This is a genomic window from Zavarzinia compransoris, from assembly GCF_003173055.1.
GTDB classification, from domain to species: Bacteria; Pseudomonadota; Alphaproteobacteria; order Zavarziniales; family Zavarziniaceae; genus Zavarzinia; species Zavarzinia compransoris.
In genome coordinates, this window is the sequence record NZ_QGLF01000002.1 from 334746 (window position 1) to 445402 (window position 110657).

At 68.5% G+C, this 110657-nt stretch carries 110 protein-coding genes, 2 tRNA genes, 1 other RNA gene and 1 riboswitch (2 of these 114 cut by a window edge); of the genes, 71 read left to right on the forward strand and 42 right to left on the reverse strand.

The window, feature by feature from the left end:
* Positions 1–405, reverse strand: partial view of a c-type cytochrome gene (locus DKG75_RS07380; RefSeq protein WP_109920447.1) — the 5' portion only. 141 nt of this gene lie to the left of the window's left edge; 405 of the gene's 546 nt are visible here — the first part of the coding sequence; it begins with the start codon at positions 403–405; its stop codon lies off the left edge, out of view.
* 205 nt (positions 406–610) lie between these two features.
* On the opposite strand from DKG75_RS07380, the gene DKG75_RS07385 reads away from it, so the two are divergent.
* Entirely contained in the window at positions 611–1375 is a 765-nt protein-coding gene (locus DKG75_RS07385) for a 3-deoxy-manno-octulosonate cytidylyltransferase (protein ID WP_109920448.1), read from the forward strand.
* Complete coding sequence (locus DKG75_RS07390; RefSeq protein ID WP_109920449.1) at positions 1375–2247, forward strand: prephenate dehydratase; 873 nt, start codon at positions 1375–1377, stop codon at positions 2245–2247. The genes DKG75_RS07385 and DKG75_RS07390 overlap by 1 nt, the downstream gene beginning before the upstream one ends.
* Here the strand turns inward: DKG75_RS07390 and nudC are convergent.
* Together nudC and DKG75_RS07400 are read right to left on the reverse strand one after the other, a co-directional pair.
* Complete coding sequence (gene nudC / locus DKG75_RS07395) at positions 2244–3179, reverse strand: NAD(+) diphosphatase (protein WP_109920450.1); 936 nt, start codon at positions 3177–3179, stop codon at positions 2244–2246. The genes DKG75_RS07390 and nudC overlap by 4 nt on opposite strands.
* Positions 3180–3216: 37 nt before the next feature.
* Positions 3217–3828 carry a hypothetical protein gene (locus DKG75_RS07400; RefSeq protein ID WP_146210377.1) on the reverse strand — a complete coding sequence of 204 codons (612 nt, stop codon included), beginning with the start codon at positions 3826–3828 and terminating at the stop codon, positions 3217–3219.
* A gap of 111 nt (positions 3829–3939) precedes the next feature.
* Between DKG75_RS07400 and ffs the strand changes: the two genes are divergently transcribed.
* The 4 genes from ffs to recR all read left to right on the forward strand — a co-directional run bounded on the left by ffs (position 3940) and on the right by recR (position 6923).
* An RNA gene (ffs, locus tag DKG75_RS07405) (signal recognition particle sRNA small type) lies at positions 3940–4035 on the forward strand.
* 99 nt (positions 4036–4134) lie between these two features.
* Complete coding sequence (locus DKG75_RS07410) at positions 4135–5976, forward strand: DNA polymerase III subunit gamma/tau (RefSeq protein ID WP_243746518.1); 1842 nt, start codon at positions 4135–4137, stop codon at positions 5974–5976.
* 12 nt (positions 5977–5988) lie between these two features.
* A complete protein-coding gene (locus DKG75_RS07415; RefSeq protein ID WP_109920452.1) occupies positions 5989–6309 on the forward strand; it encodes a YbaB/EbfC family nucleoid-associated protein in 321 nt (106 codons plus the stop codon).
* Positions 6309–6923, forward strand: a complete 615-nt coding sequence (recR, locus tag DKG75_RS07420) for a recombination mediator RecR (protein WP_109920453.1) — start codon at positions 6309–6311, stop codon at positions 6921–6923. Before DKG75_RS07415 ends, recR begins: the two co-directional genes overlap by 1 nt.
* A 26-nt stretch (positions 6924–6949) precedes the next feature.
* Here the strand turns inward: recR and DKG75_RS07425 are convergent, their stop codons facing one another.
* Positions 6950–7591: a YitT family protein gene (locus tag DKG75_RS07425; RefSeq protein WP_109920454.1), complete on the reverse strand. Its 642-nt coding sequence runs from the start codon at positions 7589–7591 to the stop codon at positions 6950–6952.
* 292 nt (positions 7592–7883) lie between these two features.
* Between DKG75_RS07425 and DKG75_RS07430 the strand changes: the two genes are divergently transcribed.
* Complete coding sequence (locus DKG75_RS07430; protein ID WP_109920455.1) at positions 7884–9569, forward strand: putative bifunctional diguanylate cyclase/phosphodiesterase; 1686 nt, start codon at positions 7884–7886, stop codon at positions 9567–9569.
* A gap of 24 nt (positions 9570–9593) precedes the next feature.
* Here the strand turns inward: DKG75_RS07430 and DKG75_RS07435 are convergent, their stop codons facing one another.
* Positions 9594–9932, reverse strand: a complete 339-nt coding sequence (locus DKG75_RS07435; protein WP_243746532.1) for an acyl-CoA thioesterase — start codon at positions 9930–9932, stop codon at positions 9594–9596.
* Positions 9933–10128: 196 nt separating this feature from the next.
* Between DKG75_RS07435 and DKG75_RS07440 the strand changes: the two genes are divergently transcribed.
* Positions 10129–10692 (forward strand): TetR/AcrR family transcriptional regulator, encoded by a 564-nt coding sequence (locus tag DKG75_RS07440; protein WP_109920457.1) that lies wholly within the window; start codon positions 10129–10131, stop codon positions 10690–10692.
* Positions 10693–10747: 55 nt separating this feature from the next.
* Entirely contained in the window at positions 10748–11668 is a 921-nt protein-coding gene (locus tag DKG75_RS07445; protein ID WP_109920458.1) for a haloalkane dehalogenase, read from the forward strand.
* A 19-nt stretch (positions 11669–11687) separates the two neighbouring features.
* Here DKG75_RS07445 and pyk read toward each other — a convergent pair whose 3' ends face one another.
* Entirely contained in the window at positions 11688–13106 is a 1419-nt protein-coding gene (pyk, locus tag DKG75_RS07450) for a pyruvate kinase (RefSeq protein WP_109920459.1), read from the reverse strand.
* Between the two features lie 206 nt (positions 13107–13312).
* Between pyk and DKG75_RS07455 the strand changes: the two genes are divergently transcribed.
* Genes DKG75_RS07455 through fixJ form a run of 3 tightly spaced genes read left to right on the forward strand, consistent with a single transcriptional unit; the run spans position 13313 to position 16511 of the window.
* Positions 13313–14413: an NAD(P)H-dependent flavin oxidoreductase gene (locus DKG75_RS07455; protein WP_109920460.1), complete on the forward strand. Its 1101-nt coding sequence runs from the start codon at positions 13313–13315 to the stop codon at positions 14411–14413.
* Between the two features lie 30 nt (positions 14414–14443).
* A complete protein-coding gene (locus DKG75_RS07460) occupies positions 14444–15919 on the forward strand; it encodes a sensor histidine kinase (protein WP_109920461.1) in 1476 nt (491 codons plus the stop codon).
* Entirely contained in the window at positions 15909–16511 is a 603-nt protein-coding gene (fixJ, locus tag DKG75_RS07465; protein WP_109920462.1) for a response regulator FixJ, read from the forward strand. Before DKG75_RS07460 ends, fixJ begins: the two co-directional genes overlap by 11 nt.
* A 6-nt stretch (positions 16512–16517) precedes the next feature.
* On the opposite strand, the gene DKG75_RS23740 is transcribed toward fixJ, so the two are convergent.
* From DKG75_RS23740 to DKG75_RS07515, 10 genes are all read right to left on the reverse strand, one after another.
* Complete coding sequence (locus DKG75_RS23740) at positions 16518–18035, reverse strand: hypothetical protein (protein WP_109920463.1); 1518 nt, start codon at positions 18033–18035, stop codon at positions 16518–16520.
* 1 nt (position 18036) lies between these two features.
* The gene (locus DKG75_RS07475) at positions 18037–18852 is read right to left on the reverse strand and encodes a MinD/ParA family protein (RefSeq protein WP_109920464.1); all 816 of its coding nucleotides are present in this window, start codon (positions 18850–18852) and stop codon (positions 18037–18039) included.
* The gene (locus DKG75_RS07480) at positions 18849–19958 is read right to left on the reverse strand and encodes a flagellar biosynthesis protein FlhF (protein ID WP_109920465.1); all 1110 of its coding nucleotides are present in this window, start codon (positions 19956–19958) and stop codon (positions 18849–18851) included. The genes DKG75_RS07475 and DKG75_RS07480 overlap by 4 nt, the downstream gene beginning before the upstream one ends.
* Before the next feature lie 15 nt (positions 19959–19973).
* Positions 19974–22082, reverse strand: a complete 2109-nt coding sequence (flhA, locus tag DKG75_RS07485; RefSeq protein WP_109920466.1) for a flagellar biosynthesis protein FlhA — start codon at positions 22080–22082, stop codon at positions 19974–19976.
* Between the two features lie 19 nt (positions 22083–22101).
* Positions 22102–23478: a sigma-54-dependent transcriptional regulator FlbD gene (gene flbD / locus DKG75_RS07490; RefSeq protein ID WP_109920467.1), complete on the reverse strand. Its 1377-nt coding sequence runs from the start codon at positions 23476–23478 to the stop codon at positions 22102–22104.
* Positions 23479–23491: 13 nt separating this feature from the next.
* A complete protein-coding gene (gene fliN, locus DKG75_RS07495) occupies positions 23492–23821 on the reverse strand; it encodes a flagellar motor switch protein FliN (RefSeq protein ID WP_109920468.1) in 330 nt (109 codons plus the stop codon).
* An 18-nt stretch (positions 23822–23839) separates the two neighbouring features.
* Positions 23840–24469 carry a FliH/SctL family protein gene (locus DKG75_RS07500; protein ID WP_109920469.1) on the reverse strand — a complete coding sequence of 210 codons (630 nt, stop codon included), beginning with the start codon at positions 24467–24469 and terminating at the stop codon, positions 23840–23842.
* Positions 24470–24485: 16 nt separating this feature from the next.
* The gene (gene fliG, locus DKG75_RS07505; protein ID WP_109920470.1) at positions 24486–25502 is read right to left on the reverse strand and encodes a flagellar motor switch protein FliG; all 1017 of its coding nucleotides are present in this window, start codon (positions 25500–25502) and stop codon (positions 24486–24488) included.
* Position 25503: 1 nt separating this feature from the next.
* Positions 25504–27174: a flagellar basal-body MS-ring/collar protein FliF gene (gene fliF / locus DKG75_RS07510; RefSeq protein ID WP_109920471.1), complete on the reverse strand. Its 1671-nt coding sequence runs from the start codon at positions 27172–27174 to the stop codon at positions 25504–25506.
* Between the two features lie 130 nt (positions 27175–27304).
* Entirely contained in the window at positions 27305–28102 is a 798-nt protein-coding gene (locus DKG75_RS07515; protein ID WP_109920472.1) for a crotonase/enoyl-CoA hydratase family protein, read from the reverse strand.
* A 173-nt stretch (positions 28103–28275) separates the two neighbouring features.
* On the opposite strand from DKG75_RS07515, the gene ykgO reads away from it, so the two are divergent.
* The 9 genes from ykgO to DKG75_RS07560 all read left to right on the forward strand — a co-directional run bounded on the left by ykgO (position 28276) and on the right by DKG75_RS07560 (position 35689).
* The gene (ykgO, locus tag DKG75_RS07520; protein ID WP_109920473.1) at positions 28276–28401 is read left to right on the forward strand and encodes a type B 50S ribosomal protein L36; all 126 of its coding nucleotides are present in this window, start codon (positions 28276–28278) and stop codon (positions 28399–28401) included.
* 23 nt (positions 28402–28424) lie between these two features.
* The gene (locus DKG75_RS07525; protein ID WP_208112048.1) at positions 28425–29027 is read left to right on the forward strand and encodes an HAD family hydrolase; all 603 of its coding nucleotides are present in this window, start codon (positions 28425–28427) and stop codon (positions 29025–29027) included.
* Between the two features lie 27 nt (positions 29028–29054).
* Positions 29055–30092 carry a CorA family divalent cation transporter gene (locus DKG75_RS07530; protein ID WP_109920474.1) on the forward strand — a complete coding sequence of 346 codons (1038 nt, stop codon included), beginning with the start codon at positions 29055–29057 and terminating at the stop codon, positions 30090–30092.
* 114 nt (positions 30093–30206) lie between these two features.
* Positions 30207–30839, forward strand: a complete 633-nt coding sequence (locus tag DKG75_RS07535; RefSeq protein WP_109920475.1) for a TetR/AcrR family transcriptional regulator — start codon at positions 30207–30209, stop codon at positions 30837–30839.
* Between the two features lie 151 nt (positions 30840–30990).
* Entirely contained in the window at positions 30991–32031 is a 1041-nt protein-coding gene (locus DKG75_RS07540; protein WP_109920476.1) for a rod shape-determining protein, read from the forward strand.
* A 59-nt stretch (positions 32032–32090) separates the two neighbouring features.
* Positions 32091–33074, forward strand: a complete 984-nt coding sequence (gene mreC, locus DKG75_RS07545; RefSeq protein ID WP_133636920.1) for a rod shape-determining protein MreC — start codon at positions 32091–32093, stop codon at positions 33072–33074.
* 8 nt (positions 33075–33082) lie between these two features.
* Entirely contained in the window at positions 33083–33607 is a 525-nt protein-coding gene (mreD, locus tag DKG75_RS07550; protein ID WP_109920478.1) for a rod shape-determining protein MreD, read from the forward strand.
* Positions 33604–35514 (forward strand): penicillin-binding protein 2, encoded by a 1911-nt coding sequence (mrdA, locus tag DKG75_RS07555; RefSeq protein WP_109920479.1) that lies wholly within the window; start codon positions 33604–33606, stop codon positions 35512–35514. The genes mreD and mrdA overlap by 4 nt, the downstream gene beginning before the upstream one ends.
* Before the next feature lie 99 nt (positions 35515–35613).
* A tRNA-Lys gene (locus DKG75_RS07560) sits at positions 35614–35689 on the forward strand.
* Positions 35690–35872: 183 nt separating this feature from the next.
* On the opposite strand, the gene DKG75_RS07565 is transcribed toward DKG75_RS07560, so the two are convergent.
* The 4 genes from DKG75_RS07565 to DKG75_RS07580 all read right to left on the reverse strand — a co-directional run bounded on the left by DKG75_RS07565 (position 35873) and on the right by DKG75_RS07580 (position 37697).
* Positions 35873–36169, reverse strand: a complete 297-nt coding sequence (locus DKG75_RS07565) for an addiction module antidote protein (protein WP_109920480.1) — start codon at positions 36167–36169, stop codon at positions 35873–35875.
* A 10-nt stretch (positions 36170–36179) separates the two neighbouring features.
* On the reverse strand, positions 36180–36497 hold the full coding sequence (locus DKG75_RS07570) for a type II toxin-antitoxin system RelE/ParE family toxin (RefSeq protein WP_109920481.1): 318 nt from the start codon (positions 36495–36497) through the stop codon (positions 36180–36182).
* A gap of 240 nt (positions 36498–36737) precedes the next feature.
* Positions 36738–37214 carry a bacterioferritin gene (gene bfr, locus DKG75_RS07575; RefSeq protein ID WP_109920482.1) on the reverse strand — a complete coding sequence of 159 codons (477 nt, stop codon included), beginning with the start codon at positions 37212–37214 and terminating at the stop codon, positions 36738–36740.
* Between the two features lie 165 nt (positions 37215–37379).
* Positions 37380–37697: a (2Fe-2S)-binding protein gene (locus DKG75_RS07580; protein WP_342352180.1), complete on the reverse strand. Its 318-nt coding sequence runs from the start codon at positions 37695–37697 to the stop codon at positions 37380–37382.
* 125 nt (positions 37698–37822) lie between these two features.
* Here DKG75_RS07580 and DKG75_RS22955 point away from each other — a divergent pair, with 125 nt between their 5' ends.
* The 5 genes from DKG75_RS22955 to DKG75_RS07600 all read left to right on the forward strand — a co-directional run bounded on the left by DKG75_RS22955 (position 37823) and on the right by DKG75_RS07600 (position 42256).
* A complete protein-coding gene (locus DKG75_RS22955) occupies positions 37823–37996 on the forward strand; it encodes a hypothetical protein (protein WP_166646459.1) in 174 nt (57 codons plus the stop codon).
* Between the two features lie 288 nt (positions 37997–38284).
* Positions 38285–38731, forward strand: coding sequence for an RrF2 family transcriptional regulator (locus tag DKG75_RS07585; protein WP_109920484.1), 447 nt, complete (start codon positions 38285–38287; stop codon positions 38729–38731).
* A gap of 98 nt (positions 38732–38829) precedes the next feature.
* A complete protein-coding gene (locus DKG75_RS07590; RefSeq protein WP_109920485.1) occupies positions 38830–39879 on the forward strand; it encodes a sulfate ABC transporter substrate-binding protein in 1050 nt (349 codons plus the stop codon).
* A gap of 157 nt (positions 39880–40036) precedes the next feature.
* Complete coding sequence (locus DKG75_RS07595; protein ID WP_243746516.1) at positions 40037–40945, forward strand: heme-dependent oxidative N-demethylase family protein; 909 nt, start codon at positions 40037–40039, stop codon at positions 40943–40945.
* A 117-nt stretch (positions 40946–41062) separates the two neighbouring features.
* Positions 41063–42256, forward strand: coding sequence for a YbfB/YjiJ family MFS transporter (locus DKG75_RS07600; protein ID WP_109920486.1), 1194 nt, complete (start codon positions 41063–41065; stop codon positions 42254–42256).
* Positions 42257–42267: 11 nt separating this feature from the next.
* On the opposite strand, the gene DKG75_RS07605 is transcribed toward DKG75_RS07600, so the two are convergent.
* Positions 42268–43431: an MFS transporter gene (locus tag DKG75_RS07605; RefSeq protein ID WP_109920487.1), complete on the reverse strand. Its 1164-nt coding sequence runs from the start codon at positions 43429–43431 to the stop codon at positions 42268–42270.
* Between the two features lie 108 nt (positions 43432–43539).
* On the opposite strand from DKG75_RS07605, the gene DKG75_RS07610 reads away from it, so the two are divergent.
* Positions 43540–44436: a LysR family transcriptional regulator gene (locus DKG75_RS07610; protein WP_109921060.1), complete on the forward strand. Its 897-nt coding sequence runs from the start codon at positions 43540–43542 to the stop codon at positions 44434–44436.
* On the opposite strand, the gene DKG75_RS07615 is transcribed toward DKG75_RS07610, so the two are convergent.
* The 3 genes from DKG75_RS07615 to DKG75_RS07625 form a co-directional block, all read right to left on the reverse strand.
* Positions 44426–44914 carry a GNAT family N-acetyltransferase gene (locus tag DKG75_RS07615; protein ID WP_109920488.1) on the reverse strand — a complete coding sequence of 163 codons (489 nt, stop codon included), beginning with the start codon at positions 44912–44914 and terminating at the stop codon, positions 44426–44428. The genes DKG75_RS07610 and DKG75_RS07615 overlap by 11 nt on opposite strands.
* A gap of 93 nt (positions 44915–45007) precedes the next feature.
* Positions 45008–46624, reverse strand: coding sequence for a GMC family oxidoreductase (locus tag DKG75_RS07620; protein ID WP_109920489.1), 1617 nt, complete (start codon positions 46622–46624; stop codon positions 45008–45010).
* 88 nt (positions 46625–46712) lie between these two features.
* Positions 46713–47396, reverse strand: coding sequence for an SOS response-associated peptidase (locus DKG75_RS07625; protein WP_109920490.1), 684 nt, complete (start codon positions 47394–47396; stop codon positions 46713–46715).
* Positions 47397–47858: 462 nt separating this feature from the next.
* On the opposite strand from DKG75_RS07625, the gene DKG75_RS22705 reads away from it, so the two are divergent.
* Positions 47859–48446, forward strand: coding sequence for a hypothetical protein (locus DKG75_RS22705; RefSeq protein WP_133636919.1), 588 nt, complete (start codon positions 47859–47861; stop codon positions 48444–48446).
* A gap of 156 nt (positions 48447–48602) precedes the next feature.
* On the opposite strand, the gene DKG75_RS07630 is transcribed toward DKG75_RS22705, so the two are convergent.
* Positions 48603–48677 (reverse strand) — tRNA-Thr (locus DKG75_RS07630).
* Between the two features lie 116 nt (positions 48678–48793).
* Between DKG75_RS07630 and DKG75_RS07635 the strand changes: the two genes are divergently transcribed.
* Complete coding sequence (locus DKG75_RS07635) at positions 48794–49552, forward strand: enoyl-CoA hydratase/isomerase family protein (protein WP_109920491.1); 759 nt, start codon at positions 48794–48796, stop codon at positions 49550–49552.
* Between the two features lie 5 nt (positions 49553–49557).
* Here the strand turns inward: DKG75_RS07635 and DKG75_RS07640 are convergent, their stop codons facing one another.
* A complete protein-coding gene (locus DKG75_RS07640) occupies positions 49558–50766 on the reverse strand; it encodes a glycosyltransferase family 4 protein (RefSeq protein WP_109920492.1) in 1209 nt (402 codons plus the stop codon).
* Between DKG75_RS07640 and DKG75_RS07645 the strand changes: the two genes are divergently transcribed.
* From DKG75_RS07645 to DKG75_RS07690, 10 genes are all read left to right on the forward strand, one after another.
* Positions 50765–51550 carry an alpha/beta fold hydrolase gene (locus tag DKG75_RS07645; protein ID WP_109920493.1) on the forward strand — a complete coding sequence of 262 codons (786 nt, stop codon included), beginning with the start codon at positions 50765–50767 and terminating at the stop codon, positions 51548–51550. The genes DKG75_RS07640 and DKG75_RS07645 overlap by 2 nt on opposite strands.
* A 48-nt stretch (positions 51551–51598) precedes the next feature.
* A complete protein-coding gene (locus tag DKG75_RS07650; protein WP_109920494.1) occupies positions 51599–51871 on the forward strand; it encodes a type II toxin-antitoxin system prevent-host-death family antitoxin in 273 nt (90 codons plus the stop codon).
* 17 nt (positions 51872–51888) lie between these two features.
* A complete protein-coding gene (locus tag DKG75_RS07655; RefSeq protein WP_109920495.1) occupies positions 51889–52320 on the forward strand; it encodes a growth inhibitor PemK in 432 nt (143 codons plus the stop codon).
* Between the two features lie 42 nt (positions 52321–52362).
* Entirely contained in the window at positions 52363–52557 is a 195-nt protein-coding gene (locus tag DKG75_RS07660) for a twin transmembrane helix small protein (RefSeq protein WP_109921061.1), read from the forward strand.
* A 1-nt stretch (position 52558) separates the two neighbouring features.
* Positions 52559–53119: a cob(I)yrinic acid a,c-diamide adenosyltransferase gene (locus DKG75_RS07665; RefSeq protein WP_109920496.1), complete on the forward strand. Its 561-nt coding sequence runs from the start codon at positions 52559–52561 to the stop codon at positions 53117–53119.
* 277 nt (positions 53120–53396) lie between these two features.
* Positions 53397–54146, forward strand: a complete 750-nt coding sequence (locus DKG75_RS07670) for an electron transfer flavoprotein subunit beta/FixA family protein (RefSeq protein WP_109920497.1) — start codon at positions 53397–53399, stop codon at positions 54144–54146.
* A 1-nt stretch (position 54147) separates the two neighbouring features.
* Positions 54148–55080, forward strand: a complete 933-nt coding sequence (locus tag DKG75_RS07675; RefSeq protein WP_109920498.1) for an FAD-binding protein — start codon at positions 54148–54150, stop codon at positions 55078–55080.
* Positions 55081–55133: 53 nt separating this feature from the next.
* Positions 55134–56009, forward strand: a complete 876-nt coding sequence (locus DKG75_RS07680; protein WP_109920499.1) for a 3-hydroxybutyryl-CoA dehydrogenase — start codon at positions 55134–55136, stop codon at positions 56007–56009.
* Between the two features lie 56 nt (positions 56010–56065).
* Entirely contained in the window at positions 56066–56692 is a 627-nt protein-coding gene (locus DKG75_RS07685) for an adenosylcobinamide amidohydrolase (RefSeq protein ID WP_483409806.1), read from the forward strand.
* Positions 56693–56792: 100 nt separating this feature from the next.
* A complete protein-coding gene (locus tag DKG75_RS07690; protein ID WP_109920501.1) occupies positions 56793–57542 on the forward strand; it encodes an NYN domain-containing protein in 750 nt (249 codons plus the stop codon).
* Positions 57543–57561: 19 nt separating this feature from the next.
* On the opposite strand, the gene DKG75_RS07695 is transcribed toward DKG75_RS07690, so the two are convergent.
* The gene (locus tag DKG75_RS07695; RefSeq protein ID WP_109920502.1) at positions 57562–58452 is read right to left on the reverse strand and encodes a LysR family transcriptional regulator ArgP; all 891 of its coding nucleotides are present in this window, start codon (positions 58450–58452) and stop codon (positions 57562–57564) included.
* Positions 58453–58533: 81 nt separating this feature from the next.
* Positions 58534–58643, forward strand: a riboswitch (guanidine-I (ykkC/yxkD leader).
* A gap of 182 nt (positions 58644–58825) precedes the next feature.
* Here DKG75_RS07695 and DKG75_RS07700 point away from each other — a divergent pair.
* The 14 genes from DKG75_RS07700 (at position 58826) to DKG75_RS07765 (ending at position 78400) form a co-directional block, all read left to right on the forward strand.
* Positions 58826–59644 (forward strand): ABC transporter permease, encoded by an 819-nt coding sequence (locus DKG75_RS07700; RefSeq protein WP_109920503.1) that lies wholly within the window; start codon positions 58826–58828, stop codon positions 59642–59644.
* The gene (locus DKG75_RS07705; RefSeq protein ID WP_109920504.1) at positions 59644–60501 is read left to right on the forward strand and encodes an ABC transporter ATP-binding protein; all 858 of its coding nucleotides are present in this window, start codon (positions 59644–59646) and stop codon (positions 60499–60501) included. Before DKG75_RS07700 ends, DKG75_RS07705 begins: the two co-directional genes overlap by 1 nt.
* Before the next feature lie 14 nt (positions 60502–60515).
* Positions 60516–61337, forward strand: a complete 822-nt coding sequence (locus tag DKG75_RS07710) for an urea amidolyase associated protein UAAP1 (protein WP_109920505.1) — start codon at positions 60516–60518, stop codon at positions 61335–61337.
* Between the two features lie 17 nt (positions 61338–61354).
* A complete protein-coding gene (locus DKG75_RS07715; RefSeq protein WP_109920506.1) occupies positions 61355–62008 on the forward strand; it encodes an urea amidolyase associated protein UAAP2 in 654 nt (217 codons plus the stop codon).
* An 8-nt stretch (positions 62009–62016) separates the two neighbouring features.
* Positions 62017–65538: an urea carboxylase gene (locus DKG75_RS07720; RefSeq protein ID WP_109920507.1), complete on the forward strand. Its 3522-nt coding sequence runs from the start codon at positions 62017–62019 to the stop codon at positions 65536–65538.
* A gap of 2 nt (positions 65539–65540) precedes the next feature.
* Positions 65541–67343: an allophanate hydrolase gene (gene atzF, locus DKG75_RS07725; protein WP_109920508.1), complete on the forward strand. Its 1803-nt coding sequence runs from the start codon at positions 65541–65543 to the stop codon at positions 67341–67343.
* Positions 67344–67622: 279 nt separating this feature from the next.
* Positions 67623–68393 (forward strand): MotA/TolQ/ExbB proton channel family protein, encoded by a 771-nt coding sequence (locus DKG75_RS07730; protein ID WP_243746514.1) that lies wholly within the window; start codon positions 67623–67625, stop codon positions 68391–68393.
* An 18-nt stretch (positions 68394–68411) separates the two neighbouring features.
* Positions 68412–68852 (forward strand): ExbD/TolR family protein, encoded by a 441-nt coding sequence (locus DKG75_RS07735; protein WP_109920509.1) that lies wholly within the window; start codon positions 68412–68414, stop codon positions 68850–68852.
* A 7-nt stretch (positions 68853–68859) separates the two neighbouring features.
* Positions 68860–69675, forward strand: a complete 816-nt coding sequence (locus tag DKG75_RS07740; protein ID WP_109920510.1) for an energy transducer TonB — start codon at positions 68860–68862, stop codon at positions 69673–69675.
* A 125-nt stretch (positions 69676–69800) separates the two neighbouring features.
* Positions 69801–71138 (forward strand): efflux RND transporter periplasmic adaptor subunit, encoded by a 1338-nt coding sequence (locus DKG75_RS07745; protein ID WP_109920511.1) that lies wholly within the window; start codon positions 69801–69803, stop codon positions 71136–71138.
* A gap of 3 nt (positions 71139–71141) precedes the next feature.
* Positions 71142–73091 carry a MacB family efflux pump subunit gene (locus DKG75_RS07750; RefSeq protein WP_109920512.1) on the forward strand — a complete coding sequence of 650 codons (1950 nt, stop codon included), beginning with the start codon at positions 71142–71144 and terminating at the stop codon, positions 73089–73091.
* An 11-nt stretch (positions 73092–73102) separates the two neighbouring features.
* Positions 73103–74482, forward strand: coding sequence for an efflux transporter outer membrane subunit (locus DKG75_RS07755; RefSeq protein ID WP_166646458.1), 1380 nt, complete (start codon positions 73103–73105; stop codon positions 74480–74482).
* Positions 74483–74538: 56 nt separating this feature from the next.
* Positions 74539–76317: an acyl-CoA dehydrogenase gene (locus DKG75_RS07760; RefSeq protein ID WP_109920514.1), complete on the forward strand. Its 1779-nt coding sequence runs from the start codon at positions 74539–74541 to the stop codon at positions 76315–76317.
* Between the two features lie 265 nt (positions 76318–76582).
* A complete protein-coding gene (locus DKG75_RS07765) occupies positions 76583–78400 on the forward strand; it encodes a DUF255 domain-containing protein (RefSeq protein WP_109920515.1) in 1818 nt (605 codons plus the stop codon).
* A gap of 4 nt (positions 78401–78404) precedes the next feature.
* Here DKG75_RS07765 and DKG75_RS07770 read toward each other — a convergent pair whose 3' ends face one another.
* Entirely contained in the window at positions 78405–78962 is a 558-nt protein-coding gene (locus DKG75_RS07770) for an NADPH-dependent FMN reductase (RefSeq protein ID WP_109920516.1), read from the reverse strand.
* A gap of 68 nt (positions 78963–79030) precedes the next feature.
* Positions 79031–79729 (reverse strand): pirin family protein, encoded by a 699-nt coding sequence (locus DKG75_RS07775; RefSeq protein WP_109920517.1) that lies wholly within the window; start codon positions 79727–79729, stop codon positions 79031–79033.
* Between the two features lie 222 nt (positions 79730–79951).
* Here DKG75_RS07775 and DKG75_RS07780 point away from each other — a divergent pair, with 222 nt between their 5' ends.
* Positions 79952–80461 carry a hypothetical protein gene (locus tag DKG75_RS07780; RefSeq protein ID WP_109920518.1) on the forward strand — a complete coding sequence of 170 codons (510 nt, stop codon included), beginning with the start codon at positions 79952–79954 and terminating at the stop codon, positions 80459–80461.
* 3 nt (positions 80462–80464) lie between these two features.
* Here DKG75_RS07780 and DKG75_RS07785 read toward each other — a convergent pair whose 3' ends face one another.
* The 5 genes from DKG75_RS07785 to DKG75_RS07805 all read right to left on the reverse strand — a co-directional run bounded on the left by DKG75_RS07785 (position 80465) and on the right by DKG75_RS07805 (position 85395).
* Positions 80465–80830 carry a bleomycin resistance protein gene (locus DKG75_RS07785; RefSeq protein WP_109920519.1) on the reverse strand — a complete coding sequence of 122 codons (366 nt, stop codon included), beginning with the start codon at positions 80828–80830 and terminating at the stop codon, positions 80465–80467.
* A 71-nt stretch (positions 80831–80901) separates the two neighbouring features.
* Complete coding sequence (locus DKG75_RS07790; RefSeq protein WP_109920520.1) at positions 80902–81816, reverse strand: TauD/TfdA dioxygenase family protein; 915 nt, start codon at positions 81814–81816, stop codon at positions 80902–80904.
* Between the two features lie 117 nt (positions 81817–81933).
* Entirely contained in the window at positions 81934–83331 is a 1398-nt protein-coding gene (locus DKG75_RS07795; protein ID WP_109920521.1) for a bifunctional serine/threonine-protein kinase/universal stress protein, read from the reverse strand.
* A gap of 5 nt (positions 83332–83336) precedes the next feature.
* Positions 83337–84083, reverse strand: a complete 747-nt coding sequence (locus DKG75_RS07800; protein ID WP_109920522.1) for a metallophosphoesterase family protein — start codon at positions 84081–84083, stop codon at positions 83337–83339.
* A gap of 130 nt (positions 84084–84213) precedes the next feature.
* Positions 84214–85395 carry an acetyl-CoA C-acyltransferase family protein gene (locus DKG75_RS07805; RefSeq protein ID WP_109920523.1) on the reverse strand — a complete coding sequence of 394 codons (1182 nt, stop codon included), beginning with the start codon at positions 85393–85395 and terminating at the stop codon, positions 84214–84216.
* A gap of 156 nt (positions 85396–85551) precedes the next feature.
* Between DKG75_RS07805 and DKG75_RS07810 the strand changes: the two genes are divergently transcribed.
* The 6 genes from DKG75_RS07810 (at position 85552) to DKG75_RS07835 (ending at position 91165) form a co-directional block, all read left to right on the forward strand.
* Entirely contained in the window at positions 85552–86127 is a 576-nt protein-coding gene (locus DKG75_RS07810) for a helix-turn-helix domain-containing protein (RefSeq protein WP_109920524.1), read from the forward strand.
* A 10-nt stretch (positions 86128–86137) separates the two neighbouring features.
* Entirely contained in the window at positions 86138–87262 is a 1125-nt protein-coding gene (locus DKG75_RS07815; RefSeq protein ID WP_109920525.1) for an aromatic ring-hydroxylating oxygenase subunit alpha, read from the forward strand.
* Position 87263: 1 nt separating this feature from the next.
* Positions 87264–87605, forward strand: coding sequence for an AraC family ligand binding domain-containing protein (locus DKG75_RS07820; protein ID WP_109920526.1), 342 nt, complete (start codon positions 87264–87266; stop codon positions 87603–87605).
* 73 nt (positions 87606–87678) lie between these two features.
* The gene (alaS, locus tag DKG75_RS07825; protein WP_109920527.1) at positions 87679–90318 is read left to right on the forward strand and encodes an alanine--tRNA ligase; all 2640 of its coding nucleotides are present in this window, start codon (positions 87679–87681) and stop codon (positions 90316–90318) included.
* A gap of 80 nt (positions 90319–90398) precedes the next feature.
* Positions 90399–90611: a hypothetical protein gene (locus DKG75_RS07830; RefSeq protein WP_109920528.1), complete on the forward strand. Its 213-nt coding sequence runs from the start codon at positions 90399–90401 to the stop codon at positions 90609–90611.
* Between the two features lie 245 nt (positions 90612–90856).
* A complete protein-coding gene (locus tag DKG75_RS07835; RefSeq protein ID WP_109920529.1) occupies positions 90857–91165 on the forward strand; it encodes an EthD family reductase in 309 nt (102 codons plus the stop codon).
* A gap of 39 nt (positions 91166–91204) precedes the next feature.
* Here DKG75_RS07835 and DKG75_RS07840 read toward each other — a convergent pair whose 3' ends face one another.
* Together DKG75_RS07840 and DKG75_RS07845 are read right to left on the reverse strand one after the other, a co-directional pair.
* A complete protein-coding gene (locus DKG75_RS07840) occupies positions 91205–93691 on the reverse strand; it encodes an FtsK/SpoIIIE family DNA translocase (protein WP_109920530.1) in 2487 nt (828 codons plus the stop codon).
* Between the two features lie 111 nt (positions 93692–93802).
* Positions 93803–94141 (reverse strand): P-II family nitrogen regulator, encoded by a 339-nt coding sequence (locus tag DKG75_RS07845; RefSeq protein WP_109920531.1) that lies wholly within the window; start codon positions 94139–94141, stop codon positions 93803–93805.
* 215 nt (positions 94142–94356) lie between these two features.
* On the opposite strand from DKG75_RS07845, the gene DKG75_RS07850 reads away from it, so the two are divergent.
* The gene (locus tag DKG75_RS07850; protein WP_109920532.1) at positions 94357–95970 is read left to right on the forward strand and encodes an FMN-binding glutamate synthase family protein; all 1614 of its coding nucleotides are present in this window, start codon (positions 94357–94359) and stop codon (positions 95968–95970) included.
* 4 nt (positions 95971–95974) lie between these two features.
* Here the strand turns inward: DKG75_RS07850 and DKG75_RS07855 are convergent, their stop codons facing one another.
* The 4 genes from DKG75_RS07855 to DKG75_RS07870 all read right to left on the reverse strand — a co-directional run bounded on the left by DKG75_RS07855 (position 95975) and on the right by DKG75_RS07870 (position 98378).
* Complete coding sequence (locus DKG75_RS07855) at positions 95975–96721, reverse strand: SDR family oxidoreductase (protein ID WP_109920533.1); 747 nt, start codon at positions 96719–96721, stop codon at positions 95975–95977.
* 12 nt (positions 96722–96733) lie between these two features.
* Positions 96734–97030, reverse strand: a complete 297-nt coding sequence (locus DKG75_RS07860) for a type II toxin-antitoxin system RelE/ParE family toxin (protein WP_109920534.1) — start codon at positions 97028–97030, stop codon at positions 96734–96736.
* On the reverse strand, positions 97023–97301 hold the full coding sequence (locus tag DKG75_RS07865; protein ID WP_109920535.1) for a type II toxin-antitoxin system ParD family antitoxin: 279 nt from the start codon (positions 97299–97301) through the stop codon (positions 97023–97025). The genes DKG75_RS07860 and DKG75_RS07865 overlap by 8 nt, the downstream gene beginning before the upstream one ends.
* Before the next feature lie 93 nt (positions 97302–97394).
* Complete coding sequence (locus DKG75_RS07870; RefSeq protein WP_109920536.1) at positions 97395–98378, reverse strand: malate dehydrogenase; 984 nt, start codon at positions 98376–98378, stop codon at positions 97395–97397.
* Positions 98379–98582: 204 nt separating this feature from the next.
* On the opposite strand from DKG75_RS07870, the gene DKG75_RS07875 reads away from it, so the two are divergent.
* Complete coding sequence (locus tag DKG75_RS07875) at positions 98583–99287, forward strand: CoA transferase subunit A (protein ID WP_109920537.1); 705 nt, start codon at positions 98583–98585, stop codon at positions 99285–99287.
* 11 nt (positions 99288–99298) lie between these two features.
* The gene (locus DKG75_RS07880) at positions 99299–99940 is read left to right on the forward strand and encodes a 3-oxoacid CoA-transferase subunit B (protein ID WP_109920538.1); all 642 of its coding nucleotides are present in this window, start codon (positions 99299–99301) and stop codon (positions 99938–99940) included.
* 41 nt (positions 99941–99981) lie between these two features.
* Here DKG75_RS07880 and serB read toward each other — a convergent pair whose 3' ends face one another.
* Positions 99982–100881: a phosphoserine phosphatase SerB gene (gene serB, locus DKG75_RS07885; RefSeq protein ID WP_109920539.1), complete on the reverse strand. Its 900-nt coding sequence runs from the start codon at positions 100879–100881 to the stop codon at positions 99982–99984.
* A 28-nt stretch (positions 100882–100909) separates the two neighbouring features.
* Between serB and miaA the strand changes: the two genes are divergently transcribed.
* From miaA to DKG75_RS07910, 5 genes are all read left to right on the forward strand, one after another.
* Complete coding sequence (gene miaA, locus DKG75_RS07890) at positions 100910–101854, forward strand: tRNA (adenosine(37)-N6)-dimethylallyltransferase MiaA (RefSeq protein WP_109920540.1); 945 nt, start codon at positions 100910–100912, stop codon at positions 101852–101854.
* A 97-nt stretch (positions 101855–101951) separates the two neighbouring features.
* Positions 101952–103712, forward strand: coding sequence for an acetolactate synthase 3 large subunit (locus DKG75_RS07895; RefSeq protein ID WP_109920541.1), 1761 nt, complete (start codon positions 101952–101954; stop codon positions 103710–103712).
* Between the two features lie 118 nt (positions 103713–103830).
* The gene (gene ilvN / locus DKG75_RS07900; RefSeq protein WP_243746483.1) at positions 103831–104334 is read left to right on the forward strand and encodes an acetolactate synthase small subunit; all 504 of its coding nucleotides are present in this window, start codon (positions 103831–103833) and stop codon (positions 104332–104334) included.
* Positions 104335–104363: 29 nt separating this feature from the next.
* Positions 104364–105383 carry a ketol-acid reductoisomerase gene (gene ilvC / locus DKG75_RS07905; RefSeq protein WP_109920542.1) on the forward strand — a complete coding sequence of 340 codons (1020 nt, stop codon included), beginning with the start codon at positions 104364–104366 and terminating at the stop codon, positions 105381–105383.
* A 144-nt stretch (positions 105384–105527) separates the two neighbouring features.
* On the forward strand, positions 105528–106067 hold the full coding sequence (locus tag DKG75_RS07910) for a papain-like cysteine protease family protein (RefSeq protein ID WP_109920543.1): 540 nt from the start codon (positions 105528–105530) through the stop codon (positions 106065–106067).
* A 57-nt stretch (positions 106068–106124) separates the two neighbouring features.
* On the opposite strand, the gene DKG75_RS07915 is transcribed toward DKG75_RS07910, so the two are convergent.
* The gene (locus DKG75_RS07915) at positions 106125–108458 is read right to left on the reverse strand and encodes a TonB-dependent receptor (protein ID WP_109920544.1); all 2334 of its coding nucleotides are present in this window, start codon (positions 108456–108458) and stop codon (positions 106125–106127) included.
* Positions 108459–108916: 458 nt separating this feature from the next.
* Here DKG75_RS07915 and DKG75_RS07920 point away from each other — a divergent pair, with 458 nt between their 5' ends.
* The 3 genes from DKG75_RS07920 to infC form a co-directional block, all read left to right on the forward strand.
* On the forward strand, positions 108917–109600 hold the full coding sequence (locus tag DKG75_RS07920) for a Fe2+-dependent dioxygenase (RefSeq protein ID WP_109920545.1): 684 nt from the start codon (positions 108917–108919) through the stop codon (positions 109598–109600).
* Between the two features lie 66 nt (positions 109601–109666).
* A complete protein-coding gene (locus DKG75_RS07925; RefSeq protein ID WP_109920546.1) occupies positions 109667–109948 on the forward strand; it encodes a PepSY domain-containing protein in 282 nt (93 codons plus the stop codon).
* Positions 109949–110158: 210 nt separating this feature from the next.
* On the forward strand, positions 110159–110657 hold the 5' portion of the coding sequence (gene infC, locus DKG75_RS07930) for a translation initiation factor IF-3 (protein WP_243746482.1). The gene runs 14 nt beyond the window's last position; the window shows 499 of its 513 coding nt (coding positions 1–499); its start codon is at positions 110159–110161; its stop codon lies off the right edge, out of view.

Sequence of the window (110657 nt, forward strand, 5' to 3'; positions counted from 1 at the left end):
CGCCTTGTAGTCCCAGGGACCGGCGATGCCCTTGATCGCATCCGAATAGGCGAAGCCCGCGGCATGGCCGTGGCTGGCGCCGACGATGCCGTAGAGATTCGGGCCGACCTTGGCGGCGCCGCCCTTGTCGACCGTGTGGCACGAGGCGCATTTCGCGAACTGCTTCTGGCCGTTCTCGACCGAAGCGCCGGCCAGCAGGGTCTCGACCGGCGGGTCTTCCGGCGCGGCCGCGGCTGCGGCTTCGCCGCCCGCGGCGGCCTCGGTCTCGACGCCCTCGACGACATAGACCGGCTTTTCCAGCTTATGCGGCGAAACCAGCGCATTGCCGATATTGCCGACGATCATCAACGCCAGCACGCTGCCGAGCACGGCGCCGGCGATCTTGTTGAACTCGAAGGAATCCATCTGCCCTCGTCCCCTCCGTTCGGGGTGGACATACCCCGACAGGCGCGCGGAGATTAGCCGCTTCCAAGCAAAAGGTGCAACCCGTATAAGGTCGCACGATCGCCTCGGAAACTGACGGCAAGGCGCGCGATCTTCGCCGTGTCATGTTGCCGCAGGACGCCGCCGCCGCCAATGGTGCCGTGACCCCATCACAGGAATTCACCCGATGTCCCCACTCCCCCCCGCCGCTGCCGGCAAGGCCGTCGTCGTCATCCCGGCGCGCATGGCGTCGACCCGCCTGCCGGGCAAGCCGCTGGCCGGGATCGCCGGGGCGCCGATGATCGTGCAGGTCTGGCGCCGGGCGGTGGAGGCGGGGATCGGCCCGGTGATCGTCGCCGCGGCGGAGCCCGAGATCGCGGCGGCGGTGACGGCGGCCGGCGGCACGGCGGTGCTGACCGCGCCCGATCTGCCGTCCGGTTCCGACCGGATCGCGGCGGCGCTGGCCATCGCCGACCCGGCGGGGACGGCGGAAATCGTCGTCAACGTCCAGGGCGACCTGCCGACCATCGACCCGGGGGTGATTCGCGCCGCCCTGCTGCCGCTGGCCGATCCCGCGGTCGACATCTCGACCCTGGCGGCCGAGATCCGGGTCGAGGCGGAACGGACCAACCCCAATGTGGTGAAGGCGGTGGTCGCCTGGGCGGCGGACGGGCGGACCGGCCGCGCACTCTATTTCACCCGGGCAACGGCGCCCCATGGGGCCGGCGCCCACTGGCATCACATCGGGCTTTATGCCTATCGTCGCCCGGCGCTGACCCGATTCGTGGGGCTGCCTCCCTCGCCCCTCGAGCAGCGCGAAAAGCTCGAACAATTGCGGGCGCTCGAAGCCGGGATGCGGATCGACGTGGTGGCGGTGGATACGGTGCCGCTCGGCGTCGATACGCCGGAAGACCTGGAACGGGCCCGCGCCATCCTCGAGGGCAAGGCCTGATGACTTTCGATCCCGCCCGTGTCGGCACCGCCGTCGTCTGCTACCAGGGGGCGCCGGCCGCCTTCTCGCACCAGGCCCTGAAGGAATTGTTTCCCGACGCGACGCCGCTGCCCTGCCCGACCTTCGACGAGGCCCTGCGCGCGATCCAGGACGGCACCGCCGATTTCGGCGTGATCCCGATCGAGAATACCCTGGCCGGCCGCGTCGCCGACATTCACCAGCTGCTGCCGGGGGCGGGGCTGCATATCGTCGGCGAATATTTCCTGCGCATCCGCCACCAGCTGCTGGCACCCCGCGGCGCCACTCTCGACGGGCTGAAGACGGTGCACAGCCACCAGATGGCCCTGGCCCAATGCCGCCGCCTGCTGACCGCGCGCCACCTGACCCCGGTCGTCCATGACGATACGGCAGGTGCTGCGCGCGATGTCGCGCTGTGGAACGACCCGACCGTGGGCGCCATCGCCTCGGGCCTCGCGGCGGAAATCTATGGCCTGGATACGGTGGCGGCGAATATCGAGGACGCGGCCCACAACACCACGCGGTTCATCGTGCTGGCGCGCGAACGGCACGACCCGCCGCAAGGCACGCCCAGCATCGTCACCTTCGTGTTCCGGGTGCGGAACGTGCCGGCCGCCCTCTACAAGGCGCTGGGCGGCTTCGCCACCAACGGCATCAACATGACCAAGCTGGAAAGCTACCAGATCGGCGGCAGCTTCACCGCGACCCAGTTCTATGCCGATATCGAGGGCCACCCGGACGACCGGGCGGTGCAGCTCGCCTTCGAGGAGCTGGCCTTCTTCTCGACCGACGTCAGCGTGCTCGGCTGCTATCCGGCCCATCCGTTCCGGCGCAAGGTGAACGGGGAAAGCTAAACTTTCCCCTCTACCCAGGCCCGGACCAGGTGGTGGGCGATGGCCAGGGGTGGCGGCATGGCGAGGTCGCGCAGCCGGCCGGCCAGGGCCTCGGCGCAGGTCTCCCGGCTGAACCAGCGAGCGTCGTCCAGTTCCTCGCCGTCGATGGTGATCGCCTCGGTGGTCGCCTCGGCGAAGCAGCCGATCATCAGGGACGAGGGGAAGGGCCAGGGCTGGGCGGCGTAATAGGTCACCCGGCCGGTGCTGATGCCGGCCTCTTCCTTCAGTTCGCGGCGCACCGCCTCCTCGATCGATTCGCCGGGCTCGACGAAGCCGGCCAGCGCCGAATAGAAGCCGGGCGGAAACTTCGGCTGGCGGCCCAGCAGGCAGCGGTCGCCATGGACCGCCAGCATGATCACCACCGGGTCGGTGCGGGGGAAATGTTCCGCGCCGCAGGCGGCATGGGTGCAGCGGCGCGACCAGCCCGCCGCTTCGACCGCGCTCGGGGCGCCGCATTGGGCGCAGAAACGGTGGCGGTCGTGCCAGTCGACGATGGCCTTGGCCTGGGCGGCGATCGCCGCGTCGCGCTGGTCGAGGACCATGGCGGCGGCGCGCAGGTCCTGGAAGCGGCCGACGCCCGCCAGCGCCCCGCCCCGGGCCGGATCGGGCCCGTCCGAGAGATCGACCGCGAAGACCGCCCGGTCGCCGTCGAGGCCGAGGAAGACCGGCGGCGGCGCGGACGCGATCAGGTCGTCGATCAGGCCGGCGCGCAGCAGGCCGAGCACGCTGTCGCCCTGCTGGTCGACGATGAAGGGCCGGGTCCGCCACAGCGGCAGGAACTGGCTGTCGCGGTCCTTCAGGCGGGCGTCGAGCCAGGCCTGGTCCTTGCGCCGTTCCGAGGCGCGGTCGAGCGGATTGCCGGCGAAGGTGGTCGCGGCGCTGGCTTCGATCATGATGGCGGGGGCTCCCCTCGGTGCCGTTTTGTCCGGTTTAATTTTGAGTTGTCGAGACATCGCCCGGCGGCAGGCGCAAGCGGCGTTCGCATTCGGACGCCTTGAATTGCAGGTCGCGCAGGGGCGTGCCCTCGTCCGGCAGGGTGGGCTCGCAGCGCCGGGCGAGCGTCAGCCACATGCGATAGCGCGCGGCCTGGGAGGCGGTGGCGGCGGCATCCGGCTTGGGTTCGGCCGGGGGCTCGACGGCGGCGGGCTGCGGCGGCGGGTCGGCCGGGGCGTGGTCCAGGGCGGCGCGCTCCAGATCGGCGGGCTGGCGCACCACGGTCCAGTGCACGCCGCCGTCGTCCGACTGGTAAAGCCCGATGCCGTCGGTCGCGAGCAGGATATCGCCCCAAAGCGCCAGCTTGTAGCCATGCTCGTCATAAGGCGAGGGCGAGCCGGCCAGGCGGTCGAGGCAGCCCTCGAGGTCGAGCGGGCGGGATACTTCCCATTTCTCCTTCACCAGCCGGCGGCAGCCGGCGAGCGCCGGATCCTCGGTGGCGGCGGCCAGGGGGGCGGGCATGGCAAAGCCGCCGGCAAGGGCGAAAGCCGCCGCCAGCGCCGCCATCCTCGTGGTTGCCGCCCGTTCCATGGCGACAAAGTTAACCAACGCCCGCGCCCCGTCCACCGGGAACGCATCCGGATGGCCCCCATTGGCGGGGTTTTCGGGACCGACGCAAAGCCCTTGCCGAACCGGTGCCGATCGACCATATAGAGCGCGGGAGGTTGGCGATGGACGGATCACTCGCCAACCCGGTCAGGTCCGGAAGGAAGCAGCCGTAACGAACTCGATTCGGGTCGTTGTCCAATCTCCCACCCGAAACCCCCGCCCCTGCCGGCGGGGGTTTTCGTTTTCCGGCTTTCGCTTTTGGGGTGGGCTTGCACCGGGGAAGCCGGGCCGCCACAATCCCCGGCCATGACCGACATGCTGAATCAGTCGGAGTCCCCGGCAGAACCCTATCGCGTATTGGCCCGGAAATACCGGCCCTCGACCTTCGCCGAACTGATCGGCCAGGAGGCGATGGTGCGCACCCTGACCAATGCGATCGCGGCCGGGCGCCTGGCCCATGCCTTCATGCTGACCGGGGTGCGCGGGGTGGGCAAGACCACCACCGCCCGCATCATCGCCAAGGGCTTGAACTGCATCGGCGCCGACGGCACGGGCGGCCCCACGGTCGAGCCCTGCGGCGTCTGCGTCAACTGCACGGCGATCGCGGAAAGCCGGCACATCGACGTCCAGGAAATGGACGCCGCCAGCAGAACCGGCGTGAACGACATCCGCGAGATCATCGACGGCGTCCGCTTCGCCGCGGTCCAGGCGCGCTTCAAGGTCTATATCATCGACGAAGTGCACATGCTCTCGACCAGCGCCTTCAACGCCCTGCTGAAGACGCTGGAGGAGCCGCCGCCCCATGTGAAATTCATCTTCGCCACCACCGAAATCCGCAAGGTCCCGGTCACCGTGCTGTCGCGCTGCCAGCGTTTCGACCTGCGCCGCATCGAACAGGACCGCCTCATCGCCCATCTCGGCGGCATCGCCGTCAAGGAAGGGGCGCAGGTCGCGCCGGCGGCGCTGGCCCTGATCGCGCGGGCGGCGGAAGGCTCGGTGCGCGATGCCCTGTCGCTGCTCGACCAGGCGATCGCCCATGCCGCGGGCGCGGTCGACGAGGGCGCGGTGCGCGACATGCTGGGCCTGGCCGACCGGGCCCGGGTCTTCGACCTGTTCGAAATGGTCATGAGGGGCGATGCAAGGGCGGCGCTGGCCGAACTCACCGATCAATACGATACCGGCGCCGACCCGGCGGTGGTGCTCCAGGACCTGCTGGAACTCACCCATTGGCTGACCCGGCTGAAGATCGTGCCCGAGGCGGCGGCGGAGGCGACGGCCTCGGAACACGACCGCCTGCGCGGCCTGGAGCTTGCCCGGGGCCTGTCCATGCCGGTGCTGGCGCGGAGCTGGCAGATGCTGCTGAAGGGCCTGGGCGAGGTGCGGGTGGCGCCCAGCCCGCTGCCGGCGGCGGAAATGATCCTGATCCGCCTGACCTATGCCGCCGACCTGCCGCCCCCGGCCGACCTCGTGAAACAATATCAGGACGAGCGCGACAGCACCCGCCGCGGGCCCGCCGGCCCGGGCCCCGGTGGCGGCGGGGCGCTGGCCAGCGCGGTCGCCGTCGGCCGGCCCCTGGCCGCGCCCGTGCCCGGCCGCGCCCCGGTCGCCAGGGCGGAAGGCCCGGTCGCCAAGGCGGAGGGTAACGTCGTCTTCCTCAGCCCGCCGCAGGGCCAGCCGAAACCCGCCGCCCTCGACAGTTTCGAGGCGGTGGTCGCCCTGTTCGAGGCCAAGCGCGAGATCATGCTCTCCGCCCATCTCTCGAACGATGCCCATCTCGTCGCCTTCGCGCCCGGCCGCATCCTGGTCCGGCTGGAGGAAGGCAGCGGCAACCGCCTGCGCGAGGTCGCGGCCCGCCTGAAGGAATGGACCGGCGAGACCTGGGTGATCGACACCTCGACCGAGGCCGGCGCCGAGACCCTGGGCGAGCAGGCGCGCGAGGCGAAGAACGCCCTGGCCGAGCGGCTGAAGACCTCGGCCCCGGTGCGGGCGCTGGAAGCCGCCTTTCCGGGCCTTCGCCTCGTCGATATCAGGCCGCTCTCGAAACAGGGGATGGCCGGCCCGATCGAGGACGAGGCGGAAACCGCCGAACCCCACGACGAGGATGCGCCGATCCTGGACATCTTCGATCTCGAACATGAGGACGACTGAGGAACCCCGGCCATGAAGCTGAACGAAATCATGAAGCAGGCCCAGGCGATGCAGGCCAAGATGGCCGAAATGCAGAGCAGCCTGGACACGGTGGAAGTCGAGGGCCGCTCGGGCGGCGGGCTTCTGTCCATCACCATGACCGGCAAGGGCGAGGTGAAGAAGGTGAAGATCGACCCCAGCCTGATCGTCGCCGACGAGGCGGAAGTGCTGGAGGACCTGATCGTCGCCGCCCACCGCGACGCCAAGGCCAAGGTCGAGGCGAAGATGGCCGACGAAATGCAGAAGGCGACCGCCGGCATGGGCCTGCCCGCGGGCTTCAAGCTGCCGTTCTGATGGCGCTCGCCGGGCCCGAGCCGGGCGGCGCGCTCGACCGGCTGATCCAGCTTCTCGCCCGGCTGCCGGGCTTCGGGCCGCGCTCGGCCCGGCGCGCCGCGCTGCAATTGATCAGCCGGCGCGAAAGCCTGATGGCGCCGCTCGCCGCCGCCCTGGCCGAGGCTTTGGACAAGGTCCGTCCGTGCAGCCGCTGCGGCAATCTCGATACGATGGACCCTTGCGCCGTCTGCCGCGATCCGGCGCGCGATGCCGGCGTCGTCTGCGTCGTCGAATCGGTGGGCGATCTCTGGGCGATCGAACGTTCGGGCGCCTTTCGCGGGCTCTACCATGTGCTCGGCGGCCATCTCTCGGCGATCGACGGCATCGGGCCCGACGAATTGCGCATTCCCGCCCTGATCGCCCGCCTGGGCGCGCCGCTGCGCGAGGTCGTGCTCGCCCTCAACGCCACCGTCGACGGCCAGACCACGGCCCATTACATCGCCGCCCAATTGGCCGGCCGGGGCGTGGCGGTGACGCGCTTGGCCCATGGCGTGCCGGTCGGCGGCGAGTTGGATTATCTCGACGACGGCACCCTGGCCGCGGCCCTGAAGGCGCGCCGGCCTTCCGCGGAATAGGCCCGTTCCCGCACCGGGACTGAGCCTCAGCGCGCGACATACCAGTCGCGCCGGTGGTTGAAGGCGACCAGAAGGTTGAGCGCCAGCGCCCCGACCATGGAGACCAGCACGTTCATGCCGTCGATCATGAAGGCGGCGACGGCGAAGATGACGACATCGAGCAGCAATTGCAGCCAGCCGGCGCGAAAGCCCGTCTTTTCCTGGATGTAATAGGCGAGAATGCCGATCCCGCCGCCGCTGGCGCCGTGGCGGAACAGGCCGATCACGCCGATGCCGATGCAAAGCCCGGCCAGGATGGCGCCGGAAAAGGGCTCGACATAGGCGATCACCAGCAGCCGGGGGGCGAGGCTGGTCAGCAGCGAAATGCCGGCGACGCAGACGATGGAGCGCAGCACGAAGCGCCGGTCCATGCGCAGCACCGCGAGGACATAGAAGGGCACATTGACCAGGAGGAAGACGAGGCCGAGGTCGGCCCCCGTCGCCTGGGCGATCAGGAAGGCGATCCCCGCCGCCTGCCCGGTCAGCAGGCCCATGGCATGCAGCAGGGCGATGCCGAAGGAAACCATGGCCACGCCGAAGAACAGGCCCTGCGCATTGTCGAGCGGCGAATGGGCCGGGTTGACCACCACGCCGGGCGGCAGGACAGCGGGGGAGGAATCCTTCGGCATCGGCGGTACTCGTCACGGCAGCGGGGCTCGCGAGGCGTCATTCCCGACAATATCCCGCGTTCGGACACAACGCACGCCCGGCTTGGCGGATCGCTGTTTCGCCGCCACCCGTTTCCTGCCAACATGTTGACATTGCTGTCAATTTTTTCGGGCCGAGCAAGCAGGGGTGATTCGCCGACCGGCCATCAGATGCATTGAACTGGGAGTCCGATCGGTGGCTTACTGTCGGGGCTGAATGTTCCCATTCCGGTGAGCCGTGCGGCCGCCGTCGCGGAAAGAAAAGGTGTAGGGGATGTGCCCGGCGTCGGCCATCACATATACGGCTGACACGCTGCAGACCATCATCGACGTGATCCCCATGCCGGTCGCCCTGATGGACCCGGCGGCGCGCGTCGTGCTGGCCAACGACGCCTTCTGCGCCATGGTCAATATGCGCCGGGACGCCTTCGTCGGCATGCCGGCGGAAGGGACGATCCGCACCGGGCACGAGGCGGCGCTGGTGCGCAACAACCGGGCGATCTTCGCCAGCCGGAAGCCGGACGAAAGCGAAGAACTGCTGGCGGAGCCGGGCGGCGCCGTCAAGGTTCTGCGCACCTTCAAGAGCCTGGTGACCCTGTCCACCCGGTCCGGGCCGGTCGATTACCTGATGGTCGCGGTGCAGGATGTCACCGGCCTTCGCGAGCGCGAGGCGCGGATCAAATATCTGGTCGAGCGCGATGCCCTGACCGGCCTGCCCAACCGGATCCAGTTCGAAGGCGAGCTTGCGGCCACATTGGCCCGGGACGATGCGGACCTTGCACTGCTCGTCGTCGACTGCGACGGCTTCAAGGCCATCAACGAACGCCACGGCCGGCAGGTCGGCGACGACGTGTTGCGCATCATTGCCCGCCGCCTGGCGAAAATGACGGGGGCGGCGGATGCGGTGGCGCGCAGCGGCGGCGACCGTTTCTGCCTTCTCGCCCATGTCCCGGGAACGGGGGAGGCGCTCGCCTTCGCCCGCCGGGTGCAGGCCGAGGTCGTGCGCCCGGTCGTCCTCGACGACCAGACGGTGCAGATCCGGGCCTCCATCGGCATGGCGCTGACGCTGGAGGATTCCCGCGATGCGGGCGAATTGCAGCGCCGCGCCGAAGCCGCCCTCAACATCGAGAAGCGCATGGGCGGCGGCGGCATCCGCCGGCTCAGCCTGCGCGAGGTGGAAGAGGCGAGCACCGCCGATTGGGACATCGCCGCCGATCTGCACCGGGCCCTCGAGGCGGGCGAATTGTTCCTGGTCTACCAGCCGGTGGTCGCCGCCGGGGACGGCGCCCTCAGGGGCTATGAGGCGCTGCTGCGCTGGGCCCATCCGGCGCGGGGCATCATCGGCCCCCATATCCTGGTGCCGGTGGCCGAGGAATCGGGCCTGATCGTCGAGGTCGGCGCCCATGTGCTGCGTCTCGCCTGCGCCGCGGCCCGCGATTGGCCGGGGGGATTGCGGGTGGCGGTCAATGTCTCGCCGGTGCAGCTGGCGCGCCCCGATTTCCCGAAGACGGTGGCCGCGATCCTGGCCGAGACCGGGCTCGCACCCGAACGCCTGGAACTCGAGGTGACCGAGACCGCCATCCTCGGCCATACCGAGCAGATGGTCCGGGCTTTCGAAGCGCTGAAGGCGCTGGGCCTTGCCATCGCCCTCGACGATTTCGGTGCCGGCTGGTCGTCGCTGGCGACGCTGCGCCATTTCCCCTTCGACCGCCTGAAGGTGGATCGCGGCTTCGTCTCGCGGATCGAACTCGACCCGCGCTCGGTCGCGATCGTGCGCGCCGTGCTCGGCCTCGGCGCCTCCCTCGGGGTGCCGGTGACCGCGGAAGGGGTGGAAACACTCGGCCAGCTGCGCATCTTGCGGCGGCTCGGCTGCAACGAGATCCAGGGCTATCTGATCGGGCGGCCGGCGCCCGATCCGCAGCCGCCCGAGACCGACGCCTGGGCCGAACTCGGCGATTGAACCGGCTTCAGACCGCCCCCGGCTTCAGGCAGGCGGCGGCACGTCGCGCGGGCGGCCCTGGGCGTCGATGGCGACGAAGGTGAAGGTGGCGTCCGTCACCTTGTAGCGCTCCTCGCTGTCGCGGCTGCGGCGCCAGGCTTCGACATGGATCTTCATCGAGGTGCGCCCGACCGAGGCGATCTCGGCATAGAGGCTGACCTCGTCGCCGACGGCGACCGGGCGCAGGAAGACCATGGCGTCGACGGCGATGGTGGCGCAGCGTCCACGCGCCCGGCGGGCGGCGGCGCTGCCCGCCGCCAGGTCCATCTGCGCCATCAGCCAGCCGCCGAAGATATCGCCGGCCGGGTTGGTGTCGGCCGGCATGGCGATGGTGCGGATGATCGCCTCGCTGTCCGGCGGTTCGATATTGTCGATCACGGAAACCCCCTGCCCTGATCGGTGCAGCCTATCGGCCGCCGAGGGTTTCGTCGATGCCGCGGTGCAGCGAGCGCCGGTCCCCCTCTTGACGGAATATTTTAAATCGTTCATTCTAAAATGAACGTTATAAATCGAGCGAGAGATGGCCAGACCCGTTGAATTCGAACTCGACCAGGCCCTCGACGCGGCGGTCGAAGCGTTCCGTCACCAGGGGTTCGCCGGGACATCGATCAAGGCCCTCGAACGTGCGACGGGCCTGTCGTCGGGCAGCCTGTACAACAGCTTCGGCGACAAGGACGTGATCTTCCAGCAGGTGCTGGGCCGTTATGTCGACACGGTCGTCGCGCGGCGCCTGGCCAGGCACCTGGGGCAAGGCGACCCGCTCGACGGGCTGCGGGCATTGTTCATGACCCTGCTCGACGAGCCGGGCGGCGGCTCGTTCGGCTGCCTGCTCACCAATACGGCGGTTGAATTCGGCCCTGCGGGGTCCGAGGCCCTGGCGGGCCTGCACCGCGGCTTCAAGGCTCAGGAGGACGCATTCCTGGCCGCGATCGAGCGGCTGTCGCCCGGGCGGGCCGATGCCGCGTCGGCCGCTCGCCGGCTGCTGGCGCTCTACCAGGGCATTCTCGTGCTGATCCGGGCCGGCTATCCCAAGGAGGCCCTGCGCGAGGCGATCGCATTCGAATTCGACGGCCTGAAACAATAAGCGTCGCGCGTTTCCCAGCGACCACATCGCCTGCCCAAGGAGAGGATCCACGCCCATGAAAACGCTGCGCACCCCGGACGAGCGGTTCGTCGGTCTCCCCGATTGGCCCTATGCGCCGAAGTACCTGGAGATCGAGGACGCCGGCGGAACGTCCCTTCGCCTTCACTATGTGGACGAAGGGCCGAGGGACGGGGCCACGGTCCTGCTCCTGCACGGCGAGCCTTCCTGGGGCTATCTCTATCGCAAGATCATCGCGGCGCTGGCCGCCGCGGGCTATCGCGCGATCGCGCCGGACCTGATCGGCTTCGGCCGGTCCGACAAGCCGGCAGCCCGGACCGACTATACCTACGAGCGGCACGTGGCCTGGATGAGCCAATGGCTGACCCGGCTGGATCTGAAGGACGTGACCCTCTTCTGTCAGGACTGGGGCGGGCTGATCGGCCTGCGCCTGGTCGCCGCCTTCCCGGAACGCTTCGCCGGCCTGATCGTCGCCAACACCGCCCTGCCGGTCGGCAGCGGCCTGTCGGAGGGGTTCAAAGCCTGGCTCGACTTCAGCCAGGGCGTGCCGCAGCTGCCGGTCGGCGCCATCCTCAACGGCGGCACCGGGCAGGCGCTGAGCCCGCAGGAGATCGCCGCCTATGATGCGCCGTTCCCGGACGAGACCTATAAGGCCGGCGCCCGGCAATTTCCGGTCCTGGTGCCGATCACGCCGGAACACGCCTCGGTCGCCGAGAACAAGGCGGCATGGGCGGTGCTGGAACGGTTCGAACGGCCGGTGATCACCGCCTTCAGCGACGGCGATCCGGTGACCCGAGGCGGGGAGGCGGTCTTTCAGGCCCGGATTCCCGGCGCCAGGGGTCAGCCGCATGTAACGCTCGAAGGCGGCCATTTTCTGCAGGAGGATTGCCCGGACGCCATCGTCGCCGTGATCGACGGCATGATCCGCGGCGGAACCCGGCGGGCAGGGTCGGCATGACGGTCACGCCGACCCTGCTCTAGCCCGGCAGCCGGGTCACCCTGATGTTGTTGGTGGTGCCGGCGCGGCCGAAGGGAATGCCGGAAACCACGACGATATGGTCCGCCGGCTGGCCGAAGCCCTCGCCGAGCGCGATCTCCTCGGCGTGGCTGACCATGTCCTCATAGGTCGAGACCGGGGCCGACTGCACGCTGTGCGCGCCCCACAGCAGGCACAGCCGGCGGGCCACGGCGATCTCCGGGGTCAGCGCCAGGATCGGCACTTCCGGCCGCTTGCGGGCGATGCGGGCGGCGGTGGTGCCGCTGTGGGTATAGGCGACGATGGCTGGGGCATCGATGGCATCGGCCAGGGTGGCGGCGGCGGCGGCGACCGCATGGGGCGGCGTCCGTTCGACCTGCGGTTCCGAGACCGAGATCAGCGAGCGGTAGAGCTTGTGGTGCTCGGTGCTGCGGATGATGCGGTCCATCATCTCCACCGCCTCGCGCGGGTAGCTGCCGGCGGCCGATTCGGCGGACAGCATGACCGCGTCCGCCCCGTCGTAGATCGCCGTGGCGACGTCCGACGCCTCGGCCCGGGTCGGGGTCGGGGCGGCGACCATGGAATCGAGCATCTGGGTGGCGACGATCACCGGCTTCACGGCCAGGCGGCAGGCGCGCACCAGTTCCTTCTGGCGGCCGGGCACGTCCTCGTGCGGGATCTCTACCCCGAGATCGCCGCGCGCCACCATGACCGCATCCGCGAGGCGGATGATGTCGTCGATATGATCGAGGGCGGAGGGTTTCTCGATCTTGGCCAGCAGCCCGGCCCGGTCGCCGATCAGGCCGCGCGCCTCGATCAGGTCGCCCGGCTTCTGCACGAAGGACAGCGCCACCCAGTCGACCCCCAGCGACAGGCCGAAGGCGAGGTCGGCCCGGTCCTTCGGGGTCAGGGGCGAAAGCTCCAGCAGGGTGTCGGGCAGGTTCACGCCCTTGCGGTTCGAGATCACGCCGCCGGTGATCACCCGGGCCTCGATCCAGTCGGCGCCGAGGCCGGTGATCTTCACCCTGAGCTTGCCGTCGTCGATCAGGAGGTCGTGGCCGGGCAGGACGGCGGCGAAAATCTCCGGGTGCGGCAGGGGAATGGCGTCGCGGTCGCCGTCGGTGCCGTGCTGGACGAAGCGGATGGTCTCGCCCGCCTCGACCTTGATCCGGCCGTCGCGGATGGTGCCGACCCGGATCTTCGGGCCCTGAAGGTCCTGAAGGATGCCGATCGGGCGGCCGACCTCCTGTTCGAGGGCCCGGATCGCCGCATGCACCCGGGCGTGGTCGTCGTGGCTGCCGTGGCTGAAATTCAGGCGGAACGTGTCTACCCCGGCGAGAAACAGGGCCTTCAGCATTTCGGGCGAATTGCTGGCGGGCCCGACCGTAGCGACGATCTTGGCGCGACGGAGACGATGCATGATGATTTCGGCCGTTTGGCCGCCTCTGGCTGCGTAAAATCGGGCGACCCCGGGGCAGGTCGCCGGCGAGGATACCCCCGGTCGCCGGGCGAAGCGAGTGCCGCCGCGGCGCGGTGTATCGTCGCCGGTAGAACCGGTAGAAAAGGGGCCGGCTGGACTGGGGAACTATGGCGGGCCATTGTGTCCCGCCCGTGACGGAGGATGCGATGACCCCCTGGCCCGATCAGCGGCTGCTCGACCTTTTCGCCATCGACCTGCCGGTGATCCAGGCGCCCATGGCCGGGGCGACCACGCCGGCCATGGTGATCGCGGTCAGCGCCGCGGGCGGCCTCGGCTCCCTGCCCTCGGCGCAATATGCCCCGGCGGAATTGCGCGCCGCCCTCGACGAGATCCGCGCCGCGACCGCGCGCCCGATCAACGTGAATTTCTTCTGCCACCAGGCTCCCCGGCCCGATGCGGCGGCGGAGGCGCGCTGGCGCGCCCGCCTCGCCCCCTTCTACGCCGAGGCGGGGCTGGTGCCGCCGCCCGGCCCCGCGGGTGCGGCGCGGGCCCCCTTCGACGACGGTTTCGCCGCCGTGGTCGAGGAGTACCGGCCCGAGGTGGTGAGCTTTCACTTCGGCCTGCCGGCGGACGACCTGCTCGCCCGGGTGCGGCGGACCGGCGCCCGGATCGTCTCCTCCGCCACCACGGTCGCCGAGGCGCGGGCACTGGCCGCCCGCGGCGTCGACGCGGTGATCGCCATGGGGGCGGAGGCCGGCGGCCACCGCGGTTCCTTCCTCGATCCCGACATGGCGACCCAGGCCGGGACCATGGCCCTGGTGCCCCAGGTGGCGGATGCGGTCGGCGTGCCGGTGATCGCCGCCGGCGGCATCGCCGACGGCAGGGGCGTTGCCGCCGCCTTCATGCTGGGCGCCGCCGGCGTCCAGGTCGGTACCGCCTATCTGTTCACGCCGGAGGCGAAGCTGCCGCCCCTGCATCGCGCCGCCCTGGCCCGGGCCGGAGACGACAACACGGCCCTGACCAATCTCTTCACCGGGCGCCCGGCGCGGGGGGTGGTGAACCGGCTGATGCGCGAGCTCGGCCCGCTGTCCGCCGATGCCCCGGCCTTTCCGACCGCCGGCGCCGCGCTCGCCCCCTTGCGCCAGGCGGCCGAGGCGGCGGGGCGGGACGATTTCACCAATCTCTGGTCCGGGCAGGCGGCGGCCCTGGCCCGGGCGACGACCTCGGCCGAGCTCACCCGGGCCCTGGCGGCGGGGGCGCTCGATTGTCTGCGGCGATCGCGGGGCGGAAGCCGTGCTATGCTTTAACTCGACTGATTCCAAGGGGTGAGGGGCGCCATGCCCGAGCGCGGCCGGACGGCGCCCGCATTGTTCAGCGACAGACGGCCGGCGGCCTATGGCATTGCCCTGGCGGCGGTCGCGGTCGCCACCGGGCTGGTGCTGCTGCCGGCATCGCCGGTCGACGGGCCGGCGCTCTATCTCGTCTATGTCGCGGCGGTCCTGGCGGCGGCGGCCTATGGCGGCCTCTGGCCCGGGCTGCTGGCGACCGGCCTCGGTGCCCTGGCGGGGCCGCTGGCCGCCGGGGTGCCGGCCCCCCTGGGGGTGGCGGGCATGGCCGCGGGGGCGCTCTATCTCGCCCTCGGGGTCGCGATCTCCTTCGCCGGCGGCTGGTTCATGGGCGCCCGCCAGCGCGCGGCCGAGATCAGCGATCACCTGCGCTCGATCCTCGATACCGTGCCCGACGCCATGGTGGTGATCGACCGCCAGGGCGTCATGCGCTCGTTCAGCCTCGCCGCCGAGCGCCTGTTCGGCTGGACCGCGGCGGAAGCGGTGGGGCGCAACGTCAGCCTGCTCATGCCCGAACCCTACCGGCGCCACCACGACGGCTATCTCGACCGCTATGCCCGGACCGGCGAGCGGCGGATCATCGGCGTCGGCCGCGTCATCGTCGGCCAGCGGAAAGACGGCAGCACCTTCCCGATGGAACTTCACGTCGGCGAGGCCAAGGGGGCGGAACCCTTCTTCACCGGCTTCGTGCGCGACCTGTCCGAGCGCCAGCAGGTGGAAGCGCGGCTGCAGGATCTCCAGGGCGAACTCGTCCATGTCTCGCGCCTGATGGCGGTGGGCGAGATGGCCTCCATGCTGGCCCATGAATTGAACCAGCCGCTGTCCGCCATCGCCAACCTGCTGACCGGCGCCCGCCGCCTTCAGGAACGCGGCCGGCCGGAAGACGAGCCGAAGATCCGCGAAGCCATGCAGAAGGCGGCGCAGCAGGCCCTGCGCGCCGGCGACATCATCCACCGCATGCGCAATTTCGTCTCGCGCGGGGACGGCGAGCGGGCGATCGAAAACCTGTCCAAAGTGGTCGAGGAGGCGGCGGCCCTCGCCCTCGTCGGGGCCAAGGAACGCCGGGTCGATGTCCGCTTCAACCTGGATCCGGGCGCCGACGGCGTGCTCGTCGACCGGGTGCAGATCCAGCAGGTGCTGCTGAACCTGATCCGCAACGCCATCGAGGCGATGCAGGATGCGCCCCAGCGCAGCCTGCTGATCGCGACCCTGCGCCGCGACGACGGTTTCGCCCTGGTCAGCGTCGCCGACACCGGCAGCGGCATCGCCGACGAGGTGCGCGACCGCCTGTTCCAGCCCTTCATGACCACCAAGCCCCAGGGCATGGGGGTGGGATTGTCGATTTCCCGCTCCATCGTCGATGCCCATGGCGGCCGCATCTGGGCCGAGGCCAACCCGGCCGGCGGCACGATCTTCCGCTTCACCCTGCCACCGCTGCCGACGGAGGGATCCGCCGATGAGCCTTGAGATGCCGGTCCATCTCATCGATGACGACGAAAGCGCCCGCGACAGCCTCGCTTTCATGCTCGAAGCCTCGGATATCAAGGTCGCGACCTATGCGTCGGCCGGGGCCTTTCTCGAGGCGCTGCCGGGGCTGGAGCCCGGCTGCATCGTCACCGACGTCCGCATGCCCGAGATCAGCGGGATCGAACTCGTCCACCGCCTGAATGCGGCCAGGGTGGCGCTGCCGGTCATCGTCATCACCGGGCATGGCGATATACCCCTGGCGATCGAGGCGATGCGCGCCGGCGTCGTCGACTTCATCGAGAAACCCTTCTCGGAGGAGCGGATCCTGGAAGCCCTGGCCCTGGCGCGCGGGAAATTCGCGGCCTTGCCGGCGGACGACGCGGGCGCCGAAATCCAGGACCGGCTGGCCAGCCTGTCCGAGCGCGAGCGCGAAGTGCTGGACGGCGTCGTCGCCGGCCACCCGAACAAGATCATCGCCCGCGATCTGGGCATCAGCCCGCGCACGGTCGAAATCTATCGCGCCAAGGTGATGATCAAGATGCAGGCGGACAATCTGGCCGCCCTGGTGCGCATGGTGCTGTCGGTGAAATGACCCGCGTCAGGCGGTGATCGACAGGCTGCCGCCGGTCGCCGGTCGCTGCTCGCTGCCGATGCCGAGGCTGCCGAGCGGATTGTCCTGCACCTGGAAGCCCAGGGTGCCGGCAAGGCCCGCCTCGGCCAGCACCGACTGGTAGCGGGCGATCAGGGTCTGGCGCAGGTCGAGGTCCAGGGGGCTGCGGCTGCGCAGGATGGTGTCGACCCGGCCGGGCTGGGCGAAGCCGTCGATCTGCAAGGCGCCCAGCTGGCTGAGGCTGACCTCGACCAGGAAGCGGGTGTTGCCGCCCTGGCCGCCCCGGCGCTGCGCCTCCCTGTCCTCGGGGCCGGCCTTGTCCTCGGGCGGGGGCTGGCGGTGGACGTAGAGCGTGATCGGCACGATGTCGCGCCCGTCGAAAAAGGGCAGGGGCACGGCGCGCCAGCCCTGGGGCGAGGTTTCGCCCGTCGCCCGCCCCAGGTCGGCGAATTCGGCGCTGGCGCGCAGCAGGGGGGCTGGGCCTTCCGCGGCCAGGGCCTTTTCCCGCTCGGGCCCGATCAGGCGGCGGAAATCCTTGAAGCGGAGTGCCGCCCCCAGCAGGGCGACGGCCAGCGTCTGGCCCCCCGGCTGGGCAAGGCCGGGCAGCAGGCGGGCCAGGCTGAGGTCCGGGGCGGCATCGGTGCCGGGGCCGAGCAGGGCCTCGGTCGCGGCGATGGCAAGGCGGCCGGTGGCGAACTGGCGGATGGCGGGCGGGGCGCCGGCCAGGCTGGGCAGGGCCGCGGGGCCGGCCGCCGGCCGCTCGGGCAGCGGGCCCAGGGGCCGGCGGCTGGCCACATCCAGGAGCAGGCGGGTGCCGGTGGCGATGCCGGCCGGGGCATCTTCGAGGTTGATGGTGCTGCCGTCGGCGCCGCTCAGGGTCAGGGCCACGGTGCCGTCCGGCTGGGGGCGCCGGGCGATCACGGTCGCGGCCAGGACATCCGGCCCCGCCGGCCCGGCAACCCCGAGGCGGAGCGCCAGCGACATCCGCCGCTGCCCGTCCGCCGCGACCTGGACCGCCTGATAGAGCGGGCGGGACAGGGCCTCCGCCTCCGGCGCCGGGCTGTCTGCCGCGCCCAGGAACTGCAGGTCGAAGGAGCGGGTGATGTTGCGCGCCGGCCCGCCGCGCAGCAGCACGGACAGAAGCTCGCCCGAGCCGATCACCTCGATCGACAGCGGCGTGCCCGGCGGCGGCAGGGCGGCGCGGGGATTGGTGACGGCGAACAGGCCGGCGCTGGTGACCAAGGTCGGCCGGCCTTCGCCGTCCGGGCCGCCGACCAGGGTTTCCAGCACCTGGCCGGGATCGAGGCGAAGCAATTCGGCCGCCAGCCGGACCGAGGGCGCGGCAGCCGCGCCGGCGGGAAGGGCGGGCGATCCCGCGGCCCCGGCACCGATCCCGCCTTGCCCGTGCTGGCCGGGCAGGCCGGATTGGGGCGGCTGCCGGGCATTGTCGGTCGAGGGACCGAGCCGGGGCGCCGCCAGGGGGCCGGAGACGGGATCGGCCGGCATCTCAGGAACTGGGCTTCAGCAGGCTGGCCGCCAGGGCTTCGACATCGCCGGCGGCATCGGCATGGGGGTGGCGCACCAGGAACGGGGTCTGGTAGCGGATGGCGTCCTTCACCTTGTTGTCGCGGCGGATGATGCCGGCGAGCGGGGGCGAGAATTTGAGGAAACTCTCGCAGGCGCGTTTCAGCGTCGCATAGGTGCGCTCGCCCTCGGCCTTGGACGAGGCCATGTTGACCACGACCTGAAGGTCGGGGCGCGGCACCAGCCGGCCGGCGACCTTGATGAAGGCATAGGCATCGGTCAGCGAGGTCGGCTCGTCGGTCGCGACCACCAGCACCCGGCCGCCGGTGGAGGCCAGGATGAGCTGGGTCGAATCGATGCCGGCGCCGATATCGACGATCACCTGGTCATAGCGCGGCGAAAGCTCGATCACGCCCTGGCGCAGCGCCGAAACCTCCTGCCGGGTGAGGGAGGAGAGGGCGCCCGAGCCCGACTTGCCGGCGACGACGTCGAAGCCCGTGGCCCCGACATGGGTGACCGCCGCGCCCAGATCGGTGCCCGAGGCGATGACGCCGCCGAGATCCTGTTCCGGCATCAGGCCCAGTTGAATGTCGACATTGGCAAGGCCGAGGTCGCCGTCGAACAGCAGCACGCGCTTGCCCGCCTTCGCCATGGCATGGGCGAGGGTGATGGCCAGCCAGGTCTTGCCGACGCCGCCCTTGCCCGAGGCGATGGCCGTGATGCGCCGGGGGTCGGGGCGGCGCTGGCTCTGCGCCGCGCCGAAGCCGGGGTTCAGGGCCACGATGGACTCGGTACTCATTGGGCGGCCTCCTCGTAGGTCGGGTCGGCTTCGATGTGGTCGTAATCCTGCATGATCAGGCGGGCCAGTTCGGCGGCATCCAGGGGCCGCAGGCCCTGGCCGACGAAGGGGCTGGCGCTGACCTCGGCCAGCGCGAGGCCGCCGGCCTCGGCCGCCGCGATCAGGCTGCCCAGGCGGCGGGTGGCGTCCAGCCGGGTGACGATGAAACGCCGGGCGCCCAGGCGGGAAAAGGCGCGGGCGGTATCCATGGCGTCATGGGCGTCGATGCCGGCGGCAAGCACGACCACCGGCTCGACATCGGCGGCGGCCAGCAGGCGGGTGAGTTGCACCATGTCACTCTCGTCGAAGGGGTTGACGCCGGCGGTGTCGATCACGGCGCGGCGGCTGCGCGGGCCGCCGTGCTCGCTCTTCGCCAGTTCGGCGGGGTTGGCGGCCAGGCCGAGCGGCTGGTTCATGGCCCGGAGATAGGCTTCGAGCTGGGCCGTGGCGCCGGCCTTCAGCGTATCCGTGGTGACGACGCGCAGCGGCGTGCCGGCGGCGGCGGCGCGGGCCGCGATCTTCGCCGTCGCCACCGTCTTGCCGACGCCGGGCGTGCCGACCAGCATGATCGACCGCTGCGGCTGATCGGCCAGCGGGGCGAAGCGCATCATGGCCGACAGGGCATGGGCGAGGGCGTCCGACGGGCTGGCGCCGTCGAAGGCGGCGGCGGCCTTGACCAGCCGGTCGCTCTGGCGTTTCGGCGTGCGGTGGAAATCGAGGGCGCGGCGGATCTGGCGCGAGAAGGCGTCGCGGGCGCGGGCCTCCGCCGGGGGCGTGCGCGCCGGCTCGTTGATCTGGGCCAGGCGGGCGGCGAGCAGGGCCTCGATCGGGTCGTCGGCCAGCAGGCGGCCGGCGAAGGGATCGGGGCGGCGGTCGATGGCGTCGCGCCGGTCGGGCACGGGCGGCGGGTTTTCCGGGGCGGGGGCGGCCTCGATCGCGGCCACCACCTCGACCATGCCGCGGGCGGCCCGGCGCGACGACACGATGATGGCATCGGGCCCCAGCGCCTTGCGGATTTCCGCCATGGCCTCCGCCATCGAGGCGGCATGGAAGGTGCGCAGCCGCACGTCTCACTCTCCCCGTCAGATCTGGCCCAGCGTGCGGATGCGCGCACGGGGGTGGATCTCATTCTGCGACATGACGACCGTCTGCGGCCGGAACCGTTCGATGATCGAGCGGACATAGGGCCTGATCGCCGGGCTGGTCAGCAGCACCGGCAGTTCGCCGTCGGCGCCGATCCGGTCGAAGGCCTGTTTCACCGCCTGGATGAATTGCTGCAAGCGGCTGGGCGCCAGCGTCAGCTGCTTTTCCTCGCCCGGGCCGATCAGGGCCTCCGCGAAGGCCTGTTCCCAGTCGGGCGACAGCGGCAGCAGCGGAATATAGCCCCCGGCGCCGGTATTCGAGAAGGAGATCTGGCGCGCCAGCCGGCTGCGCACATGCTCGGTGATGATCATGACGTTCTGGCTGTAACCGACCGCTTCGCCGATGCCCTCCAGGATGGTCGGCAGGTCGCGGATCGAGATCCGTTCCGAGAGCAGCTGTTGCAGCACGCGCTGGACGCCGGCCAGGGTGAAGCGGCTGGGGATCAGGTCGGCCACCAGTTTCTGCTGCGGCTTCGGCAATTCGTCCAGGAGCTTCTGGGTCTCGGCATAGGACAGCAGTTCCGCCATGTTGTCCTTCACCATCTCGGTCAGATGGGTGCTGATCACGGTGGCGGGATCGACCACGGTCAGGCCGCGGAACTGGGCTTCCTCACGCAAGGACGGGTCGATCCAGGTCGCCGCCAGGCCGAAGGTGGGTTCGACCGTGGGTTCGCCCGGCAGGCTGACCGCATCGCCCCGGGGGTCCATGGCCAGCAGCATGTGCGGGCGGATGTCGCCCTTGCCGGCCTCCATCTCCTTCAGGCGCAGGACATAGGTATTGGGCGGCAGCGAGACATTGTCGAGAATGCGCACCGAGGGCATGACGAAGCCCATCTCGGCCGCGATCTGCCGGCGCAGCGCCTTGATCTGGTCGGTGATGCGGGTGCCCGTCGCGTCGTTGATCAGCGGGATCAGGCCGTAGCCGAGTTCGAGGCGGATGCTGTCGATGGCCAGCGCGGCCGAGATCGGTTCCTCCGCCGGCACGGCGCGGCGCTGCTCGGCTTCGGTGCGGGCAGTCGCGGCTTCGGCGTCGCCGGTCTGCTTGCGCTCGATCCGATAGGCGGCATAGCCGGCGCCGGCGGCCAGGATCAGGAACGGCGGCGCCGGCATGCCCGGCAGCAGGGCGAGCACGAAGGCCAGCGCCGAGGCCATGCCCATGGCCCGGGCGGAACCGCCCAGCTGGCCGAAGAAGGCTTTGTCGGCGGTGCCGCGCGTGCCGCCCTTGGTCACCATCAGGCCGGCGGCGGTCGAGACGATCAGGGCCGGGAACTGCGAGACCAGGCCGTCGCCGACGGTCAGGGTCGAATAGGTGCGCATGGCGTCGCCGGCCGACATGCCTTCCTGCATGGTGCCGATGATGATGCCGCCGATCAGGTTGATCGCGGTGATCAGCAGGCCGGCGATGGCGTCGCCGCGGACGAATTTGGCGGCACCGTCCATGGCGCCGAAGAAGGTCGATTCCTGTTCCAGCTCGCTGCGCCGCTTGCGCGCCTCGTCCTCGGTCAGCAGGCCGGCGGAAAGGTCGGCGTCGATCGCCATCTGCTTGCCGGGCATGGCGTCCAGGGTGAAACGCGCCGCGACCTCGGCGATGCGGCCCGAGCCCTTGGTGATGACGACGAAGTTCACGATCACCAGGATGGCGAAGACGATGATGCCGATCAGGAAGTTGCCGCCCATGATGAGGTCGCCGAAAGCGGCGATGACATCGCCCGCGGCATGCGTCCCCTCGTGGCCGAATTCGAGGATCAGCCGGGTCGAGGCAAGGTTCAGCGCCAGCCGCAGCATGGTGGCGATCAGGAGAACGGTCGGGAAGGCGCTGAAGTCGAGCGGTTTCTCGATGAACAGGGACGTCATCAGGATCAGCACGGACAGCGTGATCGACAGCGCCAGCGAAATGTCCAGCAGCCAGCCGGGCATCGGGAAGATCAGCACCGTCAGGATGATGATGACGCCCATCGCCAGCAGCACGTCGCCGCTGCGCAGCGCCGCCTGCAAGCGCCCGAGCAGGGCGCCGGCGTCGAAGCCGTTGGACTTGGTGCCGTCGCTCATGTCTTGCCCGCCCGTGCCGTCAGACGCCCTGGCGCGCTTCGCCCGGCAGGGGCACGGTCACGCCCTCGTCGGTATATTGCTTCAGCTTGTTGCGCAGGGTGCGGATCGAGATGCCGAGGATATTGGCGGCATGGGTGCGGTTGCCCAGGCAATGGTCCAGGGTGTCCAGGATCAGGTCGCGCTCGACGTCGGCGACCGTGCGCCCGACCAGGCCGCGGGGACCGGCCCCGGCCCCGGCCGCGGCGGCCAGCGAGGCGACGGGACCGGCGGCGACCGGCGCCATGTCGGCCGGGCGCGAGCCGTCGGGCAGGACCACGGCCGCGGGCTCGATGGTGGTGCCGGGCGACAGCAGCACGGCGCGGTGCATGGTGTTCTCCAGCTCGCGCACATTGCCCCGCCAGCTGTAACCGACCAGGACCTTGCGGGCATCGTCCGAGATCACCTTGGGGCCGGTCGCGTTCAGTTCCGCATATTTGCGGGCGAAATGGTCGGCCAGCAGCAGGACGTCGGCCGGGCGCCGGCGCAAGGGCGGCAGCTTCAGGTTGACGACGTTCAGGCGGAACAGCAGGTCTTCGCGGAAGCTGCCCTTCTTAACCTCTTCCGCGAGGTCGCGGTTCGAGGTGGCGATGACCCTGATGTCCACCTTCACCGGCTTGGTGCCGCCCACCCGGTCGATCTCGCGCTCCTGGATCGCGCGCAGCAGCTTCGCCTGGAGCCGCACGTCCATTTCCGAGATTTCGTCGAGCAGCAGGGTGCCGCCGTTCGCTTCCTCGAACTTGCCGATGCGCCGGGCCACGGCGCCGGTGAAGGCGCCCTTCTCATGGCCGAACAATTCGCTTTCCAGCAGGTTTTCCGGGATCGCCGCGCAATTCACCGAGACGAAGGGTGCATTGGCCCGCCGGCTCTTGCGGTGGACGAAGCGGGCCATCACTTCCTTGCCGGTGCCGCTTTCGCCGGTGATCAGGATCGAGGCTTCGCTGGGCGCCACCTGTTCGGCCAGGCGCACCACTTCCGCCATGGCGGGGTCGCGGTAGAGGAGATTGTGGCTTTCCTCGGCCACGGCTTCGAGCACGGCGGCGATCAATTCCGGTTCCGGCGGCAGGGGGACATATTCCTTGGCCCCGGCGCGGATGGCCTGGACCGCGGCGCGGGTGTCGGAGCCGATGCCGCAGGCGACGACGGGGACATGGATGTGCTCGGCGGCCAGGGCCTGGATCAGGCTGGCGATATCGAGGCGGACGTCGACCATCAGGAGATCGGCGCCGCGCCCGGCACGCAGCGCGTTCAGGGCCCCTTCGACCGAATCCGCATGCGCCACCTTGGCGCCCCGCTGCATCGCGATCTTCGAGGCGGCGCCGAATTCACCGGACAGGGAACCGACAATCATCAACCGCATGTTCCGATACTCCTCAGCGCCGGTCGCCCTTGATGATCTCGGTCATGGTGATGCCGAGACGGTCCTCGACCACCACCACCTCGCCGCGCGCCACCAGCCTGTTGTTCACATAGATGTCGATCGCCTCGCCCACCTTGCGGTCCAGCTCGATCACCGCGCCCTTGCCGATGCGCAGCAACTGGCTGACCTGGAGCCGGGACTTGCCGAGCACGGCGGAGACCGAGACCGGGATGTCGAACACGGCTTCGAGGTCCTGGGCGGCGCGGGTGATCTCGCCGTCCTCGGCCGTCTGGCCCTGGGCGGCTTGCAGTTCCTCGAAGTTCAGGTCGCGGTCGGCGGGCATGGCGGGATCCTGGCGGTCTCAGCGCTGTTGGGCGGTGACATAGCGGTCGACGGCCGAGGCGACCGCCTCGGCCAGGGCGGCGCCATCCCGCAGGATGCCGCCGTTGGTCCATTCGATGTTGACGTCGCCGGGGGCGAGCTGCGCATCGCCCAGCACCACCACCTGGCCGGGGAAGGCCCGGGCCTCCGCCTGGGCCAGGAAACGGGCGCGGGCCTCGTCCAGCAGGCTGTCGGCGACATGGATCACCACGCGCGGCTCGTCCTTGAGGTCGGTCAGGCAGTCGGCGACCATGGCGTCCATCTCGGCCAGCGGCAGGCGCGCGGTCAGGGCCTCGCACAGGCGCCGGGCGACGGCATGGCCAAGGCTGGCGGCATCGGCGCGCAGCCGCGCTTCCGATGCGGCCAGCTGGTCGCGCAGGGCCGAAAGCGCCGCCCCCAGCCGCTCCTCCGCCTCGGCCAGGCGGGCGTCGTTGTCGGCCGCCTGTTCGGCGCGGCCGGCGGCCATCCCCTCGGCATGGGCGGCGGCGCGGGCGGCGTTCAGGTCGTCCAGGCTGAAGGTCGGCGGCGGCGGGGCCGCGGTCTTCTTCGGCCGCGCCGGATTGGGATTGAAATCCGTGTCGAAGGTGAATTTCACCGGGTCCCGGTTCATGCGCGTCTTCCCCGGCTCAATAGATCAGCTCGTCGTCGCCCTTGTTCTCGGCAAGGACGATCTGACCCTGGGCGGCGAGTTCCTTGGCGCTCTGCACCATCTGCATCTGCGCCTCGTCGACGTCGCGCAGCCGGACCGGCCCCATCTGCTCCATCTCCTCGCGCAGCAGCTTGGCCGCGCGTTCCGACATGTTGGAGAAGAACATGTCGCGCAGCGTGTCCGACGCGCCCTTGAGGGCCAGCGCAAGGCGGCTCTTCTCGATCGCGCGCATCAGCACCTGCACGCCGTTCGGGTCGAGCTTCTGCAAGTCCTCGAAGGTGAACATCAGCGCCTTGATCTTGTCGGCACTCTCGCGGTTGCGCTCCTCCAGGGCGGTGATGAATTTCGCCTCGGTGCCGCGGTCCAGGTTGTTGAAGATCTCGGCGATCAGTTCGTGGGCGTCGCGCCGGGCCGTGCGGGCGAGGTTCGACATGAATTCGGTGCGCAGCGTCTGCTCGACCTTGTCCAGCACTTCCTTCTGCACCGATTCCATGCGCAGCATGCGGTTGACGACTTCGAGGGCGAAATCCTCGGGCAGGTTGGCGAGCACGCGGGCGGCGTGTTCCGGCTTGATCTTGGACAGGACGACGGCGACGGTCTGGGGATATTCGTTCTTCAGGTAGGCGGCCAGGACCTGCTCGTTCACATTGCCGAGCTTGTCCCACATGGTGCGGCCGGCGGGGCCGCGGATCTCTTCCATGATCTGGGTGACGCGGTCGCCGGGCAGCGACTTGGACAGCAGGCGTTCCGTCGATTCGAAGGAACCGATCAGGTTGCCGGACGTGGTCATCTGCGAGGCGAATTCGATGAACACGCGCTCGACCATATTGGCGTTGATCCGGCCGAGCGTCGCCATGGCGGACGAGATTTCCTTGATCTCGTCGTCGTCCATCAGGCGCCACAGGGGCGCGCCGTGATCCTCGCCGAGCGCGAGCATGAGAACGGCGGCCTTCTCGGGGCCGCTCAGGGGGCGGGTGTCGTCCTTGGCGGCCATGTCACTGCTCCCGATACATCCAGTTGCGCATGATCGCGATCGCCTCTTCCGGGTGGCGCTGGACGATCTCGCCGACCTTCTTCAGGCTCGACGCCTTCACCCGGCCCTCGATATTGGCGATGTCGACCATCTGCTCGAACTCGTCCTCGGCCGTGGCGGCGCCGGCCGGGCCGGCCAGCATCGGGCGGCCGTCCGGGCCGGGCAGGGCGGCCTGGCCGGGCATGGCCCCCGGCATTCCCGCCAGGGCGCCGGCGCCGGCCAGCGCCGGGGTCGCCCCCGGCACCGGGCCCAGCAGGCGGGCGACCAGCGGCCGGATGACGAAGAGGGTGAGCAGCAGGGCAACGAGGCCGAGGATCGCGATCTCGCCGATCTTGAAATAGTCGGCCTTGGTCATGCCGAGGAAGCCGGCGTCGCCCGTGCCGCCGTCCGCCGGCAGGCTGGTGTCGACGAAGGGCAGGTTGACGACGCGGACCTGGTCGCCGCGCTGCTGGTCGAAGCCGATGGCGGATTTGACCAGGGTTTCCAGCTGTTCCAGTTCCTGCTGGCTGCGCGGCTGGTAGCTGCGGCTGCCGTCGGCCTGGGCCTGATAGGTGCCGTCGACCAGGATGGCGACGGAAATCCGCTTCACCCGGCCGCCTTCCTGCATCGTGGTCTGCTGGGTGCGGGAGATTTCGTAGTTGGTCGTCTCCTCGCTGCGGTCGGCGGAGGAGGACTGGCCGGCGCCGCCGCCCTGGTTCTGGCCGCCCGGCAGGTTGCCCTGGACGGTGACCGGGCCGTTGCCGCCCTCGGTGTTGCGCGAGCGGTCGGTGACGGTCTGGGTGGAGCGCACCACCTGGCCGTCCGGATCATAGGTTTCGGTCTGGGTGGTGACGCGGTCGTAGTCGAGTTCGGCCGTCACCTCGGCGCGGACCTTGTCGGCCCCGACCGACGACGCGATCAATTGTTCGAGCGAGCGGCGCAGGCGCGCTTCGTATTCCCGGGTCTTGGTGGCGGCGGCCTGGGCCGGATCGGCGGCCAGCGCATCGCCGTTGCCGGCGGCCAGCAGGTTGCCCCGGTCGTCGACGATCGAGACCCGCTCCGGCTTCAGGCCGGGCACGGCGGCGGCGGTCAATTGCTGGATGGCGCGGACCTGGGCGCCGTCCAGGCTGCCCGAGCGCAGCTTCAGGACGATCGAGGCGGAGGGCGGCTCGGTCTCGCGGGCGAAGAGCTGGCGCTGCGGCAGCACGAGGTGGACGCGGGCGGCGGCGATCCGGTCGATCGAGCCGATGGAGCGGGCGATCTCGCCCTCGAGCGCGCGGAGATGGTTGATGTTCTGGACGAAGCTGGTGGTGCCGATGGCATCGCCGCGGTCGAAGATCTCGTAGCCCATGGAGCCGCCGGCGGGCATGCCGCTTTCGGCCATGGTCATGCGCAGGCGGGCGACCTGGTCCTCGGGCACCATGATGCGGGTGCCGTCGGCGGACAATTGGTAGGGGACCTTCAGTTCCTCCAGCTTCTGGACGATCTGGCCTGAGTCGGCGAGGGCGAGGTCGCCGTAGAGCAAGGCATAGGACGGTGCCGTCATACGGTTGGCGGCAAAGGCGAGGAAGGCGACCACGGCCACGGTCACGCCGCCCAGCGCCAGCAGGCGGCGCAGGCCCAGCGCCCTCAATCGCGTCAGCAACTCGTTCATGGCGTCCCCGGTGAAAGTCTGCCCGGCCCCGCCGGCGCGCGACCGGACGAGGTGGGGGCCGCGGCCCCCTCGGCAATAATTTCCCAGTTTCTGCTGAACAAGTGATTAACGAGAGGGCCCCGATCCCGGCTCAACGCCCGCGATAGGCGGGCGGGCGCTTCTCCCGGAACGAGGCGACGCCTTCCGCCGCATCTTCGGTCGCGGCGAGGCGGGCGGTGATTGCGGAGAGGTCGCCGATCGCCGCCTTCGGCCCTTCCATCAGGGCGAGGCGGGCATTGGCGAGGCTGGCCTGCACGGCCAGCGGCGCCTGGGCCGCGATGCGGCGGGCGATCGCCAGGGCTGCCGCATATTCCTCGCCTGCGGGCACGATCTCCTGCACGAAGCCATAGGCCTTGGCGGTTTCGGCGTCGAAATCGTCGCCGGTCAGGATCAGCTTCATGGCATTGCCCCAGCCGGCGCGCTGGGCCATGCGGATGGTGGCGCCGCCATAGGCCATGATGCCGCGCTTCACTTCCAATTGGGCGAAGCGGCTGTCGCTGGCGGCGACCGCGACATCGGCGGCGAGAATCAGTTCGATGCCGATGGTAAAGCAGATGCCGGCGGTCGCGACCACCACCGGTTTCGAGGCGCGCCGGCCGTGCAGGCCCAGGGGATCGACCTTGTCGGCCGGGAACAGGGCCTCGCCGCTTTGCTGATAGGCCGCCATCTTCGGCAGGTCCAGGCCGCCGGTGAAATGGCCGCCCGCCGCATGCAGCAGGGCGACGCGAGCATCGTCCCGCTCCTCGAAGGCGGTATAGGCGTCGGCCAGTTCGATCAGCATCTTCGGGGTGAAGCCGTTCCGCTTCTCCGCCCGGTCGATGCAGATGGCGAAGACGCCGCCGTCCAGCAGGGTCGTCGTGATCTGTCCGTCCTCGTGACGCTCGCTCATCCTCTCGCCGCTCCTCATTATTCTTATGGGGTGGCTATGGGCCCATAGGGCGGGCGCGGATGCAAGCTGCGACGTTGACAGAAGGGGGGCGCATCAGTATGGTCCGCCCTCACTTTGCGGCGCCTTTGGGGCGCCCGTCTCGTTTCAGGGCCCCCGGGGCCGGGTTGGTTGTCATGAAGATCGTCAATTCGCTGAAGTCGCTGAAGACCCGTCACCGTGACTGCCGCGTGATCCGCCGCCGCGGCCGCGTCTACGTCATCAACAAGACCCAGCGCCGCTACAAGGCCCGCCAGGGCTGAGTCCGGCGCCCGGGCGCAGTACCTTGTCCGCGGTCGTCTTCGATCTCGGCAAGGTCCTGATCGACTGGGACCCGCGCTATCTCTACCGCCGGCACTTCGGTGCCGATGTCGCGGCGATGGAAGAGTTCCTCTCCTCCGTCTGCACCATGGCCTGGCACACCCGCTGCGATGCGGGCGTCCCCATGGTCGAGAATGTCCGCAGCCTCGCGGCGCGCCATCCCGACAAGGCCGGCCTGATCGAAGCCTGGGAACGGGAATGGCCGGCCATGTTCGCCGGCCCGATCGCGGGCACCGTCGCCCTGCTCGAACGGCTCGACGCCCGGGGCGTGCCGCTTTACGCCATCACCAACTACCCGGCCGACAAATGGGCCGAGGGGCTGGCGCAATTCCCCTTCCTTGCCCGCTTCCGGGATATTCTCGTCTCCGGCATCGAGAAACTGGCCAAGCCCGATCCGGCGATCTTCGATCTCGCCATCCGGCGCTTCGGCCTCCTGCCCGGGCAGAGCCTGTTCATCGACGACCTGGCCGCCAATGTCGCCGCGGCGGCAGAGGCCGGCTTCCAGGTCCATCATTTCAAGGGGCCGGCCGGGCTCGAAGCCGATCTTTCCGCGCGCGGCCTTCTCTGAGCCGCGGCGGCAGGGCACAATCCGGCCATGGATACGCCCGCCCCTCATCCCGATACCACCGAGCCGCCGCGCCGCCGGGTCACCGCCTATGCCCCGGTCGACGGCGCCGTGGTGCCGCTCGGCCTCGTGCCCGGGGCGGAACGGCCGCCGGGCCTGATCTGGATCGACATGGTCGCGCCCTCGGCGGCGGACCGGCAGCAGGTGGAAGCCTGGACCGGCCTGACGCTGCCCTCGGCCGCGGCGATGCGCGACATCGCCGCCAGCCAGCGCTTCCGCCGCCGGGGCCAGCGCCTGCGCCTGATCCTGCCGGTGATCGAACTGGACGGCATGGGCCAGTTCTCGGTCCAGCCCGCCGCCTTCATCCTGACCGAGGACCTGCTGATCACGCTCCGCGAGGGCGAGCCGAACGCCTTCCGCCAGTTCGCCGACGACCTGGTGGAGCGCGACCCGGGCGAATTGATCTCGGGCGAGGATATGCTGGTCGGCCTGCTCGAAGCGGCAATCGACCATATGGCCGATCTTCTCGAACAGACCGGGCGGGAACTGGCGCCCCTGTCGCGCCGGGTCTTCACCGCGACCGGCAGCCTGACCGGCCAGGGCCGCCGGCTGGACCGGCACCTGCAGGTGATCCTGCGCCAGGTCGGCAAGCTGGGCGACCGGGTGGCGGTCATGCTCTATGCCATCGGCTGGCTCGACCCCCTGCCGGAATTCCTGGCCGACCTGTCGCACCACGCCTTCTCGGCCGAGCAATTACGCCGCATCGACCTGATGGACCGCGACCTCGCCGGCCTCGAACGGACGGCGGACCATACCCTGTCCCGGGTGCAGATCCTGCTCGATGCCACCATGGGCACGATTTCCATGCGCCAGACCGCGATCAACAAGGTGATGTCGATCGCCGCCACCATATTCCTGCCGCCCACCCTGATCGGCACGATCTACGGCATGAATTTCCAGGCCATGCCGGAATTGGGCTGGCCCTGGGGCTATCCGCTCGCCCTTCTGGCCATGGTGGTCTCGGGCGTCGCGCCCTATCTGTTCATCAAGTGGCGCGGCTGGCTCTGACTCTCCCATCTCCGACCCCCCGTTTCAGGGGTGCCGATTCTCAGAACCGGAATTGCCTTCGGCTTTCGACGCGTTACTCTCATCGCTAATGACAATCTTGTGAGGACGCTTGGGATGACCCTGGCCAGTTCCGGCGGGGCGCGCCGGCCGCGGCAGCGCCGCTCCGCCATCACCCGCGACCGGGTGGCGCAGGTGGCGCTCGGCCTGTTCAATGCCCAGGGCTATACGCCGGTCACCACCAATGCGATCGCCGAGGCCTGCGGCATTTCGACGGGCAGTCTCTACTACCACTTCCGCCATCGGGAAGACGTGCTCTGGTACCTGTTCCAGCGGGTCGAGGCGCGGGTGCGCGGCCTTTTCATCGACTCGCCGTTCAAGGATACGGGGCTGGCGCTGCTGCGCCGGCAATTGGTCGCGGTGGCCGAAATCCTGACCGAATACCGCTTCTTCTTTCCCGACCAGACCGCGATCCTGCGCCGGGACGAGCGGGTGGCGGCCGCCTTTCTCGGCCTCCAGACCGATGTGGTCGGGGCGATGCGCGGGCAATTGGCCGGCTGGCTGCGGCCTGCGCACCAGGGCGACCGCCTGGTGCCGCCGGATGCGGAGGGGCTGGCCCGGGCGCTGTGGCTGATGATGACCAATTGGGTGACCTACCTCCATTCCCGCGGCGAATCCGTCGAAACCGCCGCGGTGGCGGGGGCGGTGCCGGTGGCGCTCGCCCTGCTCGATCCTTATATTCCGCTCTGAGGCGTCCTTGGCCGCCGGGTCGCGGTAGCCAATGGTGCGGCAACGCAAGATTCGGCGTTGAGCCGCGGCGCATGAGTCTTTAAACAAGGGCGCAAGCTAGGCGGCGGGCTCCCATGCGCATTTCCCCGCCCCCCACCGGAGTGCACTTTCGATGTTTTCGAAGATGCTCGGCGTTTTGTCCGCCGACATGGCAATCGACCTTGGTACCGCCAATACGCTCGTCTATGTGAAGGGTCGCGGCATCGTCCTGAACGAGCCCTCCGTCGTCGCCATGGTCAGCAACCGCGGCAAGAAGCAGGTGCTGGCGGTCGGCGACGAAGCCAAGATGATGCTGGGCCGCACCCCCGGCAATATCGAGGCGATCCGCCCCTTGCGCGATGGCGTCATCGCCGACTTCGAAGTGGCGGAAGAAATGATCAAGCATTTCATCCGCAAGGTTCATAACCGCCGCTCCTTCGCCTCGCCGCAGATCGTGGTCTGCGTGCCGTCGGGCTCGACCGCGGTCGAGCGCCGCGCGATCCAGGAATCGGCGGAAAGCGCCGGCGCCCGCAAGGTCTACCTGATCGAGGAGCCGATGGCGGCGGCGATCGGCGCCAACCTGCCGGTGACCGAGCCGACCGGCAGCATGGTGGTCGACATCGGCGGCGGCACCACGGAAGTGGCCGTGCTCTCGCTCGGCGGCATCGTCTATTCCCGCTCGGTCCGCGTCGGCGGCGACAAGATGGACGAGGCGATCATCGCCTATATCCGCCGCAACCATAACCTCCTGGTCGGCGAAGCCTCGGCCGAGCGGATCAAGAAGGAAATCGGCTCCGCCTGCCCGCCGGAAGACGGCCACGGCATGACCATGGAGATCAAGGGCCGCGACCTGATGAACGGCGTGCCCAAGGAATTGATCATCAGCCAGCGCCAGATTTCCGAAAGCCTGGCCGAACCGGTTTCCGCCATCGTCGAGGCGGTGAAGGTCGCCCTCGAGCATACGGCGCCCGAACTTGCCGCCGATATCGTCGACAAGGGGATCGTGCTGACCGGCGGTGGTGCCCTGCTCGGCAATCTCGACCTGGTGTTGCGCCATGCCACCGGCCTGCCGGTCTCGATCGCCGACGATCCGCTGACCTGTGTCGCCAAAGGCACCGGGCGGGCGCTGGAGGACATGAAGAACTTGCGCCATGTCCTGACGCAGGCTTACTAATTTCAGATCGTCCACAGGCATTCCCGAGACCGACTCAGGGTCTTCGACGGGGGCAGGTCGTGCGTCAGCCACAGCCCAGGGCCAATATCTTCACGGCACCGGTGAAAGTGCTGGCGCAGCGCTTCGCCTTTTTGGCGCTGCTGGTGCTGTCCGCCGGCCTGATCATCCTGGGCAAGGTCGATTCCCTGTTCATCGAGCGCGGGCGCGCCGTCGTCGTCGACCTGATGGCGCCGGTGCTCGACATTGCCGCGCAGCCGCTCTCGACCTTGAAGCAGGGGGTGGCCACGGTTGACGGCTGGTTCAACCTGAATGCCGAGAACCGGGCGCTGCGCGAAGAGAACGAGCGCCTGCGCGCCTGGGCCTCGACCGCGCGGCGCCTGGCGATCGAGAATGCCACCTATCGCGAATTGCTCCATGTCCGGGCCGAGCCGGAGGCGCGTTTCGTCACCGCCCGCATCATCGCCGAGGGTGGCGGGCCTTTCGTCCGCACCGTCGTCGTCGATGCCGGCAGCGATGCGGGCGTGAAGGCCGGGCAGATCGGCCTGTCGGGCACCGGCGTCGTCGGCCGGGTGCTGGCGGCGGGGGTGCTGTCGTCGCGCCTGCTGCTGCTCACCGACCTGAACAGCCGGGTCCCCGTCGCCCTCGAGGGGGCGGGGGCGCGCGGCGTTCTCGAGGGCGACAATTCGGCCCTGCCGCGGCTTTCCTATCTCCCGGCGGGGATCCGCGTCCATCCGGGGGACCGGGTGGTGACCTCGGGCATCGGCGGCATGTTCCCGCCCGGCCTGCCGGTCGGCGCGGTCGAGACGGTCGCCAACGGCATCGTCCGCGTGCGGCCCTGGGTCCGCTTCGACAAGCTCGACTTCATCAAGATCGTCGAATACGACGCCGAGCCGGGGGTGATCCCCGATCCGGTGCCGCCCGCGGGCGCGCCGCTGCCGGCCCTGAATGCGCCGCCCGCGCCCGTTGCCGCGGCGCCGGCCGCTGCGGCCCCTGTCGCCGCCGCGCCGGTCCCGGCGGCGAAACCGGCCGCCGGCGGCCAATAGGCCCGGCCGTGACCGAACCCTGGTCCCGCCGCCTGCTGGCCAGCCTGGTCATGCTGGTGCCGCCGCTCGTCGGCCTCGTCTGCGTGCTGATCGGGGTGGCGCCCTCGGGCATCAGCGGCATCGATTCGGCCGGGCCGGCGCTGACCCTGATGCTGGTCTATTTCTGGACCATCTTTCAGCCCCATCTCCTGCCGCCGCCCGCGGTCTTCATCATCGGGCTGCTGCAGGACACCTTGTCGGGGGCGCCGATCGGGCTCGGCACCCTGGTCCTGCTCGGGGTGCAGCAATTTGTCGCCCACGAGCGCCGGGTCTTCACCGCGCGCACCTTCGGCATCGCTTGGTTCGGCTTCGGCATGGTCGCCATCGCGGCGACGGCCTGCGGCTGGCTGCTCGGCACGCTGCATGCCGGGCGGATGATGGAACTGCGGCCCTTCGCCATGCAGGTCCTGTTCTCGATCACGCTCTATCCGGTGGTAAGCTGGGTGTTCGGCCAGATCGTGCGCGGCCTGAAGTCGCTGGAGGCGTTCCGGTGAGCAACGAAAAGAACGACAATCTCCGGGCCAAGCTGTTCACCCGCCGGGCCCTGTTCCTGGCCGGCGGGCAATTGGCCCTGCTCGGCGTCCTGGCCGGGCGCATGTACCAGCTCCAGGTCGTCGACGGCGACAAATACCAGACCCTGGCCGAGGACAACCGTATCAACCTGCGCCTGCTGGCGCCGGCGCGCGGCCGCATTCTCGACCGTTTCGGCAAGGAACTGGCGACCGGGCGGCAGAATTTCCGCGTCGTCCTGATTCGCGAGCAATCCGACGACGTCGACGCGACGCTGGCCGGCCTCAACGCCATCGTGCCCATCCCCGAGCATCAGTTGCGCCGGGTGCGGCGCGAAATGGGCCGGGTGCGCGCCTTCATGCCGGTGACCGTGCTCGAAAACCTGGCGTGGGAAGAATTCGCCCGGGTCAATGTCCACAGCCCCGAGCTGCCGGGCATCCAGCCGGACGTGGGCGAGACCCGCTTCTATCCCTTCGGGCCCGAGCTTGCCCATGTCATCGGCTATGTCGCCTCCGTCTCGGAAAAGGATGTCGCCGAGGCCAGCGATCCGGTGCTGCAACTGCCCGGCTTCAAGATCGGCAAGAACGGCGTCGAGCGTACTTTCGACCGGGACCTGCGCGGCAAGGCCGGCGCTTCCCAGGTCGAGGTCAATGCCTTCGGCCGGATGATTCGCGAATTGTCGCGGGACGAGGGGCTGGCGGGGGCCGATGTCGTCCTGGCCCTGGACCTCGACCTGCAGCGCTTCGCCCACCAGCGCCTGGGCGAGGAAAGCGGCGCCGCCGTGGTCATGGATGTGCACACGGGCGAGGTCCTGGCCATGGCCTCGACCCCGGGCTTCGATCCGACCCCGTTCAATGTCGGCCTGTCCAAGACCGAATGGAATGCGCTGCGCAGCAACCCGCGCAATCCCCTGATCAACAAGCCGATCGCCGGGCAATATCCGCCCGGCTCCACCTTCAAGATGGTGGTCGGGCTGGCGGCGCTCGAAGCCGGGGTGATCCAGCCCGGCTATTCGGTGTTCTGCCCCGGCTCGATGCAATTGGGCACCCATACGTTCTATTGCTGGAAGAAGGGCGGCCACGGCAGCGTCGACGTCCAGGCGGCGCTGGAACAATCCTGCGACTGCTTCTTCTACGACGTCGCCCGCAAGCTGGGCATCGACCGGCTGGCCGAATTCTCCCGCAAGTTCGGCCTGGGCGAGCGCCTGGGCATCGAACTGCCGGGCGAGAAGCCGGGCCTGATGCCGACCACGGGGTGGAAGGAAAAGGCGCTGAAGAAACCCTGGCTTCAGGGCGAGACGGTGATCGCCGGCATCGGCCAGGGCTATGTCCTGGCGACGCCGCTGCAATTGGCGACCATGACCGCGCGCCTCGTCAACGGCGGGCGGGCGGTGGTGCCGCGCCTGGCCAAGGCCCCGCCCGGCAGCGCCGAGGCCGCGCCGTCCCTGAACATCGAGAAGCGCTGGCTGGATCTGATCGGCAGGGGCATGTTCCGGGTCATGAACACGCCCTCCGGCACCGCCTTCAAGTCGCGAATCACCGAGCCCGGCATGCAGATCGGCGGCAAGACCGGGACCAGCCAGGTGGTGCGCATCAGCCGGGCCGAGCGCCTGTCCGGCATCCGCCGCCGCGAAGAGGACAAGCCCTGGCACGAGCGCCATCATGCGCTCTTCGTCGGCTACGGCCCGGTGGACAACCCGCGCTATGCCTGCGCCGTGATCATCGAGCACGGCGGCGGCGGCGGCTCGGCGGCCGCCCCCGTCGCCTCCGCCATCCTGCGCGAGGCGATGCGACTCGACCCCCTGTCGCGCACAGCACTTGCCCCCGGCCCCGGCAGCCCCAAGGCCGAGGCGGGAACCGACGGGCCGGCCGACGGCAAGATCCGCGGCTGAAGACCCGCCGCCCGCCCGGCTTTGCAATTTTTTTGAAATGGACCCTCGACAAGCGGCCGGATGCTTAGTATAAGGCCGGCCTCGCGACGTTGAACGTCGGGGCTGTTAGCTCAGTTGGTAGAGCGGGTGACTCTTAATCACTAGGTCAAAGGTTCGAATCCTTTACAGCCCACCAAGTTTACCCAGCCCCGCAAGGCCCTGAATTCCGGGAGGTTTCAGGGACTTGCGGGGCTTCTCTTCGTCTATTTGACGGCGGGAACACAGGGCGAACGTTAGACTTGCCGGCCGGCGCTCGTTAGATTTTATTATTAATGAATGCTGATCGCCGATGCGTCATCCGTGCCGGCATTTCCCGACCCTATTCGGCGGCGGGCCGGAAGGAGAGGCGCAGGCCGAGGGAGCGGGCGATCTTCATCACGGTCGCCAGCGTTGGATTGCCCTCGCCCGACAGGGCGCGGTAGAGCCCTTCCCGGCTCATGCCGGTATCGCGGGCCAGCTGGCTCATGTTCCGGGCCCGTGCAACGGTGCCAAGGGCGCGGGTGACGAACGCGGGATCGTTGCCGGCTTCTTCCATGACGGCGTCGAGATATTCGACAATATCCGCCTCGGTCTTCAGGTAGTCGGCAGTGTCGTAGGGGGCGATCTTTTCGGCCATCTTGTTCTCCTCACGTCGATGTTTTCGGCGGTGCCGATGGTTCTTCCAGCCCGGCCGCCAACGCCTTTGCTTGCCGGATATCCCGATCCTGAGAACTCTTGTCGCCGCCGCACAGCAGGACGATGACCAATTGTCCGCGCTGGACGTAATAGACGCGGTACCCAGGTCCATAGTGGATCCGCATCTCGGACACGCCATCGCCGACCGGCACCACATCGCCGGGGTTGCCGGCGGCGAGCCGATCGATGCGCGCCCCGATGCGTGCCAGGGCGCGCCGATCCCGCAGGGCAGCCAGCCAAGTGTCGAATGTCTCTGTGCGGAAGATCATCGCGTGTCAACTAAATCTGACACCTGATGCTATGTCAATTGCAATTGACACCTTCCCCATCGCCGCCCAACGGGTGGGGTCGATCCTTCGGATCTGTTCGCGTCCCTGACAGCGGAATCCCCGGGGGTTCGTCCGGGGACATTGCTTTTGAAGACCGCAAGGGCATGAATGAAAATTGCCGCCGCCCCCGTGCCGCCGGACGGCAAAGGCCCCGCCGGAGCGGGGCCCCTTCGACGGCCGTCAGCTCGGCTCGCCGATCTGGCTTTGCAGGAAGTTCTGCAGGCCGACTTTCTCGATCAGCTCGATCTGGGTTTCCAGATAGTCGATGTGTTCCTCGGTATCGTCCAGGATCTCGCGCAGCAGGTCGCGCGAGACATAGTCATGCACCGTCTCGCACGCCTCGATCGCCTTCAGCAGGACGGCGTGGCCGCGCTGTTCGACGGCAAGGTCGGCGGAAAGCCCCTCCGGCACGGTTTCGCCGATGCCGAGTTTGTGCAGGTCCTGAAGATTGGGCAGGCCTTCCAGCAACAGCACGCGCTTGATCAGCTTGTCGGCGTGCTTCATTTCTTCGATGGATTCTTTGTATTCGTGCTTGGCCAGCTTCTCGAAGCCCCAATTCTCGTAAATACGAGCATGCAGGAAGTATTGATTCACCGCCGTCAGCTCGTTCGTCAGGACTTCGTTCAAATATTTGATGACGGTGCGGTCGCCCTTCATCGAATTCTCCTTTGATTCTGCGACGGATTCGCATTATCCAATGCAATTCCGCTATCGATAGCCAAGTATTGCATTTGGCCGGCGCAGATTCAATTCAATAGGAGAGGGTCGCTGTCCCCCGATATGAGGGCAGCGTCTTGAAGATACCGGTCCGATGGCGGGGGATTATTCCGCGGCCACCAGGAAATGCGGCGCCTGGGTGGCGCAGGCGGCGGCATTGCCGCAGGCATCGCGATGCCGGCAGGCTGTGATCAGGGCTTTCACTTCACCCACGCATTTGCCGCACTGGGGGCGGCAATCCAGATCGCGAAAGACGGCGGCGGTGGTGCGGGCGCCATCGGCGATGGCCTGATTCACGGAGCGGCGGTTCAGCCCATTGCAGTTGCAGACATACATGATGCTGTGCCTGTCCTCTGTCTCGCCGCCCTGTCGCGCCGTCACTGCGACGCGCTTGCACTTGCATATAGCGTGGCCGGGGCGCATTGTCGAGGTATATGCGACTGGTTCGCATTTGCGGGCGGAAACAGCGTGTTCACGGGAACGGCGCCTCGACCGCGACGCGACAATGCCCGGGGCCGGTCCGCCGGCGAAGGGTTGAGGGGCCTGCGATGTTCATGTGGCAATCCGGTGCGACGCGTCTGTCGCTGACAGCCCTGGTGCGGCGGTTCGCCCGTATCCTGAAAGGGCAGCCGGTGGCCCGGGCCGCGGCGCCTGCCGATGCCCGCCCGCCGCGGCCGGCGGAAAAGCCCGTCCCGCGCACCCCCCCCGACGCCAAGGACTGAGCGAAACGGGTTTCGCCTTGCCGCCTTCGCGTGGGATATTTGAACATAAAAATTATGTATAAAATATAATTTCCTCGACATTTCGTGCGGCCGGCTGAAATATATCTGTGAATAAGAGTTATTCAACGGAAATTTGCCGTGCAATATGGTCGCCTCAGCCCGTGGCAGCGCATCGAGAATATTCTGGGTCTCCTCGCCTTCGGGGGCGCGGCGGCTCTGGTCATGTCCCTGGTGCTCGGGGTTCGGTAAGGCCGCGGCGGGGCTGTCCGGCCTGACGCGGCGGCGCCCATGATCTCCCAGAAAGCCAAATATGCCTTCAAGGCCTTGATCTTTCTGTCCGGCCGGGCCGAGGCGACGGTTTCCATCGACGACATAGCCCAAAGCACCGGGGCGCCGCGCAAATTCCTCGAACATATCCTGCTCGACCTGAAGGCCGGCGGCATGGTCGCCAGCCGGCGCGGACGGAACGGCGGCTATGGCCTGGCAAAGCCGGCCGGCAGCATTTCGATCGGCGCCGTGCTGCGCGCCATCGACGGGCCGATCGCGCCCCTGTCGTGCATTTCCGTGAACAATTACCGCCGCTGCGACGATTGCGCGGACGAGGCGACCTGCGTCGTCCGCCCTTTGTTCATCGATGCCTATTATGTCCTGCTGCAAGTGATGGATGCGACCACGCTGGCCGATACCCTGAAGCCCGACCGCATGCGTGTTAAACATGTATTTAGTGTGTTATAATTTAATTTCCACAAAGATGCGTTGACAAAGGCGACGGCTTGAGTCGTGATTTGTATATTGGTTCAAGCGAGGAGGCCCCGCTGGGGGCGGAGGACACCATGTTCGAGAACAAGACTTTTGGCCGTGCCCTGCTGGGGCGGACGCGCCGGGCGGTGGGGGCCCTGGCGATCGCGGCGCTTGCCGCCACCCTGCCGGGGGCGGTCGCGCAGGCGGACACCACCCTGCTGAACGTGTCGTATGATCCGACCCGCGAGCTTTACAAGGACTTCAACGAAGCCTTCATCGCCTATTACAAGGCGGAAACCGGCGAGACCCTGACCATCCAGACCTCGCACGGCGGCTCGGGCAAGCAGGCCCGCTCGGTCATCGACGGCCTCGAGGCCGACGTGGTGACCCTGGCGCTCGCCTCCGACATCGACGCCATCGCCGACAAGGGCCTGGTGCCGCTGGACTGGCAGAAGCGCCTGGCCGACAACAGCTCGCCCTATATCTCGACCATCGTGTTCCTGGTCCGCAAGGGCAACCCGAAGAACATCAAGGACTGGGGCGACCTGGTGAATGACGGCGTCGAGGTGATCACGCCGAACCCGAAGACTTCGGGTGGGGCGCGCTGGAATTACCTGGCGGCCTGGGCCTATGCCCTGAAGCACAACAACAACGACCCGGAAAAGGCGAAGGAATTCGTCGCCAAGCTGTTCGCCCATGTCCCGGTGCTGGACACGGGCGCCCGCGGTTCGACCACCACCTTCGTCCAGCGCGGCATCGGCGACGTGCTGCTGGCCTGGGAAAACGAAGCCTTCCTGGCGCTGAAGGAACTGGGCGCGGACCAGTTCGAGATCGTCGTGCCCTCGCTCTCGATCCTGGCCGAACCGCCGGTGACCGTGGTCGACAAGGTGGTCGACAAGCGCGGCACCCGCAAGCAGGCCGAAGCCTACCTGAACTTCCTCTATTCGAAGGCGGGCCAGGAACTGGCGGCCAAGTGGTTCTACCGTCCGCGCGACCCGGAAGTGGCGGCGAAGTATAAGGACGCCTTCCCGAGCCTCGAACTCGTCACCATCGACGATGCGGCCTTCGGCGGCTGGCGCAAGGCCCAGAAGGAACACTTCGGCGACGGCGGCGTCTTCGACCAGATCTACAAGCCGAAGTAAGCAAGCCGGTCTTCACGGCCCAGGGCGGGCGCCGCGCGGGAAACCGCTCGGCGCCCGCTTCCTTTTGACACCCCCGTTGCCTTTTGTCCCCGAAGTGTAAGAGGCTGGCCCGATCACTGTTTGCCGTCGCGCCGGCGTTCTTCGTGCGGGGGTTCCCTTGATTCCCTATGTTCCCTTCTCGTCCGGGCCCTATCGCATCCAGATGGGGCTGGCCGGCCTCGACCTTGGCGACTGGATCCAGATCGACGGCCATTACGCCGCCGAAATGGCCGAGAAGCAGCGCCTGCTGACCGATCGCCACGAGGCCGTCTTCGGGGCCCTGCCGGGGTCGGAGGCCATGGGGGCGGAGGTTCTGGCGCTGCTGGTCGGACACCTGCCCCGGCGCTACGGCGAGCGTTTCACGGTCGAGGGCGACGACGAGGCGATGATCGAGCGGGAAACCGGCCGCCGGGTCGCGCTCCGCGACCTTGGCCTGCACCCGCTGGACCGGGCGGGGCGCCTGGTGCAGGAAGATCTCTGCCTCATGGCATCGGCCGCCGAGGGGGAGCCTTACCGCCTGGTCGCCGCCTCGCTGTGCTTTCCCTCGCGCTGGGCCCTGGCGGACAAGCTGGGCCGGCCGCTCAGCGCCATCCACGGCCCGGTCCCCGCCTATGAGGACAAGCTGGCCGGGGCGATGGACCGGTTCTTCGCCCTGCTGAAGGCGGATCGGCCGGTCTGGCGCACCAATTGGTCGATCCACGACGATCCGGCCCTGTTCCAGCCCTCGGCCCACGGCAACCGGCCGCTGGACCCGCCGCTTTCCGCCGGCGATGCGGGGGGGCGGATGTTCCTGCGCTCGGAACGCCAGACCCTGCGCCGCCTGCCGGTGACGGGCGCCATCCTCTTCACCATCCGCACCTATCAGTGCCGGCTGGATGCGGTCGCGGCCGAGCCGGCGCGGGCCGCGATCCTGGCCGATGCCCTGGACGCCATGCCGCCCGAAACCCTGGCCTACAAGGGCCTGACCGGGCATCGCCCGGCCGTCGTCGCCTATCTGCGGGCCGCCGCCGCCGTCGCCGGCGCATAGGCCCCCGCGGCTGGCGAATGGCCCCGGGCCTTGCCGTGCCCTGCGTTCCGGCCGACCTTGTTGCCCGATGAACGAGCGGCCGGCGGCATCGACCCCGGCCCGGCACGGGGGTTCGGGATGGGCGGCACGACACCGGCAGCGGTGCCCGGCACGGCGGCATTCGCGCATGACCTGCGCCTGGTGCTGGCGCTGGCCATGGCTTCCGCCATTGCCCTGGGCGTCTCGCGCTTCGCCTATGCCCTGATCCTGCCCGACATGCGCGACGATCTCGGCTGGAGCTATGCCCTGGCCGGCTGGCTGAACGCCAGCAATGCCATCGGCTATCTGCTGGGCGCCCTGGTCGCGCCCCGGGCGATCGTGGCGCGCGGCGCCTTCGGCATGACGGTGGCGGGGGCGGTCGCCTGCGCCCTGGGCGTGCTGGCCTGCGCCCTGGTCCGGGATGCCGTGCTGCTGAACGGGGCGCGGCTGCTGTCCGGCCTCGGCGGGGCCTTCGCCTTCGTCGGCGGCGGCGTGCTCGCCGCCGGCATCGCCCAGCGCCACGGCCGGCGCGGGATCCTGCTGCTCGGGATCTTCTATGCCGGGCCGGGGCTCGGGATCATCCTGTCGGGCCTGATCGTGCCTGTGCTGCTGTCGCTCGGGCGGGGCGGCTGGCAATGGGCCTGGGTGGCGCTCGCCCTGCTCTGCCTGCCCATGATCGCGGCCCTGGCCGCGGCGAAACGGGCCGGCGGCGGCCAGGCGACGCTCGCCGGCGGCCGCGCCCGGCTCCTGCCCATGCTGCCCATGCTGGCGGGCTATTTCTGCTTCGGGGCGGGCTATATCGCCTATATGACCTTCATGTTCGCCTTCGTGCGCGGGCAGGGGGCGGGGCTCGGCTTCCAGGTCGGCTTCTGGCTGGCGATCGGGGCGGGCATGCTGCTTTCGCCCTTCCTGTGGTCGGGGCTGCTGGCGCGCCTGCGCCATGGGTTCGGCTTCGCCGGGATGAATGCGGTCACCGGCCTCGGTGCCCTGCTGCCCCTGCTGGTCGGGGGGCCGCTGGCCCTGGTGCTGTCCGGCCTCTGCTTCGGCAGTGCGATCATGACCGTGGTCGCCACCACCACCCAATTCGTCCGCCGCAACCTGCCGCCCGCCGCCATCACCGCCGGGATCGGCGCCTTCACCATCGCCTTCGGTCTCGGGCAAAGCCTGGGGCCGGTGCTGTCGGGCGCGGTGACCGATGCGCTGGGGACGGTGTCGGCCGGGCTCTGGGGATCGGCCTTGGCCCTGTTCGGCGCGGTCGCGCTGGGGCTGGCCCAGCGCGATTTGCGGTCCTGAGACGGTTCCCGTCAGGCGGCCCGCCGGTCCAGGCGGCCGCTCCACAGCGTCAGGCCAAGGGCGAGGGCGACGAGCAGGGCGCCCACCGCCGGCGTCAACCCGAGGCCGAGCGCACTGTCCACCACCCGCCCGCCGACCCAGGCCCCGACCGCGATGCCGAGGTTGAAGGCGGCGATATTGAAGGCGGAGGCGACGTCGACCGCACCCGGCCGATGCCGTTTCGCCAGCTGCACGACATAGATCTGCAAGCCCGGGACATTGGCGAAGGACAGGAAGCCGAGCGCCGCCAGGGTGACGAGGGCCGGGACCGGCGACACCGCCGTGAAGGTGAACAGCAGCAATACCGCCGCCTGGACGACGAACAGCAGGGTCAGGGCGCGCACCGGGTCGCGGTCGGCGATGCGCCCGCCGGCGATATTGCCCGCCGCGATGGCAAGGCCGTAGAGCACCAGGATGAGGCTGACGGCGCCTTCGCCGAAACCGGTCACCTGTTGCAGGATGGGCGAGAGATAGGTGAAGGCGACGAAGGTGCCGCCATAGCCGAGCGCGGTCATGCCGTAGACCAGCAGCAGCCGGCCGCTGCCGAGAACCCGGATCTGTTCGCGGAGCGGTGCCGCCGGGGGCGCCGCCAGGTGGCGCGGCAGCAGCGCGGCGATCCCGGCGAAGGCGACGAGGCCGAGCCCCGTCACCGCCCAGAAGGTCGACCGCCAGCCGAAGGCCTGGCCGATCCAGGTGCCGAGCGGCACGCCGGTGACGATGGCGACGGTCAGCCCCATGAACATCAAGGCGATCGCCGTCGCCCGGCGGTCCGGCGCGACGAGGTCGGCGGCAATGGTCGAGCCGACGGAAAAGAACACGCCATGGGCAAAGGCCGACAGCACGCGCGCGACCAGCAGGGTTTCAAAACCGGGGCTGAGCGCCGCCGCCGTATTGCCGGCGACGAAAAGCGCCATCAGGCCCAGCAGCAGGGCCTTGCGCGGGGCACGCCCGCTCAGGGCGGTGAGCACGGGGGCGCCGAAGGTCACCCCCAGGGCATAGACGGAGACGATCAGCCCGGCATCGGGCAGGCTGATCCCGAGATCGGCGGCGACCGTGGGCAACAGGCCGACGACGACGAATTCCGTCGTGCCGATGGCATAGGCGGCGATGGTCAGGGCGAATAGGGCGAGGGGCATGGCAAGCGGTTCCGAACGAATTCCGCGTTCAAGATGGCGCCGGCCCTATTCCCTGTACAATGAGTTCTAATTTACATTCATCCGTGAATTAATTTCACGGATATGGCCATGAACAATCGCGCCGGGGAAATGGAAGTCTTCGCCGAAGTGGTGGCCCAGGGCAGTTTCGCCGCGGCCGGCCGGCGGCTGGGCCTGACCGCCTCCGCCGTCTCCAAGCTGGTGGCGCGGACCGAGGCGCGGCTGGCGACCCGGCTGCTGGTCCGCACCACGCGGGCGCTGCGCCTGACCCCTGAGGGGGAGCTTTATCACCAGCGCGCCGCCGCCATCCTGGCCGAGATCGACGAGACGGAACGCCTGCTTGCCGCCGGTGGCGCCGTGGTGCCGCGCGGGCTGCTGCGGGTCAATGCGACCGTGCCTTTCGGCAGCCGCATGGTCCTGCCCCTGGTGCCGGATTTCCTCGCCCTCTATCCCCAGGTGCAACTGGACCTGACCCTGACCGACAGCATGACCGATGTCGTCGGCGAGCGGACCGATGTCGCCATCCGCACCGGCCCCTTGCGCGATTCCGGGCTGAAGGCACGCAAGATCCATGAAACCCCAAAGGTCATCGCCGCCTCGCCCGGCTATCTTGCGCATCACGGGGTGCCGCTGCGGCCAAGGGATCTGGCGCGGCACAATTGCATCGGCTTCACCTTCAATAGCGAACTGGCGGACTGGCCGTTCCGGGACGGCGAGACGGTCCGGGTCGGCGGCAACTGCCGGGTGAACAACGGCGAGACTGCGCGCCGCCTCGCCCTCGACGGGGTCGGCATCATCCGGGTGGGCCATTTCCATGTGGCGGCGGATTTCGCCGCCGGCCGGCTGGTGCGCCTGCTGGCCGGCCATCAGGCGGCGGACGATATCGAGGCGATCAACGCCGTCTTCGCCGGCCACCGCCATCTGGCCAGCCGCATCCGCGCCTTCCTCGACTTCCTGGCGGCGCGGATCGCCCCGGTTACAGGATGAGTTGCAGGAAGGCGAGGTCGAGCCAGCGGCCGAACTTGATCCCGACCTCGGGCATCAGGCCGACGCGGGTGAAGCCGAGCTTTTCGTGCAGGCGGATCGAGGCTGTATTGCCGGCCTCGATGCCGGCGACCAGGACATGCTTGCCGAGCGCCCGCGCCCGCGGGATCAGGGCTTCGAGCAGGGCGAGGCCGACGCCGCGCCCGCGCGCCCCGGCGGCGACATAGACCGAATGTTCGACCGTGTGCCTGTAACCGTCGAAGGCGCGCCAGTCGCCGAAGCTGGCATAGCCGAGAACCTCGCCGCCGGCGACCGCCACCAGCACCGGGTAACCCTGGGCGGTGCGGGCCGTCCACCAGGCCCTGCGGTTGTCGAGGTCGACCGGCGTCTCGTTCCAGATCGCCGTGGTCCGGGCGACCGCATCGTTGTAGATGGCCAGGATGCCGGGCAGATGCGCCTCGGCCGCGTCGATGATGTCCATGGGGCCCTCGCTCTCGCCCCTATCTATCGCGCGGCCGGGGGGCTTCGTCCAGTCACCCGCCGAGGCCCCGGACCGGCAGCACCGTGCCCTCGGTCAGGCATCCGCCAGGATCATGGCGGCGCCCTTGTCGGCGATCATGGCGGTCGGCGTATTGGTATTGCCCGAGGTGATGGTGGGCATGACCGAGGCATCGACGATGCGCAAATTCCCGAGGCCGATGACGCGCAGGCGCTCATCGACGACGGCGGTCGGGTCGTCGGGCCGGCCCATCTTCGCGGTGCCCACCGGGTGGAAGATGGTGGTGCCGATGTCGCCTGCCGCCCGGGCCAGGGCGGCATCGTCGTTCCCGACCGCGGGGCCGGGCAAATATTCCTCGGGCCGGTAGGGGGCAAGGCTGTTCTGCGCCATCAACCGGCGGGTGACGCGGATGGCGTCGGCGGCGACGCGCCGGTCGTCCGCGGTCGACAGGTAGTTGGGCGCGATCACAGGTGCTGCGCCGGGATCGGCGCTGCGCAGGGTGACGGTCCCGCGCGAGGTCGGGCGCAGGTTGCAGGCGCTGACCGTGATCGCCGGGAAGCGATGCAGGGGATCGCCGAACTTGTCCAGCGACAGGGGCTGGACATGGAACTGGATGTTCGCCCGCTCCCGCCCGGGATCGGAGCGGGTGAACAGGCCCATCTGGCTGGGCGCCATGGTCAGGGGCCCGCGCCGGCGGAACAGATAGTCGAGGCCCATCAGGGCGCGCCGGGGCAGGGAATAATAGGTCTCGTTCAGGGTGCGCACGCCGCCGACCTTGTAGATCGCGCGCTGTTGCAGGTGGTCCTGCAGGTTGGCGCCGACGCCGGCCCGGTCGAGGATGCTCGGAATGCCGTGGGGCGCCAGCGCCGCCGCCGGCCCGATGCCCGACAGCAGCAGGATCTGCGGCGTGCCGATGGCGCCGGCCGCCAGCACCACCGTGCCCGCGGTCCGCGCTTCCGTCACCCGCCCGTCGCGGCGGAAGCGGACGCCCGCGGCGCGGCCGTTCTCGACCAGCAGGCGTTCGACCTGGACATGGGTTTCGAGGCGAAGGTTCGGGCGCTTCAGGGCCGGCTTCAGGAAACCCCGGGCGGCGGACCAGCGCCGGCCGTTCTTCTGGTTGACATGGAAGTAGGAGACGCCCTCGTTGTCGCCGGTGTTGAAATCCGCGATCGGCGGCACGCCCATTTCGATCGCGGCGGCGCGCACGGCATCGAGCACGTCCCAGCGCACGCGCGGGGCCTCGATGCGCCAGCCGCCGCCGGCGCCATGGACTGCGCTGGCGCCGAGGAAATGATCCTCCAGCCGGATGAAATGGGGCAGCACATCGTCATAGGCCCAGCCGGCCAGGCCCGATTGGCGCCAATGGTCGTAATCGGCGGCCTGGCCGCGCATCGAGATCATCGCATTGATGGCGGAACTGCCGCCGATCACCTTGCCGCGCGGATAGATCAGGGAGCGGCCGTTGAGGCCGGCCTCCGCCTCGGTGCGGAACATCCAGTCGGCGCGCGGATTGCCGATCGCGAAGAGATAGCCGACAGGGATATGGAACCAGATCCAATTGTCCCGCCCGCCGGCCTCAAGCAGCAGCACCCGGTTGCGCGGGTCTTCCGACAGGCGATGGGCCAGGATGCAGCCGGCGGTGCCGGCGCCGACCACGATATAGTCATACTGCCCGTCCAGGACCTCGGCCATCGGCGCTTCCCCTTGAGTTTCTTTCCCATGGGTGCCATGGCGCGCCGCCCTTCTCAAGCCTCCGCGCAAGGGCCGTCGGCCGCGGCGTTCAGAACAGGACGGCGGCGGCGGTCTCCTCGACCAGCCCGGCGTCGTTCTCGGCGACCTTGCCGACCCGGGGTGAGACCGGCCATTCGCGCCACGGGCCGTCGTGGGCGCGCAGCAGGGGGCGGGGCGGCACGGCGGCGTGCAGCCAGTCGTCGTAGTCGCCGGGGTCGAGGACGACGGGCATGCGCTCGTGAAGCCCGGCCAGGGCAGGGGTGGCGACGGTGGTCACGATCGTATGCGAGACCACGGGCGCCCCGTCCGCCCCCCGCCACAGCGACCACAGGCCGGCGAAGGCGAAGGGCGCACCATCGGCCCGGGCGATGAAATGGGGCTGCTTGCCCTTGCCGATCTGGCGCCATTCGTACCAGCCGTCCGCCGGCACCAGGCAGCGCCGCCCGTGCCAGCACGGCCCATAGAGTTTCGAGGTTTCGAGCGTCTCGGCCCGGGCATTGATCGTTGTCAGTCTGCCGTCGCTAGGCCCGGTCGCCCAGGGCGGGATCATGCCCCAGCGGCTGAGGATCAGCGACCGCCGCGCCCCCCGCTCGCCGACGATGGGCAGCGCCTGCCCCGGCGCCGCATTGAAGCTCGGCGCCAGCCCGGCCGGCGCTACGTCCGCATCGGTGGTCAGGCGATAGAGATCATGCAGCCGGCGCCAGTCCTGCCGGATCGTATAGCGTCCGCACATTGGTCCTTCATTCCTCGGGGCGTGTTTCTTGCTCACAGCGCATCATCAAGGCGTTGCCGGCAGATGGCCATAGACGGACCTTTTGAGCCAAGCCGAGGTATTGGCCTGACCGACATAAATCCAAGAGAGGGTCCTCATCCAGTTGGATCGATCCTGGTGATTCCAAAGAAAGATTAGGGATGGTTGGAAGGCAGAATTTTGCGGGAAGGTCAAAATATGATGATTTTCCTCGATCCGCCTTTGATTGCCGTGGGTTTGTCGATGCCCCTCCCCCAGTCGTTAAGCCTTTCGATTTTCCAATGTCGCTATCACCGCTGTCGCGGAAAACCAGGCCCATATCTACTTCGGAATTTTTTTGTTTGGGAGCACCCAGCAAAGAGGGAGGGCATCGATCCTGATTGACACGGATTGTAGCAAAAGCCATAAACAACCTATGCGGAAAATAGAAGAATTTTCACGAGAATGGAAGAAATGACCATTAAGCATCTCAGACCAGTTGAGTGGGCCGAGAATATTTCGGACATTCAGAACACAGCAGGAAATTCCACTTTCAAGTCTGTCGAGTTGGTTTGGACGAAACCGTCTCCGTGGACGAAAGACATGCGGGTTCCTGATTTCAAAACTGATGAGCCCTTTCTCTATGCGCTAATTCGTAATCACGGAAACTCTAGAACAAGAGATCAAATTGAGTATATTGGTCTAACTAAATCTCCATTGACCCGATTCGGAAATCATGAAGTCGCTAGATCAATTGTAAAAAAACGTGGGGAGGTCGGTTTTAGCTATGCTGTAATTGATTTTGTTACCGGGAAAAATCGGATTGATCGAATTTCACGCGCTCTTGAAGATATCGAACATCTCTTGATCTGGGCTGTTGACGGCAAGTTGGAAAACCAGAAGAAGATGCGCACCTTGCCTGGAATGGGAGCCAATGGCGGTAATGCTTGGCACATCAAGAACAAGGGCTACCGGTTCAGCGGCAGAATGCCAATGGAGATCGTGTTCCCTTGGATGCTTATCCGGCCCGGTCGAGACAGAACACAGAAATAGCAGGACGGCTGTCTGAGCTTCTGCCCCGAAGCCAGGAATAACCCGGAAACAAGTCTAAAGGGATGGTGACGGGAAAAGTCTAACGTTCTTTACTTGTTCACGCCATCAAGGCGTCGAAAATTTGGAAAAACATCAATAATTTCAATATCTTAGCAATGGTGCCGACGCGCGGAATTGAACCGCGGACCTACTGATTACGAATCAGTTGCTCTACCCCTGAGCTACGTCGGCATGCCGAAGGGGAGTGAAGGCGCTTCCTATAGCCAAGACCGGCGGGTTGCGCAAGGGGTGCTTGTCGGGCTTTGGCCCGGTTGCTGCGGCGCAGCGGCTCTTGTAGGGTGCGGGCCATGACCGATACCGTCCTCCTCCACGTCGAAGGCGCCCGCGCCACCATCACGCTCAACCGGCCCGAGCGCCATAATGCGCTGGAAAAGGCCGATCTCGAGCAATTCGCCGCTCATCTGGCGACGATCGCCGCCGAGCCGTCGATCCGGCTGCTGGTCCTCTCGGGCGGCACGGCCAAGAGCTTCTGCTCCGGCGTCTCGATCAACGATCTGGCCGGCGGCACCCAGCGGGAGGGCGCGCTGGAAGCCCTGGTCAACGCGCTGGAAGCCTTGCCGATCCCGGTGGTCGCCGCCCTGAACGGCGGGATTTTCGGCGGCGCGGTCGAGATCGCCCTGGTGGCGGATTTCCGTATCGGCGTCGAGGGCATGAAGATGTTCGTGCCGCCGGCCCGCCTCGGCATCCATTACCCCGTGCTCGGCCTGACCCGGCTGATCGAGCGCCTGGGCCTGAATGTCGCCAAGCGCCTCGTCCTTTCGGTCGAGGAATTCGCCGGGCCGCAGCTGGTCGAGATCGGCTTTCTCGACCGCATCGTCCCGCGCGAGGAACTGGCCGGCGCCGTCGATGCCCTGGCCGACCGTATCCTCGGCCTTGCGCCGCTGGCGGTGCAGGGCATGAAGAAGACGCTGAACGGCATCGCCCGCGGCGACCTGGACGCGGGTGCGGCGGCGGCGCGGATCGCCGCCTGCTGGGCATCCGAGGATCACCAGGAAGGCCTGAAGGCCTTCGCCGAAAAGCGGAAGGCGGTCTTCCAGGGGCGCTGAGTCTCTCAGGCCGGCGGCGGGCGCCGCCGCGCCATCAGCTGGCAGTAGATCTCGATCGTGCTGGCGACCATGTGGTCGACGGTCCAGGTCGCCGCGACATGGGCGCGGGCATAGGGGGCGAGGGACTGGCGCGCCGCCGTATCGAGATCGAGCGCGGCCTTGATCGCCTGGGCCAGGCCCTGGACATCGCCGGGCGGCACCAGCAGGGCGGTTTCGCCCGGGATCACGGTCTCGCGGAAACCGCCGTGGTCGGTCGCGACCACCGGCCGGCCCATGGCCTGGGCCTCGACCGGGACGCGGCCGAAGGCTTCGGGGTCCAGCGAGGGCGCGGCCACCACGTCCGCCAGCATATAGGCCGCCGCCATGTCGCGGCAGTGGCCGACGATGCGCACCACCCCGCCCAGGTCGTGGTGGCGGATCTTGTCCTCGAGCTCGGTCAGGTATTTCTTCCGGCCCTGGTCGTCGCCGACGATGAAGCAGGCGATGTCCCTGCGCCCCAGGGCGGCCAGGGCATCGACCAGGAAGCCCTGGCCCTTCCAGCGGGTCAGGCGGCCGGGCATCAGGATCACCGGCACGCCGTCCGGCATGCGCCAGGCCTTGGCGACGGCGATCACCCGTTCCTGGCTGACCCGGGCGGGATCGAACAGGTCGATGTCGATGCCGCGCGGGATGGTGACCAGCCGGCCCGCCGCCTCGGGATAGCGGGCGAGCACATGGTCGGCGATGAAGTGGGAATTGGCGATCACCGCATCGCCCGCCGCCATGATGCCGTTGTAGCGGCGCTTGAGCGGGAAATCCTCGTTGTAGGTGCCGGCATAGGTGGTGACGAAGGGCAGGCCCTCGGCCCTTGCCGCGGCCCGCGCGCTCCAGGCCGGCGCCCGCGAGCGGGCATGGACCAGTTCGATGCCGTGGGCGCGGATCGCCTCGCGCAGGCGCTCGATGTTGCGGCGGATGCGGAAGGGATTCTTGGTCGCCAGCGGCAAGGTCAGGTGCTTGGCACCGATCTTTTCCAGGTCGTGGACCAGCCGCCCCCCTTCCGAGGCGACGAAAGTCTCGACCCCTTGCGCGACGAGCCCGGCCGCCACGTCGACGGCCGTGCGCTCGACGCCGCCCGCGGCCAGCGACGGCAGGACCTGCAGCACCCGCGGCGCGCGCCCCGCAACCGGGCCCGACGCGGTGGCATCGGTTTCGATGCCGGTATATGTATCGATCATGAAGACTGCCGACGCCCCTTCCGCCGCCGCCGCGCCGCAACGACTGGTGCTGCACGACGGCCAATCGATCGCCTATCACACCAGCGCCGGGAAATCACCGGGTGTCCTGTTCCTCGGTGGCTTCAAATCGGACATGACCGGCACCAAGGCGACGGCATTGGACGCCTGGTGCGGGGCGACCGGCCGGGCCTTCACCCGTTTCGACTACGAGGGCCACGGCGCCAGCAGCGGCCGTTTCACCGAAGGCACCATCGGCCGCTGGCTGGACGACGCGCTGGCCGTCATCGATCTTGTGACCGCGGGGCCCCTGATCGTCGTCGGCTCGTCCATGGGCGGCTGGATCGCCGCCCTGGCCACCCTGGCCCGGCCCGGCCGGGTCGCCGGCCTGATCACGCTGGCCGCCGCCCCGGATTTCACCGACCGCCTGATCGAGGCGCGCATGACCCCGGCCCAGCGCGCGGCCCTGGAACGGGACGGCTTCATCGTCGATCCCTCGGACTACGACCCCGAAGGCTATGAAATCACCCGCAGCCTGATCGAGGAGGGGCGCAACCACCTGATCCTGGGCCGGCCGGTCGCCATCCGTTGCCCCTTCCGCCTGATCCACGGCGATGCCGATACGGACGTCCCCTGGCAACTCTCGGCCGAGCTGCTCGCCGCCGCCGAATCGGCCGACGCCACCCTGACCCTGGTCAAGGGCGCCGACCACCGCCTGTCCGGCCCGGCCGACCTTGCCCGGCTGGAAGCGGCGATCGAGGAATTGGCGGGAAGGGGAGCGGCATGATTGCGAAAATTTCGAAGATTTCGTAATTTCACCCGGTGAGGTGCGAAGATGACGATTGAAGTCCCTGCCACGGAATTCGTCCGGCGCCCCGGGCGCTACAAGGATGCGGCAAAGCGTGAGCCGGTGGCGGTCACCAGTCACGGCCGGCCTGAAATCTACCTCCTGTCGCCGGCAGAGTATGAGCACTATCGACAGTTGCTGCGCCGAGAGCGCGAGGCTTTCTCCCTGAGGGAATTGCCCGATGCCCTGGTCGCTGCGATTGCCGCTGCTCCTCTCGATCCCGCCTGCGCGGCTTTCGACGATGAAGCGCCGGAGCGCTGACGCGGATCCGGTAAGCCATGGAAATCCCGACACCCAAGGTCGGCTTGGTCATTTCCTATGCCTATGTATGGCGCCAAGATTACGTCGCCGGTCAGCGGGAAGGGGTGAAGGACCGACCTTGCGTCATCGTCCTCGCCATTGCCGATGACGGGCAGGGACGACAAATCGTCACAGTTGCTCCGATCACGCACCTGCCGCCGTCCGACCCCGCGGGGGCGGTCGAGGTCTGGCCGCGTACGAAGGAGCGTCTCGGTCTCGATGGCGAGCGTTCCTGGGCCATTCTCGACGATTTGAACGTCTTTACCTGGCCCGGATACGATCTTCGGCCGGTGCCCGGCCGTCCCGGAAGCTGCGTCTACGGGCTCCTCCCGGCCGGTTTCATGCGTGGCCTCCAGCAGGCGTTCGTCGCCCGGTTTCGATACCTGCGGCGATCGGACCGCGACGCTTGACCCATTTCCCCCGCCCGCCCGTCGCGCTATATGGACGGCATCATGTCGGCACTTCTGTCCTTTCTCGTTCCGCTGGCCTTCGTGGCCCTGATCGTCATCCTGGTGCTCGGGGTGCTGACCCTGTTGCGCGGGGGGGCGGACCGGCGCTTCTCGAACAAGCTGATGCAATTGCGCGTCTTCGTGCAGGGCATCGCCCTCGTCCTGCTGCTGCTCACCCTTTACCTCGCAGGCAAGTGACATGGTCAAGCTCGACAAGATCTATACAAGGGGCGGCGACAAGGGCCTGACCTCGCTGGTCGACGGCAGCCGGGTGCCGAAGCATGCGGATCGCGTCGCCGCCTATGGCGAAGTGGACGAATTGAATGCCGCCATCGGCCTGATCCGCCTCGAGGTTGCCGACCGGCCCGAGGTCGACGCCATGCTCGGCCGCATCCAGAACGACCTGTTCGACCTCGGCGCCGATCTGGCGACGCCCGAGGGCATCGAAGGCGCGCTGCGCATCGTCGAAGCCCAGGTGACCCGGCTCGAAGGCGAGATCGACGGCCTGAATGCCGGGATTCCGCCGCTGCGCTCGTTCATCCTGCCGGGCGGCAGCCGGGCCGCGGCCTTCGCCCATCAGGCGCGCACCGTGGCGCGGCGGGCGGAACGGGCGGTGAGCGCGCTCGCCGCCGTCGAGGCGATCAACATGGCGGCGTTACGGTACGTCAACCGGCTGTCGGACCATCTCTTCGTCCTCGCCCGCCACCTGAACGACAATGGCGCCGCCGACGTGCTGTGGGTCCCGGGCGCCAATCGCTGATTCCGAATGCAAGGGCCGATCCCGCCCGAGCGGCTTGCCAAGCGTGAATTCCCTGCCACTATGCGCGCAGCGGGGGCCACCGGGCCCCGAGGGATGACAGCCGGCACCGACCGGCAGGTTGCGGTTCGTTGACAGGACCGTCTCCTGTTTCTATGGTGCAGCGCGGCAAGATTGGATCGGGCGGTCGGTTGCGGGCCGGACGGTCGTTCTTGTCCCTCGGGCCAGGCGGCCCTGGTTACCAAACAGTTCCCAAGAAACAGGGCGGAGCTAATTTCCCATGAAGGTCCTGGTGCCCGTGAAGCGGGTGGTCGACTACAACGTGAAGATCCGCGTGAAGGCGGACAATTCCGGCGTTGACCTCGCGAACGTCAAAATGTCCATGAATCCCTTCGACGAGATCTCGGTCGAGGAAGCCATCCGCCTGAAGGAAGCGGGCAAGGCGACGGAAGTGGTGGTGGTCTCCATCGGCCCGGCCGGTGCCGCCGAAACCATCCGCACCGCCCTGGCCATGGGCGCCGACCGCGGCATCCTGATCAAGACCGACGAGGAGGTTCAGCCCCTCGCCGTCGCCAAGCTGCTGAAGGCCGTGGTCGCCGAGGAAGCGCCGGGCCTCGTCATCGTCGGCAAGCAGGCGATCGACGACGACAGCAATCAGACCGGCCAGATGCTGGCCGCGCTGCTCGGCTGGGGCCAGGCGACCTTCGCCTCCAAGATCGCCGTCGACGGCGACAAGGCGGCCGTCACCCGCGAAGTGGACGGCGGTCTCGAGACCGTCAGCCTGACGCTGCCGGCGATCGTGACCTCGGACCTGCGTCTGAACGAGCCGCGCTATGCTTCGCTGCCCAACATCATGAAGGCGAAGAAGAAGCCGCTGGCCGAAAAGGCCCCGGCGGACTACGGCGTCGATGTCGCGCCGCGCCTGAAGACCCTGAAGGTCGAAGAGCCTGCGAAGCGCAGCGCCGGCATCAAGGTGCCGGACGTCGCGACCCTCGTTGCCAAGCTGAAGACCGAAGCGGGAGTGATCTGAGATGGCGATTCTCGTCCTGGCCGAAAATGACGCCTCGGGCCTGAAGGCCGCGACCCTGAACGCCGTCGCCGCCGCCAAGGCGATCGGCGGCGACATCCACCTGCTGGTCGCCGGGGCCGGCGTCGGCGCCACCGCGGCCGAAGCCGCCAAGGTCGACGGCGTCGCCAAGGTGCTGACCGCCGACGATGCGGCCTATGCCAACCGCCTGGCGGAACCGCTGGCCGACCTCATCGTCTCGCTGGCCGGCGCCTACGACTATATCGTCGCCCCCTCGACCACCTCGGGCAAGAACGTGCTGCCGCGCGTCGCCGCCCTGCTCGACGTCGCGCAGATCTCGGACATCGTGAAGGTCGTCTCGGGCGATACTTTCGTCCGTCCGATCTATGCCGGCAACGCGCTGGCGACCGTGCAGTCGTCGGATGCGAAGAAGGTCATCACCGTCCGCACCACCGCCTTCCCGGCGGTCGGCACCGAGGGCGCGGCCCCGGTCGAGGCGGTCGCCGCCGCCGGCGACAAGGGCCTGTCGGCCTTCGTCGGCGCCGAACTGTCGAAGTCGGAGCGTCCGGAACTGACCTCGGCCCGCATCGTCATCTCGGGCGGCCGCGGCATGCAGTCGGGCGACAATTTCCACCTGCTCGACAAGATCGCCGACAAGCTGGGCGCCGCCGTCGGCGCTTCGCGCGCGGCGGTCGATGCCGGCTTCGTGCCGAACGACTATCAGGTCGGCCAGACCGGCAAGATCGTGGCGCCCGAGCTTTATGTCGCGGTCGGCATTTCCGGTGCCATCCAGCACCTCGCCGGCATGAAGGACAGCAAGGTCATCGTCGCCATCAACAAGGACGAAGAGGCGCCGATCTTCCAGGTCGCCGACTACGGCCTGGTCGCCGACCTGTTCAAGGCGCTGCCGGAACTGGAAGCGGAACTGTCGAAGTAACGCGTCGTATTTGTTAGGCTTATCGCAACGCGAGCAACGGACGGGGTGAATACATGGCGCTCAAGACGATCGGTGTCATCGGTGCCGGCCAGATGGGCAACGGCATCGCCCATGTCTGCGCGCTCGCGGGTTACGATGTGTTGATGATGGATGTCAGTCTCGAGCGGGCCAAGGCCGCGCTCGAGACGATCCAGGGCAATCTGGCCCGCCAGGTGTCCAAGGGCCTGGTCGCCGAGGCGGACCGCGATGCCGCCCTGAAGCGGATCCAGGCCGTCGATTCGATCGATACGTTCGGCGATGTCGATCTCGCGATCGAGGCGGCGTCCGAGGTCGAAACGGTGAAGAAGAAGATCTTCACCGACCTCTGTCCCAAGTTGAAGGACAGCGCGATCATCGCCAGCAATACCTCGTCGATCTCGATCACGCGGCTGGCCTCCATCACCGACCGGCCGGAACGCTTCATGGGCGTTCACTTCATGAACCCGGTGCCGGTGATGAAGCTGGTGGAACTGATCCGGGGCATCGCCACCGAGGAAAGCACCTATCAGGTCATCCGCGAATTCGCGCTGGTCATCGGCAAGACGCCGACCGCGGCCGAGGATTTCCCCGCCTTCATCGTCAACCGCATCCTGCTGCCGATGATCAACGAGGCGGTCTATACGCTTTACGAAGGCGTCGGTTCGGTCGAGGCGATCGATACCGCCATGCGCCTCGGCGCCAATCACCCGATGGGCCCGCTGCAACTGGCCGATTTCATCGGTCTCGACACCTGCCTTGCCATCATGCAGGTGCTGCACGAGGGGTTGGCGGATTCCAAGTACCGCCCCTGCCCCCTGCTGGTCAAATATGTCGAGGCCGGCTGGCTGGGCCGCAAGACCCGGCGCGGCTTCTACGACTACCGGGGCGAGACTCCGGTGCCGACGCGCTGACCGCCACACTTCAGGTCTCCTGCGCCCAGCCCTGGCTGACGGTCCGTCTGCCGGGGCTGTGCCGTCTCCTGAGCTTCGCGCCGCACCGGCCCGGCTTCCAGGCCGCGGACAAGGTGATCTGGCGCGAGGTGCGCAATGCCGACCTCGGCCCCGAGGTCGATCCCCTGGCCCTGCTGCGCGACGGGCTGGCCGCCATCGGCGGCCTGGATGCGGTGGCCATGATGACCTCGCGCGATATCCGCCGCCATTTCATCGCCCGGGCCACGATCGAAGGGGTGACGGCGGCCTGCGTCGCCACTGTCGGCCTCGGCAACGGCGAGGCGGTGGGCTCGCGCCGGCCCGGCCGCCCGGGCCCGCCGCTCGGCACGGTGAACATCCTCGTCCATGTCGATGCCGCGCTGACCGACGCGGCCCTGCTCGAAGCCCTGTCCCTGGCCGCGGAAGCGCGGACCCTGGCCGTTCTCGAAGGCGGCTATCGCCCCGATCCCGCCCGCCCGCCGGTGACCGGCACCGGCACCGACTGCATCGTGCTGGCCGCGGCCCGCGGTGCCGCGCCCCTGGCCTATGCCGGCAAGCACACGGCGGTGGGCGAGGCGCTGGGGCGCGCGGTGCTCGACGCGGTCCGCCCGGGGGTTGCGGACTGGCTGGTGGAGAACGGCCATCGCCCGGGCAAGGGCGGCTGAGGCATCGATCGCCGAGCAAATCCGCGCGGGCGGCGTTACGCTGGTGTGGAGCAATCGCCCGCCGGGCCGGATGAGCAAGAAAGCAAAGGGGGAGGGGGCAATGACACAAGAAGCAAGGCTGCCGCGTCTGGCGGTATTGATCGACGCCGAGAATGCCTCGGCCAAGATCGCCGAAGGCCTGTTCGAGGAGATCGCCAAACTGGGCGAGGCGAGTGTCCGCCGCATCTACGGCGACTTTTCCGCCGCCCGGTCCAAGGGCTGGGCGGAGGTGCTGGCCCGCTATGCCATCGTGCCCCAGCAGCAATTCGCCTATACCTCGGGCAAGAACGCTTCGGACATCACCCTGGTGATCGATGCCATGGATCTGCTGCATCGCGGGCGGTTCGACGGCTTTTGCCTGGTTTCGTCCGACAGCGACTTCACCCGTCTCGCCGCCCGCATCCGGGAGGAGGGCGTCCACGTCTATGGTTTCGGCGAGAACAAGACGCCCGAGAGTTTCCGTCAGGCGTGCCACAAGTTCTTTTACACCGAAACGCTGGCACCGGCCGAAAGCAAGACCAAGACCGCCAGCGCCCGCCCGGTGAAACAGGCCGAGGCCCTGTTGAAGAAAGCCCTGTCCCAGGACGAGGGCGAGACCGGATGGGTCGGGCTTGGCGAATTGGGCAGCCGTCTGAGCAATCTGGCGCCCGATTTCGTGCCGCGCAATTTCGGCTTCAGCAAGCTCAGCGATCTGGTCCGCAGCCTGCCGGCCTTCGAAGTCGACAAGGCGGGCGCGGGCGGTCACCTGCGCTTGCGCCAAGTCCAGGCGAAGCCCAAGGGCAAAACCCCCAAGAGCGACGCGGGAGAATGACGGTCTAAGCGCCCCGCGCCTAATCCCTGACCAGACGGGCGCGGGCGGCCAGCGTCACCGCCCTGGTCAGGCCCGCCAGGGACTTGGCGGCCAGATGTCCGACCTGCCAGAACAGGGGGACGTCGAGATGGGCGCCGGGCACGAGATCGACCAGGCGGCCGGCGCGGAGATGGTCCTCGACCAGGGCTTCGGGGTTCAGGGCCCAGCCCATGCCGGCGACGCAGGCATCGACGAAGCCTTGCGTCGAGGGCAGCCAATGGGTGGGCCCGGCCTGGTCCAGGCCGAACTGAAGCGCCAGCCAGTGCCGCTGCAACTGATCCTTGCGGTCGAAGGTGAGGGCGGGGGCGCGGGCCATGGCCGCGGCCGTCACACCAGCGGGGAAGTGCCGGGCCATGAACGCGGGGCTGGCGGTGATCCGGTAGCGCAGGCGGCCGAGGGCCGTCACCCGGCAGCCCTGCACCGCCCGGCCGTGGCCGGTGACGGCGGCCAGCACCTCGCCCCGGCGCAGCCGTTCCGCCGTATGGTCCTGGTCGTCGACGGTCAGGTCGAGAAGATGGCCGCTGTCCGCCGCAAAGCGGGCGGCCGCCGCGATGAACCAGGTGCCCAGACTGTCGGCATTCACCGCCACCGGCAGGGTGAGGGGCGCCGGCGCCCCCGCCCCCGGCAGATGCCGGGCGAGGCCCGCCTCCAGCAGGCCGACCTGCTCGACATGGCGGCACAGGTGCCGGCCCGCCGCCGTCGCCGCACACGGCTGGCCGCGGACGACGAGCACCGCGCCCCAGCGTTCCTCCAACTGTTTCACCCGCTGCGATACGGCGGACGGCGTGACGTTCAGTGCCTGGGCCGCCCGTTCGAACGAGCCGAGCCGCACCACGGCGGCCAGCGCCTGAAGGGCGGGATAATCGAACATGGGGCGCCTCGTCTCGAAAATGGTGCGCTGCGAAGAATAGGGACTTGTGCTTTTTCGCGGCCTTTGCTGTAATTGTATACAGAGTTTGGTGGCTAGGGTTCCGGCCGGATTTTCCGGTGCTGGTCCGAGAGCGACCAACCGGTCGGGGAGACATCCGATCGGTTGCACGGCGGGATAAAAGCCCGGGAGGCCTCGGTGACCAGGAATTGGCGTCACTAAGGTCTCGCCAATTTCCCAGGGTCAGGTCGAACGCGGTCTGAACTGTAACGGGAGTTGGCAGCACCATGGCATTCACGCTTTTCCCCGCCTTTCTCTTTTCCCTCGATGCCGTCCGCCGCCGCCGCCGCGCCGTCTGTAACTGACGGGGGCACGGATGCGCGCGATCAATCGTGAACTGCGGCCGGGCTCGCGGCTTCTGCTGGGCGCCCTGCCGTTCGCCGTCGTCGTCATCGCCTATCTGATCGGCTCGGCGCTGCGGCTGGCCGAAAATCCGGCGGACAAGCTGTTGCCGGCGCTGTCGTCCTTCGCCGACGCCATCGACCGCATGGCCTTCACCGCCGATACGCGGACGGGCGACATCCTGTGGTGGCTGGATACGGCGGCCAGTCTGGCGCGGCTCGGCGCGGCGCTGGCCATCGCGACGCTGATCAGCCTCGGCGCCGGCATCGCCATCGGGCTGCTGCCCCATGTCAGGGCGCTGTTCGGCGGCTTCATCGCCGTCGTCTCCATGGTGCCGCCGCTGGCGATCCTGCCGATCCTGTTCATCATGCTGGGGCTTGGCGAAACCTCCAAGATTGCGCTGATCGTCATCGGCCTGGCCCCGGTGATGATCCGCGACCTCGCGCTCCGGACCGAGGAATTGCCGCGCCAGCAATTGATCAAGGCGCAGACCCTGGGTGCCAGCACCTTCGGCATCGTGCAGCGCGTGGTGCTGCCGCAGATCCTGCCGCGTCTCATCGACAGTATCCGCCTCAACCTCGGGCCGGCCTGGCTGTTCCTGATCGCGGCGGAGGCGATCGCCTCCGAATCCGGGCTCGGCTATCGTGTCTTCCTGGTCCGGCGCTATCTGGCCATGGATGTGATCCTGCCCTATGTCGCCTGGATCACCCTGCTCGCCTTCCTGATGGATGTGGGCTTGCGCAAGTCCCAGGACCGTCTGTTCCCCTGGTTTGCCAGCGCGAGGGCTGCCTGATGAGTGCGATCACCGTCCGCAACCTCTGGAAGGAATATGACGAGCGCGTGGTGCTGGAACGCATCAACCTCGAGATCGCGCCGCGTTCCTTCATCGCCTTGGTCGGCCCGTCCGGCTGCGGCAAGACCACCTTCCTGCGCATGTTGCTGTCCGAGGAACGGCCGACTCGGGGCGAGATCCTGATCGACGGCACGCCGATCGCGGGCGAACCCACCGCCGAGCGCGGCGTGGTGTTCCAGCGCTATTCGGTGTTCCCGCATCTGACCGTGCTCGGCAATGTCCTGCTCTCGCTCGAATTCGAGGGCGGCGGCGTGCTCGCCCGCCTGTTCGGCGGCAAGCGGCAGAAGGCGATCCAGGCCGCGCGCGACATGCTCGATTGCGTCGGCCTTGCGGAACACGAGAAGAAATATCCGGCGCAATTGTCCGGCGGCATGCAGCAGCGCCTGGCCCTGGCCCAGACCCTGATCCGGAAGCCCCGGGTGCTGCTGCTGGACGAACCCTTCGGCGCCCTCGATCCCGGTATCCGCGGCGATATCCATGCCTTGATGCGCCGCCTGTGGAACGAGGAAAACCTGACCGTGGTCATGGTCACCCACGACCTGTCGGAAGCCTTCGGCCTCGCGACCCGGGTGCTGGCCTTCGAGCGGCCGCGGGTCGATCCGGTCGACGGCGACCGCTATGGCGCCGTGATCAAGGAAGACATCGAGGTCTGGCCGCGCCGCATCGCCGGCCAGGACAGCCCGCACCGCATGCCGCCCGTTCTTGTTTCGACGGCACCCTTTTCCACCGCCCCCGGCCGGGACGACCCGGCCCAAGCCCCGGGGCTCGGCCAGGACGACCTGGCGCTCCAGGCTTGAGGAGCAACCGAGCCATGACCACCACCGACAAGGCCGCCCGCATCGAAGCCTTGCGCCAGCGTTACCTGGAACTGAAGGCCGCGGGCGACGATCTGGCCCCCAAGGCCCTGCCGCCCCTGACCGCCAGGGACGGCGCCCCCCTGACCAGCAACCTGGTCCGCCAGCGCGAGGAAATTCCCGGCGGCTGGTATTGGACCGCGCGCCTTGCCCGGGGCGAGCGCCTGCGCCTGGTCAACACCCAGGCAACGCCCGGCGTTGCCGTCTTTTTGTGGAATGCCGCCGATACCAGCGAACGCTATAATTCGGCCGATACCATGAAGCTGCAATGGACGGCGGCGCTGCCGCGCGGCCGCGTGCTCTTCTCCGACATGGGCCGCGTGCTCGCCTCGGTGGTCGAGGATACGGTGGGCGCCCATGATTCCGTGGTCGGCGGCTCGACGCCCGCCTCGAACCTGCGGCGTTACGGCGATGCCGCCTTGCGCAACACGCAGGAGAACATGCGCCTCGCCGCCTCGAAGTTCGGCCTCGGCAAGCGCGACCTTGCCCCGGTGATCAGCTTCTTTTCCCCCGTCTACGTCAAGGAAGACGGTAGCTTCGGCTGGCGTGACGACGTGCTGGCGGCCGGTGACTTCGTCGAATTGCGCGCCGAGATGGACTTGCTCGTCGCCATTTCCAATTGTCCCCATCCCTTCAGCCCGGGCGCCTATGCCCCCCAGGCGATCGAAGCGGTGATCTGGCAGGGACCGTCGCCCGCGGGCGACGACATCTGCCGCACCGCCACCGCCGAAGCCGTGCGCGGCTTCGAGAATACCGATCCCCTGTTCGCCGGCCGCTGAGCCGGGAGGGCCGAGACATGACCTTCATCTGCACCCCGACCGAAAACCTGGACCCGGCCAAGGCCGTCCATGATTTCACCATCGCCGCGACCCGGCCCTGGTCCCATGTCATCAAGCGCGGCCAGATCTTCCGCATCGTCGATGTCGAAGGCTGCCAGGCGGTCGATACGCTGTTCTACCGTGCCGGCGATTTCTCCGAGCGTTACAGCGCCCAGGATACGCTGCTGGCGCAGGGCTCGGCCTATGTCACCACGGGCACGCGGCTGCTCTCGAACGAGGGCAACGTCATGCTGACGGTGGTCGCCGACAGCTGCGGCCGCCACGATACCTCCGCCGGCGCCTGTTCCTGCGAGGCGAACACGGTGCGCTTCGGCCACCATACCCGTTACATGCACGCCTGCCGCGAGAATTTCGTGGTCGAAGTGACCAAATGGGGCATGACCAAGCGCGACGTGGTGCCCAACATCAATTTCTTCATGAATGTGCCGATCGATCCTGACGGCCGGCTCGCCATCGTCGACGGTATTTCCGCGCCCGGCGCCCATGTCGACATGGTGGCGGAGATGGATGTGCTGGCGGTCATTTCCAACTGCCCCCAGGTGAACAATCCCTGCAACGGCTTCGATCCGACGCCCGTCCGCGTGCTGATCTGGGACGGGGAGGCGGCCTGAGCCTTCCCATGTTCAAGAAGATCCTGATCGCGAACCGGGGCGAGATCGCCGCCCGGGTCATCAAGACCGCCCGCTCGCTCGGCATCGCCACGGTCGCCGTGCATTCCGAGGCGGACCGCTTCACCGCCCCCGTGCTGGCGGCGGACGAGGCCGTCTGCCTCGGCCCGGCGCCGGCCAAGGAAAGCTATCTCCGCGCCGAGGCCATCGTCGAGGCGTGCCTGGCCACCGGCGCCGAGGCGGTCCACCCCGGTTACGGCTTCCTGTCGGAAAACGCCGGCTTCGCCGAGGCACTGGCGGCGAAGGGCATCCGCTTCATCGGGCCGCGCCCCGAACACCTGCGCGACTTCGGCCTGAAGCACACGGCCCGCGCGCTTGCCGAGGCATCGGGCGTGCCGCTGCTGCCGGGGACCGGCATCCTCCTGTCGGCCGACGAGGCGGTGGCCGGGGCCGAGGCCATCGGCTACCCGGTGATGCTGAAAAGCACGGCGGGCGGCGGCGGCATCGGCATGTCGCTGTGCCACGACGCCGACGAACTGCGCGAGCGTTTCGAGGCCGTGCAACGCATGGCGACCTCGTCCTTCGGCGATGCCCGCGTCTATATCGAGCGTTTCGTCTCGACCGCGCGCCATGTCGAGGTGCAGATCTTCGGCGACGGCAAGGGCCGGGTGGTGGCGCTGGGCGAGCGCGACTGCTCGCTCCAGCGCCGGAACCAGAAGGTGGTCGAGGAAACCCCGGCCCCCGGCCTGTCCGACGACACCCGCCGCCGCCTGCACCGGGCGGCGGTCGCGCTGGGCGAGGCGGTCGCTTACGAAAGCGCCGGCACGGTCGAATTCATCTATGACGTCGCGCGCGAGGATTTCTATTTCCTCGAAGTCAACACCCGGCTTCAGGTCGAACACCCTGTAACCGAATCGGTCTTCGGTGTCGATCTGGTCGAATGGATGATCCGGCAGGCGGCGGGCGATCTCGTCCTGCCGCCGCAGGAGGCCCTGGTCTCCAAGGGGGCGGCGATCGAGGTCCGGCTCTATGCCGAGAATCCGCAGGCCAATTTCCGCCCGCAGACCGGCCGCCTGACCGATGTCCATTTCCCCAGGGACGCGCGGATCGATACCTGGGTCGAGACCGGCACCGAGGTCACGCCCTTCTACGATCCCATGCTGGCCAAGGTGATCGTGACGGCGGACGACCGTGACAGCGCCATCGACCGGCTGCGCGCAGCCCTGGCGGAGGCGCGCGTCTGGGGCATCGAGACCAATCTCGCCTATCTCCGCGCCATCGCCGGCTCCGGCCTGCTGCGCTCGGGCAAGGTCTCGACCGCGGCGCTGGGCAGCTTCGCCTATGACAGCCCGACCATCGAGGTGATCGCCGGCGGGGCCCAAACCAGCGTCCAGGACTGGCCGGGGCGCCTCGGCTTCTGGGATGTCGGCGTGCCGCCGTCAGGGCCGTTCGACGATCGCTCGTTCCGCCTCGCCAACCGGATCGCCGGCAATGACGAGGGCACGGCCGGCCTCGAAATCACCCTGACCGGGCCGACCCTGAAATTCCACCGCGCCGCCGTGATCGCGCTGGCCGGGGCCCGCCTGCCGGCGGCGCTGGACGGGCAGGCGATCGATTTCTTCGCGCCGGTAACGGTCGAGGCCGGGCAGACCCTGAGCCTCGGCCGGATTGCCGGCGCCGGCCAGCGGACCTATCTCGCCGTCCGGGGCGGGATCGACGGGCCGCTGTTCCTGGCTTCACGGGCCTGTTTCAGTCTTGGCCAGTTCGGCGGCCAGGGCACGGGCGTGCTCAAGGCGGGCGATACGCTTCACATCGGTGCCGCGAGCGCCGGCGAGCCGCGCCCGGCGACGGCGGCTGAAATCCCCGAGATCACGCGGGAATGGCGCATCCGGGTCCATTACGGCCCCCATGGCGCGCCGGACTTCTTCCAGCCCGCCGACATCGCGGACCTGTTCAACGAAACCTACGAGGTTCATTTCAACAGTGCCCGCACCGGCGTCCGCCTGATCGGGCCGCAGCCGCGCTGGGCGCGCAGCGACGGCGGCGAGGCCGGCCTCCACCCCTCGAACCTGCATGACAATGCCTATGCGATCGGCGCCGTCGATTTCACCGGCGACATGCCGATCATCCTGGGGCCGGACGGGCCCAGCCTCGGCGGTTTCGTCTGCCCGGTGGTGATCACGCGCGACGACCTCTGGAAGGCCGGGCAGTTGAAGCCGGGCGATACGCTCCGCTTCGTGCCGGCGGTGGCGGTCCCGGCCGTGGTCACCGCCGCCGACCTGCCGAGCCCGATCCTCGGCCGGCGCGACGACGGGCCGGTGCCGGTGGTCTATCGCCGGGCGGGCGACGATTACCTGCTGGTCGAATATGGCCCCATGGTCCTCGACCTTGCCCTGCGCCTGCGCGTGCATCTGCTGGCCGAGGCGGTGCGGGCGGCCCGGCTGCCGGCAATCATCGACCTGACGCCGGGCATCCGCTCGCTCCAGATCCATTACGACAGCCGGGTGCTGAAGACGGCCTATCTGGTCGATCTGCTGCGCGCCATCGAGGGCGGCCTGCCGGCGGCGGAGGATGTGACGGTGCCGAGCCGGATCGTCCACCTGCCGCTGTCGTGGAACGATCCTTCGATCCAATTGGCGGCACAGAAATACCAGGAACTGGTGCGGCCGAATGCGCCCTGGTGCCCGGACAACATCGAATTCATCCGCCGGATTAACGGCCTCGACAGCGAGGACACGGTCCGCAAGACGATCTTCGATGCCGCCTACCTCGTCTATGGCCTGGGCGATGTCTACCTGGGCGCGCCGGTGGCCAGCCCGGTCGATCCCCGCCACCGGCTGGTGACGACCAAATACAACCCGGCCCGCACCTGGACGCCGGAAAACGCGGTCGGCATCGGCGGCGCCTATATGTGCATCTATGGCATGGAGGGGCCGGGCGGCTACCAGCTCTTCGGGCGGACCGTGCAGATGTGGAATGCCTGGCGAAGCACGCCGGTGTTCCGGCCGGGCACGCCCTGGCTGCTGCGCTTCTTCGACCAGATCCGCTTCTTCCCGGTCTCGGAACGGGAACTGGCCGAGGCGCGCGAGGCGTTCCCCCACGGCCGCTATCCGGTGCGGATCGAGGAAACGGCCTTCTCCTATGCCGCGCACGCCCGTTTCCTGGCCAACAATGCGGCCGGGATCCATGCCGCCAAGGCCCGCCAGCAGGCGGCCTTCGAGGCCGAGCGGCAGGATTGGAAGGCGAGGGGCCTCGATACTTTCGCGGTCGACGACGGCCCGACCGCGGCCGCGGTCGAGGTCCCGCCGGGCCAGAGCCCGGTCGAAGCGCAGGTGACCGGCAATGTCTGGAAAATCGTCGTCCACGAAGGCCAGACGGTGGCTGCCGGGGATGTCGTGGTGATCGTCGAGTCGATGAAAATGGAAATGGAAATCAGGAGCCCCGTGGCCGGCCGCGTCGCCGGCCTGCGCTGCCAGCCGGGCCGCACGGTCCAGGCCGGGCAGATCGTGGCCCTGATCGAGGGAGGAATATGAGCATGGGCCTGCCCCGCGTGTTGACCATCGATTTCCTGCACCGGGCCTATCGCCTGGGCACCTTGACCCCGCTCGACGTGGTCGACGTGGTGATCGAGCGGCTGGAAAGCTGGCCCGACCCCGCCGTCTGGATCAGCCGCTTTCCGGCGGACGAACTGCGGGCGGCGGCGCGCGCGCTGATGGCGGCGGGCGGGCCTTCGGACGATCGGCCGCTGTGGGGCATTCCCTTCGCGGTGAAGGACAATATCGATTGCGCGGGGCTGGAGACGACGGCGGCCTGCCCCGCCTTCGCCTATCGCCCGGCGGCGGATTCGACCGTGGTCGCCCGCCTGCGCGCGGCCGGCGCCATCCCGGTCGGCAAGACCAACCTCGACCAGTTCGCCACCGGGCTGAACGGCACCCGCTCGCCCTATGGCGCGCCGCGCTCGGTGTTCAGCGCCGATCATATCTCGGGCGGGTCCAGCTCGGGCTCGGCGGTGGCGGTCGGGGCGGGGCTCGTCGCCTTCTCGCTCGGCACCGATACGGCGGGCTCGGGGCGGGTGCCGGCGGCTTTCAACAATCTCGTCGGCGTGAAGCCGACCAAGGGCATGCTGTCCACCGCCGGCCTGGTGCCGGCCTGCCGCAGCCTCGATTGTATTTCCGTCTTCGCGGCGACGGCGGGCGAGGCCGACTTGGTCCGCCGGATCGCCGCCGCGCCCGATGCGGCCGATGCCTATTCCCGCGCGGCGCCGGATGTCCTGCTGCCCACGGCGGGGCTGCGCGTCGGCGTGCCCGTGGGGGCGGAGCGGGAATTCCACGGCGATACGGCCAATGAAGCCCTGTACGAGCGGGCGATCGCGGCCCTGGCGGGCTTCGGCTGTTCGATTGTCGAGATCGACTATGCGCCGCTGCGCGAGGCGGCCAATCTTCTTTATAACGGCCCCTGGGTGGCGGAACGGCTGGCGGCGGTCGAGGATTTCCACGCCGCCCATGCCGACCGCATGGACCCGACGGTGCGGAAGATCGTCGAGGGCGCCGTCGGCGTTTCCGCCGTCGCCGCCTTCCGCGGGCACTACGAGCTTGAAGCCTATCGCCAGAAGGCCAAGGCGATCTTCGCCGCCGTCGACATCCTGCTTTTGCCGACCACGCCGCTGTTCCCCACCGTGGCCGAAATGCTGGCCGATCCGATCGGCCTCAATGCCAAGCTCGGCCGCTACACCAATTTCGTCAACCTGCTCGACTTCGCCGGGATCGCCGTGCCGGCGGGCTTCCGGCCCGACGGCCTGCCCTGGGGCGTCACCCTGATCGGGCCCGCCTTTTCGGATGCGGCCCTCGCCGTCTGGGGCGACCGTCTGCACAAGGCCCTGGGCGAGGGGCTGGGGATCGAGCGCGCGGCCGATCTCGCCGCGGCGCCGGCCCCGACGGGGCCCAAGGTCGACAGTGTCGAGGTGGCGGTGGTCGGCGCCCATCTCTCGGGCATGCCGCTGAACCACCAGTTGACCCAGCCGGGCGGCACCCTGGTGAAGCGCTGCCGCACCACGCGCGATTACCGGCTCTTCGCCCTGCCGGGCACGGTGCCGCCGAAGCCGGGCCTGATCCATCAGCCGGGCTTCGAGGGGCCGGGGCTGGAGGTCGAGGTCTGGTCCCTGCCGGTCGCCGCCTTCGGACAATTTGTCTCAGCCATTCCGGGCCCGCTTTGCATCGGCAAGCTCCTGCTCGACGATGGCAGCGCGGTTTCCGGCTTCCTGTGCGAAGCCCATGCCGTGCAGGGTGCCCCCGAAATCACCCAGCTCGGCGGCTGGCGGGCCTATTGCGCCGGGGCCTGAGCACCGGCGATTGTAATTTATGATGTTGCAGACGGCCGCTGGCGGGATTGCCCCCGGCGGCGGGGTTTTTGCTGATTTCGCGGTTGCGGAGGATCGGCACGGTCGCTATAGAGATGCTGTTGCAATTCATTCTCAAGTGCTGAGGGGCGACGGGTTCTCGCGGATCCGCGCCGGAGTAAACCGATGGAACCGACGACCCAAGCGCCAGCCGCGCCGGCTGCCACCCCCGTTCCGGATGCGGCGGCGGTTCCGGCCGTTCCCGCGGCCACGGATATGCCCGTGCCGGGCGCGACCGACCTTCTGCCCGTGCCGGGGGTGACCGACCTGCCGCCGGTGCCGGGCGCGGGTGCGCTGACGGACAACCTGACGGCGCAGGCGCATGAGCTGACGGTGGCGGGCCTGTTCATGCAGGCGGATATCGTCGTCAAGTCGGTGATGATCCTGCTGGTCCTCGCCTCGGTGGTGACCTGGGCGATCGCCCTGGAGAAGAGCCTGCGCCTGCGCCGCCTGAAGCGCGACGTGGCGGCGCTGGAAGCCGGGGTCGCGGCGCGCAAGGGGCTTGCGGTCGCCGAGGGGATCACGGGCCTGCCGCGCCTTGCGGTCGAGGCCGGCGCCACCGAATGGCGCGAACTGGCGGCCGAGGAGGTCGGCGAGCGCCGCGACCGCGCCGAACAGGCGATGCGCCTGACCGTGACCGAGAACCTGCGCGAGATCGAGCGCGGCCTGCCGTTCCTGGCGACCGTGGGGTCGGCCGGGCCGTTCATCGGCCTGTTCGGCACGGTCTGGGGCATCCTGAACAGTTTCACCGCCATCGCCAACAGCCAGGACACCAGCCTGGCGGTGGTCGCGCCCGGTATCGCGGAAGCCCTGTTCGCGACCGCGATCGGCCTGGTCGCCGCCATTCCCGCCGTCATGTGGTACAATGCCTTCTCGACCCAGCTGGGCCGGATCGGTGCCCGCCTGTCGACCGCGATCGCCCGGCTGGCCAATCAGATCGGCCGCAAGAAGCTGGTCGAGGCGGCGGGCGAATTGCGCCGCGCGGCGGAATAAGGCGGGCGGAGTATCACCATGGCAGGTGCGATGTTGCCGGGTCCCGGCGGCGGCGACGAAGGCAGCCTCTATCGTCCGGTCTCCGACATCAATGTGACGCCCTTCGTGGACGTCATGCTGGTGCTGCTGATCATCTTCATGGTCGCGGCGCCGCTGATGATGGTGGGGGTGCCGGTGCAATTGCCGAAGACCTCGGCGGCGAAGCTGCAACAGCCGGAAGAGCCGCTGATCGTCTCGATCGATGCGGCGGGCAAGGCCTTCATCGACAAGGAAGGCTTCACCGACGTCGAACTGCTGGCCAGGCTGAAGGCGATGGCGGCGGCGACGCCGGACCGGGTGGTCTATGTCCGGGGCGACAAGTCGATCTCCTTCGGCCGGCTGATGGAAGTGATGGGCGTGGTGTCGACCTCGGGCTTCGCGAAACTGTCGATGATCGCGGAAACCGCGCCGGTGCAGTGATACGGCGATGAGCGAGAACAACCGTCCCGTCTTCCTCGGTGTCTCGGTGGCCGGCCACGCGCTGGCGATCGCCGGGCTGATCTATCTGGGCCACGCCCAGACCTCGGGCGCGATGGCGCCGGCGCCGCCGACGATCGAACTGCTGCTGCCGCCGGCGCTGCCGGCCGCGGCGGCGGTGCCGGTGGAGGCGACGGAGGTGAAGCCGGTGGAAGCGGTGGAAACCCCGCCGGAGATCCAGGAAGCGGTGGAGCCGGAACCGCCGCCGCCGCTGCCGGTGATGGCGGAAGCGGTGGAAGCGATCGAGGAGACGCCGGTGCTGGTGGCGAAGGCGCCCGAACCGGAAAAGCCGAAGCCGCCGAAGCCGAAACCGCCGCCGCGCGAAGTGCAGAAGCCGAAGAAACCGGAAAAGCCGCGGGAAGAGCCGGCGGCGGCCCCGGCCGCAGCGCCGGCCCCGCCGAGCAATGCCCCGCCGGGGCCGGCCCCGTCGGCGGCGACCGCTGCGGCGCCGGTCTCGGGCGGCGGCAATCCCGGGGCGCGGCAGGATTACCGGGCGCTGGTCTCGGCCTGGATCGAGAAGCACAAGCGCTATCCTGACAGCGCGCGGCGCCGGGGCATCGAGGGCAAGCCGACGGTGCGCTTCCGGATCGACCGCGGCGGCCATGTCCAGATGGTGGAGATCCACCGCGAGACCGGGCGCCGGGATCTGGACGAGGCGGCGCTGCGCACGATCGAGCGCGCCGATCCCTTCCCGCCCTTCCCCGACGACATCGAGGGCCAGTCCATGGAGTTCGTCGTCCCCATCGACTTCAACATGAAGCGATAGGGGCGCCTCAGTATCGCCACGAAACCGGCAGATCGAAGAAGGGGCAGCAGGAATGCTGCCCCTTTTGCGTTATACCCCTGTCCACATGCCCCCTGTCCACCAGCGTTGACCGAGACCGCCCGCCGATGACCGACAGCCGCCCCTCCCCCCGTTCCCGCCGCGCCCCGCGCCGCCGCTGGGGCCTCGCGCTCGTGGTCCTGCTCGTGCTCGGCGGCGGCGGCTGGTGGTATTTCGGCAATGCCAGCAAGGGGGCCGCGGTCCAATATGTCACCGCGGCGGTCGGCCGCGGCGATATCGAGGATACGGTGTCCGCCCTCGGCAACCTGCAACCGCGCGACTATGTCGATGTCGGCACCCAGGTCTCCGGCCAGTTGAAGGTGATCCACGCCGAGGTCGGCGACCAGGTGAAGCAAGGCGATCTGCTGGCCGAGATCGACCCCACGGTCTACCAGTCCCGCGTCGCCGCCGACGAGGCCCAACTCCTGGCCCTGAAGGCGCAATTGGCCGACCGCGAGGCCCAGGCGGTGCTGGCCGGCCAGCAATTGAAGCGCCAGCGCACGCTCTGGGCCCAGCGCGCGACGACCGAGGAAGCCCTGCAATCGGCGGAGGCGGCGGCGAAATCGGCGGATGCCGCGATCGACCAGATCAAGGCCCAGATCCTGCAAACGGAATCGACCCTGCGCGGCGACCAGGCCAATCTCGGCTATACCAAGATCTATGCCCCGATGACCGGCACCGTGACCTCGCTGACGGCGCGGCGCGGCCAGACCCTGAATGCCAACCAGTCGGCGCCGATCATTTTGCAGATCGCCGATCTTTCGGTGATGACGGTGGAGACCCAGGTTTCGGAAGCCGATATCTCGCGCCTGAAGGTCGGGATGGAGGCTTATTTCACCACCCTTGGCGGCGGCACCAAGCGCTGGACCGGCAAGCTGAAGCAGATCCTGCCGACGCCGGAAGTGGTCAACAATGTCGTCCTCTACAATGCGCTGTTCGATGTCGACAATGCGGACGGCATGCTGATGACCCAGATGAGCGCCCAGGTCTTCTTCGTCGTCGCTTCGGCCCGGGATGCGATCACCGTGCCTGTCGCCGCGTTGAAGGCGCCGCCCCGTCGCCCCGAAGGGGCGCAACGCCCTCAAGGTCCCGAAGGGGCGCAACGTCCTCAAAGTCCCGAGGGGGCGCAACGCCCTCAAGGTCCCGAAGGCGCGGCGCGGCCGGCGGGGCGGCCCTATCTGGTCCAGGTCATGGGTGCGGACGGCCAGCCGGCGGAGCGGCGGGTGCGGATCGGCGTCGCCAACCGCGTCTCCGCCGAAGTGCTGGACGGCTTGCAGCCGGGCGATACGGTCGTCGTCGGCCAGCGCGGGGCGGGGACGGCCGGCGCCCGCGCCCCGGCCGGCGGCCAGCAGCGGCCGGGCAGCCTGCCGGGCATGGGCGGCTTCGGCCCGACCCCGGGGCGCTGAGCCATGGGCGCGCCGCTGATCGAGCTTGAGGACATCCGCAAGACCTATGTCTCCGGCGGGGGCGAGGTTTCGGTCGAGGTCCTGCACGGTATTTCCCTGGCCATCGAGGCGGGCGAATTCGTCGCCATCATGGGCCAGTCGGGGTCGGGCAAATCGACCTTGATGAATATCCTCGGCTGCCTGGACCGGCCCAGCGCCGGGCGCTATCGCTTCGCCGGGCGCGACGTCTCGGAGTTCGACCGGGACGAACTGGCCTGGGCCCGGCGCGAGGCGTTCGGCTTCGTGTTCCAGAGCTATAACCTGATCGGGACCGCGACCGCGGCCGGCAATGTCGAGGTCCCGGCGGTCTATGCCGGCCTCGCCCCGGCGGCGCGGCGGCACCGGGCGGCCGACCTGCTGACCACCCTCGGCCTCGGCGAGCGGCTGGGCCACCGGCCCAACCAATTGTCCGGCGGCCAGCAGCAGCGCGTCTCCATCGCCCGGGCCCTGATGAACGGCGGCAAGGTGATCCTGGCGGACGAGCCGACCGGCGCCCTCGACAGCCGCAGCGGCGCCGAGGTCATGGCCCTGCTGGCCGATCTCGCGGAAAAGGGCCATACGGTCATCATCATCACCCATGATGCGGAGGTGGCGGCTCATGCCGACCGGGTGATCGAAATCCGCGACGGCCTGATCGTGAACGACAGCCGCCGCCGCCCCGTCCGCCCGCCCGCCGCCTTCACCCTGGAGCGCCCGGCGGACAGTGCCGCCCGCCTGCTTGCCGGCCTGGGCGAAGCCATGCTGATGGCGCTGCGCTCGCTGCGCGCCAACCTGTTCCGCACCGTGCTGACCCTGCTCGGCATCGTCATCGGGGTCGGCTCGGTCGTCGCCATGCTGGCGGTGGGCGAGGGGGCGAAGCAATCGGTGCTGGAGCGGATCAGCGCCATGGGCACCAATCTTCTCCTGGTGCGGCCGGGGGCGCCGGCCCAGCGCGGCGTCGGCGGCCAGGTGGTGACCCTGGTGCCGGACGATGCGGTCGCCATCGCCGGGGTCGAGAATGTCCTCTACGCCCTGCCGGAACTGCAAAGCAGCCTGACCCTGCGCGCCGGCAACCGCGACTATCAGACCTCGGTCACCGGCACCACCAACGACCTGCCGGCAACCCGCGACTGGCCCCTCGCCGGCGGCAGTTTCTTCAGCGACGAGGACAACCGCTCCTATGCCACGGTGGTCGTGCTGGGCCGGACCGTGGCCAACAATCTGTTCCCCGACGGTTCCGACCCGGTGGGGCAATTCGTCCTGATCGGCAATGTGCCGTTCCAGGTGGTCGGGGTGATGGCGGCCAAGGGCGCCTCGCCCATGGGCACGGACCAGGACGACGTCGCCTTCGTGCCCTTGCAGACCGGCATGCTGCGCCTGTTCGGCGCCCGCAACCTGCGCACGATCACGGTCGCGGTCGCCGACGTCGGCCGCATCGACGAGACCCAGGTGGCGGTCACCGACCTCCTGATCGAGCGCCACCGCGGCCAGGAGGATTTCCAGATCCGCAACATGGCGGCGATCGTCGAGACCGCTTCTGAGACCCAGAACACCATGACCATCCTGCTGGGTTCGATCGCCGCGATCTCGCTGCTGGTCGGCGGCATCGGGGTGATGAACATCATGCTGGTCTCGGTCACCGAGCGGACGCGGGAGATCGGCATCCGCATGGCGACGGGGGCGAGGACCAGGGACATCATGCAGCAATTCCTGACCGAGGCGATCGTCGTCTCCGGCCTCGGCGGGGTGATCGGCGTTCTCGGCGGCGTCAGCGTCGCCCTGATCATCCAGGCGGTGGGCATGCCCATCCAATTCTCCGGCGGGGTGATCATGCTGGCCTTCGGCTGCGCGGCGATGGTCGGCCTCGTCTTCGGGTTCGCGCCCGCGCATAAGGCCGCCCGGCTGGACCCGGTGGTCGCCCTTTCCAGCGAATGACGGTCAAAGCGATGAAAACAGTTCCGACCCTTGCCCTGGCCGCGGCGCTCGGCCTTGCCGGCTGCGGCTTCAAGGCCCAGCCGGTGCCCGCCCTCGTCGCCGCCCCCGCCGGCTGGGCGGCGCCGGCCCCCGCCGGGGCCCGCGACGTCTGGCCCGCCGCCGACTGGTGGCGCGGCTTCGCCAGCGACGAACTGGACCGCCTGGTGGCGGAGGCGCGGCAGAACAATACCGACCTCGGCCAGGCGGTCGCCCGCGTCGCCCAGGCGGAGGCGCAGCTGCGCGCCGCGGGCGCCAGCCTGTGGCCCGCGCTCTCGCTCTCGCTCGGCGCCGACGGCCGGCGGCCGGCGGGGGGCAACCAATGGGGCGACAGCTATTCGGCCGGCCTGTCCGCGTCCTATGAGGTCGATTTCTGGGGCGCCAATGCGGCGGACCGGGCGGCTTCCGCCGCCGCGCTGGATGCCAGCGGCTTCGACCAGGAGACGGTGGCCCTGACGGTGACCGCCGGCGTCGCCACCACCTATCTCCAGGTGCTGTCGCTGCGCGACCGTCTCGACGTCGCCCGGCGCAACCTCGCGATCGCCGAGGATGTGCTTCGCCTGGTCGAGGTGAAGGTGGGCGCGGGGGCGGCCAGCGATCTCGATCTCGCCCAGCAGCGCACCGTGGTCGCCCAGCGGCGGGCGTCGATCCCGCCGCTCGAACAGCAATTGCGCGAACAGGCGACGGCGCTGGCCGTGCTGCTCGGCCGGGTGCCGGGCGGCTTCGAAGTGGCGGGCCAGAGCCTCGACCCGGTGAAGGTGCCGGGGGTGGCGGCCGGCCTGCCGGCCAGCCTGTTGCAGCGCCGGCCCGACCTGAAGGCGGCGGAGACCCGCCTGATCGGGGCGGATGCCGACATCCATGCCGCCCGGGCCGCCTTCTTCCCCCAGGTCTCGCTGTCCGCCGGCATGTCGCTGGCCGACGGGGCGCTGGGCGGGGTGTTCAGCCTCTCCAACGCCGCCTATTCGATCGGGGCCTCCCTGGTCCAGGCGATTTTCGACGGCGGCCGCCGGGCGGCGCAGCAGGACCTGGCCGAGGCGCGCAAGGTCGAACTGCTCGAAGCCTATCGCGGCGCCATTCTCGCCGCCTTCCGCGACGCGGAAGTGGCGCTGGGCGCGGTCGATGCCCTGAACCGCCAGCGCCTGTTGCAGGACGAAGTGCTGGCCCAGGCGCGCCGCGCCCTCGAACTCGCCCAGGTGCAATATCGCGCCGGTTCGACCGATCTGCTGGCGGTGCTCAGCGCCCAGCAGTCGCTCTATTCGGCCGAGGACGCGGCGGCGCAGGTGAAACTCTCCGCCCTGCAGGCGGTGGTCACCCTTTACCGGGTGCTGGGCGGGGGCTGGCAGGCGCCCGCCTGAGCCCCCTTTCCAGCGCTTTCGGAACGGGCTAGGCAGGTCGGGTGGAGGAGAGAACCATGACCACCATCGACCGCCGCGACATCGATTTCCTGCTGCACGAGGTCCTCGACCTGGACGGGCTGTTCGCGCGGCCGCGCTTCGCCGACCACGACCGCGGCAGCGTCGCCGCCATGCTGGACACGGCGGAGAAACTGGCCGCCGATCATTTCCTGCCCCATGCCGCCAAGCTCGACGCCAACGAGCCGAGCTTCGACGGCGAGACGGTGCACATAATCCCCGAGGTGAAGCAGGCGCTGGACGCCTATTGCGCCGCCGGCTTCATGGCCGCCCATGCGGATTACGCCCTCGGCGGCATGCAGCTGCCGCACACCGTGTCGCTGGCGGTTTCCGCCTTCTTCTCGGCGGCGAATATCTCGACCGCCGGCTATCCCTTCCTGACCCGGGCCGCGGCCAACGTCATCGCCAAGTTCGGCACCGAGGGGCAGAAGGCGGCATTCCTCGGCCCCATGCTGGAAGGGCGCTATTTCGGCACCATGGCCCTGACCGAGCCGGGGGCCGGCTCCGGCCTCGCCGACCTGAAGACGGCGGCGGTGCCGGCGGCGGATGGAACCTATCTCATTACCGGGAACAAAATCTTCATCTCGGCCGGGGAACACGGATTGTCCGAGAATATCGTCCATCTGGTGCTGGCCCGGATCAAGGGCGCGCCGGCGGGGGTGAAGGGCATTTCCCTGTTCATCGTGCCGAAGCTGCTCGGCGACGGCCGGCGGAACGATGTCCGTCTCGCCGGCCTGATCCACAAGATGGGCTATCGCGGCACCACGTCGACCATGCTGAATTTCGGCGAGGGCGGGGGCGCCACCGGCTATCTGGTGGGCGAGGCGCACCGGGGCCTCGGCTATATGTTCCACATGATGAACGAGGCGCGGGTGGGTGTCGGCCTGGGCGCCGCCGTGCTCGGCTATGCCGGCTATCGGGTCGCGCTCGATTACGCCCGCACCCGGCTCCAGGGCCGCCCGCCCCGGGCCAAGGACCCCGGCCTGCCGCCGGTGCCGATCGTCGAACACGCCGACGTGAAGCGCATGCTGCTGGCCTCCAAGGCCTATGTCGAGGGGGCTTTGGCGCTGTGCCTGCTCGGCTCCCGCCTGGTCGACGACAGCGAGACGGCGGCGACGCCGGCGGCGCGCGACCGCGCCTTCCAGCTGCTCGACCTGCTGACCCCGGTGATCAAGTCGTGGCCGTCGCAATACGGCCTTGCCGCCAACGACCTCGCGATCCAGGTCCATGGCGGCTATGGCTATACCAGGGAATACCCGGTCGAGCGGCTCTACCGCGACAACCGGCTGAACCCGATCCACGAGGGCACCTTCGGCATCCAGTCCCTCGACCTCCTGGGGCGGAAGATCCTGGGCGACCAGGGCAAGGCGCTGGCCCTGCTGGCGGAAGAGATGTTCGCCACCATCAATGCCGCGCCGCCGTCCCTGAGCGAGGAGGCGGGGGCGCTGGGCGGTGCGATCGCCCTGGTTTCGGAAACCGTGGCCGTGCTCGGGCGTGCCGCCGCCGGCAACCGGCTGGACGAGGCGCTGGCCAATTCCGCGGTCTTCCTCGAACTGATGGGCCATGTCGTGGTCGCCTGGCTGTGGCTGCGCATGGCGATCGCGGCCGAGGCGGGGATCGGCGCCGCCGCTGGCGATGCCGCGGCCTTCCTCGACGGCAAGCGCCGGGCCTGCCGCTATTTCTTCCGCTGGGAATTGCCGAAGATCCGGCCCCAGGCGGCCCTGCTGCAAAGCCTGGACCAGACCTGCGCCGAGATGCCCGACGCCGCTTTCGGCTGACCGGCTGATCCGGGCCGCGCGGCCCTGCGTATCAGGGACAGGTGACGGTCGATTGCCCCTCGATCCCGCCGGGCATCGGTTTTCGGTACCCGATGCCTTTTCCATCCCCGCCCCTGCCCTTGGGGATGGCCGCGTCTTCGCCCCGCCGGGCTCACCCTTCGACCGGCGGGGCGAACTGGCCCCGCATCCCGCATCCTGACCGATCGAGGGCAGGGCGAAACCCGGGCCGCCGCCGTGGCGAACGATACGGCAGGAGGATCACCCCATGCGCCCTGGCCGTCACATCATCGCCGCCGCCCTGCTGCTCAGCCTCGCCATGCCCCAGGCCGTCCTGCCCGTCCGGGCGGCGGCGGCGACGACGGCCGGCGCCATCGACTGGCAGGCGTGGAGCCCCGCCGTCTTCGCCCGTGCCCGGGCGGAGGGGAAGCTCGTCCTGCTCGACCTTCAGGCGGTCTGGTGCCACTGGTGCCATGTGATGGAGGCGACGACCTACGCCGATCCGGCGGTGACCGCCATCCTGCGGCGCGACTATATCGCCGTCCGCGTCGACCAGGACAGCCATCCCGATCTTTCGCGCCGCTACGAGAACTGGGGGTGGCCGGCGACCATCGCCTTCGACGCCGAGGGACGGGAACTGTGGCGCTACCGCGGCTATCTCGAACCCGACCCCTTTGCCCGTGCGCTCGAAGACTTGAAGCAAAATCCCGAGCCCCTGGCGGCGGCCGTCGCCTTCCGCGCCCTGGCGCCGGGGGCGGGCGCCGGACTCCTGCCCGAGATCGCGGCCTCGATGGAGCGGCGCTTCGCCTTCGCCTATGACGCCGGGGTGGGCGGCTGGGGCACGATGCATAAATTCCTTCAGGCCGAGGCGCTCGATCATGTCCTCGGCCCGGCCGTCGCGGGCGACGCCATCGCCGGGCGCATGCTGCGCGAGACGCTGGCCGGCGCCCTCCGGCTGGTCGATCCGGTCGCCGGCGGCATCTTCCAGTATTCGGTGCGGACATGGGATGATCCGCATTACGAAAAGATCGCCGCCGCGCAGGCGGATGCCCTGCGCCTTTTCGCCCTCGGCGCGGCCTGGAGCGGGGATGCGGCCCTGGAGGGGGCGGCGCGGGATATCGCCCGCTATGTCATGACCACCCTTTCCGATCCGTCCGGCGGCTTCTTCACCAGCCAGGACGCGGATCCCGATGCCGCGCGCGGCATCACCGGCAAGGATTATTACGGCCTCGACGCCGCGGGGCGGGCGGCCATGCCGCAGCCCCGCCTCGACCGCAACCTCTATGCCGGCGAGACCGGGCGGATCGCGGCCGGCCTTGCCGCGCTCGGCGCCGCCCTCGACGATGCCGCGGCCCTCGACCGGGCGGCCCGGGCCGGCGATTGGCTGCTCGCCGCCCGGCGCCGCGCCGACGGCGCCTTCGCCCATGGCGCCCGGGATGCCGGCGGTCCCTATCTGCCCGATACGCTTCAGGCCGCCCAGGCCTTCGAGGCGCTATACGCCGCGACCGGCGAGCGGCGCTGGCTGGCGGCGGCGGAGGCGGCGGGGGAAGCCCTGCTGCGCCATTTCGCCGATCCGGCGGGCGGTCTCGCCAATGCCGATGTCATGATCGAGGTGGCGGGGCCGGTGGGTGCCCCCTATTTTCACCTCGACGACAATGTGGCGGCGGCGCGCCTTCTGGTCCGCCTGGGGCACGCCACCGGCAGGACGGTGTTCCGCGACGCGGCCCGCCGCCTGCTCGCCTTCCTTGCCCATCAGGAGGCGGCGGGCCTGTCCTCCTTCTGGCCCGGCCTGCTGACCCTGAACCGGGAGATGGCGGCGGAACCGCTGCATGTCGTGGTGCGCGGGCCCCGCGCCGACCCGGGCACCCGCGCGCTTTTCGCCGGTGCCCGCGCCCTGGCGATGCCGTTCAAGCGGGCGGAGTTGCTCGACCCGGCGGAAGGGCCGCTGCCCAATGTCGCGGTCACCCTGCCCGACCTCGGCCGGCCGGCAGCCTTCGTCTGCACGGCCACCACCTGTTCCCTGCCGATCTTCGACCGCGCGGAACTGGTCCCGACCGTGGAACGCTTGCTGCGGCCGGCGGACTGAGCGGTCAGGGACGGCCGCGCACGAAGGCGGCGAAGCCGGCGAGATAGGGCGCAAGCTGGTCGCGGATATTGGCGTCGGCCAGGCGGCCCTCGGCGTCGAACGCCTTATGCGCCTGGGAGACCAGCAGGCGCCCGGCCGGCCAGAGCTGAATGCCGAGGGTGCGCAGCACCGGCAGCCAATGGGCCTGGGCCATGATGGTGCCGAAGCCGCCGGGCGAGGCGCCGGCGATGGCCAGTTTCCGGCCCGCGAACAGCTTGCCGCCGGCGACCCCGCCGCGCGACAGCCAGTCGACGGCATTCTTCAGGACGCCCGGCATGCCGTTGTTGTATTCGGGCGTCGACAGGATCAGCCCGTCCGCGGCGGCGATCGCCTGCGCCAGTTCGGCGACGGCATCGGGAATCCCTTCCGCCGCTTCGAGGTCGCCGTCGTAAAGCGGGATGCCGTGCAGGGTCGCGACCTCCAGGGTCACGCCCTCCGGCAGGTGGTCGGTCATGGCGTTCAGCAGGGCGGTGTTGAAGGACGCCCGGCGCAGGCTGCCGGAAAGGCCGAGAAGGCGGGTCATGAGCTTGTCCTCAGGGAGAAAGAGGCGGCGCGGCGGCGAATGCCGCCGCGCCCATTGTCGCGTGCCGGTCAGGCGGCGTCCACGAGGACGACTTCGGCATCCTCGAGGGCGGTCACCGTGATCCGGTCGAGGCCGGTGATGGCGGCGCCGTCGCGGGCCTTCACCTCGACCTCGTTGACCCGGACCTTGCCCGCCGCCGGCACCAGATAGGCGTGCCGCGCGGGGTCGAGGGCGTAATCCGTGCTCTCGCCCGCCTTCAGGGTCGCCCCCAGCACGCGGGCGTCGGTGCGGATCGGCAGGGCCTCGGTCTCGTCCTCGAAACCGCTGGCCAGGGTCACGAAGCGGCCCGAGCGTTCGCCCCGGGGGAATGGCTTGGCGCCCCAGGACGGCGCCTTGCCCCGGCTCTTCGGGTGGATCCAGATCTGGAAGATCTGGGTGTCGCCCTCTTCGAGGTTGTATTCCGCATGGGTGATCCCGGTGCCCGCCGACATCACCTGCACGTCGCCCGCCTCGGTCCGGCCCCGGTTGCCCAGGTTGTCCTGATGGGTGATCGCGCCCTTGCGGACATAGGTGATGATTTCCATGTTGGCATGGGAATGCGGGGAAAAGCCGGTCTGCGGCGCGATCGTATCGTCGTTCCAGACCAGCAGCGTGCCCCAGCCCGAGCGGTCGCGATCGTAGTAATTCGCGAAGGAGAAATGATGCTTGGCCTTCAGCCAGCCGTGGTCGGCGCCGCCGAGCGAGGCGAAGGGACGAAGTTCGATCATGGCGTTGCTCCTTTTGCCGGGGCCGCCTGTCGGGCGACCGTCATGGCCAAAAGGTAGGAATTTCCGGGACCGGAATAAACGGGACCGTGGGAAAGGAATTATTTCCCAATCGTGTTCAATGGCTGAGGTGACGGTTCTGTGACCGCCGTCACCGCGGCGCACTCGAAAGCGGTCCATGGTGGGCGCCATGCCGTCAGTGTCGCCGATGCCTGCGGAGGTTTCATGTTTCGCGTTCTCGCCGCCGTTCTCGCCCTGCTGTTTTCCGGTCAGGCCCAGGCGGCACCGGCGCCGGCGCCGGCCGCGCTTTGCGTCGCCAACTACAGCAATGCCGCCTGGGGCCTGGTCTATCGCGGGGCGCTGCTCGGCAGCGACGGCGTTCTCCGGCCCTATGACCTCAAGGATTTCACCGGCGAGGCCGCCCGCACCCTGCTGATGGGCGAGGATGACGCCCGCCTGGCGACGATCATGGCAAGCCCGGCCGCCGGCGCGGTCGATCCCGCCGTGCTCGCCGAGAAACTGGCGCTGGTGCAGGCGGCGGCGGGCGGCCCCTACGGCCCCCGGCGCTCGGTGGCGCGGGACCGGGGCGCCTTCACCGTCACCTGCTATACCGCGGCGGGGCGGCCGGTGCTGATCACCGAGGAAGGCGACTGGCAGCAGGAGAACCAGTCGCCCGCGGCCCGCGAGTTGCGGGCCTGGCTGGAGACCGTCGATCCCCGCTTCCGCTCGCGCTGACGCTCAGATTTCCTGCGGTGCGCAGCCGAAGCGCAGCAGGTTGCCGTGCGGGTCGTGGATGTAGAATTCCTTCATGTTCCAGGGCCGGACTTCGAAGGGCGAAAGCCCGGGCACGCCCTTGGCCGTGAATTCGGCATGAAGGGCGACGACCTGCCCGCCCCGGATGTAGCAGGACGTGTGCTCGGGATAGCGGCGGTCGTCCGCCAGCCAGAAATGGATCTCCATGGCTTCGCGGCGGACGATCAGATAGTCGCCGAAGGCTTCCCCGGCAAAGCCGAGATGGTCGCGGTAGAAGGCCGCCGTCTCCGCGATGTTCAGCGAGGCGAGCACGGGAATGGCGATGGCTTTGTCGGTGGTCGGGTCGGACATGGCGGTTCTCCTCCGGCGGCGAGTGTGCCGCCGGGAAGAAATGCGCGCCATGGCGTGATCGCCAGGAACGATCACGCCGCCAGCGGGCGGAAGTCCGGCACGGCCGAGACCCGCTCGCCCCAGCGCTCGAAGGGGAAATAGTCCCAGACCGCGTGATGCTGGGCGGCCCAATTATCCCACAGCAGGACCATGTCCGGCTCCCAATGCACCCGCACCTGAAGTGCCAGGCTGCGTTCGACATGGCGGGCCAGGAAGCCGAGCAGGGCATCGCTTTCCGGCCGGGGCAATTGCACGATATGGGTGGTGAAGGCGGGATTGACATAGAGATAGGGCCGCCCGGTATAGGGGTGGCGGGCCACTACCGGATGTTCGGCGACCGGGAAATCATGCCCCGCCTGGGGGGCGGAGCCATAGCCGTGGGTCCAGGCATGGCCGCCGTCGTGGATCGCGGTCAGCCCGGCCAGCAGGGCCTTCAGCCGGTCCGACAGCGTGTCATAGGCCAGATACATATTGGCGAAGGCAGTATCGCCGCCGCCGACCGCCGGCAGTTTCGTCACCCTGAGCGCCGAGACCAGGATCGGATGTTCGTCGCAGGAAACATCGGCGTGCCAGGCATCGCCGGCGGTGAAGCGGGATTCCGCCCCGGTGCGCCACGACAGGACTTCCGGGTCGTAGGTCCCGCCGGCGATCACCCGGCTGGCGCCCAGGAGATGGCTGTGGAGATGGCCGAAGTAGCGGCCCAGGCGCTTGTGGTCGTCGGGCGTCAGGCCCCGGCCGGGCAGGGCGAGCACCAGATGCTCGTGGACCGCGCGCCGCAATTCCGCGAGCGCCGGCTCGGACAGGGGCGCGCCCAGGTCGAGGCCGGTGACGCGGGCGCCGATGGTCGGCGCCAGGGGCGTCACCGTCAGGTGCTCGTAAGGGGCGTGGGGCGCCGTGTTCCAGGCCTGGAGCGCCGGCTTGTCGCTGAGGTCGCGGTAGAAGCTCATCTTGTCCTCGGTCGATGGGATGGATCGAGGACAGCCGATTTCACGGTTTCATGGAATGATCTGAGTCAATAACTGAAAATACATGATGAAAATATAATAACACATTAAATAATAGTTTTATTCGGCCGGGTCCTTGCGTGCCCTGACCACGGTCACGGTGCAGGGCGCCTCCGCCGCCACCTCGCCCGAGACCGAGCCGAGCAGGCTGCGCATGGTCGAGCGTTCGCGGGCGCCCATGACGATATGGTCGATGCCATTGGCGCGGGCATAGTCGAGGATGGCGTCGGCGGGCTTGGTCGCTTCGAGGACATGGAAGGTCACGCTGCCCTCGGCCAGGCCGAGCGGCCGGGCCCAGTGGCGCAATTCGATGAGGCGCTGCAGGTGCTTGTGGTCGCCGTCCTCGTCCAGGGTCGAGTCGAGGCCGATGCGGCGCAGCTTCAGGACATTGACGCAGGCGAGCCGGGCCCGCGGCATCGACACCATCAATTGCCGGATCATGTCGCGCATGGCGTCGGCGGCCTCGTCGCCCAATGTGTCGAAATCGATCGCCGCCATGATGATGGGGGCGGTGGCGCTGCCTGCCCGCTTGTTCACGGTCAGGATGGCGTCGACGTCGAGGCGGCGCTTGAAGGTGGCGATGAAACCGTCCTGGTCGCGGCGCTCGGCGCGGGCGGTCAGGGGCACCTGTTCCGGCGTGCGCAGGTCCAAGGCGAGCTGGGCCGCGGTCGGGTGGCGGTTCTCGGGATCGACTTCGAGGCAGCGGAGGATGATCTCCTGTAGCCAGGGCGGACAGTCCGGGCGCAGCCGCCGGGGCGGCACCGGATCGCGCCACAGGCGTTTCTTCAGGCCCTTCAGGGTCTGGGGATCGCCGAAGGGCCTTGTTCCCGTGACGAAGAAATACATCAGGGAGCCGAGCGCGAAGAGATCGCTGCGCGGTTCGGCGCGCTGCCCCAGCACCTGTTCCGGCGCCATATAGGGCGCGGTGCCATAGGGCAGACGGAATTCCTCGTCCAGCAGGTCGGGCAGTTGCAGGTGGTGCGACAGGCCGAAATCGATCAGCGCCATGTCGCCGCCCGGCCGGACCATGATGTTCGACGGCTTGACGTCGAGATGGACCACCTGCTGGCGGTGCAGGGCATCGAGGGCGACCGCGGCCCGGGCGCCGATCTCCGCCACCTCGGCGGGCGGCAGCGGCAGGTCGGGCAGGCGGGCGTGCAGGCTTCGGCCCTGGATCCATTCCATGACGATATAGGGCAGGGTGCGGAAATCCCCGGCGGCGACGAAGCGCGGCACATGGGGCCCGGCGAGGCGGGGCAGGATCATCTGCTCCATCTCGAAGCCGACGATGGCGGCCGGGTCCTCGCCTTCGGCGAGGCGCGGCACCTTCATGATCAGGGGCATGGCGCCGGCGGGCGTCTTCAGTGCCCAGAGGGTGGCCATGCCGCCCCGGTGGATCTGGCTGTCGATGGCATAGCCGTCGATGACGGCGCCGGGCTCGACCTTGGGGGCCGGCACGGCGGTCAGCGCCCGACGAGCAGGCGGCTGGCCAATCCCGGGGGCAGGCCGGCCCGCAGGATCTTGTCCGCCGCCTTATGGGCGTCATAGGGCACGCGGTAGAAGGTGATCTCGGCCGAATAGGTGTCGTAGGTGGCATAGGCGGCGGCGGGATCGCCGTCGCGCGGCTGCCCGACCGAGCCGACCAGCCCCAGCCAGCGCCGCTGGGCGAGAAGGGGGACGGCCACCCCCGGCGTCGGCTTGAACGGCGTCAGCTTGCCGAAGCTGGACAGGCCGTAGATCCCGGGGACATGGACATGGCCGGAAAAGACCAGCCGCGTCTCCGCCGCTTCCAGGCTGCGGCGGGCCGCCTCGCCGTCGGTGACATAGAGCCAGCGGTCCGGCTCGGAGGCATCGGCATGGACATAGAGCCGGTCGTCGTCGACCACGGTCAGCGGCAGCTGTTCGAGGAATTTCAGCGCCGGCTTGTCCAACTGGCGGCTGGTCCATTCGATGGCGCTGGCCGCCGCCGGGTTCATGCCGTGAGAGGCGCCGATGGCGGCGACGTCATGATTGCCCCGGATCGCGATCGCGCCCTTCGCCACCATGCCGGCGACGGTCTCGACCACCCATTGCGGATCGGCACCATAGCCGACGTAATCGCCGAGGAAGACATGGCGGTCCACCGGCCGCGGCCGCGCGGCAATATGGGCCAGCACCGCGGACAAGGCCTCGCGGTTGCTGTGGATGTCGGTAAGGAACGCAATCAGCAAGGGGCCGTTTCCTGGGACTGCGGGCTGTCACCCCGTTCAAGTTCTTCTGGAAACAGATGTAGGACCGGGAACGGCGCGCCGCAACCCGGGCCTTGGTCTATGGGGCGGGGCAAAGGCCCCGCCCCCGAATTCACACGCGCTCGAAGATCGCGGCGATGCCCTGGCCGCCGCCGATGCACATGGTGACGAGGCCGTAGCGCCCGCCGGTGCGGTGCAGTTCGTAGATCGTCTTGATCGTGTTGATGACGCCGGTGGCGCCGACCGGATGGCCGAGCGCGATGCCCGAGCCATTGGGGTTCACCTTGGCCGGATCGAGGCCGAGTTCCTTGGTCACCGCGCAGGCCTGGGCGGCGAAGGCTTCGTTCGATTCGATGATGTCGAGATCGCCGACCGACAGCCCGGCCCGGGCCAGGGCCGCGCGGGTCGCGGGCACCGGGCCGATGCCCATCAGGGTGGGCTCGACTCCGGCATGGGCATAGCCGACGAGGCGGGCCAGTGGCTTCAAGCCCTGGCGCTTCACCGCATCCTCGCCGGCGAGGACGACGGCGGCCGCGCCGTCATTGATGCCGGAAGCATTGCCGGCGGTGACCGTGCCGTCCTTGCGGAACACGGGGCGGAGGCCGGTGAAATCCTCGGCCTTGGCGTCGGTGCGGAAATGCTCGTCGGTGTCGAAGACCGCCGGCTTGCCCTTCACCTTCACCTCGACCGGCAGGATCTGGTCCTTGAAATACCCCTCCGCCACGGCGCGGGCGGCGCGGCGATGGGACTCGAGGGCGAGCGCATCCTGGGCCGCGCGGTCGATGCCGTGGCGCTCGGCGACATTCTCGGCGGTGATGCCCATCAGGATATTGTTGAACGGATCGGTCAGCGCGCCCGACAGCATGTCGCGCAGTGGCGTGTCGCCCATCTTGGTGCCGAAGCGGGCGCCCGAAACCTGGTGCGGGGCCCGGGTCATGACCTCGGCGCCGCCGGCGACCGCGATCTCGTAGTCGCCAAGGGCGATGCCCTGGGCGGCGGAGATGACCGCCTGCACGCCCGAGCCGCACAGCCGGTTCAGGGTGAAGGCCGGGGTTTCCACCGGAATGCCCGCCTTGATGCCGGCGACGCGCGCCAGATACATGTCCGCCGGCTCGGTCTGGATCACCTGGCCGAAGACGACATGGCCGACCTCGGCCGGGGCGACGCCGGCACGCTTCAGCGCCTCGACCGTCACCGCCGTGCCCAGTTCGCCCGGGCTCTTGTCCTTCAGGGCGCCGCCGAAGGTGCCGATCGCGGTGCGCACGCCCGCAACCACATAGACTGGGTTCACCATGCTCTCCTCCACCTTTTGGTGGCGGGACTATACACAGGGGGGCGCCCGGGCCAACCGTCCAAACGAGTGGGATTTTCAGCGGCCGGCGGGCGCGGATGTCGCTTTACGGAAGATAAAATATACCTATAGAATACTTCCGCACCGAAAGGGACCGTCATGAGCATCGACGCCGGAAAGCCGGGCAAGCATCGCGCCCTGATCGGGCAGCGCCTCCGCCACCGCCGCCACGAATTGGGCCTGACCCTGGACGAAGTGGCGGAAGCGTCGGGCCTGACCAAGGGCTTCATCTCGGCGGTGGAGCGGGACCAGACCTCGCCTTCCGTCGCCTCGCTGCTGACGATCTGCGACGTGCTGCGGCTTTCGGTCGGCAGCCTGTTCGACCAGAGCGCGGAGGCGGTGGTGCGCGTCGCCGACCGCCGGCCGATCGAATTCGGCGGTGCCGGGCTTCAGGACTTTCTGATCTCGCCGAAGGGCACCAACCGCTTCCAGGCCGTATTGTCCGAGATGGCGCCGGGCGCCGGCGGCGGCGAGGATTTCTACAGCCTGCGCGCGGCCGAGGTCTTCGTCCTGGTCCTTTCGGGGGCCGTCGCCATCCGCTTCGAGGACGAGCAATACCGCCTCGCCGCCGGCGACACCCTGACCTACGAGCCGAAGCGCCCCCATACGTTCGACAATGCCTCGATGACGGAGGGGGCGAGCGCCCTGTTCGTCATCATGCCCGCCCTGGCTTAGGGAGTATCGCATGCGTCAGACCCTGCTGCGCGACTTGCAGCGCCCCCTGGTCCAGGCGATCGGCCTGCCGTCCGAAGCCTATACCGACGAGGGCTTCTTCGCCCGCGAGCGGGAACGGCTGCTGGCCCGCACCTGGGTCGCCGTCGCAACCGCGAGCGACCTGACGCGGCCGGGCGACCTTCTGCCCCTGACGGTGGCCGGCCAGCCGGTGCTGCTCGTCCACGGCCAGGACGGCGCGATCCGGGCCTTTCACAACGTCTGCACCCACCGCGGCCTGCAATTGGTCGAGGAGGCGGGCAACCAGCGCCTGCTGCGCTGCCCCTATCATGCCTGGGCCTTCGACCTGGAAGGCCGGCTGCGGGCGACGCCGCATTTCGGCGGCATCGATTGCCACGCGCTCGACGGCTTCGAGCCGGGCCGCCATGGGCTCCGGCCGGTGCGGCTCGCCCGCTGGCACGACCTGATCCTGCTCGATCTCTCGGGCGAGGCGCCGGATTTTGCGGGCCATGCCGCACCGCTGGCGGCACGCTGGCAGGCCTATGACTTCGGTGCCCTGCGCCATGGCGCCCGGCTGGATTTCACCGTCGCCGCCAATTGGAAACTGCTGGTCGAGAATTTCTGCGACACCTACCACCTGCCCTTCATCCACCCCCAGGTGAATGAATATTCCAAGGCGGAAGACCATTACGACGTCATCGACGGCATGGTGGTCGGCACCGGCAACCGCACCGCGGCTCGGGACGGGGCGCCGGAGATCCTGCCGCGCTTCCCCGGCCTGCCGGCGGCGCTGGCGCGCACCGGGGAATTCCTCGCGCTTTTTCCGAATACGCTGATCTTCCTGATGCCGGATCATTATTTCACCGTGACCGTCACCCCGATCGATGCCGGCCATTCCCACGAGCGGCTGGATTTCTATTTCGTGGGCGAGGCGGCGACGGACGCGGCCCATGCCGCCCGCCGCGCCGAAGTGCTGGCCCTCTGGGCCGAATTGAACCGGCAGGACATCGCCATCGTCGAGCGCCTGCACCGGGGCCGGGTGTCGCGCGCCTTCGAGGGCGGCTGCTTCACCCCGGCGCTGGAGGCGCCGCTCCACCATGTCCAGAGCCTGGTGGCGCAGATGATGGACGGGGTGTGAGATGGCCGGCGTCCGCTGCTTTCCGGCCGGGAGCCGGGCTTTCGCGCCCTATATCGACAATGCCGAGATCGCCAAGCTGATCGGCCCCGAGGTCAGTTCGACCATGGGCGCGGGGGTGGTCACCTACCGCCGTCTCAGCGCGCCCTGGTCGCTGCCCTTCGACGAGGTGGTGATCGTTCTGGCCGGTGCCATGCGGGTGGTTTCGGACGGCGCGGTGCATGAGGCGGGCCCGGGCGACGTGCTGTTCTTTCCCAAGGAAACGCCGCTGACCTATGAGGTCGACGACGAAGTCACCCTGTTCTACGTCAAATATCCGGTCGGCCTGACCGCCCCGATCCCTTAGACCGGTGGACTTCCGTCACCGGGTAAGGCTAATAAAGCCTGATCAATAGGGTTTTTGCGCGGTTTAAGGGATCATGAAGAGCATCAACGAGATCCGCTCCACCTTCACCGACTTTTTCGTGAAGGCCGGGCACAGGCATGTCGCCTCCAGCCCGCTGGTGCCGGCCAATGATCCCACCCTCATGTTCACCAACGCCGGCATGGTCCAGTTCAAGGACATCTTCACCGGCAAGGAAAAGCGCGATTACCTGCGCGCCGCGACGGCGCAGAAATGCGTGCGCGCCGGCGGCAAGCACAACGATCTCGACAATGTCGGCTATACCGCGCGCCATCACACGTTCTTTGAAATGCTGGGGAATTTCTCCTTCGGCGACTATTTCAAGGAAACCGCGATCGAGCTGGCCTGGACCCTGATCACCCGGGATTTCGGCCTGCCCAAGGACAAGCTGCTGGTCACCGTCTATCACGAGGACGAGGAGGCGGCCGCGCTGTGGAAGAAGATCGCCGGCCTGCCCGAAGACCGCATCATCCGCATCGCCACCTCGGACAATTTCTGGGCCATGGGCGATACCGGGCCCTGCGGCCCCTGTTCGGAAATCTTCTTCGACCACGGCCCGGCGATCTGGGGCGGTCCGCCGGGCAGCGCCGACCAGGACGGCGACCGCTTCATCGAGATCTGGAATCTCGTCTTCATGCAGTTCGAGCAGTCGGCCGACGGCACGCGCGTGGCCCTGCCCAAGCCCTCGATCGATACCGGCATGGGGCTGGAGCGCGTCTCCGCCGTGCTTCAGGGCGTGCATAACAATTACGACACCGACCTGTTCCAGTCGCTGATCGCGGCCTCCGCCGATGCCACCAATACGGATCCCAAGGGCCCGATGGCGGCCAGCCACCGGGTGATCGCCGATCACCTGCGCGCCTCGTCCTTCCTGATCGCCGACGGCGTGATGCCGTCGAACGAGGGCCGGGGCAACGTGCTGCGCCGGATCATGCGCCGGGCCATGCGCCATGCCCAGTTGCTGGGCGCCCGCGATCCCTTGATGTACCGGCTGGTGCCGGCCCTGATCAAGCAGATGGGCGTCGCCTATCCGGAACTGATCCGCGCCGAAGCCCTGGTCACCGAGACCCTGAAGCTGGAAGAGACCCGCTTCAAGCAGACCCTGGAGCGCGGCCTGAAGCTGCTCGACGACGAGGTCGAGAAGCTGGGCAGCGGCCAGCCCCTGCCGGGCGACGTCGCCTTCCGGCTCTACGACACCTATGGCTTCCCGCTCGACCTGACCCAGGATGCGCTGCGGGCCAAGGATATCGCGGTCGATGTCGATGGCTTCAACACCGCCATGGCCCACCAGAAGGCCGAGGCGCGCAAAGCCTGGGCCGGCTCGGGCGAGGCGGCGACCGACCTCGTCTGGTACGAGCTGAAGGAAGAGGTGGGCGCCAGCGAATTCCTCGGCTATGAGACCGAGGAAGCGGAGGGCAAGCTGGTCGGCCTCGTCGTCGACGGCCAGCGCGTGGCCGCCGCCGCTCCCGGCACCCGGGTGGCGCTGGTCCTGAACCAGACCCCGTTCTACGGCGAATCCGGCGGCCAGGCTGGGGATACGGGCGTGATCCGCGGCCCGGGCTATTCCATTGCCGTCACCGATACCGCGAAGAAGCTCGGCCTGCACATCCATCTCGGCACCCTCGAGGGGGCTGAGGCCAAGGTGGGCGACAATCTGCACCTGACCGTCGACCATGGCCGGCGCTCGCGCCTGCGCGCCAACCACTCGGCCACCCATCTGCTGCACAAGGCGCTGCGCGACGTGCTGGGCGCCCATGTCACCCAGAAGGGCTCGCTGGTCGCGGAGGAGCGCCTGCGCTTCGACATCAGCCACCCCAAGGCCCTGTCGGACGAGGAGATCGAGGCGGTCGAGAACGGCGTCAACGCGGCGATCCGCGGCAACGGCGGCGTCACCACCCGCCTGATGACCCCGGACGAGGCGATCAAGGCCGGGGCGCTGGCCCTCTTCGGCGAGAAATACGGCGACGAGGTCCGGGTCGTTTCCATGGGCGGGGCCGATCTCGACCATGCCTATTCGACCGAATTATGCGGCGGCACCCATGTTTTCCGCACCGGCGACATCGCGGTCTTCAAGATCGTCGCTGAATCGGCGGTCTCGGCCGGCGTGCGCCGGATCGAGGCGCTGACGGGGGCGGCGGCCCTGAAGCACCTCCGCGACGAGGAAGCGCTGCTGAAGAAGGCGGCGGCGGCGGTCAAGGCTTCCCCCGCCGAACTGCCGGAACGGGTGGCGGTCCTGCTCGAAGACCGCAAGCGCCTGGAGCGCGAACTGGCCGAGGCGAAGAAGCAGCTCGCCACCGGCGGCGGCTCGGGCGGCGGCCTGACCGCGACCGAGGTCAACGGCGTCAAGGTGATCGCGAAGAAGCTGGACGGCGTGAACCCCAAGGACCTGCGCGGCCTCGTCGACGAGACCAAGAAGCAGATCGGCTCGGGCATCATCGCCTTCGTCACGGTCAACGACGGCAAGGCGGCCCTGGTCGTCGGCGTGACCGAAGACCTGGTGGCAAGGCACAGCGCGGTCGATCTCATCCGCATCGGGGTCGAGGCCGTGGGCGGCAAGGGCGGCGGCGGCCGGCCCGACATGGCCCAGGCCGGCGGCCCGGACGGCGACAAGGCCGAGGCGGCGCTGGATGCCATCGTGAAGGCGGTGGCGGCCTGAGATAAATTCCTCGACTTGCAATAAAGCTCGTCTATGGTCGCGGCAATACGCGTATCTCTCACCCATAAGGACTCAGGGCGATGAAAGTCTCCGAACTGATTGCCGAACTGTCGAAGATCGACGGCGATACCGAACTGCGCCTCGCCATGCCGTTCGACGAAGATGAAGTCGACGTCTATGAAATCGGCGCCATCGACGTGATCGAGGACGATCAGGGCGATTCGGCCGTCCTCCTCATCGCCGAACTCGAATACGAGGACGACGGCTTCGAAGAGGACGACAGCGAGGACTGAAGTCCCTGTCTCTTCCGGCCCGTCCTTTCGGGCCCGTCCCTTCCGGACAGATCGACCCCGCCCTTGCCCGGCGGGGTTTTTCTTTGCCCCCGCCTTTCCGGGGGGCGGGCCTTGCGCCGCCGCTCCCTATGGTAAAGGGGCCTGGGGTGAAGGGGCCCGGCGGCTCATCCCTTCGGGCAATAGGGGCGGTCGCGCCGTACCCTTAAACTGCCGGCGCCCATCACATCATAAGCGGAGGGAAACCCATGGCATCCGTTCTGGTCATCTACGGCGTCCCCAAGGACCCGGCTCATTTCGACGACTATTACCACCGTATCCATGTGCCGCTGGCGGCGAAGATCCCGAACCTGAAGGGTGTCACCCTCAGCACGGGCCCGGTGGCGGCGCTGGCCGGCGAGGCGGCGCATCTGGTCGCGCGCCTGGATTTCGCCGACATGGCCACGCTTCAGGCCTCCATGGGCTCGGCCGAGGGCCAGGCCACCGCCGGCGACCTGGCGAATTTCGCCAGCGGCGGTGCCCGCATCCTCGCCTTCGACGATCAGGCGATCGCCTGACCGGCCGGAATACCCGATCAGAAAGGCCGGCGCGCGGGGTTACAGCACCCGCTCGCCGGCCTCGTTGATCAGCACCTCGCGCTTGCCGACATGGTTCGGCTTGCCGACGATGCCGGCGGCTTCCATCTGTTCGATGATGCGGGCGGCGCGGTTGTAGCCGATCTGCAAATGGCGCTGGATGAAGCTGGTGGAAGCCTTGCCCTCGCGCGCGACGACCGCGACCGCGCGGTCGTAAAGGTCGTCGCCGGTGCCGCCGCCGGCGCCGCCATCCTCCAGCGCCTCCATGCCTTCCGGTTCCTCGGTGACGGCGTCGACATAGTTCGGCTCGCCCTGGGCCTTCAGGAAGGCGATCACGTCCTCCACCTCCTGGTCCGAGCAGAAGGGGCCGTGGACGCGGGTGATGCGGCCGCCGCCGGCCATATAGAGCATGTCGCCCTGGCCGAGCAGCTGTTCCGCGCCCTGTTCGCCGAGAATGGTGCGGCTGTCGATCTTCGAGGTGACCTGGAAGGAAATCCGGGTCGGGAAATTGGCTTTGATCGTGCCGGTGATGACGTCGACCGAGGGCCGCTGCGTCGCCAGGATCAGGTGCATGCCGGCGGCCCGCGCCATCTGGGCCAGGCGCTGGATCGCGCCTTCGATATCCTTGCCGGCGACCATCATCAGGTCGGCGAATTCATCGACGATGATGACGATGAAGGGCAGGGGCTCCAGCGCGATCGCCTGTTCCTCGAAGATCGGCTTGCCGGTGGCCGCTTCGAAGCCGGTCTGCACCGTGCGCTTCAATTCCTCGCCCTTGACCTTGGCCTCGGCGATGCGGGCGTTGTAGCCGGCGATGTTGCGGACACCGAGGCGCGACATCTTGCGATAGCGGTCCTCCATCTCGCGCACCGCCCATTTCAGCGCGACCACCGCCTTGCCGGGCTCCGTGACCACGGGGGCGAGCAGGTGGGGAATCCCCTCGTAGACCGAGAGTTCCAGCATCTTCGGATCGACCATGATCAGCTTGCACTGGTCCGGCGGCAGCCGGTAGAGCAGGGACAGGATCATGGTATTGACCGCGACCGACTTGCCCGAGCCGGTGGTGCCGGCGACCAGCAGGTGGGGCATGCGGGCCAGGTCGGCGACGATGGGCGCGCCGCCGATATCCTTGCCGAGCGCCAGGGTCAGGGCGGAGGCGGTCTTCTCGTATTCCTGGGACGACAGGATCTCGGTCAGCCAGACGGTCTCGCGCTTGGCGTTGGGCAGTTCGATGCCGATGGCGTTCCGCCCCGGCACCACCGAGACGCGGGCCGAAATCGCGCTCATCGAGCGGGCGATATCGTCGGCAAGGCCGATCACCCGGGCGGATTTGGTGCCCGGTGCCGGTTCCAGTTCGTAAAGCGTGACCACCGGGCCGGGGCGCACCTTCACGATATGGCCGCGCACGCCGAAATCCTCGAGCACGGATTCGAGCAGGCGGGCATTGGCTTCCAGCGCCTCCTCGTCCACCGATTCGGCCTCGCGCCGGGGGGCGGCCTTCAGCAGCGACAGGGGCGGCAGTTGATATTGGTCCTCCGCGCCGCCGAGATCGAGGGCGGCCTGGCTTTCCTCGACCACGCGCTTGCCCGGTTTCGCCGGTTTCGCCGCCTCGACCAGGCGGCGGCCGTCCGCCGGCGGCGGGGGTTCCGCCACCACCGCTTCGCGCGGGCGCTCGACGGGGGCGGTTTTGACCGGCCCCTCGGCATCGGGGGCGGCGAATTTCGGTTCGACCCGTTCGCGGCGGGGCGCGGGGGCGCGGCGGGGCGGTTCGGTCACGCCGTCCGCATCCGCATCGCCGCGGCGCAGGCGAAGATCCGGCACGGCACTGCGCCGCGCCCACAGCCGGCCGGCCCGGTCGATCACGACGCGGGCGCCGCCGCTGCCGATGCGGCTGGCGGCGCCGACCCCGCGGCCGAGCGCCCGCCATTCGCCAAGGCTGAGGCCCATGGCCGAGATCAGCACCATCAAGGTGACCAGAAGCAGGACGAAGGCAAGGCCGCCGCCCGACAGCGAAAGGCCGAGGGCGGCCAGCAGCCGCTCGGTCCCCGGGGCGACGATGCTGCCGACCAGCCCGCCCAGCCCGCTGCGCAGCGGCCAGTCGGCCGGCGCCGTCAGCCCGTCCACCGCCCCGGCGCCGAGGCCGAGGCCGATCACGGCCAGCAGCAGGTTCAGCCACCACAGCCGCAGCCCCCGGTGGGAGAACAGGCGCCAGCCCCAGGCGCCGATCAGCAGCGGCAGCAGGCCGGCGGCGATGCCCAGCCATTGGATCAGCAGGTCGGCGACCAGGGCGCCGGGCAGGCCCAGGAGATTGCGCACCGCGGCATCGGTTTCGACATTCAGGCTGGGGTCGCCCGGCGTATAGGAGACGAGCGCCAGCGCCAGCCCGGTCGCGGCCGCGAAGAAACCGACACCGGCAATCTCGACCACGCGGGCCCGGAGCGCCCGGGCGATGCCGGCGGGCAGCAGGCGGGTCGGCCGGTTCGAGGGGGTGCCGGCGGTCTGGGCCATGTGAGCTTTCACAGGGAGGCGGACCTTTCACGGGAACTGCGGGAACGAATCAACAACCCGGAGGCTACACGTCCCGCCGCCCGGGAACAACCGCCCCCCAATCCGGGCGAATCAGACGGCTTCCGGGCCGCGCTCGCCGGTGCGGATGCGCCAGGCGTCGTCCAGTTCGGCGACGAAGAGCTTGCCGTCGCCGAGCTTGCCGGTGCGGGCGGTGCGCTCGATGACTTCCAGGGTTTCCTGCAGCTTGTCGTCGTCGACGGCGATGTCGAGGCGCAGTTTCGGCACGAAGGCGATCTGGTACTCGGCCGAGCGGTAGATTTCCGTATGCCCGTGCGAGCGGCCGAAGCCGATGCATTCGGCGACCGTCATGCCATGTATGCCGATGGCGTCCAGGCCGGCGCGCACCGGTTCCAGCTTGAAGGGTTTGATGATGGCGATGACCAGCTTCATGGCGCCGATTCTAGAGTATTTCCAGGCGAAACGGAAACCGCTTCGCCATGCCGGCAAGCGCAGGATCAAAGGGTTGGGGCCTGTCCGGGGGGACCGTTATTGTCATCATGCCGCCCCGGGCGGCGGGCATGATCCGGGCGCGGCGCGATCGGCGGCGCTTTTCATCCGGTGGCCGTTGTGATCCCATACGGCCGGGGATTCGAGGAAGAATAAGCATGCAGGTCAAGACCTTAGGCCGCTATGGCGTGTTTGCGGCCTGTATCGCCCTCGCCGTCCTGCCGCTGCCCTTCCTGGGCGTGGCGCCCGGGCTGTGGCCGGTGGTGGTGATCGCCGCGGGCCTGTCCCTGCTCGGCCTGCACGATCTCCGCCAGGAACGCCATGCGGTGCGGCGCAATTACCCGGTGATCGGCCATGTCCGCTATATGGCGGAGGCGATCCGGCCCGAGATCCGCCAGTATCTGCTCGAGGACGATGACGATAAGGTGCCCTTCTCGCGGGCGCAGCGCAGCCTCGTCTATGCCCGGGCGAAGAACGAGGGCGGGGAGAAGGCCTTCGGTACCCTGGTCGACGTCTATGGCGCCGGTTATGAATTCATCAGCCATTCGGCGCTGCCGGCCGCGGCCGCCGATCCCGCCGGCTTTCGCGTCGCGATCGGCGGGCCCCAGTGCCGGAAGCCCTATTCGGCCTCGATCTTCAATATTTCCGCCATGAGCTTCGGCTCGCTGTCCGCCAATGCCATCCGCGCCCTGAACAAGGGGGCGGCCAAGGGCCGTTTCGCCCATGACACGGGCGAGGGCAGCATCAGCCCCTATCACCGGGAAGGCGGCGGCGACCTGATCTGGGAACTGGGCAGCGGCTATTTCGGCTGCCGCACCGACGACGGCCTGTTCGATCCGGAAAAATTCGCCGCCCAGGCCGCCGGCGACCAGGTGAAGATGATCGAGATCAAGCTGAGCCAGGGGGCGAAGCCCGGCCACGGCGGCATCCTGCCCGCCCATAAGATCAGCGCCGAGATCGCCGCCACCCGGGGCGTGCCCATGGGCCGCGACTGCGTTTCGCCCGCCCGCCATTCGGCCTTCTCGACCCCGATCGAACTGATGCGCTTCATCGAGCGGCTGCGCGACCTTTCGGGCGGCAAGCCGGTCGGCTTCAAGCTCTGCGTCGGCCACCCCTGGGAATTCATGGGGATGGTCAAGGCCATGCTGGAGACCGGGATCCTGCCCGACTTCATCGTCGTCGACGGCAAGGAGGGCGGCACCGGGGCGGCCCCGGTCGAATTCACCGATCACCTGGGCGTGCCGCTGCGCGAGGGCCTGCTGTTCGTGCACAATACGCTGATCGGCGCGGGCCTTCGCGACAAGATCCGCATCGGCGCCGCGGGCCGCGTCGTTTCCGCCTTCGATATCGCCAGCCTGCTCGCCCTCGGCGCCGACTGGGCGAATGCGGCGCGCGGCTTCATGTTCGCGATCGGCTGCATCCAGTCCCAATCCTGCCACACCAACCGCTGCCCGACCGGCGTCGCCACCCAGGACCCCTTGCGCCAGAAAGCCCTTGTGGTGCCGGACAAGGCGGAACGGGTGTTCAGCTTCCACCGCAACACGATGAAGGCCCTGGCCGAAATGCTGGCGGCGGCCGGCCTCGACCATCCCTCGAAACTCGGGCCGCACCATCTGGCCAAGCGGGTCAATGCGACCGAGATCCGCCTGTTCTCTCAGATCCATTACGCGCTTCGCCCCGGCGCCCTGATCGAGGGCGGGGTCAGTTCCAGCTTCTATGCCGACAGCTGGAAGATGGCGAGCGCCGACAGTTTCGACGCCCAGCCGGTCTGATCCCTCAGCCGCGCCCGACGAAAGGCATGGCGGCGGCGGCGATGGTCAGGAAGGAAATATCGGCCTCCGGCGGCTGATGGGCCATGAAGACCACGGCTTCCGCCGCCCGGGCGACATCCATCAGGGGTTCCGGCCTGATGGTGCCGTCGGCCTGGGGCATGCCCACCGCCATCTGCCCGGTCATGCCGGTCGCGGCATTGCCGATGTCGATCTGGCCGCAGGTGATGCCGAAGGGGCGCCCGTCGAGGGAGATCGATTTGGTCAGGCCGGTGATCGCATGTTTCGTCGCCGTATAGGCGGCGGAAAAGGGCCTTGGATGATGGGCCGAGATCGAGCCGTTGTTGATGATGCGCCCGCCCTGGGGGTCTTGCGCCTTCATGCGCCGGAAGGCTTCGGCGGCGGCAAGGAAGGAACCGGTCAGGTTCACCTCGACCAGATGGCGCCAGGCGGCGGGATCGATCAGATCGACGCTGCCGCCCGCCCCGAAGGCGCCGGCATTGTTGAAGAGAACGTCGACCCGCCCGAAAGCCCGCACCGCCGCCTCGAACAGGCCGGCGACCGCCGCCGCGTCGGTCACATCGGCGGGCACCGCCAGGCCAAGGGCGGGATCGGCCAGCAGGGCCCGGGTCTCCTCCAGCGCCTCGGCCCGTCGCCCGGCCAGCACCACCCGGTCGCCCCGGGCGGCGAAGGCCAGCGCGGCCGCCCGGCCGATGCCGGAGCCCGCCCCGGTGATGACGACGATCTTGCTCATGGCGGGGTCCTTTCAGGAGCGGACGGTGCGGGCATCGATCCGGCGCCGTCCGTGCAGCACGCGCAGAATGTCGATATGGCCGTCGTCGACAAGGTAGAGGGTGATATAGGCGCCGGTCACCAGGTGGCGCAGGCCGGGCATTATATCGTCCCGCGCGACGCCCAGCCTCGGGTGCCGGGTCAATTGCGCCCATCGCCGTTCGAGCGCATCGAGCAGGCGGTCTGCGGCCTCCGGTTTATCCGTGGCGATATAGGTCCAGATGTCGATCAGGTCTTCCGCCGCACGCTGGCGGAGGGTGACTTTACGCACCCTTTATCCGCTCGGCGGCGCGGCGACGGGCTTCTGCCTTGATGTCGGCCATGGTGCCCAGGGTGTTCGGTCCGCTGTCCCGGCCCTCTTCCGCGAGGGCGCGCAGTTCCTCGACGGTAAGGCCGGGCAACGCCCGCCGTTCCTGCCATTCGCGAACGGCTTCGCGGATCACCTCGCTGGTCGAGGCATATTCGCCGGATCGCACCGCCTGCCGGACCGATCCCGCCATTTCCGGGGTCAGGGCAATGGTCAGCTTTTCCACCTGGGCCATGGCGCCACTCCTGTCTCCCGCCCATGGTACGCAGGTCGGGGGGCCAGATACAACAAGGGCCGGAGGTTCGCTCCGGCCCTTGAAAATCGCTGCTTACTTCAGCAGGTCGGCGACGCCTTCGGCTTCCGAGAGCAGTTCGTCGAGGGTGATCTTGAAGCGTTCCTTCGAGAATTCATCCAGCTCGATGCCCTTCACGACCGTGTATTCGCCGTTCTCGCAGGTCGCCGGCACGCCGAAGATGATGCCTTCCGGCACGCCATAGGAACCGTCCGACGGCACGCCCATGGAGACCCAGCCGCCGTTGGTGCCGAGCACCCAGTCGCGGACGTGATCGATGGCGGCGTTCGCCGCCGAGGCGGCGGAGGACAGGCCGCGGGCTTCGATGATGGCGGCGCCGCGCTTGCCGACGGTCGGCAGGAAGGTGTCGCGGTTCCAGGCTTCGTCGTTGATCTTCGCCTTGATCGACTCGCCGTTCGCGGTGGTGGCGCGATAGTCGGCATACATGGTCGGGGAATGGTTGCCCCAGACCGCCAGCTTTTCCAGCGACGAGACGGCGACGCCGGCCTTGGCCGCGAGCTGCGACAGGGCGCGGTTGTGGTCCAGGCGCAGCATGGCGGTGAAATTCTTGGCCGGCAGGTCGGGGGCCGACTTCATGGCGATATAGGCATTGGTATTGGCCGGGTTGCCGACCACCAGGACCTTGACGTCGCGCGAAGCCGCCTTGTTCAGGGCCGCACCCTGGACCTTGAAGATGGCGGCATTGGCGGCCAGCAGGTCGGCGCGCTCCATGCCCTTCGAACGCGGGCGGGCGCCGACCAGGATGGCGATGTCGGCATCCTTGAAAGCCACTTCCGGATCGTCGGTGATGACGACGCCGGCCAGCAGCGGGAAGGCGCAGTCGTCGATTTCCATGACGACGCCGTTCACGGCGTTCAGCGCCTGCGGCAGGTCCAGAAGCTGGAGGATGACCGGGGTGTCCTTGCCCAGCAGGTCGCCGTTGGCGATGCGGAACAGCAGGGAATAGGCGATCTGGCCGGCGGCGCCGGTCACCGCTACGCGGACGGGGGTTTTAGCCATCGTGGGGATCTCCAGGACCATGAAAGGAGAGGGCAGCGCCCCCTCGAGAACGAGCCATCAGGCAGCACAACTGGCGCTGTTTCGCAATACTCAATTACCCGATGGGGCAATGACCTTCGCCGCGTTGCGCGAATTTCCTTTGCAGCGCATTCTGTGGGGGGATGGAATCCCCTACGTCAGGCGGATGAACGGGAACCGAATAGAATGAGCAAGAAGGTCTACCCCGACGCGGTAACGGCCCTGGCGGGGCTGTTGCGCGACGACATGGTGATCATGGCCGGGGGCTTCGGCCTCTGCGGCATTCCCGAGACCCTGATCGAGGGCATCAGGCTCTCGGGCGTCAAGGGCCTCACCGTCATCTCCAACAATGCCGGCGTCGACGGCTTCGGCCTCGGCGTCCTCCTCGAGACCAAGGCCATCGCCAAGATGGTCTCCTCCTATGTCGGCGAGAACAAGCTCTTCGCCCAGCAGTATCTCTCCGGCGAACTCCAGCTCGAATTCAACCCCCAGGGCACCCTCGCCGAGCGCATCCGCGCCGGCGGTGCCGGCATCCCCGCCTTCTTCACCAAGACCGGCGTCGGCACCCTGGTCGCCGAGGGCAAGGAACTCCGCCAGTTCAACGGCGAGACCTATGTCATGGAAACCGGCCTCGTCGCCGATCTTTCCATCGTCAAGGCCCATACCGGCGATACCGCCGGCAACCTCGTCTATCGGAAGACCGCCCGAAACTTCAACCCCATGATGGCCACCGCCGGCAAGGTCACCGTCGCCGAGGTCGAGCATCTGGTCGCCCCCGGCACCATCGACCCCGACCACATCCATACCCCCGGCATCTTCGTCCAGCGCATCATCCAGGGCGCCCAATACGAAAAGCGCATCGAACAGCGCACCACCCGCAAGAAAGCCTGAGGAGCCCCGCCATGGCCTGGACCCGCGAACAGATGGCCGCCCGCGCGGCCAAGGAACTGCAGGACGGTTTCTACGTCAACCTCGGCATCGGCATCCCGACCCTCGTCGCCAACTACATCCCCGACGGCGTCCATGTCACCCTGCAGTCCGAGAACGGCATGCTCGGCATGGGGCCCTTCCCCTATGAGGGCGAGGAAGACCCCGACCTGATCAATGCCGGCAAGCAGACCATCACCGAACTGCCCGACAGCAGCTTCTTCTCCTCCTCCGACAGTTTCGGCATGATCCGCGGCGGCCATATCGACCTCTCCGTCCTCGGCGCCATGCAGGTCGCCGCCAACGGCGATCTCGCCAACTGGATGATCCCGGGCAAGATGGTCAAGGGCATGGGCGGCGCCATGGATCTCGTCGCCGGGGTCAAGAAAGTCGTCGTCGTCATGGAACATGTCGCCGGCGGCAAGTCCAAGCTGCTCAAGGCTTGCGACCTGCCCCTCACCGGCACCAGGGTGGTCGATCTCGTCATCACCGATCTCGGCGTCTTCAAGGTCGACAAGACCGGCGGCTCCGGCCTCACCCTCATCGAACTCGCAGACGGCGTCTCCCTCGAGGAAATCACCGGGAAGACCGACGCGGAATTCGATACCGCGCTCTGAAGGCCTTGCCTCTCCCGGCCTGCCGGCCGGGAGAGGTCGATTCAGGCGATGAAGTCGGCCTTGCGGTAGCCCTGGAAATAAAGCAGGGCGGTGAGGTCGCCGACATTGACCCGGGCCCGCGCCGCGGCGGCCACTTTGGGCTTGGCGTGGAAGGCGACGCCGAGGCCGGCGGCTTCGATCATCGGCAGGTCGTTGGCGCCGTCGCCCACCGCCAGGCTCTGCTCCGGCCGCAGGCCGAGGCGGGCGGAGAGGGCGCGCAGCGACTCGAGCTTGGCGCTGGCGCCGACGATCGGTTCCGCCACCGTGCCGGTCAGCGCCCCGCCGGCGACATGCAGGATATTGGCGCGGTTCTCGTGAAAGCCGAGATGGGCCGCCACGCGCGCCGTGAAGAAGGTGAAGCCGCCCGAGACCAGGGCGCAATGGGCGCCGTTCGCGGCCATGGTCTGCACCAGGGCGCGGGCGCCGGGGGTGAAGCGCACCCGTTCGTCGAAACAGGTTTGCAGCACGCCTTCGGACAGGCCCTTGAGGCGGGCGACGCGCTCGCGGAGCGCGGTCTCGAAATCCAGCTCGCCGCGCATGGCGCGTTCGGTGACGGCGGCGATTTCCGCCTTCAGCCCGGCGAAATCCGCCAGTTCGTCGATGCATTCGACCGTGATCATGGTCGAATCCATATCGGCGATCAGGAGTTGCCGGGCCCGCCCCGCCACCGCCTGCGCCAGGCGGTCGACGGCAAGGCCGCTCAGGGCGATATCGGCGATCGCCTCGGCTGCAAGCGGCGCGATGCCGTCGAAGGGCAGGTCCGCCGCCTCGCCCGGGGCCAGCCAGTCGGCTTCTCCGACCGCGGCGCCCGCCTGTTGCAGGGCGAGGGCGAGATCGGCAAGGGCGGCGTCATCGATCGGGCCCTGTGCAGGGTTGCCGATCACGGTCAGGACGTGGTTCATCGGGATCGCATCAATCAGGAGTTCACCGTTGCGCGCCACCGTACTGATCGCCGGCCCGACCGCAAGCGGCAAGTCGGGTCTTGCCCTGGCGCTGGCCCGGCATTTCGGCGGCGTGGTGATCAATGCGGATTCGATGCAGGTCTATGGCCGGCTGCGCATCCTGACCGCGCGCCCCGATGCGGCGGCGGAAGCCGCGGCGCCCCACCGGCTCTACGGCGTGCTGGCGCCGGACGAGGTCTGTTCCGCCGCGCGCTGGGCCTCGATGGCGCGGGCGGAAATTGCCGCCGCCCATGAGGCGGGCCGGCTGGCGGTCGTCGTCGGCGGCACCGGGCTTTATTTCCATGCCCTGACCGAGGGCCTGTCGGACCTGCCCGCGGTCGATCCCGCGGTCCGCCAGGGGCTGGCGGCGGAACTCGCGGCCCTGGGGGCGCCGGCCCTGCATGCGCGGCTGGCCGGCATCGACCCGGCGCTGGCTGCGCGTCTCAAGCCCGGCGATTCCCAGCGCATCCTGCGCGGCCTCGAAATTCATGCCGGCACCGGGCGGCCGTTGTCCTCCTGGCAGGCGGCAACGGCGGGGGACGCGCCGGACATCGGCCTCGTCGCCCGCTATGTGGTGGCACCGCCCCGGCCCCTGCTGCTGCAACGGATCCGACTTCGCCTTGAACAGATGGCGGCGGAAGGTGCTATAGAGGAGGCGCGGGCGGTCGCCGCCCTCGGCCTCGATGCCCTGGCCCCGGCGGCCAAGGCGATCGGGCTGCGGCCCTTCGCCGCCCATGCCGCCGGCGAGATCCCGCTCGCCGCCGCGATCGAGCGGGCCGAGATCGAGACCCGGCAATATGCCAAGCGGCAGATGACCTGGGCGCGCGGGCGCATGGCGGATTGGGATTGGTTGGGCGGCGCGCAAGAAACGGAAAGAATTATCGGTGAAATCGAACGGAAAATTCGGGAACCGGGGTTGACGACGCAATCTTGAACGATTAGGTTGCCGGCTCCGCGCGTTCCCGCGCGGTTTTGCCGTTTATGGGCCGCCCAAGGGGGCGTCGCCCCGCCGAGAAGAAGGTGCAAGTGTCATGGCGCAGAATGTGATGACTGGTGCTGAGATCGTTCTCAAGGCCCTGGTCGATCAGGGCGTAGACACGATTTTCGGCTATCCGGGCGGTGCCGTGCTGCCGATCTACGACGCGCTCTACCAGCAGGAAGATATCAAGCACGTCCTGGTCCGCCAGGAAGGCGGCGCCGCCCATGCGGCGGAAGGCTATGCCCGCTCGACCGGCAAGGTCGGCGTGCTGCTGGTGACCTCCGGCCCCGGCGCCACCAATGCGGTGACCGGCCTGACCGACGCGCTGATGGATTCGATCCCGCTGGTCTGCATCACCGGCCAGGTGCCCACCCACCTGATCGGCAACGACGCCTTCCAGGAGGCGGATACGGTCGGCATCACCCGCCCCTGCACCAAGCACAACTGGCTGGTCAAGGACATCAAGGACCTGGCCCGGGTCCTGCACGAAGCCTTCTATGTCGCGCGCAGCGGCCGCCCGGGCCCGGTCGTCGTCGACCTGCCGAAGGACATCCAGCTGACCACGGGCGTCTATACCCCGCCGGCCAATGTCCAGCACAAGTCCTATCGCCCGCAGCTGAAGGGCGACCTCGCCAAGATCCGCCAGGCGGTCGACATGATCGCGGCGGCGGAAAAGCCGGTGTTCTATACCGGCGGCGGCGTCATCAATTCGGGGCCCCAGGCGTCGCAATTGCTGCGCGAACTGGTGCGCCTGACCGGGTTCCCCATCACCTCGACCCTGATGGGCCTCGGCGCCTATCCCGCCTCGGACAAGCAGTGGCTGGGCATGCTCGGCATGCACGGCACCTACGAGGCGAACCACACGATGCACGACTGTGACCTGATGATCTGCGTCGGCGCCCGTTTCGACGATCGCATCACCGGCCGCGTGAACGCCTTCTCGCCGAACTCGAAGAAGATCCACATCGACATCGATCCCTCGTCGATCAACAAGAACGTGCGCGTGGACCTGCCGATCATCGGCGACTGCGGCCATGTCCTCGAAGACATGATCAAGGTCTGGAAGTCGAAGCAGCTGCGCCCCAACCGCACCGCGCTGGAAGCCTGGTGGAAGCAGATCGACGACTGGCGCGCCCGCGACTGCCTGCGCTACAAGCCGTCGAACGACATCATCAAGCCGCAATATGCGATCCAGCGCCTGCATGCCCTGACCAAGGGGCCGAACACCTATATCACCACGGAAGTGGGCCAGCATCAGATGTGGGCGGCCCAGTTCATCGGCTTCGAGGAGCCGAACCGCTGGCTCACCTCGGGCGGGCTCGGCACCATGGGCTACGGCCTGCCGGCGGCGATCGGCGTGCAGATGGCGCATCCGGACGCCCTGGTCGTCGATGTCGCGGGCGAAGCCTCGATCATGATGAACATCCAGGAAGTCTCGACCGCCATCCAGTACCGGCTGCCGGTGAAGATCTTCATCCTGAACAACCAGTACATGGGCATGGTGCGCCAGTGGCAGGAACTGCTGCACGGCAACCGCTATTCCGAGAGCTACATGCATGCTCTGCCGGACTTCGTGAAGCTGGCGGAAGCCTTCGGCGCCGTCGGGCTCCGCTGCCACAAGCCCGACGAACTGGACGACACGATCAAGGAAATGGTCGCGGTCAAGCGCCCGGTGATCGTCGATTGCCGGGTCGACCAGAAGGAGAACTGCTTCCCCATGGTGCCCTCGGGCGCGGCCCACAACGAGATGATCCTCGGCCCCGAGGACGACACCCACCGCGACATCTCGGCCGAGGGTATGGCGCTGGTATAAGCGCCCCTTGACGCCGCGCGCCCCGGCCTTCCGCCGGGGGGCGACGCGCGGCGCAAAAATTTCCCAACCGACGATTTTCGAGCTATAAGCCCCGCCAACCGGGGACAACGAGGGCGAAGTGGAACCGATCCGCAGCCATACCATTGCCGTTCTGGTCGACAACGAGGCGGGCGTGCTTGCCCGCGTCATCGGCCTTTTTTCCGGCCGGGGCTATAATATCGACAGCCTGACCGTGGCCAAGGTCGAGGATTCCCGCAATCTGTCGCGCATCACCGTGGTCACCTCGGGCACCGAAATGGTGATCGAGCAGATCAAGGCCCAGCTCGACCGCCTGGTGCCGGTGCACAAGGTGTCCGACCTCACCATCGAGGGCCCGTCGCTGGAACGCGAACTGGCCCTGATCAAGGTGGTCTCGACCGGCGAGAAGCGGGTCGAGGCGCTGCGCCTCGCCGATGCCTTCCGTGCCCGCGTGCTGGACAGCACGCCCCAGTCCTTCGTCTTCGAACTGACCGGTAACACTTCGAAGATCGATGCCTTCATCGAACTCATGCGGGGGCTCGGGCTTGCCGAGCTGTCCCGCACCGGCGTCGTCGCGATCCAGCGCGGCACCGGCGCCCTCTGATACTCAAGACAAGAACAAGGACCAGACCCATGCGCGTCTATTACGATCGCGATGCCGACGTTAACCTGATCAAGGGCAAGAAGGTCCTGATCGTCGGCTACGGCAGCCAGGGCCATGCCCATGCCCTGAACCTCCGCGACTCGGGCGTGAAGGATATCGCCGTGGCGCTGCGCGCCGGCTCGGCCACCGCCAGGAAGGCGGAGGGCGAGGGCCTGAAGGTCTATACCCCGGCGGAAGGTGCGGCCTGGGCCGACGTGGTGATGATCCTCACCCCCGACGAACTGCAGGCGAAGCTCTACAAGGACGATCTCGAAGCCAATCTCCGCCAGGGCGCGGCGCTGGTCTTCGCCCATGGCCTCAACATCCACTTCAAGCTGATCGAGGCCCGTCCCGACCTCGACGTCTTCATGATCGCGCCGAAGGGCCCCGGCCACACCGTGCGCTCGGAATTCGTCAAGGGCGGCGGCGTGCCCTGCCTGGTCGCCGTGCACCAGAACGCCTCGGGCAATGCGCTCGAGATCGCCCTGTCCTATGCCTCCGCCGTCGGCGGTGGCCGTTCGGGCATCATCGAGACCAGCTTCAAGGAAGAATGCGAGACCGACCTCTTCGGCGAGCAGGCCGTGCTCTGCGGCGGCCTCACCGCCCTGATCAAGGCCGGGTTCGAGACCCTGGTCGAAGCCGGCTATGCCCCGGAAATGGCCTATTTCGAATGCCTGCATGAAGTGAAGCTGATCGTCGACCTGATCTACGAAGGCGGCATCGCCAACATGCGCTATTCGATCTCGAACACCGCGGAATATGGCGACTATGTCACCGGCCCGCGCATCGTGACCGACGAGACCAAGAAGGAAATGAAGCGCGTGCTGGACGATATCCAGTCGGGCCGCTTCACCCGCGACTGGATGCTGGAAAACCAGGCCGGCACCCCGTCCTTCAAGGCCACCCGTTCGATCCAGGCCCAGCACCCGATCGAGGACGTGGGCGAGAAGCTGCGCGCCATGATGCCCTGGATCGCGAAGAACAAGCTGGTCGACAAGGCCCGCAACTGACCGGGCGCAAGCTCGGGCGAAAGGGGCCGCCGGCGCGATCCGGCGGCCCTTTTTCGTTTTCCTTGCCTTCCCTGTGACGGCGGTCGCAGTACGCCGGCGGGCAGGGGCTAGAGTGGCCCGCGCCTTCTCGCAGCGGGGACCATCATGGCCGTCATCGAATACCGCGTGCCCAGCTTCAACATGTATGCCCTGCCGCAGGACAGCCAGGTGACCTGCTGGGCCGCCTGCGCCGCCTCGGCCCGCGCCTGCAAGGAACGCCGGGCCTATACCGAGGAAACCGCGCTGCCCGAGCAGTACCGGGCGTGGTACAGCCAGCCCCGGGCGCTGCGCTTCGACGATATCTCGGCCGTCTACCGGACCATGGGCATGCAGGCGGGGCGGATCGACCTGTCGTCGCGGCCGGCGCTGGCGACCTTCATCCGGGCCCATGCGCCGGTCATCGTCGGCAGCGCCATCGTGAATGACCAGGGGCAGCACGTCTCCTATCACGTGCGCCTGATCAACGGCTATTGGGGCGATCCGGAGGCGAGCAACGAGGATGCCTTCCAGGTCCGCATCTACGATCCCTGGCCGCCCCAGGGCTTCGGCTTCGAGACCAATTTCCTGTTCAGCCATTTCCGCTACCAGATGACCATGCGCTCCGGCCGCGTGCCCGAGAACATCGGCCGCATCTGGTATTTCTAAGACGGCGGCGGCGCCGGAATCGCTTCCGGCGCCGCCTTCAAGCAGGTTCCGAGGGGATCAGAACTCGTAGTCGACCGTCAGGGTCACCTGGCGGCCGTCGCCCTTGTAGACGAAGGCGCCCGAGCGATAGGCGGCGAGGTAGTAATCCTCGTCGAACAGGTTGTTCACATTCAGCCGGGCATTGAAGTTCCGGTTGATGCGATAGGTCGCGAAGAGATCGTAGACGGTGTAATCCGGCACGACCCGGGCGTTGACCGCCGCCGTATCCGGCTGGCCGACCGAACGCTCGCCCTCGTATTTCACCGCGCCGCCGACGGCCAGGGCATCGGTCACATGGTAGCGGAGTTGGGCCGAGGCCGAGACGTCGGCGAAATTGGCCAGGCCCCAGCCGACATTGGCGGCGGTCGCCGACTTGGTGACTTCCGAGCGCATGATGGCGATACCGGCCTGGGCTTCGAGGCCCGGCAGGATCTCGCCGGTCAGGCCGAGCTCGACGCCGCGGACTTCATTCTCGCCGGTGTTGAAGGTGCCGAGCGAGGCGTAGTCGGCGCCTTCCATGACGTCGGTCTTCCTGACCTGGAAGGCCGCGGCGGTCAGCAGCAGCTTTTCATCGAAAATGTTCCACTTGGTGCCGATTTCGATGACGGTGGAACGTTCCGGCTTGGCGCCGCCGATCGAACCGTTGAACGTCACCGTGCCGCCGTAGCCGCTGCTGGTGCCGACGTCCGATTCGCCGCCGTTGATGTCTGCGGCGGTGCCCACCGTCGCATAGACGATGCCGCCGGGGGCAACGTCATAGGTAACACCGAGGAAGCCGTTCCAGAGCGTGTCCTCGACGCTGCCGTAATCGGTAACGGCACCAGTGCCGTTGTTGCGGGTCTTCAGGTTGTAGTCGTAGCGGTCGACGCGGCCGCCGAGGAAGACGGACAGGTCGTCGGTGACGTCGATCGTGTCCATCAGCGAGATGCCGATGGTCTTCACGCCCCAGTCGCTGTCCCAGCCGCTGCGGTCGACCCGGCGGCCGAGCAGCGAGTTCAGGTTGCCGACATAGCTGCCGTCCGGGTTGTTGGCGCAATGGGCGTTCAGCGCGCCGGCACCGGCGGTGCTGCGGCAGTTGAACGCGCCGGTATTGGTCGAAGTGTAGACGCCGTTGATCACCGAGTGGTCGGTATATTCGATGCTGACGACGAACTGGTTGGTCAGGCCGGCCAGCTTGGTGTCGTAGAACAGGTTGGTCTGGTTGGCGAAATAGGCCACTTCCTGCCAGCCGTTGTGGAAGCTGAGCGAGCGCGACTGGAAGGGGGTGCCCGCCGCCGTGTAACGGGTGGCGGCATTGGCGCCCATGCCGGTGACGGCATAGTCGTTGTCCGACGTGCCGTGGCGGGTGAGGTTGGTCAGGCGCAGCGATTCGTTGAAGCGGTAACGCGCCCGCAGCGTCATCGTGTCGACGTCGGAAGTCTGGAAGTCGCCGTCCTGGGCATAGGCCGGCGGCAGCACGACATTGCCGCTGGAAACCAGCAGGCCGCCCAGGTCCGGGTTTTCGTCGGCGCGCAGGCCGTAATAGTCGACGGTGATGTCGAAATCGTCGGTGAAGGCGAGGAAGCCGGACAGCGCCAGGCCGTAACGCTCGCGTTCCGCCGGATCGCGGTCGGGCACGCCCTCATAGGCATAGAGGACGTTGGCGCGGATGGCGAAGCCTTCGCCGAAGGTCTGGTTGGCGTCGACGGTCACGCGGGTGTGGTCGTCGGTGCCATAGGCGGTCGAGATCGTGGCGAAGTTGAAGGCGGGGTTCGCCTGCTTGGTCACCGCGTTGATCTGGCCGCCGGCGGAACCGCGGCCGGCGAAGGTCGAATCCGGACCCTTGGAGATTTCCAGCTGTTCGATCGCGAAACTCTCGCGCGTGGTCATGCCGGGGTCGCGCAGGCCGTCGACGAAGACGTCGGAACGGGCTTCCTGGCCGCGGATGATGTAGCGGTCGCCGAAGGCATTGCCGTTCTCGCCGGTGCCGACGGTGATGCCGGGCTGGGCGTCCAGGATGTCGCGGAGGTCGGTGTAACCCGATTCGGCGATCGCTTCCTTGGTGATGACCTCGATGGTCTTCGGCGTCTCCGCCAGCGGCCGGACCAGGCGCTCGTCGCCCGAGGTGCGGGCCTTGTAGGGCACGCCCGGCTGCGCGTTCGGGTTCGGCTCGCCCTGGACGTCGACCGTCGGCAGGGTTTCGGTCTCGGTTTCGGCCGGGGTCGCCGCCTGCTGGCCGAGCGCCAGGGCAGGGGCGAACATCAGGGCGGAGACGCCGAGCGCAAGGCCGGCCTTCAGGTTCGGGGTGCGCGCCTGTGCGGTTTCGAGCCGCAGGCTTGCGGGCTTCCTGGTGTTACGGGTGGCGTTGGTCATCTGTCCCTCAACAGCGTTGGTCCTATCGAGGCGCAAAGCCATGCCGTCGCCGGAAACCGTTCGGTTCCGGCGTCTTCAGGGCCCCCGCCCTCAGCCTCGGGGCACCCTGTCATCGGCAATGTTTCGACAGCCCGCCGGCTCCCCCGCCGGGCGGGCAACGGAACCCGCTGCTGCGGGCCTTGCGCGTCTCGGTGGGCAAGCTAATGAAAATGCGACTTCCTCTCAATTTGTTTTGCTGATTGCGCCGGCGGCGGCGGCCGGCCCCCGCCGGCCCGCGGAATTTCCCTTTCGGCCGGCAAGCCCTTGCCCTAAAACAGCAATTAAGAACGAGACGCAAACGCGATATCGGGCCGGCGCCCGGAAACCGGGGCGGCTCGAACGAGACAAAATTTAAGAAAGCAAGGGATTGTGGCGAAAATGACACAATTCGGACGGTGCCCGGGGCAGGGGCGGTGCCCATGCTGATCGCCATCGACAAGGTCCTGACGGTGGACGAGGTCGCCGGCTTTCGCCGCGATCTCGCCGCCGCGGCGTGGCAGGACGGGGCGCTGACCTCGGGCACGCTGGCCCGCCACCGCAAGCGCAACCAGCAGCTCGACGAGGCGGATCCCCTGGCCCGGCGCCTGGGGCATCACATCCTGCGCCTGCTCGGCCATCATCCGCTGTTCGTCTCGGCGGCCTTGCCGGCCCGGATCTATCCGCCGAAATTCAACCGCTATGCCGACGAGGGCACCTATGGCGCCCATGTCGACAGTGCGATCATGCGCGTGCCCGGCACCGACGTGGTGGTGCGCAGCGATCTTTCGGCGACCCTGTTCCTGTCCGATCCCGACAGCTACGACGGCGGCGAACTGGAGATCGAGGGGCAATTCGGCGTTCAGGCGGTGAAGCTCGAGGCCGGGGACATGATTCTCTACCCCTCGACCAGCCTGCACCGGGTGACCCCGGTGACCCGGGGCGAGCGCCTCGCCGCCTTCTTCTGGATCGAAAGCCTGGTCGCCGACGAGGGGCAGCGCGGCCTGCTGTTCGATCTCGACCAGGCGATCCAGGGCCTGACCTCCAAGGCGGGGCCGGAGGACGGCCATCTCCTGGCCCTGACCGGCGTCTATCACAACCTGTTGCGGCGCTGGGCCATCACCTGAAGGCGGGCTTGAGTTGAGAATGACAATCATATACACCTGCCGCCCGGAAAACGAAGGGAAGCGATCATGTCCTTGGCGCGATTGACGCTTGGGGTTCTGGCCGGCGTTCTGCTGGCGGGCCAGGCCGGCACGGCCCTGGCCAGCGGCAATGTGTCCTGCAGCGAGCCGAAGGAACAATGGCGCCCGCGGGTCGAACTGCAGCGCGAACTGAAGGCCAAGGGCTGGGCCGTGCGCAAGTTCGTCGTCTACAACGGCTGCTACGAGATCTATGGTTTCGACGAGCAGGACAAGCAGGTCGAGGCTTTCTTCAATCCCCGCACCTTCGAGCGCGTCTACCCGGCCCCCTGAGGGCGCGGGGCAGAAATTCCGACTCCCGGCTTGCAAGATCGGGCATTTGGGGTCATTTATTGGCCATGCACCTGCGCAAGCCGCAGGTACAGAACTCATCAAGACGCGGAAGGACTGTGGTGCATAGGGCCGGCACGGCCCATATGGCATGGATGGTCCCCGCGTAGCGAACGGAGACTCTACATAGCCCGCCCACCTTTTCCCCAGGCCGTGCCCGACAAGGGCGGTCCGCGCATCAATGACCAGATCACCGTCCCCCGCGTCCGCCTGATCGACGAGACCGGCGAGAACCGCGGTGTCGTGACCTTCGCCGAGGCCCTGCATCTGGCCGATATCGCCGGTGTCGACCTGGTCGAGATTTCGCCCAACGCCGATCCGCCGGTGTGCAAGCTGCTCGACTACGGCAAGTACAAATACGAGGCCCAGAAGAAGGCCGCCGAAGCGCGCAAGAACCAGAAGGTCATCGAGATCAAGGAGATCAAGATGCGCCCCGGTATCGACCAGCACGACTATGACGTCAAGATGCGCTCGATCCGCAAGTTCTTCGAAGAGGGCGACAAGGTGAAGGTGACGCTGCGTTTCCGCGGCCGCGAACTGGCGCACCAGGACCTCGGTATGAAAGTCCTGCTGCGCGTGCGCGACGAGACCGAGGAAATCGCCAAGGTCGAACAGATGCCCAAGATGGAAGGGCGTCAGATGACCATGGTCA

What these genes read in the sequence shown, in the direction of transcription:
- DKG75_RS07430 (WP_109920455.1), top strand. Translation starts at nt 7,884, where the DNA reads ATGTGCCCGGCGTCGGCCATCACATATACGGCTGACACGCTGCAGACC.
- DKG75_RS07815 (WP_109920525.1), top strand. Translation starts at nt 86,138, where the DNA reads ATGCGTCAGACCCTGCTGCGCGACTTGCAGCGCCCCCTGGTCCAGGCG.
- DKG75_RS07765 (WP_109920515.1), top strand. Translation starts at nt 76,583, where the DNA reads ATGCGCCCTGGCCGTCACATCATCGCCGCCGCCCTGCTGCTCAGCCTC.
- DKG75_RS07850 (WP_109920532.1), top strand. Translation starts at nt 94,357, where the DNA reads ATGCAGGTCAAGACCTTAGGCCGCTATGGCGTGTTTGCGGCCTGTATC.
- DKG75_RS07460 (WP_109920461.1), top strand. Translation starts at nt 14,444, where the DNA reads ATGCCCGAGCGCGGCCGGACGGCGCCCGCATTGTTCAGCGACAGACGG.
- DKG75_RS07690 (WP_109920501.1), top strand. Translation starts at nt 56,793, where the DNA reads ATGACACAAGAAGCAAGGCTGCCGCGTCTGGCGGTATTGATCGACGCC.
- DKG75_RS07760 (WP_109920514.1), top strand. Translation starts at nt 74,539, where the DNA reads ATGACCACCATCGACCGCCGCGACATCGATTTCCTGCTGCACGAGGTC.
- DKG75_RS07670 (WP_109920497.1), top strand. Translation starts at nt 53,397, where the DNA reads ATGAAGGTCCTGGTGCCCGTGAAGCGGGTGGTCGACTACAACGTGAAG.
- DKG75_RS07600 (WP_109920486.1), top strand. Translation starts at nt 41,063, where the DNA reads ATGGGCGGCACGACACCGGCAGCGGTGCCCGGCACGGCGGCATTCGCG.
- DKG75_RS23740 (WP_109920463.1), bottom strand. Translation starts at nt 18,035, where the DNA reads ATGCCGGCCGATCCCGTCTCCGGCCCCCTGGCGGCGCCCCGGCTCGGT.
- DKG75_RS07425 (WP_109920454.1), bottom strand. Translation starts at nt 7,591, where the DNA reads ATGCCGAAGGATTCCTCCCCCGCTGTCCTGCCGCCCGGCGTGGTGGTC.
- DKG75_RS07745 (WP_109920511.1), top strand. Translation starts at nt 69,801, where the DNA reads ATGACCGACAGCCGCCCCTCCCCCCGTTCCCGCCGCGCCCCGCGCCGC.
- pyk (WP_109920459.1), bottom strand. Translation starts at nt 13,106, where the DNA reads ATGCATCGTCTCCGTCGCGCCAAGATCGTCGCTACGGTCGGGCCCGCC.
- DKG75_RS07565 (WP_109920480.1), bottom strand. Translation starts at nt 36,169, where the DNA reads ATGGCCGAAAAGATCGCCCCCTACGACACTGCCGACTACCTGAAGACC.
- DKG75_RS07835 (WP_109920529.1), top strand. Translation starts at nt 90,857, where the DNA reads ATGGCATCCGTTCTGGTCATCTACGGCGTCCCCAAGGACCCGGCTCAT.
- DKG75_RS07680 (WP_109920499.1), top strand. Translation starts at nt 55,134, where the DNA reads ATGGCGCTCAAGACGATCGGTGTCATCGGTGCCGGCCAGATGGGCAAC.
- DKG75_RS07605 (WP_109920487.1), bottom strand. Translation starts at nt 43,431, where the DNA reads ATGCCCCTCGCCCTATTCGCCCTGACCATCGCCGCCTATGCCATCGGC.
- DKG75_RS07580 (WP_342352180.1), bottom strand. Translation starts at nt 37,697, where the DNA reads ATGCGCCCCGGCCACGCTATATGCAAGTGCAAGCGCGTCGCAGTGACG.
- DKG75_RS07840 (WP_109920530.1), bottom strand. Translation starts at nt 93,691, where the DNA reads ATGGCCCAGACCGCCGGCACCCCCTCGAACCGGCCGACCCGCCTGCTG.
- nudC (WP_109920450.1), bottom strand. Translation starts at nt 3,179, where the DNA reads ATGATCGAAGCCAGCGCCGCGACCACCTTCGCCGGCAATCCGCTCGAC.
- DKG75_RS07530 (WP_109920474.1), top strand. Translation starts at nt 29,055, where the DNA reads ATGGATACGCCCGCCCCTCATCCCGATACCACCGAGCCGCCGCGCCGC.
- DKG75_RS07475 (WP_109920464.1), bottom strand. Translation starts at nt 18,852, where the DNA reads ATGAGTACCGAGTCCATCGTGGCCCTGAACCCCGGCTTCGGCGCGGCG.
- DKG75_RS07665 (WP_109920496.1), top strand. Translation starts at nt 52,559, where the DNA reads ATGGTCAAGCTCGACAAGATCTATACAAGGGGCGGCGACAAGGGCCTG.
- fliN (WP_109920468.1), bottom strand. Translation starts at nt 23,821, where the DNA reads ATGCCCGCCGACCGCGACCTGAACTTCGAGGAACTGCAAGCCGCCCAG.
- DKG75_RS07435 (WP_243746532.1), bottom strand. Translation starts at nt 9,932, where the DNA reads ATGCCGGCCGACACCAACCCGGCCGGCGATATCTTCGGCGGCTGGCTG.
- DKG75_RS07635 (WP_109920491.1), top strand. Translation starts at nt 48,794, where the DNA reads ATGACCGATACCGTCCTCCTCCACGTCGAAGGCGCCCGCGCCACCATC.
- ykgO (WP_109920473.1), top strand. Translation starts at nt 28,276, where the DNA reads ATGAAGATCGTCAATTCGCTGAAGTCGCTGAAGACCCGTCACCGTGAC.
- DKG75_RS07705 (WP_109920504.1), top strand. Translation starts at nt 59,644, where the DNA reads ATGAGTGCGATCACCGTCCGCAACCTCTGGAAGGAATATGACGAGCGC.
- DKG75_RS07655 (WP_109920495.1), top strand. Translation starts at nt 51,889, where the DNA reads ATGGAAATCCCGACACCCAAGGTCGGCTTGGTCATTTCCTATGCCTAT.
- DKG75_RS07415 (WP_109920452.1), top strand. Translation starts at nt 5,989, where the DNA reads ATGAAGCTGAACGAAATCATGAAGCAGGCCCAGGCGATGCAGGCCAAG.
- DKG75_RS22955 (WP_166646459.1), top strand. Translation starts at nt 37,823, where the DNA reads ATGTTCATGTGGCAATCCGGTGCGACGCGTCTGTCGCTGACAGCCCTG.
- DKG75_RS07440 (WP_109920457.1), top strand. Translation starts at nt 10,129, where the DNA reads ATGGCCAGACCCGTTGAATTCGAACTCGACCAGGCCCTCGACGCGGCG.
- DKG75_RS07740 (WP_109920510.1), top strand. Translation starts at nt 68,860, where the DNA reads ATGAGCGAGAACAACCGTCCCGTCTTCCTCGGTGTCTCGGTGGCCGGC.
- DKG75_RS07865 (WP_109920535.1), bottom strand. Translation starts at nt 97,301, where the DNA reads ATGGCCCAGGTGGAAAAGCTGACCATTGCCCTGACCCCGGAAATGGCG.
- DKG75_RS07650 (WP_109920494.1), top strand. Translation starts at nt 51,599, where the DNA reads ATGACGATTGAAGTCCCTGCCACGGAATTCGTCCGGCGCCCCGGGCGC.
- DKG75_RS07845 (WP_109920531.1), bottom strand. Translation starts at nt 94,141, where the DNA reads ATGAAGCTGGTCATCGCCATCATCAAACCCTTCAAGCTGGAACCGGTG.
- atzF (WP_109920508.1), top strand. Translation starts at nt 65,541, where the DNA reads ATGGGCCTGCCCCGCGTGTTGACCATCGATTTCCTGCACCGGGCCTAT.
- DKG75_RS07500 (WP_109920469.1), bottom strand. Translation starts at nt 24,469, where the DNA reads ATGAACCGGGACCCGGTGAAATTCACCTTCGACACGGATTTCAATCCC.
- DKG75_RS07660 (WP_109921061.1), top strand. Translation starts at nt 52,363, where the DNA reads ATGTCGGCACTTCTGTCCTTTCTCGTTCCGCTGGCCTTCGTGGCCCTG.
- alaS (WP_109920527.1), top strand. Translation starts at nt 87,679, where the DNA reads ATGAAGAGCATCAACGAGATCCGCTCCACCTTCACCGACTTTTTCGTG.
- DKG75_RS07695 (WP_109920502.1), bottom strand. Translation starts at nt 58,452, where the DNA reads ATGTTCGATTATCCCGCCCTTCAGGCGCTGGCCGCCGTGGTGCGGCTC.
- DKG75_RS07515 (WP_109920472.1), bottom strand. Translation starts at nt 28,102, where the DNA reads ATGAGCGAGCGTCACGAGGACGGACAGATCACGACGACCCTGCTGGAC.
- serB (WP_109920539.1), bottom strand. Translation starts at nt 100,881, where the DNA reads ATGAACCACGTCCTGACCGTGATCGGCAACCCTGCACAGGGCCCGATC.
- DKG75_RS07785 (WP_109920519.1), bottom strand. Translation starts at nt 80,830, where the DNA reads ATGTCCGACCCGACCACCGACAAAGCCATCGCCATTCCCGTGCTCGCC.
- DKG75_RS07750 (WP_109920512.1), top strand. Translation starts at nt 71,142, where the DNA reads ATGGGCGCGCCGCTGATCGAGCTTGAGGACATCCGCAAGACCTATGTC.
- DKG75_RS07910 (WP_109920543.1), top strand. Translation starts at nt 105,528, where the DNA reads ATGGCCGTCATCGAATACCGCGTGCCCAGCTTCAACATGTATGCCCTG.
- DKG75_RS07585 (WP_109920484.1), top strand. Translation starts at nt 38,285, where the DNA reads ATGATCTCCCAGAAAGCCAAATATGCCTTCAAGGCCTTGATCTTTCTG.
- DKG75_RS07720 (WP_109920507.1), top strand. Translation starts at nt 62,017, where the DNA reads ATGTTCAAGAAGATCCTGATCGCGAACCGGGGCGAGATCGCCGCCCGG.
- DKG75_RS07820 (WP_109920526.1), top strand. Translation starts at nt 87,264, where the DNA reads ATGGCCGGCGTCCGCTGCTTTCCGGCCGGGAGCCGGGCTTTCGCGCCC.
- DKG75_RS07775 (WP_109920517.1), bottom strand. Translation starts at nt 79,729, where the DNA reads ATGATCGAACTTCGTCCCTTCGCCTCGCTCGGCGGCGCCGACCACGGC.
- DKG75_RS07710 (WP_109920505.1), top strand. Translation starts at nt 60,516, where the DNA reads ATGACCACCACCGACAAGGCCGCCCGCATCGAAGCCTTGCGCCAGCGT.
- DKG75_RS07385 (WP_109920448.1), top strand. Translation starts at nt 611, where the DNA reads ATGTCCCCACTCCCCCCCGCCGCTGCCGGCAAGGCCGTCGTCGTCATC.
- DKG75_RS07640 (WP_109920492.1), bottom strand. Translation starts at nt 50,766, where the DNA reads ATGATCGATACATATACCGGCATCGAAACCGATGCCACCGCGTCGGGC.
- fliG (WP_109920470.1), bottom strand. Translation starts at nt 25,502, where the DNA reads ATGGCCGCCAAGGACGACACCCGCCCCCTGAGCGGCCCCGAGAAGGCC.
- DKG75_RS07610 (WP_109921060.1), top strand. Translation starts at nt 43,540, where the DNA reads ATGAACAATCGCGCCGGGGAAATGGAAGTCTTCGCCGAAGTGGTGGCC.
- DKG75_RS07570 (WP_109920481.1), bottom strand. Translation starts at nt 36,497, where the DNA reads ATGATCTTCCGCACAGAGACATTCGACACTTGGCTGGCTGCCCTGCGG.
- DKG75_RS07895 (WP_109920541.1), top strand. Translation starts at nt 101,952, where the DNA reads ATGGCGCAGAATGTGATGACTGGTGCTGAGATCGTTCTCAAGGCCCTG.
- DKG75_RS07805 (WP_109920523.1), bottom strand. Translation starts at nt 85,395, where the DNA reads ATGGTGAACCCAGTCTATGTGGTTGCGGGCGTGCGCACCGCGATCGGC.
- DKG75_RS07675 (WP_109920498.1), top strand. Translation starts at nt 54,148, where the DNA reads ATGGCGATTCTCGTCCTGGCCGAAAATGACGCCTCGGGCCTGAAGGCC.
- DKG75_RS07615 (WP_109920488.1), bottom strand. Translation starts at nt 44,914, where the DNA reads ATGGACATCATCGACGCGGCCGAGGCGCATCTGCCCGGCATCCTGGCC.
- flbD (WP_109920467.1), bottom strand. Translation starts at nt 23,478, where the DNA reads ATGCGGTTGATGATTGTCGGTTCCCTGTCCGGTGAATTCGGCGCCGCC.
- DKG75_RS07620 (WP_109920489.1), bottom strand. Translation starts at nt 46,624, where the DNA reads ATGGCCGAGGTCCTGGACGGGCAGTATGACTATATCGTGGTCGGCGCC.
- DKG75_RS07830 (WP_109920528.1), top strand. Translation starts at nt 90,399, where the DNA reads ATGAAAGTCTCCGAACTGATTGCCGAACTGTCGAAGATCGACGGCGAT.
- flhA (WP_109920466.1), bottom strand. Translation starts at nt 22,082, where the DNA reads ATGAGCGACGGCACCAAGTCCAACGGCTTCGACGCCGGCGCCCTGCTC.
- DKG75_RS07810 (WP_109920524.1), top strand. Translation starts at nt 85,552, where the DNA reads ATGAGCATCGACGCCGGAAAGCCGGGCAAGCATCGCGCCCTGATCGGG.
- DKG75_RS22705 (WP_133636919.1), top strand. Translation starts at nt 47,859, where the DNA reads ATGGAAGAAATGACCATTAAGCATCTCAGACCAGTTGAGTGGGCCGAG.
- DKG75_RS07770 (WP_109920516.1), bottom strand. Translation starts at nt 78,962, where the DNA reads ATGACCCGCCTTCTCGGCCTTTCCGGCAGCCTGCGCCGGGCGTCCTTC.
- DKG75_RS07875 (WP_109920537.1), top strand. Translation starts at nt 98,583, where the DNA reads ATGAGCAAGAAGGTCTACCCCGACGCGGTAACGGCCCTGGCGGGGCTG.
- DKG75_RS07540 (WP_109920476.1), top strand. Translation starts at nt 30,991, where the DNA reads ATGTTTTCGAAGATGCTCGGCGTTTTGTCCGCCGACATGGCAATCGAC.
- DKG75_RS07390 (WP_109920449.1), top strand. Translation starts at nt 1,375, where the DNA reads ATGACTTTCGATCCCGCCCGTGTCGGCACCGCCGTCGTCTGCTACCAG.
- DKG75_RS07700 (WP_109920503.1), top strand. Translation starts at nt 58,826, where the DNA reads ATGCGCGCGATCAATCGTGAACTGCGGCCGGGCTCGCGGCTTCTGCTG.
- DKG75_RS07445 (WP_109920458.1), top strand. Translation starts at nt 10,748, where the DNA reads ATGAAAACGCTGCGCACCCCGGACGAGCGGTTCGTCGGTCTCCCCGAT.
- DKG75_RS07880 (WP_109920538.1), top strand. Translation starts at nt 99,299, where the DNA reads ATGGCCTGGACCCGCGAACAGATGGCCGCCCGCGCGGCCAAGGAACTG.
- DKG75_RS07780 (WP_109920518.1), top strand. Translation starts at nt 79,952, where the DNA reads ATGTTTCGCGTTCTCGCCGCCGTTCTCGCCCTGCTGTTTTCCGGTCAG.
- ilvC (WP_109920542.1), top strand. Translation starts at nt 104,364, where the DNA reads ATGCGCGTCTATTACGATCGCGATGCCGACGTTAACCTGATCAAGGGC.
- DKG75_RS07455 (WP_109920460.1), top strand. Translation starts at nt 13,313, where the DNA reads ATGACCCCCTGGCCCGATCAGCGGCTGCTCGACCTTTTCGCCATCGAC.
- DKG75_RS07755 (WP_166646458.1), top strand. Translation starts at nt 73,103, where the DNA reads ATGAAAACAGTTCCGACCCTTGCCCTGGCCGCGGCGCTCGGCCTTGCC.
- DKG75_RS07915 (WP_109920544.1), bottom strand. Translation starts at nt 108,458, where the DNA reads ATGACCAACGCCACCCGTAACACCAGGAAGCCCGCAAGCCTGCGGCTC.
- DKG75_RS07625 (WP_109920490.1), bottom strand. Translation starts at nt 47,396, where the DNA reads ATGTGCGGACGCTATACGATCCGGCAGGACTGGCGCCGGCTGCATGAT.
- fliF (WP_109920471.1), bottom strand. Translation starts at nt 27,174, where the DNA reads ATGAACGAGTTGCTGACGCGATTGAGGGCGCTGGGCCTGCGCCGCCTG.
- DKG75_RS07735 (WP_109920509.1), top strand. Translation starts at nt 68,412, where the DNA reads ATGGCAGGTGCGATGTTGCCGGGTCCCGGCGGCGGCGACGAAGGCAGC.
- DKG75_RS07790 (WP_109920520.1), bottom strand. Translation starts at nt 81,816, where the DNA reads ATGAGCTTCTACCGCGACCTCAGCGACAAGCCGGCGCTCCAGGCCTGG.
- bfr (WP_109920482.1), bottom strand. Translation starts at nt 37,214, where the DNA reads ATGAAGGGCGACCGCACCGTCATCAAATATTTGAACGAAGTCCTGACG.
- recR (WP_109920453.1), top strand. Translation starts at nt 6,309, where the DNA reads ATGGCGCTCGCCGGGCCCGAGCCGGGCGGCGCGCTCGACCGGCTGATC.
- DKG75_RS07855 (WP_109920533.1), bottom strand. Translation starts at nt 96,721, where the DNA reads ATGAGCAAGATCGTCGTCATCACCGGGGCGGGCTCCGGCATCGGCCGG.
- DKG75_RS07920 (WP_109920545.1), top strand. Translation starts at nt 108,917, where the DNA reads ATGCTGATCGCCATCGACAAGGTCCTGACGGTGGACGAGGTCGCCGGC.
- DKG75_RS07870 (WP_109920536.1), bottom strand. Translation starts at nt 98,378, where the DNA reads ATGGCTAAAACCCCCGTCCGCGTAGCGGTGACCGGCGCCGCCGGCCAG.
- DKG75_RS07410 (WP_243746518.1), top strand. Translation starts at nt 4,135, where the DNA reads ATGACCGACATGCTGAATCAGTCGGAGTCCCCGGCAGAACCCTATCGC.
- fixJ (WP_109920462.1), top strand. Translation starts at nt 15,909, where the DNA reads ATGAGCCTTGAGATGCCGGTCCATCTCATCGATGACGACGAAAGCGCC.
- DKG75_RS07645 (WP_109920493.1), top strand. Translation starts at nt 50,765, where the DNA reads ATGAAGACTGCCGACGCCCCTTCCGCCGCCGCCGCGCCGCAACGACTG.
- DKG75_RS07925 (WP_109920546.1), top strand. Translation starts at nt 109,667, where the DNA reads ATGTCCTTGGCGCGATTGACGCTTGGGGTTCTGGCCGGCGTTCTGCTG.
- DKG75_RS07715 (WP_109920506.1), top strand. Translation starts at nt 61,355, where the DNA reads ATGACCTTCATCTGCACCCCGACCGAAAACCTGGACCCGGCCAAGGCC.
- DKG75_RS07590 (WP_109920485.1), top strand. Translation starts at nt 38,830, where the DNA reads ATGTTCGAGAACAAGACTTTTGGCCGTGCCCTGCTGGGGCGGACGCGC.
- DKG75_RS07535 (WP_109920475.1), top strand. Translation starts at nt 30,207, where the DNA reads ATGACCCTGGCCAGTTCCGGCGGGGCGCGCCGGCCGCGGCAGCGCCGC.